Origin of the sequence: Pseudomonas palleroniana, assembly GCF_003031675.1 — a bacterium.
Classification (GTDB): Bacteria; Pseudomonadota; Gammaproteobacteria; order Pseudomonadales; family Pseudomonadaceae; genus Aquipseudomonas; species Aquipseudomonas palleroniana.
The window spans coordinates 1-96,002 of record NZ_PYWX01000066.1; the positions used below are offsets into that span (position 1 = coordinate 1).

Here is a 96,002-nt window from a genome sequence, read left to right on the forward strand (position 1 = left end):
CAGGCACCTCGGTCCTCCTGAAATACCGCGGCGTCTTTGTTGGGGCGGCTTTGCCACCCAGCGCGGGGCAAGCCCGCTCACTACAGGTTTGGTCGCGGTAGGCTCTCTTAACTGACTAGCATTAGGGCAAGCCCCCTCCCGCAGGGCTTGCTGCATTTCAAATTCAAGCCGTCATCGCTGAACGATTTGCCGTCTCCACCCGTCATACCCATCCTTGAACGAGTGTAGGAATTACCTACCACTCAGCCCTGCGATTAGTCCCGGACCGCCGATTCATGTTTAACTTGAACGTTCGTTCAAGTTAAAACCGGTGGTTCGCTGCCCGCTCACAACAGGAGGCTTACCTTTGCTGAGTCCGTTATTTCCAGCCACAACCCGTGTCGCCGGGGTGCATCGTTCATGAGTGCATCGTCCACCCCATCCAGTGGCCTGGTGCGCATGAATGCGCCCGTTTTCTACTTTGCCGCAACCGCCATTCTGCTGTTTGGCGTCACTGTCATCGCTATCCCGCAACAGGCCGGTGCCTGGCTGCTGGCGGCGCAAAACTGGGCGGCCAACACGGTCGGCTGGTACTACATGCTGGCGATGACGCTGTATCTGGTCTTCGTGGTGGTCACCGCGCTATCGGGCTACGGCAAGATAAAACTCGGTGCCGACCACGACGAGCCCGAGTTCAGCTACCTGTCCTGGGCCGGTATGCTGTTCGCCGCCGGGATCAGCATCACGTTGTTCTTCTTCTGCGTGTCGGAACCCTTGACGCACCTGGTGCAACCGCCGCAAGGCGCGCCGATGAACGCCGATGCCGCGCGCCAGGCCATGCAGATCCTGTTTCTGCACTGGGGCCTGCATGGCTGGGGCGTATTCGCCTTTGTCGGCATGGCCCTGGCGTATTTCGCCTACCGGCATAACCTGCCGCTGGCGTTGCGTTCGGCGCTGTATCCGCTGATCGGCAAGCGCATCAACGGCCCCATCGGCTACGCGGTGGATGGCTTCGGCATCATCGCAACGGTGTTCGGCCTGGGGGCCGACATGGGCTTCGGGGTGCTGCACCTCAACTCCGGCCTGGACTACCTGTTCGGCATCGCTCACACCCAGTGGATTCAGGTCGGCCTGATCACGCTGATGATGGGCGCGGCGATCATCGTGGCCGTGGCCGGTGTGGACAAGGGCGTGCGCGTGATGTCCGACATCAACATGCTGCTGGCCTGTGCGCTGCTGCTGTTCGTGTTGTTCGCCGGGCCTACCCAGCACCTGCTCAATACGCTGATCCAGAACGTCGGTGACTACCTCGGCGCGTTGCCGACCAAGAGTTTCGACGTGTATGCCTACGACAAGCCCAGCGACTGGCTGGGCGGTTGGACGGTGTTCTACTGGGCCTGGTGGATTGCATGGTCGCCCTTCGTGGGCCTGTTTATCGCACGGATTTCCCGTGGCCGGACCATTCGTGAGTTTGTGTTCGGTGTGCTGCTGATCCCGTTGGGTTTCACCCTGGCCTGGATGTCGATTTTCGGCAACAGCGCCATCGATCAAGTGCTCAATCACGGTATGGCGGCGCTCGGTCAGTCGGCCATTGATGAGCCCTCGATGAGCCTCTACCTGCTGCTGGAAACCTACCCGTGGAGCAAAACCGTCATCGCCGTCACGGTGTTTATCAGCTTCGTGTTCTTCGTGACCTCGGCCGACTCCGGCACCGTGGTGTTGTCGACCTTGTCGTCCAAGGGCGGCAGCGCCGATGAAGACGGGCCGAAATGGCTGCGGGTGTTCTGGGGCGCGATGACCGCGCTGGTCACCAGTGCCTTGCTGTTTGCCGGCAGTATCGACTCGCTCAAATCGGCGGTGGTGCTGACCTCGTTGCCGTTCTCGTTGATCCTGCTGCTGATGATGTGGGGGCTGCACAAGGCCTTTTACCTGGAGTCGCAGAAGCAGATCGCCCAGTTGCATTCGCTGGCGCCGGTGTCGGCGGCGCGTAAAGGCCGGGGGGGGTGGCGCCAGCGCTTGAGCCAGGCGGTGCACTTCCCATCACGAGATGAGGTATACCGCTTCCTCGACACCACCGTGCGCCCGGCCATTGAAGAAGTGACGGCGGTATTTGTCGAGAAGGGCTTGAACGTGGTCACGCAGCCGGACCCGGCCAATGACAGTGTCAGCCTGGAGATCGGTCATGGCGAGGAGCGCCCGTTTGTTTACCAGGTGCAGATGCGCGGCTACTTCACGCCGTCGTTTGCCCGCGGTGGCATGGGCAAGAAAGAGATCAACAACCGCCGCTATTACCGCGCCGAAGTGCACTTGAGCGAAGGCAGCCAGGACTACGACCTGGTGGGCTATACCAAGGAGCAGATCATCAACGACATCCTCGACCAGTACGAGCGACACCTGCAGTTCCTGCATCTGGTGCGTTAGCCTGAAAGTCCAGAGGAACCCCCGCAAAGCCCCGTTCTACGGGGCTTTCTTAAACTTAATTTCATCCGTCAAAGCTGCATTTTGACTCCGAACTGTCATCTCGCCACTGCGTAATTGTGTGAAGCGTTTGACGCTTTCATTTCAGAACAGTGACGGAGACAGGTACCGATGAAGACGTTATTAAGCCCCATGGTGGGTGTCGCCGTGGCGAGCTTTATGCTGTCCGCCCATGCCGATTTTGTCGATGACAGCCACGCCGATGTGACCCTGCTCAACCGCTATCTCAACCAGCAGGGGCGTGATGTGGTGAACAGCAATGCCAAGGCTCACAGCATTCGCGATTGGGGCCAGGGGTTCGAGTTCAACTTCAAGTCCGGCTACACCGAAGGCCCGGTGGGTTTTGGCCTGGACCTGCAGGCGTTCTACGGTTTGAAGCTGGACTCCGGTGGTGACCTCAACGACAAGGATCACCAGGGCCGATACCCCGGCAGTATGTTCCCGCTGGACAACGGCAAGTCCGCCGACCAGTTCGGCGTGTTGAGCCCGACGTTCAAGATGCGTTTCGCCAAGGATGAACTGCGCGTCGGCACGCTCTACGGCAACAACCCGATACTGGCCAACACCGACGGGCGCCTGTACCAGCAGACCAATACCGGCGTGCAACTGGTGTCCAAGGACCTCAGCGACTTTACCTTCACCGGCGGCGATATCTTCAAGACCAAGATCCGCAATGAAACCGGCGACCAGGGCATGATCACCGCCGGCGGTACCAAAGAGAGCGATCGCTTCCTGTTTGGCGGTGCGGACTACACCGGTATCCAGAACACCACGGTCAGCCTGTGGTACTCCAACCTTGAGGACTACTATCAGCAGTTCTTCCTCGGTGCCAAGCGCCATGACGCGTTGTCGGTGGGCGCCATCGATACCGATGTGCGCGTGTTCCGCAGCTTGGGTGTGGGCGGCAATGCCGATGGCGACAAGGACTACGCCGCGAGCGGTCTCTATGGCGATGGCGTGAACAAGGGGCGCATCAACCAAACCACCGCCAGCTTGCTTGAGAGCTACAGCCTTGACGGGCATACCGTCGGCTTGGGTATTCAGAAGAACAGTGGTGACAGCGACTTTCCCTACCTGGATTCAGGCCTGAACAGCGGCGACAACCGCCAGGGTCCAGGCTCAGGCGCCGACACCCCGGCACTCACCAACATGCAGTTGAACAAATTCCAGCACGCCGGCGAGCGCACTTGGCTTGCGCAGTACAAATATGACTTCGGCAAACTCGGTCTCACCGGCCTGACGTTCTCCGCCGCCTACGCCCACGGTGATGACATCCGCACGGCGCAAGGCACGACCAGCGAATGGGAACGTAACGTCGCCGTGGCGTATCAAGTCCCCACCGGTACCCTGAAGGGCCTCGGCGTGACCTGGAAAAACGCCCACGCCAGCCCGGACATCAGCGGTGCGACTGTGCAAGATGAAAACCGTTTCTATGTCAGCTATGTCGTTCCCCTCTGGTAGGAAATTGCTGTAAAACGGACAGGCAGACTTAAGCGATTCAGCTGGTTAAAAGGCCTGGGAATAAGCTTATTTCCGGGCCTTATTTGCCGACGTCCAAGAGAGGATTCGATGACTTACATTGCTGCCGAAAACCGCTATGAATCTATCCCGTACCGCCGCGTAGGCCGCAGTGGACTGGTGCTACCGGCACTGTCCCTGGGCCTGTGGCACAACTTTGGCGACAGCACCCCGATCGACACCCAGCGCGCCCTGCTGCGCACCGCGTTCGACCTGGGCATCAACCACTTCGACCTGGCCAACAACTATGGCCCGCCCTATGGCAGCGCCGAGATCAATTTCGGCCGTCTGCTGCGTGAAGATTTCAAGCACTACCGCGACGAGCTGATCATCTCCAGCAAGGCCGGCTGGGACATGTGGCCCGGCCCTTACGGCCAGGGTGGCGGTTCGCGCAAATACGTCCTGGCGAGCCTGGACCAGAGCCTGCAACGCCTGGGCGTCGACTACGTGGATATCTTCTATTCCCACCGTTTTGATGCCGACACCCCACTTGAAGAAACCGCCGGCGCCCTCGCTACTGCCGTGCAACAGGGCAAGGCGTTGTACATCGGCATCTCGTCGTATTCCGGCGTGAAAACCCGCGAAATGGCTGCCCTGCTCAAAGAGTGGAAAGTGCCGTTGCTGATTCACCAGCCGGCGTACAACCTGCTCAACCGCTGGGTGGAAAAAGACCTGTTGGAGACCACCGAAGAGCTTGGCGCCGGTGTGATTGCCTTCACGCCGCTGGCCCAAGGGCTGCTCACCGACAAGTACCTCAACGGCGTGCCGGCGGACGCGCGGGTCAACCGTCCGGGTGGTGGTTCGTTGCAAGCCAAACACTTGTCGGAAACCAACATCGCCCATGTGCGTGCACTGAACGAAATCGCTCAGCGCCGCGGCCAGAGCCTGGCGCAATTGGCGCTGGCCTGGACCTTGCGCGACCCTCGAGTGACCAGTGCGCTGATCGGCGCCAGCCGGCCGGAGCAGATCATCGAAAACGTCGGGGCGTTGAAGAACTTGAGCTTCAGCGCGCAGGAGCTGGCGGAGATCGATCGGTTTGCGCAGGAAGGCGGGATCAACCTGTGGGAAAAACCATCCACTGCTGAATAACCTGGCAGCACAGGGTCAATGTGGGAGGGGGCTTGCTCCCGATGGCGGTGAGTCAGCCAATGCATAAGTTGACTGATTCACCGCTATCGGGAGCAAGCCCCCTCCCGCATATGTTCTTTGTCGGGCTTTAGAAAGGAACGTCGCCCAGGATTGTCGCCCGGTGCATCACCCGCCGCTGCGGCCGGTAATCGTCCACCGCGTAATGCTGCGTCACACGGTTGTCCCAGAACGCCACGTCATTCTCCTGCCAGCGCCAGCGGATGGTGAATTCCGGGCGTGTGGCGTGGGCAAACAGCAGCTTGAGAATCGCCTCGCTTTCCGCCGGTTCCAGTTCATTGATTCGGGTGGTGAACCCTTCGCTGACAAACAGTGATTTGCGCCCGCTCACCGGGTGCGTACGCACGACCGGGTGCGACAGTGGCGGGTTTTTCTTGCGGGTTTCTTCCCAGCGCAGCAGGTCTTCGGCGCTGTTGCCAAAGCGCTCCAGCGGGAAAGACTTGGTGAAGTCGTGGGTGGCGGTCAGGCCGTTGAGTAATCGCTTCAGCGGTTCGGAGAGCGCCTCATAGGCGGCAATGCCACTGGCCCACAACGTATCGCCGCCAAACGCCGGCAGCTGCTTGGCGCTGAGTACCGCACCGAGTGCCGGGGTGGGCAGGAATGTCACGTCGGTATGCCAGACGGCGTTGTCGCGCACATCGGTGACGGCGGTATCGAGGATCAGCACTTCGGGCTGTTCCGGCACATTGGGGTAGATCGGGTGAATGTGCAGGTCGCCAAAGTTCGCCGCGAAGCGTGCTTGTTGCTGTGGGGTGATCGGCTGGCCACGGAAGAACAGCACCGAGTGGCTGAGTAACGCCTGCTCGATGGCATCGCGGTGTTCGGTGCTCAGCGGCTGGGTAATATCCACGCCGCTGATCTGTGCGCCCAGGGCAGTGCTTAGTGGGGTAACGGTCAGGCTGCTCAATTCAGTTCTCATCACTCAGTGTGCCTGGCCATGCCAAGGCACTAATTTACGCTGCAGGGCACGCAGGCCCATTTCCATGGCGAAGGCGATCAGGGCAATCACCAGAATCCCCAGCACCACCACATCGGTGACCAGGAACTGCGCCGCCGACTGCACCATGAAACCCAGGCCGCTGGTGGCGGCGATCAGTTCGGCGGCGACCAGGGTCGACCAGCCCACGCCCAGGCCGATGCGCACACCGGTGAGGATGTCGGGCAGTGCGCTCGGCAGGATCACGTGGCGAATCAACTGGGCACGGGTAGCGCCCAGCGATTGCGCGGCGCGTAGTTTGGCGGGGTCGACGGTGCGTACGCCGGTCGCCGTGGCGATGGCGATCGGCGCAAAGATCGCCAGGTAAATCAGCAGTACCTTGGACAACTCGCCGATGCCGCACCAGATCACGATCAACGGCAGGTAGGCCAATGGCGGGATAGGCCGGTAGAACTCGATCAGCGGGTCGAGAATGCCGCGAGCGATACGGTTGGCACCGATGGCGATGCCCACCGGCACGGCGGTCAGCACCGCACAGCCCAGGCCCAGGCCGATACGGCTCAAGCTCGAGGCCAAGTGCTGCCACAAGGTGGAGTCCATGTAGCCCGTGGTCGCCAGCAGCCAGCCTTTTTGCAGCACCGCAGACGGTGGCGGCAGGAACAGCGGTTCAATCAGGCCAGTGGCGGTGATGGCCCACCAGAGCGTCAGCAGCGCTACTACGGTCAGCACACTGATCCAGCGCGTGCTCAGGCTGCGACGCACCGCGATAACCGCATGCGCCGGACGCTTGGCGGTGGTGGTGGAGGAAAGTTCGTAACTGCTCATGCGCGCACCTGCCGTTGCGAGAACACTTTGCCCAGCACGTGCTCACGGGTTTCGATAAAGCGTGGGTCGGACTTGATGGCTCGCGCCGATTCGCCGGCGGCGTAACGCTGGCCAAAGTCCAGGTGCAGGCGTTCGACGATCTGGCCAGGGTTGGGGGCCAGCAGGATCAAATCAGTGGCGAGGAACACCGCCTCTTCGATGTCGTGGGTAATCAGGAACACCGGCTTGGCCGTGCGCCGCCAGACCTGCAGCAGCAGTTCCTGCATCTGTTCGCGGGTGAAGGCATCGAGGGCGCCGAAGGGTTCGTCCATCAGCAACACACGAGGGTCGGCCGCCAGGGCACGGGCCAGGCCCACGCGTTGTTTCTGGCCGCCGGAGAGTTGCCAGATACGACGCTTGTCGAAACCCGCCAGGTCCACCAGGGCCAGCATTTCCCGGGCGCGCACTTCACGTTGTGCCTTGGGCACACCGGCCAGTTCGAGACCGAAGCCGACATTGGCCAGCACGTCCTGCCAGGGCAGCAGCGCGTCATCCTGGAACACCACGCCACGTTCGGCGCTGGGGCCTTTGACCGGCACGCCGTCCAGGGTGATGCGCCCGGCGCTGGGTTCGACGAAACCGGCTATCAGGTTCAACAGCGAGGTCTTGCCACTGCCGGACGGGCCGAGAGCGACCAGCAACTGCTGGGGCCCCAGGTCCAGTGAAATGTCAGCCAGTACCGGTGATGTGGCGCCTGGGTACTGTGCGCTGATGCGCTCCAGTTGTAGCAAGGCCATCGCGATGGACTCCCGATCAGTGGGTGATGAATTTGGCGCTGACGTAAGGTGCGTAGTCCGGCAGTACGGCGTCGACCTTGCCTTGTTCCTTGAGGAACGCTGCCGTGTCGGTCACGGCCTGGGTGGTCGGTGCGCCCAGCAGGGTCACCTGGTCAGCGGCCAGCGGGTAGACATTGCCTTGCAGCAGCAGCGGGATATCACTGGCCTTGGCGCCGGAGAGCTTCACCAGCTTGTCGACGTTGCCTTTATCGGCTAGCCAGGCTTGTGGGTCTTTGCGGTAGGCGGCGTAGGCATCCAGGGTGACTTTGGCGAACGCACTGACGATTTCCGGGTGCTTTTCGGCGAAGTCTTTGCGCACGATCCACGCATCGAAGGTCGGTGCGCCGAGCTTGGCCAGTTCACCGGAGGTGATCAGCACCTTGCCGTTTTCCTTGGCTACGCCCAGGGCCGGGTCCCAGACATAGGTCGCGTCAATGTCGCCGCGCTTCCAGGCGGCGATGATTGCCGGTGGCGCGAGGTTGAGGATGGTCACTTTGGACGGGTCGATATTCCAGTGTTTCAGCGCCGCCAGCAGGCTGTAGTGCCCGGTGGAGACAAACGGCACGGCGACCTTTTTACCGATCAGGTCCTGCGGGCTGTTGATCCCTGAACCATCGCGCGCCACCAGGGCTTCGGCGCCGCCGATCTGGGTGGCGACGAGGAAGGTTTGCACCGGCACTTTGCGGGTAATGGCTGCGGTCAGCGGGCTCGAACCGAGGTAGCCGATCTGCACGTCACCGGAGGCAATGGCGGCGATGATGTCGGCGCCGTTGTCGAATTTGCGCCAGTTGATCTTGGCCTGGGTGGCTTTCTCATAAGCACCGTCGGCCTGGGCGACTTTGGCCGGGTCTACGGTGGTCTGGTAAGCGATCGTCACATCCGCCGCCTGGGCAAACAGGCTGGCACCGGCCAGGGACAACGCCGCCAGAAGGCGCAGTGGGATTAAACGTTTCAAAGGGGATGCTCCTCAATCAGGCGGCCGAGGGTCGGCGTGTGAGGAGACTAAATGATCTAAGAACTCTAAAATAAATAACTTATTAGAATTAGCTTATGAGAAGAACGCTGACCTGTAGTGAGCGGGCTTGCCCCGCGCTGGGGGGGCGCAGCCGCCCCAACAAAGACGCCGCGGTATTTCATTAGGACCGAGGTGCCTGGGTTTGGGGCGGCTTCGCCCCCCGGCGCGGGGCAAGCCCGCTCACTACAGCAAGTTATTTAGTTGCTGATGGCCAGGATGCTGGCCTGGTACGAGCCAACAAACACATCGAAGTCGCCCACTTCGTTCTGTTCCAGCTCCGCCTGCTGTGCCAGCGATGTGCGTGCCAGCTCCTCAAAGCGCGCCTGTTCTTGCGCCGGCAGCGGTTCTTTGCGGAAGTGCTCAGCGTGCAGTTGGCTCTGGTGCAGGGAGAACTGCGCAAAACTCTCTTTACGTTCGGCCATTGCCGCCAACACTTGGGCCGACGGCGTCAGGGACGAATCCTTGACCTTCGCCAACTGGGCGTCCAGCGCCTGGCTGTGCTCGGTGATGCCGTGGCTCTCATCCAGCAGCGCGGCCAAGGGTGCGATCTTCTCCAGCAATTCGGTGGCCCATTGCTTCATGTCCACCGCCGCCCCGTCGCGTTGCAATTGCAGGCCTGGACGGCGACCTTCCTTGACCACACTGAGGAAGTTGGACGTGGCGTTGCCGCACGCGTTGTTGGCGAACAGCGGGCTGTCGTTCAAGGCGCAGTACAGCAGGAAAGCGTCGAGGAAACGCGACTCCGGCAGGTCGATACCCATCGGCAGGAACGGGTTGATGTCCAGGCAGCGCACTTCGATGTACTGGATACCACGGGCCATCAGCGCCTGGATCGGCCGCTCACCGGTGTAGGTCACCCGCTTGGGGCGAATGTTGGAGTAGTACTCGTTTTCGATCTGCAGGATGTTGGTGTTGAGCTGAACCCACTCACCGTCCTTATGGGTGCCGACTTCGACATACGGCGGGTAGGGCGTCGCCACCGCCGTGCGCAGGCTATCGGTGTAGCTGGCCAGGTCGTTGTAGCACGGCGTGAGGCCGGCCTGGGCGTTGCTCTGGTAACCCAGGTCGCTCATGCGCAGGCTGGTGGCGTAAGGCAGGTACAGGGTGTCGGCGTCCAGCACTTCCAACTGGTGCGAGCGACCGCGCAGGAAACCGGCGTCCAGGGCCGGCGAGGCACCGAACAGGTACATCAGCAGCCAGCTGTAGCGGCGGAAGTTGCGGATCAGTGCGATGTAGGCATCGGACTGGTAGTCACGGTCGGTGCCGACGAAACCTTCGGTCTCCTTGAGCAACGGCCACAACGCTTCCGGCAGGGAAAAATTGTAGTGGATGCCGGCAATGCACTGCATGGTCTTGCCGTAACGCAGGGCCAGGCCCTTGCGGTACACGTACTTGAGCTGTCCGATATTGGAGGTGCCGTAGTAGGCAATCGGAATGTCTTCCTCGGCCGGCAACGGGCACGGCATCGAGGGGCTCCACAGGTATTCGCTGCCGAGCTTGGTGTAGGCAAACCTGTGGATCTTGTCCAGGCTGCTCAGGGTGTCGGCCGGGTCGGGCAGGGCGGGAGTAATGAACTCCAGCAGCGACTCCGAGTAGTCGGTGGTGATCTGTTCGTGGGTCAACGCGGCGCCCAGGGCTTCAGGATGCGGTGTTTGCGCCAGGCGACCTTCAGCTGTGACACGTAGGCATTCGCGCTCGATGCCGTGCAAGCACTGCTCTAGCAGGGAGAGGTGTTCGCGCTTGCCGAGCAAGGCCAGGCGGCGGTTGAGAAGTTCGCTCAAGTTGGATTCCTTCACGCGTCAGTCGCCCCAATATGGGGGTGGGCAGGACGGTCTACAAGGGTGAAGTTAAAACTGGCGTGATCGCCTGGTTTAGAGTCGATATGACCCGATCAGTAAAAGCCGACTTCACTCCATGAATTGGGCTATAGCGCAGCAAGAAAATTCCGACGCTGTTATCGCAGCGCCGAAATTAACTCAAATCGAGGGTGGGGAGCTATAGGGCAGCGAACGTGCCTTGTGCTTTTGCGACTAATCGTTCGTCCTGATACACATCGGCTTCGACCACCAATGTGCGTCGACCCGCGTGGAGCACCCGGGCGGTACACAGCACGTCACCGTCAGACACGGCACGGATGTAGTTGATCTTGCACTCGATGGTCGCGCTCTGCTGGTCAAACCCATGGGAGCTGGAGCAGGCCAGCCCCATCGTAATGTCCACCAGGCTGAAAATCGCCCCGCCATGGAGCTTGCCCGCGCGGTTGCGCAGTTGCGGCTCCAGGGTCAGGGCCACCTCCGCAACGCCCTCGTCCAGGCGTTGCAGGCGGCAGCCGATCAGCTCGCTGAACGCGCTTTGGGTCAAGCCGGCCGGGATTTCCATCAGCGTTTCTTCAACTGTTTGGCATTGGCGAACAGTGAGGCCATGGCGTTGTTGCTCGGTGCGGCAGTCGCGGTTTCCTTGCGTGGCGCGTTGTTTTGCGACTGGCGCGGTGCCGAGCCCGGGCGGGCACCACGGGCGCCGTCGATTTTCTCGCCTGGGGTGTCGCTCATGCGCATCGACAGGCCGACGCGCTTGCGTGGGATGTCGACCTCCATGACCTTGACCTTGACCACGTCACCGGCTTTAACCGCTTCGCGTGGGTCTTTGATGAACTTCTCCGAAAGCGCGGAAATATGCACCAAACCGTCCTGATGCACGCCGATATCCACAAAGGCACCGAAATTGGTCACGTTGGTGACCACGCCTTCGAGGATCATGCCCGGCTGCAGGTCCTTGAGGTCTTCGACGCCCTCCTGGAACTCGGCAGTCTTGAACTCGGGGCGCGGGTCGCGGCCAGGTTTTTCCAGTTCTTGCAGGATATCGGTGATGGTGGGCACGCCGAAGGTTTCATCGGTGTACTTCTTCGGGTCCAGGCGCTTGAGGAAGGCGGCGTCGCCGATCAGCGAACGGATGTCGCGGTCGGTCTCGGCGGCGATGCGCTGTACCAGCGGGTAGGCTTCCGGGTGGACTGCGGAGGCGTCCAACGGGTTATCACCGTTCATCACGCGCAGGAAGCCGGCGGCCTGTTCGAAGGTTTTTTCACCCAGGCGTGCGACTTTTTTCAACGCGGCGCGGGTTTTGAAGGCACCGTTTTCATCGCGGTGGGTGACGATGTTCTGGGCCAGGGTGGCGTTGAGGCCGGAGATACGCGCGAGCAACGCTACGGATGCGGTGTTTACGTCCACGCCCACGGCGTTCACGCAGTCTTCTACCACCGCGTCCAGGCCGCGCGCCAGTTTCAGCTGCGACACGTCGTGCTGGTACTGGCCGACGCCGATGGATTTAGGGTCGATTTTCACCAGTTCGGCCAGCGGGTCCTGCAAGCGACGGGCGATGGACACCGCGCCACGGATCGACACGTCGAGGTCCGGGAATTCCTTGGAGGCCAATTCCGACGCCGAGTACACCGAAGCACCAGCCTCGGAGACCATGACTTTGGTCATCTTCATGGCTGGGTATTTTTTGATCAGTTCGGCGGCCAGCTTGTCGGTTTCGCGGCTGGCGGTGCCGTTGCCGATGGCGATCAGGTCCACGGAGTGCTTGGCGCACAGGGCGGCCAGGATCGCCAGGGTCTGGTCCCACTTGTTGTGCGGTACGTGGGGGTACACGGTGGCGTGGTCGAGCAGCTTGCCGGTGGCGTCGACCACGGCGACCTTGCAACCGGTGCGCAGGCCCGGGTCCAGGCCCAGGGTCGCGCGCGGGCCTGCCGGGGCGGCCAGCAACAGGTCGTGCAGGTTGTGGGCGAACACGTTGATCGCCTCGGTTTCAGCGCCGTCGCGCAGCTCGCCCAGCAGATCGGTTTCCAGGTGGGTGTAGAGCTTGACCTTCCAGGTCCAGCGCACGACTTCACCGAGCCATTTGTCCGCAGGACGATTCTGATTCTGGATGCCGAATTGTTGGCCGATCATGCCTTCGCAGGGGTGCATGGTGCCCGGCAGTTCGTCACCGACTTTCAGTGAGGAGCTGAGAATACCTTCGTTGCGGCCACGGAAAATGGCGAGCGCACGGTGGGACGGCATGCTTTTGAGCGGTTCGTCGTGTTCGAAGTAGTCGCGGAACTTGGCGCCTTCTTCCTCTTTGCCGGCGATGACGCGGGCGCTGAGCGTGGCTTCCTGCTTGAGGAAGGTGCGCAGTTTTTCCAGCAGGCTGGCGTCTTCGGCGAAGCGCTCCATCAGGATGTATTTGGCGCCTTCGAGGGCGGCCTTGACGTCAGCGACGCCTTTGTCGGCATTGACGAAGCGGGCCGCTTCGGTGTCCGGGGTCAGCGATGGGTCGTTGAACAGGCTGTCGGCCAACTCACCCAGGCCGGCTTCCAGGGCGATCTGGCCCTTGGTACGGCGCTTTTGCTTGTATGGCAGGTAGAGGTCTTCGAGGCGGGTCTTGGTGTCGGCGAGCTTGATGTCGCGTTCCAGCTGTGGGGTCAGCTTGCCCTGTTCCTCGATGCTGGCGAGGATGCTGATGCGCCGTTCGTCGAGTTCTCGCAGGTAGCGCAAGCGCTCTTCCAGGTGGCGTAGTTGGGTGTCGTCGAGGCTGCCGGTCACTTCTTTTCGGTAACGGGCGATGAAGGGCACCGTGGAGCCTTCATCCAGTAGAGCGACGGCCGCTTCGACCTGTTGTGGGCGTACACCGAGTTCCTCGGCGATGCGGCTGTTGATGCTGTCCATAAAACCACCTGAAATTCTTGAAAGCAGCTCGCAGGCCCGGAAAACAAGGCTTGCAAGGCTGGTTGAGCGGCCCGTCTGGCGCCGCTGCCTGGGTCAAGAGGCAGCCTATTGACCCTCGAAATTGAAAAAATCACGACAAACGGGTGAAAAAAAGCCCGGCAGTAAACGGTAACGATCTGACGTTGCCCTGCACGAAGGCGCCGCATTATAACCAGCGTTCCGACCTTGGGTGGTACTGCGCCGCTGGTCGCCGCACGCGGGTTCGCTGGCGGCAGAGGAAAAATCTGCTAACAATGCACACGGTGCGTATAACGGCACCTAAGCCATAATGCGCGCCGAGATAAGAGGAGCATCCAATGAGCAGCACTGTACAAACTGCTGAAGGCGAAAAAATTCTCATCGTTGACGACGATCCAGGGCTGAGCAGCCTGCTGGAGCGCTTCTTCAACTCCAAGGGCTACCGTGCCCGCGCGGTGCCGAACACCGAGCAGATGGATCGCCTGTTGGGGCGCGAAGTGTTCAACCTGGTCGTACTCGACCTGATGCTGCCCGGCGAAGACGGCCTGACCGCGTGCAAGCGCCTGCGCGGTGCGAACAACCAGATTCCAATCATCATGCTGACCGCCAAGGGCGATGAGCTGAGCCGCATCAAGGGCCTTGAGCTTGGCGCTGATGATTACCTGGCCAAGCCGTTCAACCCGGACGAATTGATGGCCCGGGTCAAGGCGGTATTGCGTCGCCAGGCTCCGCCGGTACCTGGCGCGCCAGGCAGCGAAGACGAAAGCGTCACTTTTGGCGACTACGAATTGTCGCTGGCCACCCGTGAGCTCAAGCGTGGCGATGAAGTGCACATGCTGACCACCGGTGAATTCGCGGTCCTCAAGGCGTTGGTAATGAACGCGCGCCAGCCCTTGACCCGCGACAAGCTGATGAACCTGGCCCGTGGCCGGGAGTGGGATGCCCTGGAGCGTTCCATCGACGTGCAGATTTCCCGTCTGCGCCGGATGATCGAGCCTGATCCTTCCAAGCCGCGGTATATCCAGACGGTGTGGGGCGTGGGTTATGTATTCGTGCCGGATGGCAATAAAACCAGTTGATCCATGATTTGCAGGGGCGGGTATTTCGGTGTTTGGCTCCATGAGAGTCAACGGGATGCCCGGCGTCTGCAATTCTGCGAGCGCCCCTCGTTCCTGCAAGGTATCTAGCTGTCCTCTATGAAAACCCCGCTGTGGTTCCCGCAAAGTTTCTTTTCCCGCACGCTCTGGCTGGTGCTGATCGTCGTTCTGTTTTCCAAGGCCCTCACGCTGGTTTATCTGCTGATGAACGAAGACGTGCTGGTTGATCGGCAATACAGTCACGGCGTCGCCCTGACCCTGCGCGCCTATTGGGCTGCCGACCCGGAGAACCGCGAGAAGATCGCCAAGGCCGCGACGCTGGTTCGCGTGGCGGGTGCGGGTGTGCCGGAGGGCGAACAGCATTGGCCCTACAGCGAGATCTACCAGCGACAGATGCAGGCCGAGCTGGGGGACGACACCGAGGTGCGGCTGCGCATGCATGTGTCGCCTGCGCTATGGGTGAGGGCGCCCAGCCTGGGCCAGGATTGGCTGAAAGTACCGCTGTACCCGCACCCGCTGCGGGGGCAGAAGATCTGGAACGTGTTGGGATGGTTCCTGGCCATTGGTTTGCTTTCTACGGCATCCGCCTGGATTTTCGTGCGCCAGCTCAACCAGCCCCTGAAACGTCTAGTGTTCGCAGCCCGCCAACTCGGGCAGGGGCGTAGCGTGCGCCTGCCGGTCAGTGATACGCCCAGTGAGATGACTGAGGTGTACAGCGCGTTCAACCAGATGGCGGAGGATGTCGAGCAGGCGGGTCGCGAGCGCGAGCTGATGCTGGCGGGCGTATCCCATGACTTGCGCACGCCATTGACGCGCTTGCGGTTGTCCCTGGAATTGATGGGCAGTCACAACGATCTGACGGATGACATGGTCCGCGACATCGAGGACATGGACGCGATTCTCGATCAGTTCCTGGCGTTTATCCGTGATGGCCGCGATGAAGTGGTTGAAGAAGTCGACCTCACGGACCTGGTGCGTGAAGTCGTGGCCCCCTATAACCAGAACGGTGAGCAGGTGCGCATGCGTCTGGAGCCGATCCAACCGTTTGCGCTGCGTCGGGTGTCGATGAAGCGTCTGCTGAACAACCTCATCGGTAACGCCTTGCATCATGCCGGTTCAGATGTGGAAGTGGCGGCCTACGTGTCCGGCGACAGCTCCGCACCCTATGTCGTGCTGAGTGTGATGGACCGAGGTACGGGGATCGACCCGGCGGAACTGGAAGGTATCTTCAACCCCTTCACCCGTGGCGATCGTGCCCGTGGGGGCAAAGGCACGGGCCTGGGGTTGGCGATTGTGCGGCGGATTGCCTCGATGCACGGAGGCAATGTTGAGCTGCGTAATCGTGAGGAAGGTGGCCTGGAGGCTCGTGTGCGCCTGCCGCTTGGCTTGATGCTGCCTAGAGATGCGGTATAGGTATAGGAGCAGCTGCAAGCTATAAGCTACAAGCCACAAGAAAAAGCTGCCTGCCTTTCTCTTGCAGCTTGCAGCTGCTTCATTAGCCCTTGCCTTTGGTTCGGGTCATATTTGGGCCGCCATTCTTCTCTAGATGCTGAATGATGATCCCCGCCACATCCTTGCCCGTGGTGGTCTCGATGCCTTCCAGGCCCGGTGACGAGTTCACCTCCATCACCAGGGGGCCATGGTTGGAGCGCAGGATATCCACACCCGCCACGCTCAACCCCATCACTTTGGCGGCGCGCAGCGCGGTCATGCGTTCTTCCGGGGTGATCTTGATCAGGCTGGCGCTGCCGCCACGGTGCAGGTTGGAGCGGAACTCCCCAGGTTTGGCCTGGCGCTTCATCGCCGCAATCACTTTGTCGCCCACTACGAAGCAGCGGATATCCGCGCCACCGGCTTCCTTGATGTATTCCTGCACCATGATGTTCTGTTTGAGGCCCATGAATGCCTCGATCACCGATTCTGCGGCCGTTGCCGTTTCACACAGCACCACGCCAATGCCCTGGGTGCCTTCCAGCACCTTGATCACCAGCGGCGCGCCGTTGACCATGTCGATCAGGTCAGGGATGTCATCCGGTGAGTGGGCAAAGCCGGTAACCGGCAGGCCGATCCCCCGACGCGAGAGCAGTTGCAGCGAGCGCAGCTTGTCCCGCGAGCGTGCGATGGCTACCGATTCATTGAGGGGGAATACCCCCATCATTTCGAACTGACGCAACACCGCGCAGCCGTAGAAAGTGACCGAGGCACCGATGCGCGGGATCACCGCATCAAAACCCTCCAGCGGCTTGCCCCGGTAATGGATCTGGGGCTTGTGGCTGGCAATGTTCATGTAGGCCCGCAACGTGTCGATCACCACCATTTCGTGGCCACGTTCGGTACCGGCCTCAACCAGGCGGCGGGTGGAATACAGACGCGGGTTTCGCGACAGCACAGCGATCTTCATGCAGCACCTGGGGCAGAAATAGTTGAGACCGGGAACACCGGCTTGTCTTGAACGTACTTGACGCCGGGATTGACCACCAACTGGCCGTCAATCAACGCCTTGGAACCGAGCAACAGGCGATAACGCATGGCCTTGCGGCAGGCCAGGGTGAACTCCACCCGCCATACCCGGTCGCCCAGCGCCAACGTAGTGCTGATCACGTATCGCACCTGCGCATGCCCGTTGGAGCTCTTGATGGTTTTCATCGTCACCAGGGGCGCTTCACAACGGCGGTGACGCAGTTGCACAACGCTGCCCAGGTGCGCGGTAAAGCGAACCCACTTTTCACCGTCACGCTCAAAGGGCTCTATATCGGTGGCATGCAGGCTTGAGGTGCTGGCGCCGGTGTCGATCTTCGCGCGCAGGCCCGCTACCCCCAAATCAGGGAGGGCCACCCACTCGCGCAGACCCACAACGGTCAAATGGTCAAATGTCTTCAATATAGGTAACCGGTCAATTCGCCCAGGCGTGAGGGGAAACCTCGGCCAGGGCTTTGAATGCAGGCTTGGCGAACCAGAAGCCTTGCATCAGGAATATTCCGCAGTCGGACAGGAAGTCGCGCTCGCCGGCACTTTCAATGCCTTCGGCGATGACGGTAACGCCCAACTGCTCACAAATTGTGACAATCCCCTGGACGATCACCTGACGGACACGATCCTGATCGACATCGCGGATCAGCGCCATGTCGAGTTTGACCAAGTCAGGTTGGAAATCGGCCAGCAGATTCAGCCCCGAATAGCCCGCGCCGAAATCGTCGATGGCGGTCTTGAAACCGAATTCGCGATATTCACGCAGAATATTCGTCAAATGGCGATAGTTATCTACATGCTCGTTTTCAAGTGTCTCGAAAATCAGCTGGTCGAGCGGGAAGTTATGTGCCCGAGCCGCCTCTAGAGTGCTGCGGATACACAGCTCTGGCCGATAGACGGCATTGGGCATGAAGTTGATGGACAGGTGGGTTTGCATCCCCAATGCCGCTGCGCCGGCGATCGCCTGGGTGCGGCAACGCTGGTCGAAGCGGTAACGGTTGCTCTCGTTGACTTGCGCCAGTACCGATAGCGCCCCTTCGCCATTGACCCCCCGTACCAGGGCCTCGTTGGCGAAAATGGAATGATCGCGAAGGTCTACGATAGGCTGGTAGGCGAAAGCGAAGTCGAAACCCAGCGGCTCGCTTTGCTGGCAGCCCACGCAGCGTTGGCCAGGCGAGGTGAGTGAAACGGGGAAGTCGGTCACGGCGTATCCTCGCGAAAACAGGGTGCTACCTGGCGTATCTTAGGTGAGCCTTGGGGTTTATGCGTCGAAGGGGTTCAACGGTTAAGTTGCGACATTTTTCAGCGAGAGGAATTCAAGTGGCTCAGAAGCAGGAAGAGGACGAAAAAGTCCGTTTGGACAAGTGGCTATGGGCCGCACGTTTTTACAAGACCCGTGTCTTGGCCAAGGCCGCCATCGAGAGTGGCAAGGTGCATCACCGGGGCGAGCGCTGCAAACCGGGCAAGGAACCGCGCGTAGGGGATGAGTTCCAGATTCGTACCGGCTTTGATGAAAAGACCATTGTGGTTCAGGCTCTGTCGATTGTACGACGTGGCGCTCCCGAGGCTCAGACGCTGTATGCCGAGACTGATGCGAGTATCGCCAAGCGTGAGCATGCAGCAGCCATGCGCAAGGCGGGGGCTCTGGGGGTCAGTACCGATGGGAAACCGAGCAAGAAGCAACGCCGCGATCTGTTCAAGTTCCGTGGCAGTGGCGGTGACGAATAAAGTCGCCGGTAATCGCTTGGGGCTTCACTTGGCTTGGAACAAACCCGGATTGTTCATAAACTGCGTCATCTTCGCGTCAATATTATTCAACTCAGATACCCAGACCTATGACTGATCTACCGGATACCGACTTCACCCAACGCTTTATCTTCGACGAGACCGACGCCCGCGGCGAACTGGTCTCGTTGGAGCGCAGCTATGCCGAAGTCCTCGCCAAGCACCCCTATCCGGAGCCGGTCGCGCAACTGCTCGGCGAGCTGATGGCGGCGGCGGCGCTGCTGGTGGGTACCATGAAATTCGACGGTTTGCTGATCCTGCAAGCGCGTTCCGAAGGGCCGATTCCGCTGCTGATGATCGAGTGCTCCAGCGAGCGCGACATCCGTGGCCTGGCCCGCTACGACGCTGACCGGATTGCCGCGGACGCGTGCCTGGCCGACCTGATGCCCAATGGTGTACTGGCGCTCACCGTTGACCCGACCGAGGGCCAGCGCTATCAGGGGATTGTCGACCTCGATGGCGAGACCCTGTCGGACTGCTTCACCAACTACTTCGTGATGTCCCAGCAAGTCGGTACGCGTTTCTGGCTTAAAGCCGACGGCAAGCGTGCCCGTGGCCTGTTGCTGCAACAACTGCCGGCCGATCGCATCAAGGACGACGACGAGCGTGCCGAAAGCTGGCGCAACCTCACCGCACTGGCCGGCACCCTGACCACCGAGGAGTTGCTGGCGCTGGACAATGAAACCATCCTGCACCGCCTCTATCACGAAGAAGCTGTGCGGCTGTTCGATGCCCAAAGCCTGCGCTTCCATTGCAGCTGCTCGCGCGAGCGCTCGGCCAATGCCCTGGTCAGCCTGGGCCTTGAAGATGCACAGAATCTGGTGGTGGAACACGGTGGCAATATTGAAATCGACTGCCAGTTCTGCAACCAGCGCTACCTGTTCGATGCCGCTGATGTAGTCCAGTTATTCGCCGGCGCAGGCATCGACACCCCTTCCGACACCCGCCACTAAAACGTTTAAGCACAGGTAAATCACCTGACAAACGCCGGATTAGCGCAGTTCTGACGGGAGGGCCCTACTCTTTTTGGGCTTTTCTGGCATAATCCGGCCCACTTTTTTCGCGGTAGTAGTGCGCAACTTTCTACTACAAAACGTTTGGAGCACTCGGCTACAGGCCGACGGGGAACCTCATGACGCAAGCCAATAACGCTGTATACACCGATCTGAGTGTTGATGATCTGGTCAAAGAAGCCCTGCAGCGCGGTGAAGGCGTGCTTGCCGATACTGGCGCGCTGGTCGTAGAAACCGGTCACCGTACCGGCCGTTCGCCAGTCGATCGTTTCATCGTTGAAGAGCCTTCCACCCAGGACGCCATCGCCTGGGGCCCGATCAACCGCAAGTTCCCGGCCGACAAGTTCGACGCCCTGTGGGCGCGTGTCGAAGCCTTCAACAATGCGCAAGAGCATTTCGTTTCCCACGTTCACGTCGGTGCTGCGCACGATCACTACCTGCCCGTGAAAATGACCACCCAGACTGCCTGGCAGAACCTGTTCGGTCGTTGCCTGTTCATCAACCCGGCCCAGTACAACCCGGCCGGTCGTGAAGAGTGGCAGGTGCTCAACGTAGCCAACTTCGAGTGCGTGCCAGAGCGTGACGGCACCAACTCCGACGGTTGCGTGATCCTCAACTTCGCACAGAAAAAAGTGCTGATCGCCGGCATGCGTTACGCTGGTGAAATGAAGAAAGCCATGTTCTCGGTGCAGAACTTCCTGTTGCCGGCCGCCGACGTACTGCCGATGCACTGCGCCGCCAACATCGGCGAAGCCGGCGACGTGACCCTGTTCTTCGGTCTGTCGGGCACCGGTAAAACCACCCTGTCCGCCGACGAAAGCCGTTACCTGATCGGTGACGACGAACACGGTTGGGGCGAAGGCGTGGTGTTCAACATCGAAGGCGGTTGCTACGCCAAGTGCATCGACTTGTCCGAGAAGAACGAGCCGGTTATCTGGAAAGCCATCAAGCACGGTGCCGTGCTCGAAAACGTCGTGATCGACGACGCCAAGCACGCCGACTATGCCGATGTCAGCCTGACCCAGAACAGCCGCGCCGCCTACCCGCTGGAGCACGTGGCCAAGCGTTCCGAGAAGAACCTGGGCGGCGAGCCAAACGCTGTGATCTTCCTGACCTGCGACCTGACCGGCGTGCTGCCGCCAGTGTCCATCCTCAGCGAAGAGCAAGCGGCCTACCACTTCCTGTCCGGCTACACCGCTCTGGTGGGCTCGACCGAAATGGGTTCCGGCAGCGGCATCAAGTCGACCTTCTCCACCTGCTTCGGCGCGCCGTTCTTCCCACGCCCGGCCGGTGAATACGCAGAACTGCTGATCAAGCGCATCCGTGGCTTCGGCTCCAAGGTCTACCTGGTCAACACCGGCTGGACCGGTGGTGGTTATGGCGTCGGCAAGCGCTTCAACATCCCGACCACTCGCGGTGTGATTGCAGCGATCCAGAGCGGCGCGTTGATTGGTGCGCAAACCGAGCACCTCGACACCATCAACCTCGACGTGCCACTGGCCGTACCGGGCGTTGAAACCGGCCTGTTGAACCCACGTAACACCTGGGCCGACAAAGCTGCATACGACGAAGCGGCGAAGGCACTGGCCGGCCTGTTCATCGAGAACTTCAAGAAGTTTGAAGTGAGCGATGCGATCAAGGCTGCAGGGCCTAAGTTGTAAGATTCGTTGATGTGAGAAAGCCGCCTCTTGCAGGCGGCTTTTTTGTGCGCGAAAGGCGGGGGCGGTGAGGAGTAAGCCATAGCCTTTGCCGGCCGAGCCTGAAGTGATTCAACAGGCAACACTGGTCAATGTAGGAGCGAGCTTGCTCGCGAAAAACCAAAGGAGGCCGCGCGCCTTCTGGTTTACTGCGTCATTGTTGACGATTTTCGCGAGCAAGCTCGCTCCTACACGGGGTGTCGCTTAGATTTACGGTTGTGCGGGTTGCAGTTGAACGTGTTGCACAGCTTCCAGCAGATCGCAGCCGTCTTGTACGAGCAGGTACAGGGCATTGGTGATGTGGGAAATGTCTTTGAGGTCGGCGTGTTCGAAGGTCAGGCAGGAGAAGGTTTCAAGCAGATCCGTGGCTGCGCGAATGCGTTGATGGGCGGCGGACTGGATGTCTTCCGCCTTGGCTTGCGTATCGATGATAAGCGGATGGGTATCGGTGAAATTAGTGCGTAGCTGACGATAGCGGTCCATCGTTTCAGGTATTTGCATTTGACGGTACTCGGTTTGCTGTTAGGTAACCGACATCCCCGTGGCCAAACGGTGGGTGGCGGACTGTGCGCGGGTTGGCCAGCCGGAAACAGCACTCCGACACGTCCGAAGACGTCCCCCACACAGCCGCCATAGCACTGCGATACGAGACGATAGACGTTCGAAGAGTAAGTGATGGCACTTATGTGTGCTGTTTTTCGGGTGACCAAACCCGGTCGCTGATTTGGCAGCGACGGAGTGAACCTTAGAAGTGAGTGGGTTCTCGGGCAATAAACAGAGGGTTTAATGGTTCATGCTCCGGTCAGGCAGGAGTATTTCGTCGAGCATCAGCACGGGGTGTTGCGGTACTTGGCGAGGACGGCTTCACGGGTCGGCAGAGGATTGTCGATGTTTGCCGGCCAGGTAATTGCGACGGCGGGCCTTGTGGCAATGATCGTGTTTTTGCTCAAACGTCAGTTCGCTCACGCGTTGTGCTTCTGGGCGGTAAGGCATGACTGTCGCGCAATGTTTCAGTGTGCAGGCGGGATAAAAACCACGTCACATTCTGTATAAAAAAAACGCAAGCAGTCTGAATTCAGCGTATGTTTCACCGCAAAATCTCGTAGGGCGATTCCGCCCACCACTTAAAGGGAGTTAAGCATGGGTTTGCTTCGTGTCGCCTCGGCGATGTCATTGTGTGCAGTGGCGTTTTCAATTCAAGCCGAGCAATTGCCGATTGAGGTGCTCAGTGCGGTGGTCAAGGACCAGAAGATTGCCGATGCCGAAGTGCTGTTGCAGCGTAATGGTGCGCAAAACGTCGTGGGCCGTACCAACGCCCAGGGCCAGGTGACACTGACCAGCGAAGCGGCCGACGATGCGTCCAACCTGCTGATCATCAAAAAAGCCGGCTACTCGAATCTGGTGGTGAAGTGTCCTTGCGCAGGGATGACCTACGCCATCAGCCCGGTCATGGAAAATCTCGACGGCCTGCGGGTCGTGCTGACCTGGGGCAAAACCCCGGAAGACCTCGACTCTCACATGATCTTCCCTGGTAACAATATCTTCTTCGGCAACCAGAAAGGCACCGACGCCGAACTGGATGTGGATGACACCGACAGCTACGGCCCGGAAACCATCACCTTGCAGAAAAAGCACTACGGCGAAAGTTATGTCTACGCCGTGCATGACTTCACCAATAGCGGCAATCCAGGCTCTCGCCAGCTGTCCAACAGTGAGGCCAAGGTGTTCGTATACATGGGCCAATCCCTGGTACGCACCTACTACGTGCCGAAGAACCGTAGCGGTAACTTGTGGACGGTGTTCCGCATGACCGGTAGCGGTGATTTCCAGGACATCAACAATTTCAGTGGTGTGCAAGTCGATGCTCCGAACGTCCTCAACGAAGTCAAAGCGTTGCTGGATGACAGCGTTGCAGTGACCGCGGTGGCCGTCAGTTCTTCCGCACAAACCGATGCGAAGCGTCTGAACGTGCAGGGTGAAGCAGCCTACCAGGCAGGTAATCTGGACCAGGCCATCGAGCTGTTCCGTCAAGCCATCGAGTTGGATAACGGCTTCGGTAAAGCCTATGGCAACCTGGGCCTGGCGTATCAGAAGGCCGGTAACACCGCCGAGTCGATCTGGGCCAACCGCAAGGCTATCGCCCTGGCTACCGGTGCGAATGCTGCAACCGTGCGTGCAGGGGCCTACTACAACATTGCGCGCATCTACGAAGCTGCAGGGCAGTTCCCGGACGCCTTGCGTCACTACCAGTTAGCCAAGGAGCAGAAGGCCAACCCGGTGTATGACTCGGCGATCGAGCGGGTACAGAACCGCTGATTCAGCCCCTGCTGTAGAACTAAGAATGTGGGGTGGGGTTTGCTCCCTCCCACATTTGGATCTGTATCTTTCCTGCCGGCACCTCGGATTATTCCCCCTTCGGCCCTGGGCCATCCCTGACCCCATGTATCATCCTGTCTCTTTTTACTTGCGACCTTTCTCGATTCGCTGAGATTCACAGGCTATGTTTTTCAGCCAACTCAGCAGTCAATGGAGTGACAGCCTATGCACGACACCCTCCAACAGGTCTTCGGTTATCCACAGTTCCGCCCGGGCCAGGAACAAACGGTCAGGGCCGTGCTGGCCGGCCGTTCGGCAGCCGCGATCTTCCCTACAGGGTCGGGCAAGTCCTTGTGTTACCAGCTATCGGCCGTGCTGCTTCCGCATCTGACATTGGTGGTGTCGCCGTTGTTGGCGTTGATGCAGGACCAATTGGGCTTCCTGCAGCGTCACGGGATTTCAGCCGGCAGTATCGACTCGGCCCAGAGCCGCGATGAGGCCAATGAGGTAATGGCCCGTGCCCGCTCGGGCGAGCTGAAAATCCTGATGATTTCCGTGGAGCGTTTGAAGAACGAGCGTTTTCGTAATTTCCTGCAAAGCGTGCAGATCTCTCTGCTGGTGGTGGACGAGGCGCACTGTATTTCGGAGTGGGGCCATAACTTCCGCCCGGACTATTTGAAGCTTCCAGACTACCAACGGCAGTTCAATATCCCACAGGCGCTGCTGCTGACGGCCACGGCCACGCCCAAGGTGATTGCCGACATGCAGGCCAAGTTCAGCATTGCACCGCAGGATGTGGTGACCACTGGTTTCTACCGGCCCAACCTCAATTTGCTGGTGGAGCCGGTAAGCGGCCCCGACAAGCGTCGGCGTTTGGTCGAGTGGATGGGCGAGCGCGCCAACCAACCGAGTATCGTCTATGTCACCCTGCAGAAGACCGCCGAGCAGATTGCCGAGCACCTGAATCGCAATGGCATCCAGGCTGAGGCCTACCATGCCGGTTTGCCCCACGATAGACGTGAGGGCATCCAGCAACGCTTCATGGGCGGACGCTCCAATTGCATCGTCGCCACCATCGCGTTTGGCATGGGCATCGACAAAAGTGATATCCGCAATGTGGTGCACTTCGACTTGCCCAAGTCCATTGAGAACTACAGTCAGGAAATCGGCCGTGCCGGGCGCGACGCTCAAGCCTCCGACTGCCTGGTACTGGCTAACCGCGACAGCCTCAATGTGCTGGAGAATTTCGTCTACGGTGATACACCCGAGCAAGAGGGCATTCTGCGTGTGCTGGAGGCATTGCACGCGGCGCGGCCAGAGGGGCAATGGGAGTTTTTGCTGAGGTCATTGTCGGAGCACAGCAATATCCGCGAGTTGCCGCTCAAGACGTTGCTGGTGCAGTTGGAACTCAAGGGTGTGATTGCGCCGCGCTACGCGTTCTATGCTGAATACCGTTTCAAATACCTGGTCGAACCTGAGGCGTTGCTGGCACGGTTTTCGGGGGAGCGACAACAGTTCGTCGCGGCGATCATCGAGGTGTGCAAGCGTGCGCGAACCTGGGCAACGGTGGATTTTGACAGGCTGTATCAGCAGCACAACGCCGAGCGCAATCGAGTGGTGAAAGCCCTGGATTACTTTCAGGAGCAAGGCTTGATCGAACTCGAAAGCAAGCAGATGACCGAGGTCTACAGCCTGCTCGATACCGACTTTGATCCACAGGCGTTGAGCGCCGAGTTATACACAGGCTTCAAGCAGCACGAGGTTACCGAGGTGGCGCGGATTCACGCCATGCTGGATCTGTTCGCCACCGGACACTGCCTGGGGCAGCGCCTGGCCGAATATTTTGGCGACGAAAACGCCCCTCAACGTTGCGGGCACTGTTCGGTATGCCACGGCCGTGTGGCGCACCTTCCGCCACCGCCAAGCTTACCTCCCCTTGTGGATAAAAATTTCATGGAGCTGTGCGGGGATTTTATCCACAGGCATCATGCATTGACGGGCCAATTGCCCGGCTCCGAGCGGTTGACGCGGTTTCTCGGTGGTATCAGCGTGCCCTTGTTCAATTCATTGAAGGCGCGGGGTATCCCGGGCTTTGCTGCGCTGGAGGATTACCCTTACGCCGAAGTGCGCGAATGGGCCGAAGCCCATCTGAAGCACCTGTAAATTCACTTCACGAGACCCGCCCATGCCTGATTCAGTGCCAACACGTGCCGACTACCCACACTTGCAACCGATTATCACGCGTTGGCACGACAACGATGTGTACGGCCATGTGAACAACGTCACCTATTACAGCTTCTTCGACACCACGGTGAATACCTACCTGATCGAACAGGGAGGGTTGGATATTCATGACGGTGAAGTGGTGGGATTTGTGGTGAGTTCTGCGTGCGACTATTTCGCGTCGGTTGCCTTTCCCGAACGCATTGACGTCGGCTTGCGGGTGGGCAAGTTGGGCAATAGCTCAGTGCAGTATGAATTGGCGGTGTTCAAGGCGGGCGAGGAGGACGCCTGCGCGGCGGGGCGTTTTGTACATGTGTTCGTGGATCGAGATTCGAACCAGCCGGTCACTATTCCGGGGATGTTGCGAGAGGCGTTGCAGCGCTTGGTGGTGTAGGCGCGCACGCCTACACCCGGGACGAAGGCTTCAGGCCTTATCAATCATCATAACGGTGGTGATGCTTGTTCTTGCGATGCCCATAAGCGTGACCGCGCCCGCGATGGTCATCACGGTCGTAGCGACGGTTGTCACGCCCACGGTAATGGCGGTCTTCGTCATCGCTCTTGTTGCCCATGTAGTTGCCCAGTGCGCCACCTGCGCCGCCACCGGCTGCTGCGCCGATCAGGCTACCGGTGCTGCCGCCGACACTGCGGCCAACCACGTTGCCGCCTGCTGCGCCCAGTGCGCCACCAATGGCGGCTTCGCCGCGGCTGCGTTTGTCGGCGCCGACCGCACTGCCACCTGCGCCGCCCAATGCCGCACCGATGGTCGAACCGGTGTTGCCGCCTAGCTGCTGGCCAACAACCGAACCTAGAACCCCGCCCAATGCGCCGCCCACGCCTGCTTCGGCGGTGCCACCGGCCATGGCTGCGCCACTGACCAGGCCAAGGGACAACAAGAGAATCGAGGAGAACTTCATTAGGGAGACCTCAAGAGGATGACGGGGCGATCTTGGGGCTGTATCGATACTGTGACAATAGAAATCCGACCAGTAGCACGAGTTGTACACAATTCTATAACTTACTGTTTTTACTGGGGAACTTAAGTCTTTTTTGTGAGTCTTTAGCTACTTGGGAAAGGCCGCTTTTATGCAAAAGCGGCCTTTTTTGTGCCTGGAATTTATGCCGAGTGCGCCATGATCAGGCCGTCGTCACTCGCCGCCTCCAGGGAAATAGCCACGAACTTCGATGTCGGTGTATGGCTGCCATCCCCGGTGCTTTCCAATGGCACCAGCGGGTTCACTTCCGGGTAGTAAGCGGCTGCCTGCCCTGCCGGAATATCAAATGCGAGCAAGGTGAAGCCCTTCACACGGCGCTCACGCCCGTCTTCCCACAGCGACACGATGTCGGCCTTCTGCCCTGGCTTGAAGCCCAGGCGGATGATGTCGGCTTCGTTGACAAAGAGCACGTCACGCTGGCCTTTCACCCCACGGTAGCGGTCATCCAGGCCGTAAATAGTAGTGTTGTACTGATCATGGGAACGCATTGACTGCATGATCAGGTCCGGCACGCGGCCGGTCGCATGGGTGCGCTCGTGAATCAGGTCTTCAGGCAGGATATTCGGACGGAAGTTGGCGCGCCCCGAAGAGGTGTTCCAGCGACGCGCGCCGGCAGCGTTGCCCAGGTAGAAACCGCCCGGATGCTTGATGTTTTCGTTGAAGTCCTTGAAGCCCGGGATGGTGTCGGCGATCAGGTCGCGAATGCGTCCGTAGTCTGCCACCAGCCAGTTCCAATCCACCGGCTTGCTGCCCAGGGTAGCGGCGGCGATACCGGCCAGGATCGCAGGTTCGGATTTCATCAACTTCGACAACGGTTGCAGCTGGCCATTGGAGCCGTGAACCATGCTGAACGAGTCTTCCACGGTGACCGCTTGCGGGCCGTTGGCCTGGATGTCGATATCGGTACGGCCCAGGCATGGCAGGATCAGCGCATCCTTACCGTGCATCAGGTGGCTGCGGTTGAGCTTGGTGCTGATCTGCACCGTCAGGTCGCAGTTGCGCAGGGCCTGGAAGGTACGCAGGCTGTCTGGCGTGGCTTGTGCGAAGTTGCCGCCCAGGCCGATAAACACTTTGGAACGGCCTTCGAGCATGGCGTGGATCGCTTCGACCACGTTGTGACCGTTGGTGCGTGGCACCTGGAACTGGAAGCGGCGCTCCAGAGCATCAAGGAAGGCCACCGGTGGGCGTTCGTTGATGCCCATGGTGCGGTCGCCCTGCACGTTACTGTGGCCACGCACCGGGCACAGGCCGGCGCCTGGACGACCGATGTTGCCGCGCAGCAGCATCAGGTTGGCAATTTCCTGGATGGTGGGCACCGAGTGGCGGTGTTGGGTGATGCCCATCGCCCAGCACATGATCACGTTCTTGCCTGTGGCGTACATTCGCGCCGCTTGCTCGATTTCCACCAGGGTCAGGCCGGACTGCTTGACGATTTCATCCCAGGAGGTGTCGTCGATCTGGCCCAGGTAATCGAGCACGTTGGCGGTGTGGGCGTTGAGGAAATCGTGATCGAACACGGCTTCCTTACCTTCAGCCTGGGCCTGGCGCTCCCACAGCAGCAGGAACTTGGCCATGCCGCGAAGGATGGCCATGTCGCCGCCCAGTGCGGGGCGGAAATAGGCGGTGTTGGTCGGCTTATCGCCGTTGGTCAGCATTTCCAGCGGATGTTGCGGATGCTGGAAGCGCTCCAGGCCGCGCTCCTTGAGCGGGTTGATGCACACCACCTGAGCGCCACGCTTGACGGCTTCGCGCAGCGGTTCGAGCATGCGCGGGTGGTTGGTGCCGGGGTTCTGGCCCCAGACGAAAATCGCGTCGGCATGTTCGAAGTCATCGAAGGTCACGGTGCCTTTGCCCACGCCGACGCTCTGGGCCAAAGCCACTCCGCTGGCCTCGTGACACATGTTCGAACAATCCGGGAAGTTGTTGGTGCCGTAGGCGCGCACGAACAGCTGATACAGGTAGGCCGCCTCGTTGCTGGCCCGGCCCGAGGTGTAGAACTCGGCCATGTCCGGGCTGGGCAGTGCGTTGAGGTGTTTACCGATCAGCTCGAAGGCGGCTTCCCAACTGATGGGCTTGTAGCGGTCCGTCTCGGCGTCATAGCGCATCGGCTCGGTGAGGCGGCCTTGATATTCCAGCCAATAGTCACTCTGTTCCAGCAACGCGCTGACACTGTGCTTGGCAAAGAAAGCCGCGTCGACACGGCGTTTGGTGGCTTCCCAGTTAACCGCCTTGGCGCCGTTCTCGCAGAACTTGACCATGCCGCTTTCCGGCGAATCGCCCCAGGCGCAGCCTGGGCAGTCAAAGCCGCCGTTCTGGTTGGTCTTGAGCATCATGCGCAGGTTTTTCAGCGCGTTGTCGCTGGTCAGCCAGGCTTGCGCCACGCTGATCAGTGCGCCCCAGCCACCGGCCGGGCCTTTATAGGGCTTGTAGCGCGGGGTAGGGGTTTGGTCGGCTTGGTGATGATTGCTCATGGCGGGTCTCCATCGCAGGGCTGTAAACCCGCGCGTACTACTCTGCGGCAGTGCTACCAGCGGATTGATCTAGGCTTAGACTAGGCGCGACAAAGGGTCGCGTCTAATTGCCAGTATTGATCTATTGATAGATGGCGTCGATCACGGGTCTTTGGTCGGCGTGGAACCCAAGTCTGTAGGACTGGTCTAGTCTTGGGCATCTGGAAACCAAATCCCAAGGAGAGCGCACTATGAGTATTCTCAGTTTTGTTAAGGAAGCAGGCGAAAAGCTGATCAATCTGCTGACGCCCGGTAATGCCAGCGCCAGTGACGAGCTGAAAAAGCATATCCAGGATGTCGGGCTGGGTAATCCGAACGTGCATGCCACCGTTGACGGTGACAAGGTCACGATTACCGGTGAAGTGGCCAGCCAGGAAGAGAAAGAAAAAATCATCCTGGCGGCAGGCAATATTGCCGGCGTAGCCAGTGTGGATGATCAAATCACTGTATCCGGGCCAGCTGTTGCGGCTGCCCGTTTCGTCGTAGTGAAAAAAGGTGACACCCTCAGCGCGATCTCGCTGGCGGTGTACGGTAATGCCAACCTGTACAACAAGATCTTTGAGGCCAACAAGCCATTGTTGTCACATCCTGACAAGATCTACCCAGGGCAGACGCTGCGTATTCCTGAGTAACAGGCTGGGCCTGATGAGGGAGGGGGGCAACCCCCTCCCTCATTGCGTTAAAGGCCGGCAATCAGATCACGGTAGTCTCCGACGGCGGCAAACTCTGCGGTGTCCTTGGGGCCTTTTCGGCTGTCCGGTTCCCTCACTGCCAGCAAATGGCTCACCCCGAAATCCCGGGCGCTGCGCAGGATCGGCAAGGTATCGTCGATAAACAGGCTGCGTGCCGGGTCGAAGCCGATGTCGGCGTGCAGGGCGTGCCAGAACTGCGGGTTTTCCTTGGCGAAGCCATAGTCGTGGGAACTGATCAAACGCTCGAAATACGGCGCCAGTTCAATGCGTTCCAACTTCAATGACAACGAATCACGATGAGCATTGGTGATCAGGATCACGCGCTTGCCGGCCTGTTTGATCGCCGCCAGAAAAGTGTCCGCATCCGGGCGCAAGGCGATCAGGTGGGCGGTTTCAAGCTTGAGCTCACGCACCGGAATGTTCAGCTCCGTGCTCCAGAAATCCAGGCAATACCATTGCAACTGTCCGGCGTTACGCTCGAACAGAGGCTGCAGCTCCATCTCGGCCATGGCGCGGCTCACCCCATGCAGCTCGGCATAGCGCTGGGGCAGGTGCTCCATCCAGAAGTGGTTGTCGTAATGCAGGTCGAGCAAGGTGCCGTCCATGTCCAGCAAGACGGTGTCGATGGCGTGCCAGGGCAAAGAGGGCATGGGGTGGTCTCATGTAAGTAAAGATATCCGACACAGACAATCGGAAAAGCCACGGTATAGTAACCCGATCACGCCAAGGAGCCGCTTATGCGCCAGAAACCCACCGTTCTCGCCCGAGAAATAGTCGCCAGTAGCCGTTTGTTCCGCGTGGAGGAAGTGCAATTGCGCTTTTCCAATGGCGTTGAGCGCACCTACGAACGCCTGGTGGGGCGCGGTACCGGTTATGGGGCGGTGATGATTGTGGCGATGATTGATTCCGATCATGCGTTGCTGGTGGAAGAGTACTGCGGCGGTACCGATGAATATGAGTTGTCCCTTCCCAAGGGATTGATCGAGCCCGGTGAAGACGTGCTGGCGGCGGCAAACCGCGAACTCAAGGAGGAAGCCGGCTATGGCGCGCGTCAACTGGAACACCTTACCGAACTCTCGCTGTCGCCTGGTTACATGAGCCAGAAAATCCAGGTGGTATTGGCCACCGATCTCTACGAAGAGCGCCTGGAAGGCGATGAGCCAGAGCCGATGCGGGTGGACCGGGTCAACCTGCGCGAGCTGTCGCAGTTGGCACAGAACGAGCAGTTCAGCGAAGGCCGCGCCCTGGCCGCGTTGTATCTGGTGCGAGACCTGTTGACCCAGCGTGGAGCGTTTATCGTATGAGCGAACTGTTTCTGGGCCATCCGTTTATCGCTCCTGTGATCGAGCTGGCCCGCCAGGCCGGTGAGGTCATCCTGCCTTACTGGCGGGCCGATGTTGCCGTCACCTCCAAGGCTGACGACTCCCCCGTGACGGCGGCGGACCTGGCCGCTCACCATCTGATTCTGGCCGGCTTGACCGCGCTGGACCCGAGTATTCCCGTGCTGTCCGAAGAGGACGCGAATATAGACCAGAGCGTACGTGCCGGCTGGCAGCGGTGGTGGCTGGTGGACCCGTTGGATGGCACCAAGGAATTTATCGGCGGCAGTGAAGAGTTCACCGTCAACATCGCGCTGGTTGAGCAGGGCCGCGTGGTATTCGGCGTGGTCTCCATGCCGACCAGTGGTCGCTGTTATTTCGGTGGCGCGGGCCTGGGCGCCTGGCGTTCCGATGTAAACGAAGCGCCCAGGCAGATTCAGGTGCGCGAGGCACCGGCAGTCGGCGAACCCTTTACGGTGGTTGCAAGTCGTCGCCATACCAGCCCTGAGCAGGAGCGCCTGCTGGACGGTTTGAGCGCCGGGTTGGGCGAGCTGAAGCTGGCCAATATCGGCAGTTCGTTGAAGTTTTGCCTGTTGGCCGAGGGCAGTGCCGATTGCTACCCGCGGCTGGCGCCGACGTCGCAATGGGACACCGCCGCTGCTCAAGGTGTGCTCGAAGGCGCAGGCGGTGAAGTGTTGGAGTTGAGTGGCGAGCCGTTCAGTTACCCGGCCCGGGAATCATTATTGAATCCGTTCTTCCTGGCTCTGCCGGCCAAGGCAGCCTGGCGTGAGCGATTGCTGGCCCTGGCCCGCCGTTAAGATCTCACACGTCAAAATGTGGGAGGGGGCTTGCTCTCGATAGCGTTGGGTCAGTCGACATATTCGTTTACTGAGACAGCACTATCGGGAGCAAGCCCCCTCCCACATTCAGTTTTGCGTCGTAGCATCTAGCGGTGCAGGACGTACTGCCCAGTGAAGGCCACAGCGTGGTCTGCACTGCCCTCGTTCACAATCCACGTTTCAAGCATCAGGCGTGCACGGCCATAGCGCTTGTACGTCGCCACGAAGCGCTTCCACACCTTTTCTTCGGGGGCAGGGCACACTACGGTGGCGTCCCCTGTGACCGGCAGCGGATAACTGATCTGTCCTTCCTGGATGACGATGTGCCCATCCTCAACCCTTTCTTCACGCAGCTTCAAGTGCAGCCAACCCCAGCCGGCCAATACCGCGCCGCAGTAGAGACTGCCGCCAAACATGGTGCTCTTGTGGTTGATGTTGGCCTGCAACGGCAGATGCAGCGCCAATTGGCCCTGTTGCCAGTCGAGTACCTTGAGACCCATTTCCCGGGTGAGGGGGATGTCATGGTGCAGCACGGATTCCAGGTAACGGCTGTCGCGGTTCATGTGGGCCTCTTGGTGTGTGTGGATCATTCTTCGTCGGTACTCTGGTTGGCGAAGATCAAGCCATGCTTGCGCAATTTGTCGTGCAGGGTTTTGCGCGGAATGCCGAGTGCCTCGGCGAGGCTGCGCACGGAGCTGTGGGGGCGCGTCAGTTCGGCGGCGATCAGGCTTTTTTCGAACTGTTCGACTTGTTCGCTCAAGCCGCCCGGTGTGGAGGTGAGCACGGCCGTGGAAGGGCTGTCCTGAGTGTTGTCCAAAGCCAGTTCCAGGCCCAAGGCGAAGCGCTCGGCTGCATTCTGCAGTTCGCGCACATTGCCCGGCCAGCTGTGGCGCAACAGCAGCGCACGCTGGCCCGGTTGCAACTCCTGCAATGGCAGGCCGTGGCGGCTGCCGGCTTCGTCCGCGAAGTGTTGGAACAGCATCAACGCATCTTCCCCTCGCTCACGCAGCGGCGGGATGCGCAACGGAGCGACGTTTAGCCGGTAATACAGGTCGGCACGGAAGCGCCCTTGGTCGGCGGCCTGGCGCAGATCTTCCTTGGTGGCGGCAATGATGCGGATATCGAGCGGGATCAGTTGGTTACCACCCAGACGCTCGACCACGCGCTCCTGCAGCAGGCGAAGCAGCTTGACCTGGACATCCAGGCTCATGCTTTCGATTTCATCGAGGAACAGTGTGCCGCCGTTGGCAAATTCGAACTTGCCGATACGGCGCTTCTGCGCGCCGGTAAAAGCACCGGGCTCGTGGCCGAACAGTTCGCTTTCCACCACCGATTCGGCCAGGGCGCCGGCGTTGATCGCGACGAACGGCCCGCTGCGCCGGCTCGACAAGTCATGCAGCGCACGCGCCACGACTTCCTTGCCGGCGCCGGTTTCACCGAGGATCAGTACGTCGGCCTTGGTCGCCGCCAGGGCACCGATCTGCTCGCGCAGGCGCAGCATTTGTGGCGAGTGCCCCACCAGACGCGTGCTTAGTTGCTGGCGGTCGCTGAGGGCCAGGCGCAGGCTGCGGTTGTCCAGCACCAGGCGGCGCAGCGCCAGGGCGCGGCGCACGCTATCGAGCAGGGCGTCGCTGGCGAAGGGTTTTTCCAGAAAGTCGTAGGCCCCGGCACGCATGGCTTGCACCGCCAACGGCACGTCGCCGTGGCCGGTGATCAACAGCACCGGCAGGTCCGGGTCCTGGCCGTGCAGTTCGGCGAGCAGCTCCAGGCCGTCCATGCCGGGCATGCGGATGTCGCTGACCACTACCCCTGGCCAGTCCCGCGTCAAGCGCGCAGTGAGGCCGGTCGCTTCACCCAGCGTCAGGACAGCCAGCCCGGCCAGGTCCAGGGTCTGGCACAGGGCCTGACGCAGGTGTGGATCGTCGTCGATCAACACCACCTGAATCTGGTTATCGATACTCATACACTGCGGTCCTCGGACGGTTGCAGACTGACGCCCGGCGAACCGGCACGCAATTTCAAGGTTAACAACGCGCCGCCTTCCTTGTGGTTGGCAAATAGCAGTTCGCCGCCAAAGGCACGCATCAGGGTTTCGCAGATCGCCAGGCCCAACCCCAAGCCCTGGGTGCGGGTCTTGGTGGTGTAGAACGGTTCGCTGGCGCGGCCCAGGGCTTCCATGCAGAACCCGGGGCCGTTGTCGCGAATGTACAGGTTGACGCCCTGTTCAGTGGTTTGGGCACTCAACCAGAGTTTTCGCGGCGGGCCTTTTTCGGTGAGGGCGTCCAGGGCGTTGGCCAGCAGGTTGCCAAGCACTTGGCGCAAGCGGGTTTCCCCGGCTTGCACCCATAAGGTCGCCTCCGGCAGATCGCGGATCAGTTCGACTTCCATCGACCGCCGCCGCTTGGCCAGCAACGCCAGTGCATCATCCAGCGCCGGCTGCAGGGCCACGCTTTCCGGTGCATGGCGGTCGCGCCGGGCGAACGCACGCAGGTGCGCGATGATCGAGGCCATGCGCCCGGTCAGTTCGCTGATCAGCTTGAGGTTGCCCCGGGCGTCGTTGGTACGTTCATGGTCGAGCAGGATCTCGGCGTTTTCTGCATAACTGCGGATCGCTGCCAGGGGCTGATTCAGTTCGTGGCTGATGCTCGCCGACATGGTGCCCAGGGCTGACAGCTTGCCGGCTTGCACCAAGTCATCCTGGGCGCGCACCAGTTCCTGCTGGGCGTGCTCGCGTTCCAGTACTTCCTGTTTCAGACGCCGGTTAAGGCCCTCCAGATCGCTGGTACGCTCGGCCACGCGTGCTTCCAGCTCGCGGCGCGCCTTGGCTTCGAAGGCAATGCGCTCCAGGTAATGCCGCCGACGTTGCATCATCAGACCCAGCAACAGCATCAACACCAACAGCGTCGCGCCACCGACGGCGACCACCGTGCGCACCGGGCGATTGATCAGTGAGCGTGGCGCGAGAATCTCCACATTCCAGCCGGTTTCGGCGATGGCCGTGGATTGACGCAGCCATGCCGTGGCACTCAGCGCCAGTGGCTGTGGGTCGCGGGTGGGGTAAGGTTGGATCGCGATAATCGCCTCACGCTCTGCGGCGGTCAGTGGCCGGGTGGCACGAAACCGCCATTGCGGGCGCGAGGTCAGGATTACCACGCCATTGTGGTCGGTCACCAACAGCTGTTCCGGTGTATTGCCCCACAGGCTTTCGGTATGGTCCAGGTCGACCTTGACCACCAGTACGCCGATGATCTTTTCGCCATCGCGCACGGCGGCGGCAAAGAAGTAGCCGCGCTTGGCCGAAGTGGTACCCAGGCCGAAAAAACGCCCCAGACGCCCAGCCATGGCCTCGCTGAAATACGGTCGGAACGAGAAGTTACGGCCGACGAAACTGTCTTGCTTGTCCCAGTTGGAAGCCGCCAGGGTTTTGCCGGAGGTGTCCATCAGGTACATCACTTCCGCCCCAGCCTGGGCGGCGACGTCCTGGAGCAACTGGTTGGCGTTGGCCAGGTTGGTGCTCACCTGAGGTGCATCCAGGGCTGTGCGCAGGGCGGGCAGGTCCCCCAGGATCTGCGGCAAGACTTCGTAGCGGTGCAGGGTGCCCAACAGGTTGGCCACGTACAGGTCGAGGGTTTGCCGGTTCTGACCCGCCAACTCGCTGCCGTAATAGCGCTCGGCCAAGTGTTCCAGCGGCCACAGCAGCGGGGCCAGGCATAACGCCAACAGGGCGAGGCTGCGCCAGCGAGGTCTTCGTGGAAGGGGTGGAGTCATGGAAGTCATGCGCCTGTGGGTACAGGCGCATTATGCCTAGTGCTGCCCTGCAAGACACTCGCGCAATGCGTCTTGCCAACGCGGCTGGCTGACCTGCCATTGTTGCAGCAGGCGGCTGCAATCCAGACGCGAGTTCAGCGGGCGCTGGGCGGGCGTCGGGTAAGCGCTGGACGGGATCGCTTCCAGCTCGGCACAAGGCTTGCCTTGCGCACGCAGGTGTTCGCCAATCGCCTGGGCAAAGCCGAACCATGAGGTCTCGCCCTGGGCGGTCAGGTGATACACCCCCCATTCACCCGCTGCGCCAGCCAACCAGCGCTCGATCAGGGCGCGGGTACTCTGGGCGATGCTGCCGGCCCAGGTCGGCGCGCCGATCTGGTCAGCGACGATGCGCATGTGCGGTTTTTCTTGCAGCAGACGCTGCATGGTCAGCAGGAAATTCTTGCCGTGGCTCGAATACACCCAGCTGGTTCGTAAAATCAGGTACTCCCCGCCCACCGCTGCAATCGCCTGCTCGCCCGAAAGCTTGCTCTGGCCATAGACGCCCAGCGGGTTTGGCGCGTCGTTTTCGGTATACGGCGCCGGCTTGGTGCCATCGAACACGTAGTCGGTCGAGTAGTGAATCAGTGGGATGCCCAGGGCCTTGGCTTCTTCGGCAAGGATGCCGGGCGCGGTTGCGTTGATGGCAAACGCTGCATCCGGTTCGCTTTCGGCCTTATCGACAGCGGTGTGAGCCGCAGCATTGATGATCAGGCCGGGGCGATGGGTGCGAACCTGTTGGCGGATCTGCTCGACGTTGGCCAGGTCGAGTTGGTCGCGGCCCAGTACGATGAGTTCGCCCAGGCCCAGGAGCCGCTGTTGCAGCTCCTGGGAGACTTGGCCGTGTTGGCCGGTGATCAAGATTTTCAGACGGGAGGTCACGAGAACACGTCCGCGTCTTTGAAACTCTTGCCGTTCTGGTCTTTGGCGGACAGGATCGGCGGGCCATCGAGTTGCCAGTCAATGTTGAGCGTGGGGTCGTTCCAACTGATGCAACGTTCGGCTGCCGGCGTGTAATAGTCGGTGGTTTTGTAGAGGAACTCGGCGTAATCACTGAGTACCACAAAACCATGGGCGAACCCCGGTGGAATCCACAGTTGGCGACTATTGCCGGCAGACAGGCGCACGCTGGCCCATTTGCCGAAGTTGGGCGAACTGCGGCGGATATCCACCGCCACGTCCAGAACCTCACCGGCTGTCACACGCACCAGTTTGCCCTGGGCGTGCTCGACCTGATAGTGCAGGCCCCGCAACACGCCCTTTTGCGAGCGTGAGTGGTTGTCCTGCACAAACTGCTGTTGCAACCCGGTGGCTTGTTCAAAGTGCCGGGCGTTGAAACTTTCATAGAAAAAACCGCGATCATCGCCAAAAACCTTCGGTTCGATGATCAATACACCGGGCAATTCAGTCGCGGTTACATTCATTTAGTGTCCTCGTCGGCCAGTGAGTACAGGTATTGACCATAGCCGGTTTTTCCAAAGTATTTGGCGCGCTCCAGCAGATAGTCGCGGTCGATCCAGCCGTTCTGATAGGCGATCTCTTCCAGGCAAGCAACTTTCAGGCCCTGGCGATGCTCGATGGTCTGCACGTAGGTTGAAGCTTCCAGCAGGCTGTCATGGGTGCCAGTGTCGAGCCAGGCGAAGCCGCGACCGAAACGTTCAACGTGGAGGTCACCTCGCTTGAGGTAGGCGTTGTTGACATCGGTGATTTCCAATTCGCCACGCGGCGAAGGCTTGACTGCCTTGGCAATCCTGATCACGTCGTTGTCGTAGAAATACAGCCCGGTCACGGCATAGCTCGACTTGGGCTTCACCGGTTTTTCTTCGATGGACAGGGCACGGCCGTCTTTGTCGAAGTCGATCACGCCGAAACGCTCAGGATCCTTGACCCAATAGCCAAATACGGTTGCGCCGGACGGGCGTTGGGCTGCGGTGCGCAACTGGTCGCCGAAGTGCTGGCCGTGGAAGATGTTGTCGCCCAGGATCAGGCACACCGGGTCTTTACCGATGAACTCTTCACCAATGATGAAGGCTTGAGCCAGCCCGTCCGGAGACGGCTGTTCGGCATAGCTGAAGCGCACGCCGAACTGGCTGCCGTCGCCCAGCAGGTTACGGTACTGCGGCAAGTCGGTTGGTGTAGAAATCACCAGGATGTCCTTGATCCCCGCCAGCATCAGCACCGAGATCGGGTAGTAGATCATCGGCTTGTCGTAAACCGGCAACAGTTGCTTGGACACGCCCAGGGTGATGGGGTGCAAACGGGTGCCGGAACCGCCGGCCAATACAATACCCTTCATCATGCGATCAGATCCTTTGCGTCAGTGTTGCCGAGTCGTTCACCTTGATAACTGCCATCCTGGACCCTGCGGCACCATTCCAGGTTGTCGAGGTACCACTGCACGGTCTTGCGCAGACCGGTTTCGAAGGTTTCTTGCGGAACCCAGCCCAGCTCGCGTTCGATCTTGCTGGCATCGATCGCGTAGCGCTGATCGTGGCCTGGGCGATCCTTGACGAAGGTGATCAGGTCGGTGAATTTTTCCACGCCGGCCGGGCGTTGCGGCGCCAGTTCTTCGAGCAGGGCGCAGATGCCGCGCACCACATCGATGTTCTTCTGCTCATTGTGACCACCAATGTTGTAGGTCTCGCCGACTACGCCGGTGGTCACCACTTTGAGCAGGGCACGGGCGTGGTCTTCGACGAACAGCCAGTCGCGCACTTGCAGACCATCGCCATAGACCGGCAGTGGCTTGCCCGCGAGGGCGTTGAGGATGACCAGCGGGATCAGCTTCTCGGGGAAGTGGAACGGCCCGTAGTTGTTCGAGCAGTTGGTCAGCAATACCGGCAGGCCATAAGTGCGCTGCCAGGCGCGTACCAGGTGGTCGGAGGCTGCCTTGCTCGCGGAATAAGGTGAGCTGGGTGCGTAAGGCGTGGTTTCAGTGAAGAGATCGTCTACACCGTGCAGGTCGCCGTATACCTCATCCGTGGAGATGTGGTGAAAGCGGAACGCGCTTTTGGCCGGTTCGGCCAGCTTCTGCCAATAAGCCCGTGTGGCTTCCAGCAGGCTGTAGGTACCGACGATGTTGGTCTGGATAAAATCCGACGGACCGTCAATGGAGCGGTCGACATGGGACTCGGCCGCCAAGTGCATGATCGCCTGCGGCTCGAAGCGCGCCAGTACGGCACTGACGGTGGCCTGGTCGACGATGTCGGCCTGGACGAACTCATAGCGGCTGTTGGACGCGATGCTGGTCAGCGACTCAAGGTTGCCGGCGTAGGTGAGTTTGTCCAGGTTAAGCACTTCGTGCTCAGTGTGTTCTATCAGGTGGCGAATCAGGGCGGAGCCAATAAACCCGGCACCGCCGGTGATGAGAATGCGCATGTCGAGGGCCTTTTCCTTAGACGGACACTGGGCGAAAGAAGCATAGCTTGAGTTGTGAGGCGGGCTGGTGCAAGCACGGCGAGCATGAGGGGTTGATTAACTGCCCATAACAATGGCGATATAGACGCCTGAAAAAACAGAGGGCGTCACAATGTTGCTTGCCACATTGATCCATCGTGCCAGTTTGCCTTGCCCACAAGTGAGCCCTGACCAAGCGGCGCAATTACTCAAGCAGCATTATGGCCTTGATGGTTCCTTGCAGTCATTGGGTAGCCAACAAGACGTCAACTACAAGATCGACAGCGAGCGTGGCCGGTTTGTTCTGAAAATCAGCCGGGGCGATTACGCCGCCATTGAATTACAGGCCCAGCATGCCGCCCTCAAGGACCTGCAGGGACGCGAGCACCTACGTGTACCGAAGGTCATCCAGAGCCTCAAGGGTGACGAACTGCTGACGGTAAGCCTCGATGACCAAACCCTGCATCTGCGGCTGTTGGAGTATATCGACGGCCGGCCCCTGACCGATTTGCCGCACCTGAGCAGCGAAGTGATCCAAGGCTTCGGAGCGCTGTGCGGGCGGATGAGCCAGGCCCTGGCGGGCTTCGAACACCCGGGCCTGGAGCGTACCCTGCAGTGGGACCCGCGCCATGCACAGGAACTGATCACCCATTTGTTGACGACTCTGCAGGATCTGCCTCAGCGCGCCGCCCTGGCACAGGTGGCCCGGCAGGTCGAAGCGTACGTGAAGCCTCTGGCGCAACGGTTGCCATGGCAGGCGGTGCACATGGACATCACTGACGACAATGTCGTGTGGCAGCGCGACGCCCAGCGGCATTGGCAATGCCAGGGCGTGATTGATTTCGGTGATCTGGTGCACACATGGCGCATTGCCGACCTGTCAGTCACCTGCGCGGCGCTGCTGCACCATGCCGAAGGGGACCCTTTTGCCATTTTGCCGGCGATCCAGGCGTGCCACGCAATCACGCCGTTGCAACGCGAAGAGCTGCAAGTGCTATGGCCGTTGATCGTCGCCCGTGCGGCGGTGCTGGTACTGAGCAGCGAACAGCAGCAACGCCTGGACCCGGACAATGCCTACCTGTTGAAAAACGCCGAGCACGAGTGGGAAATATTCCATGTGGCGACATCGGTACCGTTCGAGTTGATGGAGGCCGCGATCTTCCGTTGCGTCGGTGACACGCTGCCGACGATTGCCGAGCAGGACTTCGCCCCTTTGCTGCCGGGCCTGGTAGGCCGTGAGTTTGCGTTGATCGACCTGGGCGTACTCAGCCCGCATTTCGAGGCCGGCAACTGGGAAGTGCCGGGTATCGACCAGCGGCTGCTGGATGAGGCGGCGGCGGTGCATGGGCTGGCGGCCAGCCGATATGGGCAGTACCGGTTGTCGCGCACGCGCCCCGACAGCGCCGCCGAGCCGGAAACCTTTGCCCTGCATGTGGAGCTGCATCTTCCCCATGGCAGTGTCGTACAAGCGCCTTTTGCCGGGACATTGCACGCGGGCGCTGACGGTCTAGTGTGTTTGCAGGGGGCGCCATTGAGCCTGCGTTTATGGGGCGTGAAGTCGCAGTTGACGCCTGGCTCGGCACTGGTCAAAGGGCAGGTCCTGGGGCAAGTGCAGGCGCCGCTCACGGTTCAGTTGTGCCGGGCGGAGCTTGAGCCGCCGTTGTTTTGCACGCCCTCCAGGGCGCCGGCCTGGCAGGCGCTTTGCCCCTCACCCGCAACGCTGTTGGGCCTGGCCTGTGATGCCGAGCCGGAACTGGACCCCGAAGCCCTGCTGGCGCGACGTGACGCCAGTTTCGCGCGTTCTCAGAAGCACTATTACGTAGACCCGCCGCGCATCGAGCGGGGTTGGCGCAACCACCTGATCGACATGCAGGGCCGTTCCTACCTGGACATGCTCAACAACGTGGCGGTGCTGGGCCATGGTCACCCGCGCATGGCCGCAGTGGCGGCGCGGCAATGGTCGTTGCTCAATACCAACTCGCGCTTTCACTACGCGGCGATTGCCGAGTTTTCTGAACGTTTGCTGGCGCTGGCGCCGGATGGCATGGACCGGGTATTCCTGGTCAATAGCGGCACCGAGGCCAACGACCTGGCGATCCGCCTGGCATGGGCCTACAGCGGCGGGCGCGACATGCTCAGCGTGCTGGAGGCGTACCACGGTTGGTCGGTGGCGGCGGATGCGGTGTCCACCTCGATTGCCGACAACCCCCAGGCATTGAGCAGCCGCCCGGATTGGGTGCACCCGGTGACCGCACCGAATACCTATCGAGGTGAGTTCCGCGGGCCGGACAGCGCGCCAGATTACGTGCGAAGCGTGGAGCATAGCTTGGCGAAAATCGCCGCGAGCAAACGCCAGTTGGCGGGTTTCATTTGCGAGCCGGTGTACGGCAATGCCGGTGGCATTTCCCTGCCGCCGGGCTATTTGCAGCAGGTGTATGGCCTGGTACGTGCCCAGGGTGGTGTGTGTATCGCCGATGAGGTGCAAGTGGGCTACGGCCGCATGGGGCATTTTTTCTGGGGCTTTGAGGAGCAGGGCGTGGTGCCGGACATCATCACCATGGCCAAAGGCATGGGCAACGGCCAACCGCTGGGTGCGGTAATCACCCGACGGGAGATCGCCGAAGCGCTGGAGGCCGAGGGCTATTTCTTCTCGTCGGCAGGGGGGAGCCCGGTCAGTTGCCGTATCGGCATGGCGGTACTGGATGTGATGGAGGAAGAAAAGCTGTGGGAAAACGCCCAGGTAGTGGGAGGGCATTTCAAGGCTCGCCTGGAGGCATTGATCGACCGTCACCCATTGGTAGGGGCTGTTCACGGCTCTGGGTTCTATCTGGGATTGGAGCTGGTTCGTGATCGGCATACCTTGGAGCCCGCCACTTTCGAGACCGCGCTGTTGTGCGATCGTCTGCGCGAGCTGGGCATCTTCATGCAGCCGACCGGCGACTATCTCAACATCTTGAAGATCAAGCCGCCGATGGTCACGTCCAGGCGCAGCGTGGATTTCTTCGTCGACATGCTGTCGAAGGTGCTGGATGAGCAATTGTAGATAGCCGATTTTTATCGACCAATTTATGTAATGTTTTCCTTGTATGATCTTTTGTTGCTTTTAAAGCCGATTTTTATCCGCTATAAAGTCGGCCATTCCCCCATTCGGAGTCCTGAACGCCATGACCACCCTGCACAGCACACCTCGCGCCGATGGCTTCTATATGCCCGCCGAATGGGCGCCACAGACCCAAACCTGGATGATCTGGCCCGAGCGTCCGGACAACTGGCGCCTGGGCGGCAAACCGGCGCAGGCGGCTCATGTGGCGGTGGCCAAGGCGATTGCGCGTTTTGAGCCGGTGACCGTTGCTGTTTCCGCCGGCCAGTACGAAAACGCCCGCGCACGTTTGGATGTGCCCAATATCCGTGTCGTGGAAATGTCCAGCGACGACGCCTGGGTGCGAGACACCGGCCCGACTTTTGTCATCAACAACAGCGGTGAGGTGCGTGGGGTTAACTGGGACTTCAACGCCTGGGGCGGTTTTGACGGAGGGTTGTATGCGCCGTGGAACCGTGACTCGCAGGTGGGCGGCAAGATCCTGGAGATTGAGCGCGCATCGCGTTACCGCACCGAAGGGTTCGTGCTGGAAGGCGGTTCTATCCATGTCGACGGCGAAGGCACGCTGATCACCACCGAAGAATGCCTGCTGAACCGTAATCGCAACCCGCATCTGGATCGCGCGGCCATCGAGTCCGTGCTGAGCGCCAATCTGGCTGTGGATAAGATCATCTGGCTGCCGGACGGTCTGTTCAACGACGAAACCGACGGCCATGTGGATAACTTCTGCTGCTACGTACGCCCAGGCGAAGTGCTGCTGGCCTGGACCGACGACCCGCAAGACCCGAACTATGCGCGCTGCCACGCGGCCATGGATGTGCTGCAAAGTAGCACTGACGCACAGGGACGCTCGTTCATCGTGCACAAAATGCCGATCCCGGGGCCGCTGTTCGCCACCGAGGAAGAGTGCGCAGGCGTGGACCCGGTGGATGGCAGCCAGGAGCGTAACCCGAGCGTTCGGTTGGCCGGTTCCTATGTCAACTTCCTGATCGTCAACGGCGGCATCATCGCGCCGAGCTTTGACGATCCGATGGACGGCCAGGCCAGGACTATCCTGCAGCACCTGTTCCCGCAGCACGAAGTGGTGATGGTGCCGGGCCGTGAACTGTTACTGGGTGGCGGTAATATCCATTGCCTGACCCAACAACAGCCCGCCCCGCACAAAAACTGAGTGCAGTTGTAACAGCGCTTGCAGCAGCGCTGCGCGCTACCTCTTTAGAGCGCCCATAGCAAGCCCGCGGCCCAGCAAGGTCGCGGGCTTTTTTATGCTCTAAAGCCTGCTAACACGGGACTTTGGCATAGCTCTTGTATCGGTGTTGTCACCGTGATCAAGGTTTGATGACTGCGCAGTTCTGTCATAAACCTTGAGTAAGTTAGCCGCTCACGCAGTAGGAGAGAGCGCTGAAATGAATGCCGATATCAACCTGATCTACACGCGCCCGTTCCACCCGACGCGGGTCAACGGTGATGCGATCCACGCATTGGCGCTGTGGTTGAAGGCAAATGGTCCGCGACCAGCCAGGCGGGCAGACCTGCGCAGCGTGGTGATGCAGCGCTATCCGGTGGGGTTGTTCAGTGACGATGAAGTGCAAGCATTGTGTGAGTTATTGAAGAACTGAAGAGCGCCACGCGCAACTGCCGGTTTGCGCATACCCATCCACGGTGGGCGCAGTAGGACGCTGCTTAGAATTATTTCGCCTAAATACAGACGATTCACGAAATTGACACATAGTTCAACGGGCGCATAGGATTGCGCCCAACGCCTGTGGCTAACCGCCATGACTTACTCCAATAAAAAAAGGCCCGCGGCAGTTCAGTCGTCCGCGGGCCTTCTTTTTTCCGGAAAAAGCCGACACCAGAAAAGCAACACGGAGCCTGGTGTCACAGCGCGTACTCAACCAGTAATAAGGAATATAAGAATATGTTGAAGCAACGGATGAGTCTGATTGCTCTGGGGATTTTGAGCGCATCGACAGCCATGGCAAACGACCAGGAGCAATCCAAGGGTTTTGTTGACGACAGCCACCTGAACATTGCTGCCCGTAACGCCTACATCAGCCGCGACTACAAAAACGGCAAGCAAGACAAAGCCGAATGGGGCCAAGGCTTCATCGGCAAGTTCGAGTCCGGTTTCACCCAAGGCACCGTCGGTGTGGGTGTGGACGTGATCGGCCAGTACGCCATTCGCCTGGACGGTGGCAAAGGCCGTAGCGGCGCTGGCGGTATCGACTTCTTCAAACAAGGCGACAGCGGCGAAGCCGCCAACGACCTGGCCAAGGGTGGCGCAGCCGTCAAGGCGCGCATCTCCAATACCGTGATCAAATACGGTCAGCAGATGCCAGCCGTACCGGTCCTGGAGTACGACAACTCCCGTCTGTTGTCGGAAACCTTTGAAGGCACCTCGATCGTTTCCAAAGAGATCGCCGGCCTGCAACTGGACGCCGGTCACTTCACCAAGGAAGCGCGCAAGAGCGCCGAAGGCAGCGACAGTGGCCGCCTGAAAAGCATCGATTACATCGGTGGTAGCTACAAATTCACCGAAAGCCTGTCGGCTGCACTGTATGCCTCCAACATGCAGGACGTGCTGAAGAAGCAATACGTCAACGTCAACTACGTGCTGGCCCTGCCAGAGAAACAGTCCCTGACGTTTGACTTCAACGGCTACAAAACCAAGCTGGACCGCAGCTTCGCCCTGGAAAACCAAGGTGATGCGGACGCTCGCGACAACAAGATCTGGAGCCTGGGCGCTACCTGGGCTGTCGGCCCGCACAGCTTCACCGTCGCTCACCAGCGTAGCACCGGCGACACCGGCTACCTGTACGGCGGCTACCGCAACGCCGGCGGCATCGGCGACGGTGGCAACACCATCCTGCTGGCCAACTCCTACTGGTCTGACTTCAACGGCAAGGACGAGCGTTCCTGGCAGGTTGGCTACGGCATCGACTTCGCCACCTTCGGCGTACCGGGCCTGACCTACAACGTTGCCTACGTACGCGGTACCAACATCGACGACGGTAGCAACCGTGGCGACGGCACCGAGCGTGAAATCTGGAACCAGTTCAAGTACGTCGTACAGAGCGGCCCAGCCAAAGACCTGAGCCTGCGTGCGCGTGCGTCCTGGTTGCGCGTCTCCAACAACGCCAGCAACTACAACGTAGGCGGTAACGAAATCCGTCTGTTCGCCGACTACCCGATCAACGTTTTCTGATTGATCGCAAGTCGCGCCTGATCCCAGGCGATAAAAACCCCGACTGGTTCGGGGTTTTTTTATGTGCAGGCGATCACTTATCGGGTGCGTGTCGGGCGTGGTCATCCCGAGGCGAACGCCCGAAAAAAGCCTTATAGGCCCGGCTGAACGCTGCCTCGGACTCATAGCCCACCGCAAACCCAACCTCGCCGATGCGACCTCCCTGCCGAGAAAGCATGGTTTTTGCCAAGGTCAGCCGCCACTCATTCTGATAGCGCAACGGTGAGCGCCCGACCAACGTACTGAACCGCTCGCAGAAATTGGAACGCGACATGCCGGCAACTTCCGCCAGCGCATCAATGCGCCACTGCTGGCCGGGCGTTGCGTGGATAGCCCGCAGCGCCCGGGCGATGCGCGCATCCGATAACCCGCCGAGCCATCCCGACGCACCACCCTGTTGAACCCAGGTGCGCAGGATGCGAATTACCACCAGATCGATCAGGCGCGAAATCATCAACGCACCGCCGGGCTGCGTGTCATGGGCTTCGAGCAACATGAAATGCAGAATACCTTCGGCCCAGGCCGCCGCTTCGGTTTGTCGGATGTGGATCAACTGCGGCAGGGCAAACAGCATCGCCTGGAAACTGCTTGCATCGAACCAGAATCGGCAGACCACCACCGTGGCCGGCCCACTGCATGCCGTAATCCTGATACCTGTGGGGTCGTGAGGGAGTAGCAGGACATCGCCCTGTTCCAGCATCACCGGTGCTTGACCACCGCTCTCCAGTTGCAACCCGCCTTGCTGGACTACGCAGATATGCGCGCTCTTTTCATCAAGCTTGAGCGGCTGCCCGATGGTCAGCTCAGAGGCATAAACGCGGTCGCCCGTCAGACGAATCTGCGCCAGTACCTGAGACAGAAGGTCGCCCTTGGCCAGGCCCTCCAACTGCATTTCCGGATGAATGATCAAATGTTCGAGGGGATTGGTCATGTCTGCACGGCCACGCCTTCAATAAGCTGATTCCCGGATCATAACGCGCCGAGGCGATCTGGATGAGCGTTTCCAGCGCAGGTCGTTTATGCACATCTTCCAATCACACGGGAAACGCAAAATGTTCGGAATCTCCACCCTCGGCTGGATCCACACCCTCGGCAGCCTGCCCGCCATTCCACTGGCGGCCTACATGTTCATCCGCTGCGGGCGCATCGTTCCCCGCTCAACACCGGGCAGGTTCTATCTGGCATCGATGCTGATCGTTGCCTTCAGCGTGTTCCTGGTCGCCAAACAACCGGTCAGCAACCTCATTGGCGTCATCACGATTGCCTTGCTCGTGGCCGGTTATGGCGTTGCGCACCTGGCCTGGCTGGGCCGTGCGCGGATTTATCTGGAAACCATCTTCCTGAGCCTGACGGCGTTTTTCCTGATGGTGCCGACGGTGTCCGAGACATTGCGTCGGGTGCCTGATGGTCATCCTTTTGTTACCGATTTGAAATCGCCGGTGCTGATTGGTGCGCAAGCGGGGATAGCGCTGGTGCTTGTTATCGGCGTTACTGTGCAGATGATCTACTTGCGCAGGAGAGGGGGGCGGGTTGCTTGATTGTCTGTCGAGTATGAGTCGTGTGTGGGGGGGGGGGGTGGGCCTTGCGCAGAAAATAGGCAGGAATCCACCGGAAGCAGCCGTTTTCAACCAGTCGCCGGAACAATACGGCTGCTTCACCCAACCTCTTCTCGTATCATCAGCGCCTTCGCATCTGGAACGAACTGTGTGAAATCGCTAACTGGAAAAACTCCGGCTGCCCCTGATGGGACGAAGTGGGACGTAGGCGAGGCTGTCAATCAGCTCTCGTGGGACGACTTGCGCATCATCAAGACGCTCAGTGATTGCGGCAATCGTTCGGCTACAGCCAAGAAGCTTGGCATCAACGTATCCACCGTTTCGCGCCGAGTTGCTCAAGTCGAGCGAACACTCGGCATCGCGCTGTTCGATCACCGCAAATCCGGGTATCTGCTCACCGCCGAGGGCGCTGAATTGCGAGCACTTGCCGAGCGAGTGGAGTTGGATATCGTCAGCGTCACGCGGCGTGTTTCACGTTCAGGCCAGGGCCCTCTGGGCAAACTTCGAATTACCACCAGCGACTCGCTGCTGCTGTACTTCTTCACCCCCATCATCGCGGATTTCAAAGCCCTGAACGAGGGCATCACCATCGAGGTGCTGGTGGGCAATGAAACCCTCAGCCTCGCCCGGGATGAATCGGATATCGCGATTCGAGCGACCAGAAAACCTGCGGAAAGCCTGGTGGGACGCAAGCTGGCGAATATTGCCTGGGCACCTTACTGCTGCGCCAAACAGGTGACTGCCGCGCCCCTTTTCGAAGAGGGCCAGGCATGGGTGTCATACTCAGCAGCGCTCTTCGGTTTGAAGGCGACAAGCTATGTCGAAAACCGAGTCGCTGCTGAGCGCATCGCGTACCGCACCGATTCAGTTGCAGCAGCAAGCGCTGCAATTGCGGCGGGTCTGGGGTTTGGATTCCTTCCCTGCATGTTGGGCGACATAACTCCAGGGTTGGTACGCGCCGGCCCGGTGGTGCCAGAGCTTCAGGATGAGTTGTGGTTGCTGACTCACCAGGACATTCGAAAATCGTGGCGAGTCAAAGCATTCATGACCTTCTGCGCCGCTGCCGTGGCCAGTCAAAAGCCCTTGGTCGAGGGGCAGTTGATACTCCCGGTCGTCTAGATCGAAACCGGGAGTGCAACTCAGATGTCTCGGGCGCCAATCACGGCTTTGCACACGATCTCAATCAACTGCTGGCGCTGGGCAAGTCTCGACACCCCAATGATATTGCTCGCGCACTGCGGCCGCTCAGTGCCATAGGCCGCCTTGCGCACTTTGCCGACCACGGCAAACGCAGCGTCCATATCCAGCACATAAAGGGTTTCCTCGACAACATCTTGCAGAGTGGCGCCATACAAGGCGAGCAGCTTCGAAATGTTGTCATAAGAGACCCGCATCTGCTCTCCCATCGAAGAGAAATCACTGGGCTTACCGTCGGCGTTCAGCGGCGCCGGGGCTACCTGGTTACCTTCCTCGTCATGGTTGAATTGACCTGATACGTAGATCTCGTTTCCCACCCGCCGTGCCTGCGGATAGCCATATGCCTCCTCCCAGGAAACGCCCCAGTAGGCGGTCTGCTTGTTGAACGGTTGTGACGCTGCCATTGCATTCTCCTGCACATGACGGATCGGCTTGATCCGAATGGGTGGGCGAATGCTAACAGCGCGATCGCGTGGGTGATGGCGCATAAATGAGCCAATACAGGCGCAAAAGTGCGCCACCAGGAAGCGTCTTGATTGGTTATCTTTTGCTCGCCCTCAAGCCATGACGCTGAGGAGTGCGCTCATGGCTACGGTGATGCCTGCAAGGTGCGGGACCCGAGACGTGTGCGATAGAACTTCATCCAAGCCGAAAGGAAAACAAAAAATGAGCAATCCTAAAACTGAAGTCCTGACTCCGCTGAACAGCCAACTGATCTTCATCGATCAGCAGCCCCAGATGGCTTTCGGCGTTCAGAGCATTGACCGGCAAACGCTGAAAAACAATAGCGTTGCCTTGGCCAAGGCCGCGAAGATTTTTAATGTCCCCACCACCTTCACCACGGTTGAGACAGAAAGCTTCTCAGGTCACACCTACCCTGAGCTACTCGCTGTATTCCCGGACGCTCCGCTGCTGGAGCGCACCTCCATGAATTCCTGGGATGATCAGAAAGTACGCGACGCCCTCAAGAGAAATGGTCGCAACAAGATCATCGTCTCCGGCTTGTGGACCGAGGTATGCAACACCACCTTCGCCCTGTCGGCAATGAACGATGCCGGCTATGAAATCTATATGGTTGCAGACGCCTCCGGCGGCACCACCAAAGAAGCCCACGATTACGCCATGCAGCGCATGATCCAGGCCGGCGTGGTACCGGTAACCTGGCAGCAGGTGCTGCTGGAATGGCAGCGGGACTGGAAGAACCGCGACACCTACGACGCCGTAATGGAACTGGTCAAGGAACATTCTGGCGCCTATGGCATGGGCGTCGACTACGCCTACACCATGGTGCACAAGGCGCCTGAGCGCGTTCAGCATGGCCCTACTTTGGCGCCTGTCGCTGCATCTGTCTGAGCCATCGCCAGCCCCTGCCCTGGGGGCTGTTCACAGACTTGCGAAGGGTGCGCAGTCGACTGAACCGAGTCAAACGAGCCTGGCCTGGAACCTCTGGGGGTTTCCAGTGCCCAGTGCTGTTCGAGTCAGGCGCTTGCACCCGGTTACCCGGATTAATAGATGTGTATGAACATGGACAAATCTACCGTGCTTGCGACTCTCACACTGGCTTCGACAGAACCGCTCAAATCCTGGCAGATCAGCACTGCCAAACAACTGATGCTGGGCAGACTGGATACCGGCATTTCAGTGACTGAACTCGCTGAAGCCTGCGCATTGTCGCGCAGTCACTTCACCCGCCTGTTCAAGGAAAGCACCCGGATGCCCCCGCAGCGATGGCTGCGTGAACAGCGGGTCATGAAGAGCAGAGAGTTATTGAAGACTTCCACGATGTTGCTCACAGAGATCGCGCTGGAATGCGGCTTCAGCGATCAATCTCACTTCTGCCGTACCTTCGTGAAAACTGTAGGCATGACACCGACGGCTTGGCAGCGACAGGCAGTCTGCCCGACTCCGGTCGTGGCTTGAGACGGTAAGGCACCCGAAGACATTCAAAAGTGAGGAAAACCATGAAAATTCTCTACACCGCAGTCGCCACCGCAACCGGTGGTCGTGATGGCCGGGCCATCTCCAGCGACAACAACCTTGACGTGAAACTGGCCACTCCGAAGGAGTTGGGTGGCGCCGGTGGTGAGGCCACCAACCCTGAGCAACTGTTCGCCGCCGGTTACTCGGCCTGCTTCATCAGTGCACTGAAATTCGTCGCCGGCCAGAGCAAACGCAGCATTCCGGTCGACGCCACGATCACGGCGCAGGTCGGCATTGGCCAGATCCCAGGCGGCTTTGGCCTGGATATCGACCTGAACATCAACCTGCCGGGCCTGGAGCAAGCCGATGCACACGCGTTGGTGGAGGCGGCCCATCAAGTGTGCCCGTATTCCAACGCCACCCGTGGCAACGTCGATGTGCGTTTGCACGTCACCGTCTAACTTTCCGAGATCTACGCCTCGCCGCTGCGCGCTACCACTGAGCAGTTGAAAGGCCTGCCAGCTGGCTTTCAAATAGCGTTACCTACCTTGCAGGTACGGCGCCATCAAGCTGGCAAACCACTCGATGAACGCACTGAGGCGGCGAGAGCGTTGGCGACGATCCGGATACAGTACAGACACGGTCATCGACGGTGGCCGGTAAGCTGCCAGCACTTCCACCAACTCGCCGCTATCGAGCAAATGCTGCACATCGAACAACGGCACCTGAATCAAGCCGAGCCCTGTGCGGCATGCGGTGATATAGCTTTCCGCACTATTGACCACCAAGCGACAGGGCAGTGGCAACGAATGCCGGGCGCCGTCGAGACAGTATTCCCACTGAGTCTCCTGCCCGCTCGATCCCGCCTCATAGCCGATGCATACATGCCGCTCCTGTAACTCGGCAAGATCGGTGGGTACGCCAAACTCGCTCAGGTAAGCGGGACTGGCGCAGTTGATCATCAACACCTGCCCTAACGGTTTCACTACCAGGCTGCTGCTCTGCGGCGTGCCGAAACGAATCACACAATCGACGCCCTCCTGCACCAGGTCTATCGCCCGGTCAGTGGAACCCAGGCCCAGTTGCAGGTGCGGGTAACGCTGGAGAAAATCGGGCAGCGCAGGAATGAGCAGGCGCCGGGCGATACGACTGGGCACATCGACCTCCAGGCGCCCCATCACCTGCTCTTGATGGGTGTGGAACAGTTGGTCGATCTCATCGATCTCGACTAATACCTGACGTGCGCGCTGCAGTAACTGGCTGCCATCGGTGGTGAACGACACCTTACGCGTGGTGCGGTGCAGCAAGCGCGTTCCGGTATTGGCTTCCAATTGTTGAATCGCCGCCGATACCGTGGCACGCGGCAGTTTCAGCAGGCGTGCGGCCTGGATGAAGCTGCCGAGCTCAGCCACCTGAACGAAAATTTGGTACTGTTCGATGCGGTCCATGGGTTATCAGTGCTCGACGACGGCGTTAGCCTGTTTCGCTCGAAACCGGCGGGTGATGTGCAGACTGATCGACGCTCATAGCAACCCCACGGCCTGGTTTGTCGGGAAAAGTGTCAACGCCGCATTACGGGGTTGCAATCGCTTTTCGCCCGTTACTTGGTGGTATACCCGCCGTTGATCAAAATCGTCTGGCCCGTCACCCACCAGCCATCACTCACCAGGTTGCGAATGAACGGGACCACATCCTCGATATCAGTCAGGCCCGTGCGTGAGAACGGCGAAAGCGCCGCGGCGGTCTTATGATAGTTCACCGCATCCTGACCTTCGGCCGGATAAAAAAACGGTGTATCCATCGGGCCCGGGCCCACTGCCGTCACCGAAATACCACGCGCGCCGAGTTCTTTTGCAGCCGCTCGGGTGAACTGCTCCACCGGCGCTTTACTGCCGGCATACGCCGCGTAGAACGGCGTGAACGCGCCGAGCAGCGAGGTGACGATGGTGCAGATCTTGCCGTTGTCGTTGAGGTGCTTGCCGGCTTCCTTGAGAAAGAAAAACGCGGTTTTAGAGTTAACCGCCATCATCTCGTCGTACTCAGCTTCGGTGATCTCAGCCATGGGTTTCTTCAACACCTTGCCCACGGTGTTGATCGCAATATCCGGACGCCCGACTGCAGCCACGGCATCGCTGAACAGCTTTTCCACGGCCCCGGCTGTGGTCAGGTCTGCCTGCAACACCACCGCCTGGGTTCCCAGCGCCTCGAGAGCCGCCGCAGTGGCGTTGGCATCGCCCTGGCTGGAGGCGCTGTTGTAATGCACCACTACCGCCTTGGCACCCTGCTGGGCGAGATCGCGGGCGAGCAAACCGCCGAGATTTTTCACACCGCCGGCGATCAGTACGACCTTGCCATTGATTGAATGTTTGGACATGACAATGCTCCTTGGGCTGGGAAAGGTACGACCCAGTCTAGAGAGGCAGCGGGCAAAGATAAGCACGCTGATGTTGGATGCACTGTTCAGCGTTTTCGGCCAATAGGCGTGAAGTTACTTACGTTGTGTTGGTGTATTGGCTGGAAGATTGTCAGTGGGTTGACGGAAAAATGGACGTTCCAGAAACGACAAAGCCCTCGCATTTCTGCGAGGGCTTCGTTTTGTATGGTGCCGGCACCAGGAGTCGAACCCGGGACCTACTGATTACAAGCCGTTTGCTCTGAGGCTTCGCCTCGCTTCATCGAGTATCACCTGTTTTGCTTGGCCCAGGTTTACTTGGTCTGTAGCCAATTCGGTGTCTTTCTATGTTTCACCTGTTAGCGTACCTTTGCATGAGAAACGGGGAACGGATGGGGAAAACGGGAAAGAATGGCTAAGCGTACGCGAATGACCGAGATGGAGGCCTATGCGGTAAAGACTCGTCAGTCGGAGCCGGTCGGCTCTCGCGGAAAGGGGACTTTGCTGCTCGAACGTAAAGCTTCCGGAGCTATTCAGGCTTACTACCGGGAACGCACATCGGACAGCGACAAGCGGCTGCCTCTCGGGACGCTCGCGAAGAAGCCGCGTGTGGGTACAGACGAGCAGAGCTTGGATGGTATCCGTGGTGAGGCTTTGCGAATTTCAGTTGAGGCCGCTGCCGCTGGCGGTATTGCCAAGTACTTGGAGCACATCTCGGTGCAACAAGTAGCGGCCGCGGCTAGTCGTGCAGCCACAGCCGCATTGGAAGAAGCGGAACGGCTAGAACGTTTCCGCCTCGACGAAATTGAAGCGGCCCGCGGAAGCTTTCACGATTTGTTCCTGGATTACATTGAGTCGCGCCGCGTGAAGGCGACACCAGGCGTCGTGAAGGAGTTGGAACGGCTGCTCAAGACGAACATGCAAGAGCCCCATCCAGAGGTAATGCGGATGAAGGCCCGAGATATTAGGGCTGACCACATCCTCACCATTCTCAATCCGATCTGGGAGCGCGGCTCCAAAGTGCAGGCGGATCGTATGCGTTCGTTTCTGGTGGCGGCATTCAACCATGGGCTCACGGCTGAGAGTGTGGTCGGTCGCTCCAATGCGAAGACCTATAGCCTTGAGATCAACCCTGCAGCAATGGTGAAGGTCGATAAAGTCTCGGCCCCTGTCGAACGAGCCTTGTCTGATGCAGAGCTGAAGCAATTCTGGGAGACGGTTGAGGATACTGACGGTATCGGTCCGGTTATGGCACTGTTATTCAAGTTCGTCATATCAACGGGCGGCCAGCGGATCAAGAACCTAATCGAAACCACTTGGGCGGACTACGATCTGGACGCGGGTACGGTGCTATTGATTCACCGTAAAGGTAGAGGTGGCCAAACCCTGAGCCGACCGCACCTGGTACCGCTCTCTGATCGAGCCATTGCCATAGTGCGGCAAGTTCGGGAAATCAATGGGGATCATCCATGGCCCTGGACTACACACGGTAAACAACCTTTTGTGATCAGTAGCCCGACCCATGCCGTTGCAGACTGGCTGGATTCCAAGCATGCGCTAATCGCTGGCGGGAAGATCCCGACGTTCTCCCCCAGAGATTTGCGCCGCACCTGTACACAGTTAATGCAGAAACATGGGATTGATGATCGACTGTCGGATCTTCTTCAAGCTCATGGCCAAACAGGTGTCGTTTCTCGACACTACCGAAATAATCCCGAAGCGGCGCTGCCAGAGAAACGTAAAGCTATCGAGCTCTTTGACCGAGCTTTGGCTAAGGCTTTGGGGGAGGCCACTGATGCGGGCAACGTGCTTTCCATCTCGCGCCGGAAAAAAGAAAAACCCCGGGCCATGCCCGAATCTTGTCGCACATAGGGCACCACCATCAGTCCGCTGCTGAATCCCCGTAGTACGCGCCCTACAGCACATTTCAGTTCCGCAAACTCTGCTCAAAACACGCTGAAACTGATAGTAAGTGGGAATAACAGCGAATAAGCGGGAATAAACAACTTTTAGTAATACGGTACGTTGTTAGTTTGGTAGTTTGAGCTGGCGAGATATGTCGCGACACGGTTTCTTAATTCACATTTTGTGTCGCGACACTGCGATTACTTAGCGCAGCTGCGATTTCCGCGCCACGTTTTACTTAGCTTGTGTTTCGTGGCGCGCACGACAAAACACTGGGGCAATCATCGTCAAAATATCATCGTCAAATCGATGCATGATCATTGCTTGAACCTACTGAGGCCCTCATAAGTCCCTCTAAAACCCCCGTCCGTAGGGCTTCATGAGCGATCCGACGAACGGTCATTGCGATGATTTTGGGTGCTCAGGGGTGGTCAGGGGTAAGCAAGAGACAGTAAGTTTAGCGTTAGAGATGTACGGGGATAGTTATTGCACACAGGTGATTCAAAAAATCTGGTTGATGTTTTTCTAGCGGCAGTTAACATGCGACCACGGCTAGAGCTTTCTAACAACAAATGAAACGCCATAGAACATCAATGGCTGGAGTTAGAATCGCTGACGGTTGGATTATCAGACAAAGAAAAGCCCCGGACGCTACCAACGCCGGGGCCTGTTCGGGAAAGACGCTACCAACGTCCTCTGCATACCAGCTAGGCCAGTACACAACCCCGAGGGGAGAAGCATTTTGACGGGCTTCTAAGTGATTCAGTTAGGCTAAAAGCGCCTAATTGGTTCACGGGCGGACTGTAGTACCTGCGGGAATATTGCGCAACACTGGTGTCCTATACAGTTGCTGTGTTTCCGATGACTTGCCACCTTTCGACCTTTTTTCAGGCGCTGGTGGCCTACAGATCGCTCCTCTCGGTTTTTCCAGTCTTTGGAGATTCCGTGAATGGCACAAATAGCAACCCGCAGTACCGATGTACCCAATCTGCCCATACCTGGTGCACGCGCTACCGCTGCCCAGCTCTGCGCCAAATACCAAGTCAGCCGCGCTACCTGGTGGCGCTGGTCCAAGACTCCCGGTTTTCCCGCTCCTATTCGCTTCGGTCGTTCCGTCCGCTGGGAGCCCGACTCTGTGGAATCCTTCCTGCTCAGTCAGGAGACTTAACCCATGATGACCAATCAACTCTGCGCTGACGCGGGGACAGGATCGCTTTGTCTAGAAAAAGCGGCTCTATCCCTTCCTCTACCCTTAAACGCTTTGGTGCTTAATCGTCGTCTAGTTCGCCGCCATCAATGCGACGGTCCCGAAGCTGACTCTGATAGTGGGGTGGCCTGACATGGAAAAGATCCTGCATTCCGAGAAGAGTTGTTCGGCGCAAAGCGTTAGCGACACCAGTGGTAGCGCCCAGCGCATGCGCCTTTTGGCTTACCTGCACCAGCATGGCTCAATCAACACCTTCCAAGCCATCATGTTTCTGAACATCCTGCGCCCTGGTGCGCGAATATCTGAGCTGCGTGCGCAGGGGCACGGCATCATTACCCATCTGGGTACGCTGAAGGATGACCAAGGCCGCGAGCACCAGAAGGTTGCGACCTACTACCTGAGTACTGGCTCAGTGCAGAAGGTGGCGTCATGACTACCAAGATCATTAAGCCGATGGGTGAGGGCGATCCGGGAAATCCGCGCATTGCCGTTACCGATTACCAGGGCGAACCTCGTGTGGACAGCCGCTTGCTGGCTGAGCAACTGGGTAACAAACACAAGAACTCGATGACGCTTATCGAGCGCTACCTGGCGAAGTTTGAAGAGTTCGGGGTTGTTCCGTTTCAAACGGAGAAACCCTCGGCCGGAACTGCCGGTGGTAGGCCGGAGCGATTCGGCTTGCTGAACGAAGATCAAGCATTCTTCCTGCTGTCGTTGTCGCGCAATACCGCCCGCGTTGTGGAACTGAAAGCGAGCCTCATCATGGCGTTCCGCGAAGCTCGGTATGGACACGCCTGCCAGACGCTGGAGGCCCGCAAAAAGGAAGCTAGCAGCAATGGTCGCCGGCTGGCGCACTGGCGCTACGACAAGTCGGGCGTGTACGCGCACGTCGCCCATCTGAGGGAGCAACTGAGGCTGCCACTCGATTCGGAGGACTTCCGCCGATGACAGCTATGCTCATGATCAGCGATAAACGGTCGATAACTTTTGTTGCAAGCAGTCGTGCTCGTCGGTATGGTTTGCCCGTCGCTGCAAATTCAGCGATCGGGCTTGGCCGCTCGAGGAACGTTAGGCGCAATAGCGCCCCCATTACGATTGCTGGCGCTTTTTTTGTGCCCGCAGTTACGTGTTATGGCGGGTTGCGTGGGGACACCTTCGGGTGTGCCGGGTTCCTAACGTCCCGGTCGGCCAACCCCGCGCAACCTGCCACCCTAATTCGCTTGGCCGCGAACGGTGGCAGTTCCTCAACGTTAGGAGCTACACCGATGCCTACCCTAAGTCCGTCCGCGATTCGCGCCTTTGCTCACCGCCGCATGGCCCTGAGCGCCCTCCGCGCAAACTCCAGCCTCGCAACCCGCCTCAAGCGTTACTCGCACCACATGGGCATTGCCCGCTCCCTAGAGTCTGCCGGGGGTGTGCAATGAATGCTCACGCCCGCACCATCCAAGAGATTGCCCACGACACGCTTGAGGATCTCGAAAGCGCCCAGATCGCCCTACGCAAGGTTGAGGCCGTTCTCTATGCCGCATTGGCAGACAAGGGCACGAGTCAGCACGTCCGCAATCTGGTAGACGTCGCGTGGAACCTAGCCGCTGACGGCGCCAACACCGCCGGCTGCAACCGCGAGGCAATTTCCGCCGCTTTGTCCGGGTGCGCTGGCCTAGGCGCCGGGGGTGACGAATGAAAACGGCAATCCAAACGCGGGATGACCTCAGTTTCACCAAGCGCGACGACATGGGCAGGCTCATCAACTGGCCCCGGAACAACCCTGGCGTAGCTGCCGATTGGGAAAAGGGCCTTGCTTGCTTCGATTACGAGATCACCGAGCTGGCCGCGCATGATGAAACCGAAGCATTCGGCGCCATTCAGTTCGCCTTGTGCGGCATGGGTGGGCGATATACGAACCTTGAAATCGGCTTTATAGATCGCGTAGCCAGGGCTGCGGTGATTGGCTTGCGCGCAATGCGAAATGGCTCCGAACGGTTCAAGCCGAAAGACCCAGTAGAGGCTTAAAAAATCATGAACAACCAAACCTGCAAAAACGCGGGTACGCCGAAGGCTTGCCTGAAGAAAACTATCGAACTGTTTTACGTCACGCACCCGAAGGTGCCCAAGGCGTTGCTGGGACCATTCTTGACCGAGGCCGACGCTGAGTGCGGGCGCCTTGTTATGCGCAGTGCAGGCGCCCAGGTGACGGCCTGCCTGGTTGATTCAATCGACGACATTGCCCGCTGGCACGGTGTGAACAACGGTCAAGTTTGCCGGGCCTTTGCTGACGTTGATCGCCGGGAGGTCAGCCATGGGTAACGTCACCCCCATCAAGCGCAAGGGCAGTGGCGGGCCACCCGCTGCTGGCGCTCATATCGACAGCGCCAGCTATGTGCTGCTGGTGGAAACCCTGGTCGGCTTCCAGGAACTGCGAATCTCGGAAGGCGACCAAGACCGCCAATGCAATGAGTTGGAGCGCCTGACTCAGAAACTGGAGAACTTGGCCAAGCGGTTTACCCCGCCGAAGGGGGCCGCATGACTGACGCAACGATCCTATTCCGCGAAGCGCTCCAGGCCGTCTATGGCCCTCTCGACTGGCTACCAGAGCCCGACGGTGCAATCCACCGGTTCCGTGTGCCGGCGGATAGGCCCGGCTCTCTCAACGGCTGGTATGTGCTGTACCTGGACGGCATCGCATCCGGCGCGTTCGGCAGTTGGAAAGCCGGCGGCGCCAGCACCTGGTGTAGTCGCGAACCGGTGGACGCCCGCGAAGCGGCCCAGATCCGCGAGCGAGTTGACCAAGCCCGGCGCCAGCGCGAAGCCGAGCAACACCGGCGCCAGCAGCAGGCCGCCGAGAAGGCTAATCACTGGTGGCGCAATGCGCGCCGCGCCTCACCCGACCACCCGTATCTGATCACCAAGGCGGTTCGCTCCTACGGCCTGCGCCAGCGTGGCACTGACCTGCTGATCCCGCTGTACCTGGATGGGCGCTTGGTCAACCTGCAAAGGATCGGGCCGCACGGCGAGAAGCGCTTCCTGTTCGGCGGCCGGATCAAGGGCACCTATTCGCCGCTGGGCATCATCGAGCCAGGTTCTGTGCTTTGCATCTGCGAAGGGTGGGCGACGGCCGCCAGCCTCCACCAGCACGGCGGCTATGTCGTTGCCGCTGCCATGAACGCGGGCAACTTGATCCCGGCGGCGATGGCACTTCGCGCTCGCTACCCAAGCCAGCCAATCGTCATCGCCGGCGACGACGACCGGCTCACCGATGGCAACCCGGGACGCGCAGCGGCAAACGCGGCGGCAGCGGCAGTGGGTGGCCAAGTGGCTTTCCCTGAGTGGCCGGAAGGCGCACCCGACGACCTCACCGACTTCAACGACCTCGCCAACTGGAAACTCGCCCATGTCCAAGCCTGACAGCAACGTGATCAACCTTCGGCCGGACGCCGCGACCATTGCGCCAGATCGCCCTTGCTGGGCGGTGTATGAGCATTGGGTGATCAATGAGAAGGGCCGCAAGCTGCGCCCGGGCGTTTACTGGCATAGCTTCAAGCGCGCCGCCGCTGACCAGGACGACGCCGAGGGCGATACCGGCGACCGGCCTATCACAGATGAGTGGATCTCCAGCCCTGTCACAGTCGTGGCCCGAACCACCAACAGCGACGACGGCAGCGAGGGGCGGTTGCTGCGCCTGGTAACTGAGGGCGGCATCAAGGAATGGATCATCGCCATGGAAGTGTTCGGCGGCAGCGGCGAGGACGCCCGGCGCGCATTGTTCGGGATGGGCGTCATTATCGCCCTCAAGAAACGCGGCACGTTCATGGAGTACCTGCTCGACCAGCATCCTGCAGAAGTGTTTGCCACCACCAGCCGGCCGGGCTGGCATGAATCGGGAGCGTTCGTGCTGCCTGGGCGAACCATCGGTAGCGCCAATGTGCGGTACCAGGCCAGCAACAAGGCTCAGGTACTTTTCAGCCGGCGCGGCGAGCTGGCGCAGTGGCAATCGGAGGTAGCCGCCAGGTGCGCGGGCAACCCGGTGCTGACACTCGCGATCGGCTGCTCGCTGGCTGGCCCACTGCTGAGTTTGGTCGGCGTGCTAGGTGGCGGTGTTCACCTGGTGGGCGATAGCTCGAGCGGTAAGTCGCTGGCGCAACTGATCGGATCGTCGGTATGGGGCGACCCGGGCGTGTTCGCCGCCAGTTGGGACATGACCAAGGGCGGCCTGGAGATCGAGGCGTCGAGCCGCAATGACACCATCCTGCCCTTGGATGAGATCAAGCGCGCCGACCCCAAGCGCGTACAGGAAATGGCCTACTCCCTCGCCAACGGCCAGGGCAAAGGCACCATGACCCGAGAGCGCGAAGGCCGCGCCAAATTGAGCTGGCGCCTGCTGACACTCTCCAGCGGCGAGCGCTCCCTCTCTGAGCACGCGGCCATATCCGGCAATGCCGCCCACGCTGGCGCTGAGTTACGCATGGTCGACGTGAACGCCGGTACCCGCACACACCGGGCCTTCGACGAATTGCACGGGCTTGAGGGGGCAGACTTTCACCGGCAGCTCACCGTAGCGGTCGGCGCCCACCACGGCCACCTTGGACCAGCGTTTGTGGAGCACCTGGTCGCCGCCGACGATAAGCCCGGGCTGCTCAGTGACTTTGACGGCATCCGCGCCCAATTCGTCGAGGACAACGCCCAGGCCGGCCGCGTGGCTGACCGGTTCGCCGTGATCGCGCTGGCGGGCGAGATGGCCATCGCCTACGGCCTGTTGCCATGGGAGCCCGGTACCGCCCTCTCCGACTGCCGTTTGCTCTACGGGGAATGGCTCTCCCGTGTAGGCGGGGGCAACGCAGAAGACCGCCAGATCCTGGCCGGCATCATCGACTTTATCGACAAGCACGGCAGCAGCCGATTCTCCGATGTCGACGCAGCAGAGGTGGACGCCAAGGTATTCAACCGCGCCGGGTACTGGGAGCTGGTGGCCGGCAAACGGCTCTATCTGTTCAACAAGTCAGCGCTGATCGAGGCAGCGCATGGGTTCGGCCTCACCCGCGTGATCAAGGCACTGGAGGTTGGCGGGGCCTTGGCCAAACGCGACACCGACCGCGATAGCCGCAAAACCAAAAAGTACCGCATCCCCGCCGGCGGATCGGCGCGGCTGTACGTGATCGACCCAGAAGCCATGGACAGCGAAGGGGCCGGCGCATGACCACCAAATCCACCAAGTATGAATGCCCGAGTTCACAGGAACCTATAAACGTGGGGAACAGGGGGAACGGGGGAACAGCCAGTAAAACCGTGGGCTGCGGTCGTTCCCCCTTATTGAATGTATGGGGAACAGGGGGAACACAAACATGCTTTTGAATATAAGCGTGTCTGCGTTTTCCAGAATTTGGTTATCACCGTTCCCCACAAAAAAACGTGGGGAACAGAAACCCCCTCTAAAAGCCCCGGAAACATTGGCTGTTCCCACTGTTCCCCCGTTCCCCCGATTTTTTTCTAGAGACACATATGGGCAATGGAGCAATCAGGCCGAGGTGACGCCATGAGTCTCCTTTCCGGCTTGCTCGATCACATGCCGCCAGCCATCGCCAGTACCGACACGCCAAAAATGGATAGTCGGCCTCGCCCACGCCTGGTGCTGGCCAACCCTGTCGAGCGCACTCCCCGACTCATCACAAGACCACACGCAAGCGCCGCCACTGCCACGCCCCAATGGCGACACGCCCGTGACCATTATCTCAACCACATCATGGTTTGTCGGAGCTGCTACGCGCCCACCGGCCGCCATTGCGCGGCTGGCGTCCACCTGCGCGCCAGCTACGACAACACACCTATGGAGGCGCACCAATGACGCCCAGCCTTATCACCCGCTTGTGCAACATCGGTATGAAACCCGGCATCAGCGCCGCCACGCAGCTCATCACCACCCGGCGAATATGTCGCGCCATTGCTGACCAGCTCGACGTTATCCGCAGTGAGCGGCGAGCCCTTCGTCGGCAGGCGGGCAAGTTGAAAGCATTCCTCCCCTTCACCCGGCAGGCCATTGCTGAATTGGAGGAGCTAGCCCAGGAACACCAGGAGGCTACACGCAGCGGAGCGTGGAGCGCACTTGCTGGGTTTGGCCAATCACTGATGCTCGACCGCGAGGGGCTGGCGCAGACGTTGGGCTTCGACCAGATGTGCGACCTGCTGGGCGTCAACCCAGTACATCGCCAGCAGGCCAGCGCAGACGGTGACACCAGCCTTCGCGGAGTGGCCTACCTATCCCAACTGGAGGACAGCGCCGACCGCAAGAGCGACGAATGGGGCGCCGGTGGCCCGCTGTATCAAGCCTGCCACGCCGCCATGATCCGGTTCATCAGGGAATGCCCAGAAGACCAGTTGCCCGCCCCATTCGCCCCTGGTGCGCCTTTCGGCACAAAGCTCCCGCCCGCCCTAAGCATCGTCGGCAAATGACCATTTTCCGCGCCACGTTTTGCGAATCACGAAAACGTGGCGCGACACCGAGTAACACCACCGGGCACCCGCCCATGACCAGCGCCAGCGGCGCACAGAGGAAACCATGACAGACCAAGACAACAACACAGCGGGCCAGGCGCCCACACACCGGGAGCGTTTCGCCGAAGCGTGCAAGGTGACTGACTTCGTGATCAATCCGAAAGCGGTGGCAGGGTATTACGTCTGGGGCGTTGATCACATCGTCAAGGGTGGGCGTAAGGAGATCGATGGCCCGTATTACACCGAGGACGAGGCTTGTATAGCAGCAGATCTGATGAAGCCAACAGAACCGTTCGCTCGAGCGTCTGTGTCAACCCATTGCTGGGCGTGGAATCCAGACCCGCGCCGCGAAAAGGCCATCCGTGACGACGCCATGGCATCCCGAATGATGCTCGCCATGCAGATCGGCGCCGAAGTACCAACCCACACCACCAGCGACAAGTAGGAGAAACAAATCATGGCCGTACTTTCGATTGAATACACCCCGATGAGAAACATCAGGCTCTGCGCGCAGTTGCGACAATTCGGAAAGTCTTACCCGCTCGCCGTCCGCACGCCGGCGGAAGCCATAAAAGCCTTATGCGTGCAGATCCCCGGGCTCGAGAGATTTATCTCCAACGCCAAGTCGAGAGGTCTGGAGTTTGCAGTGTTCGTGGGCAAGAAGAATGTCGGAGAGACGGAGCTGGGTTTCCAGGGCGCAGGCGACATCATCATTGCGCCCGTGATCAGCGGCAGTAAGCGCGCAGGCTCTCTTCAAACCATTGTTGGCGGGATATTGATTGCAGCAGCATACGTGCTGTCTTTCACCCCATTCGCTGCCGCGTCACCTTTTCTGTATTCGGCAGGCGCTGCAATGTCCATCGGCGGGATAATTCAGATGCTCAGCCCCCAGGCCGGCGGCCTAAAGACCAGCGCCGCACCAGAGAATACCCCCGGGTACGCCTTCGGCAGCGCTAAGAACACCACCGCCAGTGGCAACCCGGTGCCCCTCTGTTACGGCAAACGGCGGGTAGGAGGAGCGATCATCAGCGCCGCTATCTACGCCGAAGACCAGATGTAGGAGCCACGGGGCGGTGCTAAAGTGGCCGCCTCATGGAAAGGAGCTCTCATGCTGAAAATTACCGCTGTTGCCGCCCTGGTTGCCCTGATGGCCGGCTGTGCTACTTCTCCGGTACCCACGAAAACCGCTGTTGCGGTACCTCATGAAAGGGTTCTCGCATATCAGACGAGCTCCCCAGGTACCGGCACACTGTCGGTAACCCGAGACTCTGGCCATACGGGAAGTCTTTGCTCGGTGGGCATTTTCGTAGATGGAAAAGTGGCCGCATTACTCAAGCCTGGAGAAAGGGTTGACCTCCACGTCCCTGCTGGCTCGGTTGTTGTCGGCGCGGCATACCAAGGAAGAGGCATCTGCGGGATGGGTGCTGACAGGCAAGAGCGAGAGGCAATCGTCACGGACGGAAAGGTGAAAAACTACCGCATATCAACGAGCGGTGACGGTGTTTTAGACATTCTCCCCACCACGCTGTAACGGAAAGATAGGGCCGCCTCCGAGCGGCTTTGTCACGCTTTGAGACAGACGATATGGTCTCACTCAGACCAAATCGTCTGTTTCACCGAAAGCCTCCATCCAAGACGTTGTTTCAAATTGCTATTGAAGCCGCATCGTCAAATCATCTGTTCAAGGAGAGCACCATGTCGATGATGAAAAACGCGGTCGATTCCATCTGGATCGGCATGGAAGACTTCCACGACGACGATCCACGACGAGCCGTCTCGGCCATCCGTAACTTTTATGCCGGCATCCTCTTGCTCTTCAAATGCAAGCTGCAAGAGCTAAGCCCAGAGGGTTCAGAAGAGGTGCTGCTAAAGAAGAATATCCTTCCCGTAATCGACCCAGCGACAGGAAAAACGACATGGATAGGATCAGGAATCAACACTGTCGAGGTTAGGGACATCAAAGATCGATTGAAGTCTCTAGGGGTGGAGGGTATCGAATGGAACCGCTTGGAGAACCTTCAGAAGATTCGAAATAATATCGAGCACTATTACAGCAAAGATCCCGTTGAACGAATGAAGGAGGCTATTGCAAGCGCGCTTCATTTGATTATTCAGTTCTGCAAGCCTCATCTTGGAAAAGATCCAGTACAAATTCTAGGCCAAGAGTGCTGGGATTTGCTTCTCGGCGTGGCGTCTCTCTATGAGGCTGAGTTGAAAGCTGCAAAAGCGAACCTTGAGTCTGTTAATTGGCCATACCCAGAAGTAAAGGACGCCATTGATTATATGAGGTGTCCAGACTGCGATTCACAGCTCATCAAGGTACTAGACCCCACAGATATTGGTGCTGACATCGAATTCGTTTGTAGCAGTTGTGGGTCAAGCGCTTCATATGAAACCGTCATTACCGCAGCCTTACCCGAGAGCATGGAAGGTGCCAACTATATGAGCGTCAAGGACGGAGGCGACTCACTAATAGAAGACTGCCCTATGTGCGGAGAGGAAGCCTTTCTAGTGGCGCAAGGGAAGTGTGCCGTGTGCTTTTCAGAGCTGGAATACAACTCATGCAAAGCGTGTGAAACGGGTTTGAGCGTGGATGAACAACATTTTGAAGGGCTGTGCTCATACTGTAATTACAAGCTCGGCAAGATTATGGCGGAATAGATGACGTGCCTGGTAACCACCTCGCCTGGTTACCATCTGTCACGGGAATTGCCACTGTGGGCCGAGCGCGCGCCCATATCGCTCAAGGAGAGCTTGTACTATGAACGGCGTTCACAGAGCAGCAACGGGGCTTTTGCTACTTTTTTCTGCACTGACCTCCACCCAGGTTCTTGCCGAGAAGCAAGATTGCGCCGAGGTTTTCGAGTTGCTGAAGTCACAAAAAAGAGACGACTTCATAGCGCTCCCGCACACGGGATCGGAAATGAACTCCATGTTCGACACTCATCAGGTTTGCTACAGGGGAAAAGACCTTAGCCGATGGGCAGCTGGTGCTCACATGGACCTTACATCCGGAATAAATGGCATCTTTAAAGATGGAACAGCCGCTATCGTTACAGCTCATCAACGCTCAAATGGAGAACTGGATTATTCAGAAGGCAACTACAACAGCTCGCTAATCTTGCTGCGTGTGGACCAAGAATCCAAGCGCCTAACAAGGACTGAGCTGATGACCCAGCAATCTAATGATGATCCAGCTAAGTCCATTGCTGATTTCCGCATCACCGGCTATGACGACTTCAATAAAACGGTCTACTTTCAAGCTCCGGCATGGACGACCAGTGACGCAGTTTATTCTTTCCAGGTCGGCCAAGCTCTTGAGGGTAAAAGGCCCAACCTTAAGTACTTTGGCCCCGGCAGGGTCGATATGGTGATAAATGATCTTGGGTTTGAAGGATTATCAAATAACGTAGGAAACGTACTGATCTGGCGTGACGAGTACCTACCCAACCAAGGAAGGATCGATGTGCTGTATCTGTTCGACAACGATGGAAAACGCATATGCAAAGTCAAATCTTCCGACCCGTCATATCGGTTCAATCTCATCTGCGATGAGCGGTAGTGCGATACGCTCGATGGCAAGTGCTCGACCTTAAAAAGGTTAAGTTTTGTTAAGTCGCTGGCGCTGTCCAGATCGGGCGGTAGCCACTCTGGTATCCACGGTTTGGCGTTGATCTAAGCCGGATACCAGGGCGGTGACCAAGTGCGGTGACCACCATCAGTGACCAATTTGCAGAACAGCCCCACGGAATGCTGGCGCACAGTTCCGGCGGCGTGTTTCGCGCAGTTCGTCGCGCACGTCCGTCGCGCACCTGGTAAAAAAGCGCGGCCACGCTAAGTTGTCGCTTCACCTGAAAAAGTTGATTACGAACAAAATCAGTATGGCCACGAGAAGCACTTTGATATGGCGAAGGGAACGAGCGATATCCGGTAGGGTGTTTTGCGGTCCACTCAGCAAGTAACTGCAGAGATCCTCATAGCGTCGCTTTTGGCCTGCTTCCAACTCATCCACTTGGTCGACGAGACGCTCAGTCGCGAGCGCCATGCCTTTCACCCCCTCTTCTATCGAAAAGAGGGCATCGGCATGCATCAGAGGGTCGCGGAGATTGCTCTCACGCAACCTTGTCAGGGTGTCCTGATTGCTTTCCATAGGTTTGACGTCCGCATTCTGGCTTGAGCTCAAGATCCTAGCTTATTGTCCGTCGTTGTAGTGCAGACGCCTTCATGGTGACCTGTAAGAACCAGGTTAAAAATTCAGCGCCAGCAGGTCCGCCGGTTTACTGCGCAGCAATTGCGCAAATTGCGCACTGCTAGTACGCATTTGGGTGCGTACCGGCAGTAGGTTCGCACTGAGGTTCGCACCCTCTAACGCGAACCTAGTGCGAACCAGGCCGCCAGCCTGTTATCAAAAGTTATGGTTACCAGGCGCTGGTTTCCACTGTGGTTTCCAGGGTTTTTCAGTGGTTTCCACTGGCAACCTGATCAGTTGCCGAACAATCCCAAGGAGGTGGTGCGACAAGCTTGCAGGCCCTTCACAAAAGCCGACGGGCGCGTAGGATCAATATGCGCAAATAGGAGGGCGCCCCTATGAAATTGATCATGGACTTCAAGGCCGACTGGCACGAAACACTCAGGGAGATCATGAAATCAGAATGGGATCTCGACACGAAAGCCATCACTGAGGACGTTCCTGTTCACTACTTCAACGCGGCCCAACGCCGCATAACCACGACGCCGAGAAAGGTTCTTGTATCTGATACTTTTCAATGCCCAGCCGAACATTTGCGGGGTTGGGAACAGATCAAGCTAAGCGTGATAGAGGGTAAGGATCTCAATCCCCATCTGAGCAAACTTATAGGCAAGGTAAAAAAAACTGATCTTCTGCTCAGCGACTGGGGAGTACATCACCTACATCTGGGTACCGTGTTAGAAGGACAGTACATGGCCCGAACAGGGCCGCTTTTGTTTGCACGAGTGACCGCAGACATTTTTTATGCGATCGATGTGTATACACACGACGACTTTGCGGACGCGGAGATTGTGGAGGTCGTGCATAGGAACTGGCCTGAATCGATAGAGCATTGGGCGCTTCGAGGAATGCAACCCAAGGAGACGCTGACATCCGATCAGCGCGAAACGCTACGAAAGAAAAGGTACAACTCTTTTGTTCAAGTGAAGGACGGCACTACATATGCTCCCATCGGTGGAGGGTATATGTTTTCTGGCCACAGCATATTTGCGATCACGGAAATGGACAAAGAGCATGAGCTTCTCGAATGCTTGGAGCAGCTCATTCCCGACCTGATGCCCAAATTGCTTCCCGAACTCGAAAAGCGTGGTTACTCAGAAAATGGTGATCTCAGGGTAAGCCTAGTTCTGACCAATCTCGCTTACTTTGCTCATTTCCCCCAATACAGCATTGCCACCGAGCTACAGAAACGGCGCCCAGGGCCTTGGAGCGCTGCTGTCTCCAAAAATGCCAAAACCTTGAAGTGGGCCTAAGCGTAGAGCACGCACTTTGACCACACTTTGACGGAATGCGAGACAGGAATCAGACCAAAGCCACGTGGGAGGGCGTCTGAGGCTTATCGCGTGGCCAGCCCGTCAAACAAGCGCATCGTGGGCGCTGATACCCCTGACAGACCCCAGACGGATAGGGCGCTTTCGGCACGCCTACTTTTACCCGGCCTTTACCGAATCGCTGGTGAATGTGAGACAGGCATGAGACGGATTCAGCGAATGTGGCCGCCTGAGAGCCAGTAGCGGCCCCTGCGCGCGTGGCTCACGGATTAGATGCGGGGAAATCCCGTATCACATCGCCAGGCCAATTTGCCGCAGGCAGACGCACACCACGTAAAGGTGATTCCAGGCATTCACGGCGCCGGTGCTACGCTCTCTCGAAACACGGAGAGCCACCATGACGGACACCAAATTGATCGCCAGCCTGTTCGACTGCCTCAATCAAAACCAACTCGCCCTGGGCGCAGCGGTGGAGGAGCTTTCCAACTGGGTCGAACAGCGCGGATCGGCAGACATAGCCAACAACGTGCGCGGCGCGCTGGAAACGCTAGACGAGAACCTGGTGTTCATTCGCCAGGGCATTGCTGAGCTAACCGTCGCCGGCAGCCTGGGGCAGTCGTGAGGAGGCAAATAATTCTGGACAGTTCTGGACGGCTGGCGAGGCCACAGCTCATCCGACTCGGCCCGTGGGCCAAAGCCAGCAAAGGCTGGCGGCAGATCGGGCATGCGGCCGGATTGCTACCTCGTCCAGAAACAGGGGCAAACCGCGGCAGTCACTTGCGGGACAAGTAGCACACGACCGAACCCGGCAAACGCGGCCATAATCCTTGATCAGCCTTGACGGAGCCTTGACGAAATTCTTGACAGGTCTTGACGGATTTATCCGGAGCCATCAGCGGTTGGAGCGCTGAAAGCCACGCAGGTCAAAGCTTTGCGAGCATTCGGGCTGCCTGACCAGCATTCGCCCCGTCTAAATTCGTGAGGCGGCCGTCAAGGTGGGTGCTCGATCAATATCCTGGCGCGATGGGGTGGTGAAATACCGGGCCAGAAAGATGCTTAGCGCGCCAGGCAATATTAGACAGGCCCTAGACGGATTCCCAACGACAGAACAAGGCTCAGTTGCCCGCAGCCCAAGCAATACGCCGCTTCCAGCATCAAAGGTGGCGTGCTGGTGCTTGATACTCGTCAAGTTTTTTCCGGGGCTTCCAGCGACCTGACAGCAGGTCGGAGCAGGTGGTGAACGAGTCGTTCACCCTGGAGCGGAAACCGGTCGGCCTGCTAGCTTGTCCAGCCCCCGGATTCCAGGTAGTTGCTCACGTTCCGCTGGTAACATCTGCAGGTCATCTGCTGGCCCCGCTTCATTCCGGCGCCAGCATCAACCGAGCACCGAGGATAGAGCCGTGTCCGTTATTGACTGTGATTATCTACCCGCCGACAAGGTGGTGTTTCCGCCGGAGCTGGCGCTACTGATCGTCAGGAAGGCCAGCGCAATGGCGGCAGCATTCGAGGAGCAAGCGCTCGACCAGCTCACCATGGACGCCCGGCGCGCCCTTTCGCGGGGAGCTGAGCCAAGGCGAGTCATCAGGGAAATGCGCTTGTAGCCGCGAGAGTGAAATGCCCGGATCTCGGTAGTATTTCCAGCACCTGCCATACCGGAATGGGAGCCCAGGTTAATTATGGATAGTCCCGCACACCACCCGTTCGCGAGCCCCCCATGAATGAGCACTACCCTGATTCGGGGTAGCGTTGCGTTGCGCAGCGGCAAAATGGCATGAGTTCGAATTGCCAGCTAAGGTGGCTTTAGTAAAAGTCGCTTGGCCTTGTCGAGTTGAGAGAACTCAGGGATCAAATATGCCTAGTCTTGATAATCACATTCTCATTGCGTTGACTCATTATCGGGGATTGATTGCGAAGCACTTCGGATGTTCATTGCTAGCATATTCCGGCCCCATACACCCGGCAGTTCAAAGCGCGTACGTGAATGCGATCGAAGAGTTGGTGCAGCATCGCGCCGATACAGAAAATCCGAACCGAATTTGCATCGTCATAGCAACGCCAGGCGGGGTAGTTGAAGCTGTTGAGAAAATGGTTGAGGTAACTCGACATCATTTTGACGAAGTCTTTTTCGTGGTTCCTACGGCTGCAATGTCCGCTGGCACAATTTTTTGTATGTCCGGCGATAAGATTTTCATGGACTACACATCCTCGCTCGGCCCCATTGACCCGCAGGTTCCCTTGGCAGATGGGCAGCTTGTCCCTGCTCTCGGTTACATCGACAAGGTAAATCAACTTATCGAAAAGTCTGCGGCTGGTAGCCTCACAGATGCAGAGTTCATGATGCTACAGCGCCTGGATCTCGCGACTCTTCGTCGCTATGAACAGGCCAGGGATCTCTCCGTTAGCCTGCTTAAGCTCTGGCTTGTGAAATACAAATTCAAAGACTGGACAGTCCATGGCTGTACCAATCCGGGCACGGCTGTGTCCGAAGCAGAAAAAGAGGCACGCGCTGAGCAAATTGCAAAAGATCTCAGTGATAACAACCGTTGGCATTCGCACGGCAGAATGATCGGAATCAACACGTTAACCGGTGGTCTGAAGCTGAAGATCGAAGACTATACTGATGATCAAGAACTCAGGCAGAATCTGCGCGTTTATTCAGAGCTGATCACTGAGCATGCAGAACGCCAGCGATCTGCTTTCATGCTTCACTACACATAATCAGCGAGGGAGGGATGCCATGACGACGCTTGCAAACCGTACAGCTGAAGCGCTTGAACGCGAGTCGGTAATCCGTTCGGGGGAGAGATCCCAACGCCTTTCAGCAATCAATGATCGCTATGATCGCCTCGTGAAATCTGGGGCAGTTCAGCCTGAACGCTACAATATTGCGCCAATCAACCCGTCCTCGATGACTCTCCCGCCAAACTCCTTGTGAGCTGACGTTGACCTCAAAGCCCTGCTACTGACAGGGCTTTTGTCTTTAGCTAATCAACTTTGAAGCAGACCATTTTTGTCGTATCGACTCAGGCCTTCATTTCTGGATGGCCAATACCGCTAGCCGGGTTCACCGCGGATGAATTTACCCTAGCCGTCAAAAGCGACCTCTAAGGAAAGGTGCCACTGGCTTGACCGCGGACAACCATTTGCCGGATAGTGTCAACACGCTCGTCCCGTGACGACAAACTGGCAACTCCTATACCTTCCCAAACTATGGAAGGTGACGGTCGAGGACCTACCCTTTGGGGCAACCCAAAGGGTGGATAGGTCTCAAGGCCTCAAATTTTCTTTACGTTTTGCCTTGTGAGCTCTCGAGTCTGCCTCGCGAAGAGTGCGGATTTTTTCTACAGCCTCGCAAGCGTACGGATAGTTAGTCGCTCTGAAACTACCATTCTTCCCTTCTAGATTTTTGCGAATCTGTGCAGTTATAACTGTATTCAAGATTAACAACAGTTCTCGATCAGCAGATTCAAGCGCCAGCCGACTGTAATAGTCCAGGAGGCGCATACATTGATCTGCTCCTGATGACTTCATTTCCCATTGGGTAACTAGATTAATCCCATCAAGGAAAAACTGGCGATCTGAGTTTTGTGCTGCTTCAGCTTTCTGAGCCAAGAAGAACTCTCGCTGCTGCTTTGCTTGATGGAAGGTGAAAAACAATACTACGATAAGCGACAGTGCTCCTGAGAATGCAGAAGTATGCCCACCAAAAAAATCGCCCATCTGACCTAACTCTGAAAGGCTTAGTCCAGTTTGCACTCCTAAGGTAAGGTTGTTGTATCCAACTATTAATAAATTAGCTATAGGAATAAGCGCGAACACTCCTACAGTCGACACCAGAACAATCATCCATAGCGGGGTCTTGTTAAAATATTTATATTCCATAGTTTCACTCTAATTAAAAATTTTAGCCTGTAACCAATTCATCATCGAGCTTACGGTGGGGTAGGGCTCTTATGCCTCTGAGCACCTAGACGCATTCAACATGCCTCCAAGAAGGGGTGTAGGACATACGTGTTCACTTGTGACATTACCTTTTAGCCTTCTTTCTGGCGCAAGTGCTTGATGAGAGGAGCTCATCGCTTCCCTACTCAGGGTAGTTTCACATGCCGAGCGACGTTCGTGATGCACAAAATCCAGATGCCTCTCCTGCACCTACCGCCCTTCGCTTTTCCCATCGAGCGAAAACTGGGAACCCTCGTGAAGGAAATCACCTCCAAATATTCGTAATTTGCCCTCACTGATGACTACGGGGGCGACGTCGCGTACATTGAACATATCAAGCATGCTGGAGGCCACTTCGGTGGAGCCCAACGCTGCTGAGGACCAGATTTCCATCTGGCAAAGGAGTGCCCATGCTGCATAGAGCTATAGAAGCCCCATACATGACCACCAATGTCGCCCACACAAAAATTTTCAACTCGAGGCCTATCTCGCCTCTTGAGGAAATGTGTGCCTACGAATCGCTTTGGCAAAACCAAGGCGCTTGGTTTGCGAACCTCGCAGATCTTTTCCGGAACAATCCTGGCGCTATCCCCTCGGATTTAGTCGATGCGGATCGTATTGCCGAGACCCTCGAAAACCTCAAAAGGGTAATTGGCGAGGAAGCTCTTTCATCCACCGGCATCCGAGTTCATGGCGCCGGCGAGTACCCACAGAAGCTACGCGATGCAGACCATCCTGTAGAAGTCCTGTACTACCAAGGTAACTGGGAACTGGTAGAAACAGACTCTGTAGCAATTGTTGGAACGCGAAGCCCTACAGACGAGGGTGCTTTCAACGCTGGACTAATTGCTCACAAATTGGTGAAAAGTGGGTTTACAGTAGTATCAGGTCTAGCGAAGGGTATAGACACAGCTGCCCATAAAGCCGCCCTCGCAGCGGGAGGTAACACAGTAGCAGTCATCGGCACACCGCTAAACGACTACTATCCAAAAGAAAATATGGACTTACAGAAGCATATTGCTCAGCAGCACCTTGTTATATCTCAAGTCCCATTCTTAAGATACAAAGATCAAAACTATAAGACCAATCGTCTTTTCTTTCCTGCAAGAAATGTAACGATGTCCGCGCTTACTCAAGCGACAATCATAGTAGAAGCCGGGAATACATCTGGAACGCTTGTGCAAGCAAGAGCGGCTCTAGCGCAGAAAAGGAAACTTTTCATCCTAGAAAGTTGCTTCAGAAATCCAGAACTAAACTGGCCGGCTAGATTTGAAAAGCTCGGAGCTATTCGCGTACAAAACGTCTCTGACATAATCGGATTACTCACGGATGACCAGGCCAATACAGCTAGACAATGACAGCTATCGATATTTGGATGACGGGGATTATTGCTACCATTTTTTGGAATACACATCTGGCGGCGGATTCAAAATAAGTCAGGGAAATCAACAAATTCTGAACTTGAAAAAGCGGCCCACCTCATCCGAGAATGAGCTTTACTACAAGCGTAAAGCTATTGAATTTTGGGGCGACCTACTATCTGCGGAGCTGAATCTCACTGCTTCAGCATTAAATTCTACCTTCATGCCCATGCCATGCTCCAAGCCAATCGGCCATCAGGACTACGATGATCGTATGCTGAAGGTGTTAAGGCGCATGGCCCGTAATACTCCTCAATTGGACATCCGCGAATTGCTCTTACAAGATCGAGCAAGGACTAGCCAGCATGAAGGGGAGCGCCTCAGTCCAGAACAAATTGCGTCTTACATGTCGGTCAACCAAGCCGCCTTGGTATTACCCATCAAGGAAAACCTTGTGGTAGTGGATGACGTGATCACAATGGGGGCATCCTTCAAGGCGGCCAAGATTTTAGTTGAAAGAGCTGGAATTCGGACACAGGTAGTCGGTTTATTTCTTGCCAAAACGATCTGGCCGCCCAGTGAGTTGGATGACTGGCTAGCTGCTTTGTAACCGAAAGGTTATTCATTAAATCAAGTGCGTGCCGCCCTACTCCAGTGGGGCGTCAGCTCAACTGCTTCAACTGACTGGGATTGCCGGAACGATGTTGAACATCGACAACATTTTGCCAGCCTGAAGATACGCGAGAAGTATCAGTACATAGGACGCCATGACTAAAGATGCGGCAGACCACTGCATACATCCCCGGCTTTCTCATGCCACTTCAATCGATCAGCAAAAAAATACTGCGCTAGGTAGGTAATGGCGGTCGCTATCCCTGTGGCGAAAAGCGTCCAACCAAGCAATGCCCTGGTCAATGCAAGAGCTTCAAGCCCCCTCAGTCTTTAATGCTGACCGAGCAGACCCGGCGAATGCGAGTAGCGCTGCCGCGCAGCCACCTGATACCAAGAAACATGTTTTCAGGGCGTTAGTGCCAGCTTCCCAGCCAGACCTCACCATTTCAATATCCCATTGATGCGAATGCTCCGCATCTCGAAGAAGTGTCTCTGGAGAACCGGCGTTTTGCATCGCATGTCCTTTGAGTTGTTCGAGATACTGATTTAGAGCATCTACGTTGACAGTCGTAAGCCCTTTTTCCTAATTGTTCTTTAGATCTTTCTGAAGAACCTCGATCGCTTGTTTCGCATCCGTTCCAGCTAATTCCTAAAATTTTTGATGGGCGCGACATATCAGTCGCCAAATTTGGAGGCGTCTGCCCACTCCGGGATAGTGATGGCGTCAGGGGGGGGCGTTTGTGTGAGGTCGATCGTTGTGCGCATAGTTGACGAGTGAGGAATCACTAGCTTTTTAGAAAAACGGGGAATGAACGGGGAAAATTCCCAATCATGCAAGCCTAAAACGAAAAAGGCCCACCAGAAGGTGAGCCTAAGTCGTTGTTCTATATGGTGCCGGCACCAGGAGTCGAACCCGGGACCTACTGATTACAAGTCAGTTGCTCTACCAACTGAGCTATACCGGCGTGTTAGGGCGACGATTATAGCGATTGGCAGGCATCTGTAAACCCCTGAATTCTGACTATTTTTGCAAATACAGAGGTTTTTTTGAGCAGGCCGTATTTTAATTGCGGCGAGTCGTGCTCCGGGGCCGTCAAATCAGCTCAGTTGCCATCGCCACAGTTGTCCGTGAATTTCATGTACTCCAACACCCGGGTCTGGTTCTTTGAGTCGAGATAGGTCATTCGCGCGTTCACTATGCCGCATCCCGAGCGGGAGTCTTCGCTGGTGGAGAGTACGCGCTGGATGTCTGGCTTGGGGGTTGCGCCGGCGTGTGCGGTGGCGGTCAGTGCAAGCAGGGCGGCGGCGATCAGGGGTTTCCAGTTGTTGGGGTTCATCGTGGTGTCCTCAGGGTCAGTGATGGGGTGAGGTCATTGAGCGCCTGGGAGGTATCTGGTCTGTGTCGTCGATCTCGGGTTTTGTCTCGTTGTGTATTGGCTGAATATTTATGTACTTGCCGATACGAAGGAGGGCTGAAGGGGGAAGGGGCAGTATGTGGCTGGAAAGCCATTTAATTGACTTAAAGCCGTTCGTCCGAAAAATAATCTGCTAAAACATCAAAATAATGACACTTTTCTGTGCCTGACCCAGAATGCATTCACCGGGACGCCTATAAAAAAGACCTGCGGCTAGTGCCTGCTTGCCGAACTTCACGTCTTTAAGCTGCGTCGTGAGGAGAAGGCTATGAGCCTCAGCGAAGAACTTTTGGCGTTATTTGGCAAAGATGTCAGCCACGATGCCCAAGGCATTAATGCGCGGATGCACTTTTTTGGCAGTGTGCCTGGCGACGAAAACACCCACTCACATTCCCCGCCCGCCGATATCGCGGTTGTGCGCGCCAAGGTCGTGGCGCTGGTGTCTATCAATGGCGGCGTTGGGCGCAGCACGTTGGCCACGGCCTTGAGCAGTGGCTTGCAGCGTCATGGTGAGTCAGTGGTGGCGCTGGATCTGGACCCGCAAAATGCCTTGCATCATCACTTCGGCGTCAGTGCGGCGTTACCCGGTATTGGCCGCACCAGTCTGGAGCATGGGCAGTGGGGGGCTTTGCAACAGCCCAGCTTCGCCGGTTGCCAGGTGATTACCTTTGGCGATATCGATTTCCAGCAGCAGGAAAACCTGGAGCGTTGGCTCAAGCATGAACCCGGTTGGTTGGCGCAGCGTCTCGCGTCCCTGGGCCTGAGCGAGCGGCAAACGCTGATCATCGATACGCCTGCCGGTAATAATGTCTACTTCCATCAAGCGCTGAGCGTTGCCGACGTGGTGCTGCTGGTGGTTCATCCCGATGCTGCGTGTCTTGCCACTCTGGAGCATTTTGACCAACTGCTGGCGCCCCATCTTGAGGGCTCTCGCCCACCCTCTGTGCATGTAGTGGTCAATCAGGTGGACGAGAGTGATGCCTTCGGCCTGGACATGGTCGAGGCCTTCAAGCAGCGCCTGGAGTCCCCACCATTTGAAGTACATCGTGACGTGGCAATCAACGAGGCGCTGGCCTTTGCGGCAGACCCGTTGGACAGCGCAGCCAAGCGGCTGGCCGGAGACGATATCAATGAGATTTGCCTGGCATTGAAGGCACCGAAAAAGAAACCATAAAGCGCGCTTTATAGGCTTAATGCCAGATGCTTATGCACAATCGGTTGGTTGCGGCTGTCAGGCGACGGCCATTTTGTGGAGCGGTTCTCAACACGCTGCAACTGCCTGTTTTGTGTGCATTTTATTTTGTGAACAAAAAATGACCAGCGTGCCTTTTGGCCTGCAGCGCTGATGGGAACAGCCTCTGTAAAGAATTCATCAACAGAGTTATCCACAGGGGCATGTAGGAAATTTTGCCCCTTAATCGCGCTCGGCCAGCACCATCAAGTTGCGTGGGGTCAGGGCGGGCTCACAGAAGCTGCCTATCTCGACCTTGTAGCCCTGTTCCGACAGATAGAGCGCCCGGTCCAACACTAGCCACATTTCCAGCGGGCGTCGAAACAAGCCTCGGACCAATTCCAGGTTGCGTACCTGTGCCAGGCGGCGCCAACCCTCGGCCTCCAGTGCAGCCCAATCCTGTTCACCTGTGGATAAGCCCTTGAGATTCGCCAGTTCCCGGCAGTAGTCGGCGAAGGATTTGCCCAGCCAACTGGCGGGCAGCGAGGGGGTGGGTAAGTAGTCGTCGTGGCCGCGTAACTGGCGTTGCAAGTGATCAAAGCCCAGGCGTCGAGCCATGGAGGTGTCACGTTGTTGGCGCACGCGATTGCCGGCGGTGACGGTTTCGCTCAATGGCAGGCCCAGGTCATCTTTTGACAGGCGCAGGCCTGACGTACGGCCGGCGCTCGATAGCGGTTGGTAGTGCTCGCCATTGATGCGGTTATAGCAGCAGGGCGCCAGCGCCAGTTGTTTGCAGCCGGCAGCACTGGCCAGTTGCAACAGGCGCACGTGCAAGTCGCCGCAGGCGTGCAAGGCGATGGGCGTGTGGGCGGGGCTGAGTGTCACATCCGCCATCACGTCTTGCAGGCGATGCGTGACCGGCAATCGGTGGTGCTCGCTCAGCGCCTGGCCTGAAGCAATCAATGCCGGGTCGTATTCCAGGCAAGTCAGTTGCTGGCCGGGTTGCAGCAGGCGACGGCCGAGATGACCTTTGCCGGCACACCAGTCCAGCCAGTGGCCAGGTGTTTCGGTGAATTGCAATGCGGCGCCGAAGGCTTCGATCTGCTGCCATTTGCGGCCGGGCACGTCGACGTTCAGGCGGTGGCGGGCCGGCTCCAGTACGCGTTTGGGTAACTCGTCCACTGCACTGAGGCGCAATGCCCGCTCCGCCAACTGTGGAAAAGGCGCAGGCGCCGCTAACGCGTGGGCGTGGTTGTGGCTGGCTTCGGCATCCGCCAACGAGCGTTGGCGAAGCCAGTGGGCCAACTCGGGATGCGCGGCTTCCCAGGGTAATTGCAGGTGTGTAAAGGGCCGTGGTCGCCACAGCCCTTGATGCTCGACCAGAAACGCATCCAGCGCTTTGAAACGGGCCTCAGCGTCCCTGGCAGGCATCGACGCGCAACCAGCGTTCGAGCAGTTTGAAGCCGCGCACCAGGATGTAAGCCATCAGCAGGTAGAACAACCCGGCGGCGAAGAAGATCTCCACCGGCAAGTAGGTGCGGGCGATGATCGTACGCGCCATGCCCGTCAGTTCCAGCAAGGTCACGGTACTGGCCAGGGCACTGGCCTTGAGCATCAGGATCACTTCGTTGCTGTACGCCGGCAGGCCGATGCGCGAGGCGCGGGGCAGGATGATGTAGAACAACGTCTTGGGCTTGGACATGCCCAGGGCGCGTGCCGCTTCGATCTCACCCGGCGGGATGGCCTGGATCGCGCCGCGCAGGATCTCGGCGATATAAGCGGCGGTGTGCAGGGTCATCGTCGCCGTGGCGCACCAGAACGGATCGCGCAGGTAGGGCCAGAGGACGCTCTCACGGACCGTATCGAACTGTGCCAAGCCGTAATAGACCAGGAACAACTGCACCAGCAGGGGCGTGCCCCGGAAGAAGAAAATGTAGGCGTAGGGCAGGGCGCTCACGTACCAGCGGCGCGAGGAACGGGCGATGCCCAGCGGGATCGCCAGCAGCAGGCCGGCAATCACCGCGATAGCAACCAGTTCCAGCGTGAGGGTGGCGCCCTGGGCGAGCTTGGGCAGCCACTTGATGATCACGGCCCAGTTCAGGCCCAGGTCGAAATACGCCAGCCAGCTGTAGTCGCCGCTCATTGGGTGCTCCTTGCAAAGCCGCGGGCGGCGCGTTTTTCCAGAAAGTGCATGCCGGTCATGGCCAGCACGGTGAGGCCCAGGTACATGAATGCCGCGACCATGAAGAAGGTGAACGGCTGCTTGGTCACGGTCACGCCGATCTGGGCGTGGCGCATGATTTCTTCCAGGCCGATCACCGAAACCAGTGCAGTGTCCTTCATCAGAATCATGAACAGGTTGCCCAGGCCGGGCAGGGCGATGCGCCACATCTGCGGCATGATCAGGCGGGTGAAAATCCTGAACTTCGACAGCCCCAACGCCACACCCGCTTCGCGGTGGCCCTTGGGAATGGCGAGGATCGCGCCACGGAATACTTCCGTGGCGTAGGCGCCAAAGCACAGGCCGAGGGCGATCACCCCGGCGGCAAAGGCACTGAGAGAAAGGTCGGGGTTACCGAAGAACTCACCGAGGGCACGCATCAGGTTGACCGTGCCGAAATAAATCAGCAGCACCCACAGCAATTCGGGAATACCGCGGACGATGGTCGAGTAAGCGCCGCCAAGCCATTGCAGCGGCTTGTACGGGGACGTCTTGGCCAAGGCGCCGGCAAGGCCCAGCACCAGCCCCAGGCACAGGGCCGTGAGCGCCAGTTTGACGGTCATCAGCGCGCCGGCGGCAAGTGCCGGGCCGAATCCGTAGAGATCGAAATTCATGGTGTTTTCATATCGCAAGGCAGAGCTTAAAGCCGGCGTGCTCCGCTGAGCACGCCGGGCAAGTCGTTCAGGTCATTCGATGCTGAACGGGAAGTACTTGTCGTTGATCTTCTTGTAGGTGCCGTCTGCCTTGATCTCCGCCAGGGCTTTGTTCAGGCGCTCGCGCAGTGGGTCGCCCTTGCGTACGGCGATACCGATCTTGTCGCTTTCTACAACCGGGTCGCCTTTGAACTCGTAGGCCGAACCGTCTTTGCTCTTGAGCCATTCGTATTGCACGTACTTGTCGGCGAGGATGCCGTCCAGGCGCCCGGACGTCAGGTCGAGGTAGGCGTTTTCCTGGGTGTCATACAGCTTGGCGGTGGTGTCCGGCAGCTTGTCTTCCAGGTAAGTACCGGCCAGGGTCGCTCGCTGTGCGCCGATGGTTTTGCCCTTCAGGTATGCCGCGTCGGTCTTGAAGTCCGCAGTGGCTTTCGGCGCGATGAATTGCAGCTTGTTGGAGTAGTACGGGTCGGTGAAGTCGACGGCCTGCTTGCGTTCATCGGTGATCGACAGCGAAGACACCAGGAAGTCGAATTTCTTGGCGTTCAGGGCCGGGATGATGCCGTCCCAGTCGGAGACATACACTTCACACTTCTCGACTTTCATCTTGGCGCACAGGGCGTCGCCGATGTCTTTGTCGAAGCCCACGACGTTGCCGCTGGCGTCTTTATTGTTGAAGGGCGGGTAGGCCGCTTCGATCCCCATCTTCAGGGTTTCCGCCATGGCTGTGGCGCTGAACGCCATCGAGACGGCCGCGGCCAGAAGGAATTTTTTATAGTTCTGCATGCATGTTGCTCCGTTAGCGGTTGCTGGACATGAATTGTTTGCAGCGTGCCGAAAGCGGGTTTTCAAACACCTGCTGTGGCGATCCTTGTTCTTCGACCAGGCCCTGGTGCAAGAACACCACTTCGCTGGACACCTGGCGGGCAAAGCCCATTTCATGGGTGACCAGCAGCATGGTGCGGCCTTCTTCGGCCAGTGCGCGGATCACATTAAGTACTTCCTGAACCATTTCCGGGTCAAGGGCCGAGTTCGGCTCGTCGAACAGGATGACCTTGGGCTGCATCGCCAGGGTGCGCGCAATGGCCGCCCGTTGCTGCTGGCCGCCGGACAGTTGCGCAGGGTAAGCGTGGCGTTTGTCGGCGATGCCGACCTTGGCCAGCAGGGCTTCGGCCACTTCAATGGCTTCAGCCTTGCTCTGGCCGAGCACGCGGCGGGGCGCCTCGATGATGTTGTCGAGGATGCTCATGTGCGGCCACAGATTAAAGTTTTGAAACACAAAACCAATTTCGCTGCGCAGGCGGTTGATCTGTTTGCCGTCGGCAGCCATCAGCTCGCCGTTTTTCGCGGCCTTGAGCTTGAGTTCCTCACCGGCGACCAGGATCTGGCCCTGATGGGGGTTTTCCAGCAGGTTGATGCAGCGCAAAAAGGTGGACTTGCCGGAACCGGAGGAACCCAGGATCGAGATCACGTCGCCGTCGCGGGCGGTCAGCGAGATACCTTTAAGTACCTCCAGCTCACCATAGCGTTTATGCAAGTTGCGGATTTCAAGCGCGGGCGTGGCCTCAGCCATGTGCGGTCCTCATTGTGTTCGTTGCGTTCGACGCTGTTGGGCCGCCTTCCTGGCGAGGCGCCAAGCTAGCATAGCGTTCGGATGGCAGCCAACAGCGCTGCGGGCGGTTAACGGGTGGTCTGCGGCAGGGTGTCGCATCGGCACAGCAGCGTGTCGCGCCATCTACAACCTGACAGACGTTTGAACCCGGTAAATCCACAGGCTTCGCGTAAAAAAGGGCGCGATGGTGCCAGCTTTGGGCGGGTGTTGGAAGGGTTAACCGGGCAAACGGTGCTTATCAGCCCTTTTATGAGGCGTCACGTACTTTTTGTGTGTGCTTTTGGTGCGTTTGTTCGTCTTGAAAGTGGGTCGCACGGTAACGCTATAGCGGAATGCCATTGTTCTCAATGACTTGCGTCGGTTGTTGAATCGTCCTACAGCCCGCGTCAATCGCGGCTTTGTAACATTTTGGCGCAAATCTTGCGTAAAAAATAAAGAACGCCCCGTTGGTTTCTTTTCACGAGAAAGACTGCAGGCGGGACCGACCGTTTTCGCAATTCCTCGCAAAGGTGTGTCAATGAGTAGTACGCAAAGCTCCAATGACCTCGAACAGGGGCTCAAACCGCGTCATGTCACCATGCTGTCGATTGCCGGCGTTATTGGTGCCGGTTTGTTTGTCGGCTCTGGCCATGCGATCGCTGCAGCCGGCCCGGCCGTGCTATTGGCCTACGCGGCGGCCGGTACGCTGGTGGTATTAGTGATGCGCATGTTGGCCGAAATGGCCGTTGCGTCGCCGGACACCGGTTCGTTTTCCACTTATGCCGACCGTGCGATCGGCCATTGGGCCGGTTTCACCATCGGCTGGTTGTACTGGTGGTTCTGGGTGCTGGTGATTCCGCTGGAGGCCAACGCCGCTGCGACCATCCTTCATGCCTGGTTCCCCGGCGTGGCAATCTGGGCGTTTACCCTGATCATCACCTTGCTGCTGACGGCGACCAACCTGTTCAGCGTGAAGAACTACGGTGAGTTCGAGTTCTGGTTTGCACTGATCAAAGTGGTGGCGATCGTCGGCTTCGTGATCCTCGGGTTGGCGGCGGTTTTCGGTTTCCTGCCAACCAGCCAGGTCAGTGGCGTCTCGCACCTGTTCGACACCCAGGGCTTCATGCCTAATGGCATCGGCGCAGTCTTGGCGGCCATCCTGACGACGATGTTCTCGTTCATGGGCACCGAGATCGTCACCATCGCGGCGGCTGAATCGAAGAACCCCGGCCAACAAATCACCAAGGCCACCAACTCGGTGATCTGGCGGATTGGTTTGTTCTATCTGTTGTCGATTTTTATCGTCGTATCCCTGGTGCCATGGAACGATCCGACTCTGGCGGCGGTAGGTTCCTACCAGACGGTGCTGGAGCGCATGGGCATCCCGAATGCCAAGTTGATCGTCGACCTGGTGGTCTTGGTTGCGGTGACCAGTTGCCTGAACTCGGCGCTGTACACCGCCTCGCGCATGCTGTTCTCCCTGGGGCGTCGCGGTGATGCGCCGGCTGTATCCAAGCGCACCAACAAAAGCGGCACGCCTTACTGGGCGGTGTTGCTGTCCACTGGCGCGGCGTTCCTGGCGGTGTTTGCCAACTACGTGGCGCCGGCGGCAGTGTTCGAGTTCCTGCTGGCCAGTTCCGGTGCCATCGCGTTGCTGGTGTACCTGGTTATTGCGGTGTCACAACTGCGCATGCGCCAGAAGCGCACGGCGGCGGGCGAGAAGATCGCCTTCAAAATGTGGCTGTTCCCGGGCCTGACCTACGCGGTGATGGTGTTCATCGTCGGTACGTTGACCGTCATGCTGTTCCAGGAAGCGCATCGGGTCGAGATTATCGCGACCGGCATCTTGAGCTTGTTGGTGGTGTTGGCGGGGTTGGTTGTGGCAAGCCGTCGCAAGGCTCAAAGAGTGGGTGCTGCAGTACTGAACTGACACGCCGCAGAACAAAAATGTGGGAGGGGGCTTGCTCCCGATAGCGGTGTGTCAGTGCCAGATACTCTGACAGACCTGATGCTATCGGGAGCAAGCCCCCTCCCACATTTCGTTCTGCGTCAGCCTTCCGAGTTCGCGAGCGCTTGGGAGGCTGCCACGTAATCGGCCTGGAACTCTGACGATTCGATCCACGCCAGCGCCGCCGCTTCGTCATCGCTGTCCGTGGCCCACTGCCGATACTCGATCAGCGCCGCCAGGATAAAATCGGTGGCTTCCTCTTCGCCTTCCTGCTCCAGCACCAGTGCCAGCAAAGGGTGCGACAGGAATGCCGCACACAGCGCCTGCTGGCTGATTTCACCGGCTGTGCGCATTTCAACAAACAGCTCGGTCAAATCCACCGATTCAAGGTCGATACGGCTGTCATCGCCGGCGAACGCATCCGGCTTCGCCGCGACGGCGCGTTGGGTGCGGTTTTGCTTGGCCTTGGCCTTTGCCCGGTGGGCACGTTTTTGCTGTTTGTTTGGCGAAGCCATGGGCTTGCGTCCTTGGTTCAGGATCGGGGTCGGGTATTGAAGCGCAGGTTGGGTGAAATCCCAAGGGAATCTACGTACGTTCCGTCACTCGGTGCCCGGGCGTACCGTCTGCCATCTCGCCTTTTTGTAGCCACGCCAGTGCGATGGGCCATAGTCGGTTCTGGTACTCGCTACGGAAGAACGCGAAATGTCCGACGTTTTTCTCGCCGATATTTTCGGGGGCAATCCGCCAGTGAGTACATTCGCTGTTGTTGAAATAGCCCAGTAACCGTTCGATGGCCGCCACGGTGCCAAACGGGTCGTCGGTCATGCTGATGGCCAGTATCCGCGCCTTCACGCGGCTAAATGGCAGCTCACCCAGGATGCGACCGCTGGGGCGTCTTTCGTAACTCGAGGTCGGTGTGGCCCAATCCTTCACCACGCCCGTCGGCGTGTCCTCCAACCAGCCCAGACGCTTGCCGGGGAAGTAACCGCACAGTGCCGTCAGCAAGGGCATCGCCACATGCCATTTGGCAAGCATGCGCCAGCGTTCGCTTGCGTGATAATCGCGCCAGTAGGCGAACTGCGCGCCTACCGTGACAACCCGCCGAATCACCGCTCCCGATGCCCCCAGTCCGGCAGCGCAACCGCCGAAACTGTGGGCGACCACATCAATCGGTTGCCCGGGAAATTCTCGCTGAGCCCGTTGCAGCATTGCCTCGAAATCCAGCACGCCCCAATCTGACCAAGAGGCCTTGAAGCCGCGCAGGGAGCCGTCCCTGGATTCGCCGATGCCGCGATAGTCGTAAGTGATGACGTCCAAGCCATTGGCAAACAGATAGTCGGCAAAGCGTGAATAATGGCGGCAGCGCACGGACGTGGCAGCGTTGATGATGACCACCGGGCGTGTTGGGTCGGTACGGATGTGCCGCCAGGTGAAGCCGCCGATAAGGTAGCCGTCGGCGGCAGCTTGTCGAAAGGTTTCCGGGGCAGGTCGGGTCGGCAGGTTCATCGGTTGCCTCAATCCATGCGCTTGTAGGGTAAGCCTGAAGACTCATGCGCTTTTTTATAAGAAGCCGAAATTACCAAATTTAACCTGCCATGCGTGCAGAAAGTGCCGGTATGCTCGGTGTATCGCGTCGGCCGCCCAGGCTTGCGATCGTGTTGATTGAACAGAGTTGGCCCATGACCCGCGACACCCTCGAACATCACCAGATTCCTGTGTACTTTGCGGCGGTCCTGCTGGCTGCCTGCTTCGGCTTGCTCGCGCCCGTGGCCGCCCAAGGGCTTGGCATGCTGGTCATGCCCGCCATTGCGGTGCTGATGTATGCGATGTTCCTGCAAATTCCGTTTCTGGACCTGCGCCAGGGCTTGATCAACAAACGCTTCCTCTGGGCATTGTTGCTGGCCAATTTCGTCCTGGTGCCATTGCTCGTATGGGCGTTGACGCGTGGCCTGGTGGAGCACCCGGGGTTGCTGGTGGGGGCGCTGTTGGTGCTGCTCACGCCGTGCATCGACTACGTGGTGGTGTTTACCCATATCGGCAAGGGCGATTCGCGGTCAATGCTGGCGGCGACGCCGCTGCTGTTGTTGCTGCAGTTGGTGTTGCTGCCGGTTTACCTGAGTTTCCTGTTGGGCGCGCAGTTCGAGGGGGTAGTGGCGGTGGGGCCGTTTGTCGAGGCATTCCTGGGGTTGATCGTGGCGCCGATGATCCTTGCGGTGCTGACCACGGCTCTGGCGCGCCGCTCCAAGATTGTCGGCGCGTGGAGCAATGCCTGGGCCTGGCTGCCGGTGCCGGCGATGGCGCTGGTGCTGTTTGTGGTGATCGGCGGGCAGATCAGCGCAGTGGTGCGCGATATCGGCCTGTTGTTGCCGGTGGTTCCGGTCTACCTGGGCTTCCTGTTATTGGCGCCGCTGATGGGCGCGTTTGCATCGAAGTTGTTCGCTTTGCCCGCGATGACGGCGCGGGCGGTGACCTTCAGTGCATCGACCCGCAATTCGCTGGTGGTGCTGCCCCTGGCGTTGGCTCTGCCCGAAGAGGTGCGAGGTATTGCCGCAACGGCAGTCATCCTGCAAACACTGGTCGAGTTGGTGGGGGAGCTGATCTACATTCGCCTGGTGCCACGGTGGGTGTGGCCCGCCAATCGGTAAAGCGTGAATGTTGGGTTTTGTTCAGGCGTCATTCAGGACGGGCTGCGGCACCATAAGTCGGCGCACCCTACCTGAAAGGACAATCGATGGACCACCGCAGTCGTTTTCGCCTGGAGTCCCTGGGCATTTTTCTGATCGCCTTACTGCTATTCACCCTAGGGATCTGGGATCAGCAGCCCCAGGGTTTTGATGGGCGTTGGGCGCTGTTTATGCAGGAAATGTTTCGCCATGGTGCGAGCCTTTTCCCTACTACCTATGGTCAGCCGTATGCGGATTACCCCGGCACGGCGACTTTCTTCAGTTTTGTGTTTGCCCGGTTGTTTGGTGCGCCGAATCACTTGGCGAATGTGCTGCCTACGGCGCTCGCCTCGGCAGGTGTGGTCGCCCTGATCTACCGCTTGCTGGCGCCTGCTGGCCGTCCTTGGGCGTTGCTCACGGTGTTGCTGACGCTGCTCACGACCCAGTTATTGGAAAAATCCCGCTCGGTCTGCCTGGACCAGATGGTCGCGTTGTTGTGCGTCGGCAGTTTTTATCTGCTGCACAGCGGCGAGCGTCTGGGTTCGCGGGTGCGGCAGTTGGCGGTGTTCCCGCTGTTCGTCCTGGGCTTCGCGATTCGCGGGCCGCTGGGGTTGATCGAGGTGTGCGGGGTGGTGTGCGTGTATTGGGCGCTGGCTCGGCCAGGCGAGAGGGTCAAGCAGGTGCTGGTCCACGGCGTTGTCGGGTTGGTGCTGCTTGCGGCGTGCTGGTGGCTGCTGATGAAGCTGGCACGTATCAGTGGCGGCGATGCCTTTGCCGATGAAGTTTTCAAAATGCAGGTGGGTGGCCGTCTTGATGAGTCGGGCGAGCCGTTTTATTTCTACTTCAAGCTGAGTTTGTATCGCTACTTCCCTGTGGTGCCGATGGCGCTGGCGACCTTGATTGTGCTGCGTCAGCGTTGGTCTGAGCGCTGGGCGAATGAGGACATGCAGCTTTTTTGGCGCCTGGGCGCGTGTGGCTTGATGATTTTGCTCGGCCTGTCGGTGCCACACTTCAAGCGTGCTTACTACATCCTGCCAATGGTGCCGATGTTTGCCGCTGTCGCCGCCTATGGGCTGCTTCACGCGCAAAATTGGTTGGTGGGTGTACGTCGCGGTTATGAATGGCTTGTCGCAGCGCTACCGGCCTTGGGCGTGGTTGTGCTCTTCGTCTGTCGACAGGTATGGCAAAAGCACGGTTACTGGCCTGATGTTTCGCTGCCGCTGCTGATCGGTGTGCTGGTCATTCTTCAAGTGGCGGCCCTGGTGGCCTGGCGGCGGGAGCTGAGGTTGGTGTCGCTCAGTGTGATCGCGCTGGCGGCGCAATGGCTGCTGCTGGTGGCGGTGATCGAGCCGGCCAAGGACCTGCAATTCGATACGCAGCGGTTCGTCAGCCAGGTAGAAACACTTCGGGTATCGCAGCCCGGCCCGTTGGTGTTTGTCGATCTGGCGCGGGACACCTGGGCCATACGCTACATGATGAACCTGGACCACGATGAGCAGCCGCTGTTCGTGGGGCGTAACGAGCTTGAGAAGTTGAACGCGTTGCCGCGTCCATCCTGGGTGATTGTCTCGCGTAAAGAGACTGCGCTGTTGAAGGGCACGCCGGTGCAGCAACTGGCGCCCAGCTTCGAAGGGCGCTTGAATGACAATCCGTTGATGGTGTTTTTGCTCAATTAAACCGCGGAACCAGTGCAGGCTACTTGCACTGGTAGCCCTCCGGCATCTTCACGGTGTAGTTGCGTTGCACGCGATCCTGAAAATTCAGGTTCTGCAAACCCTGTTCAACCAGGAACGCCTCGACTTTGGCCGCCTGGCAATCCTCGTTGTAGGACGTTGCCCGAAGCACATACACCGCGCGCCGGCTCGCTTCGTCCCGAGCCGTGGCGGTGAACGTGGTGAGCGTGGTGTAGCCGGTTCGCTCCGAGGTGCCCACTGGGCCATAGGTGGTATTGGGTTTGCTGGTGCAGGTCAGTTGATCGTCTTTTTTCTTGCTCTTCTTGCACTCAGTGGTAGTGCTGGTCGGCACCTGGCCGTACTCGGTGGCGGTGTAGCGGTAAGTGACCTGGCGGCTGTCGACATCGAGCGTGACGGTCATTCTGATCGGTGCAGGTTTCTGAGGCAGGGTGGTGTCAGTGAACACGTTGCGAAAGCCCTGGTCCTTCATGGCCCTGACCATGTCTCGAAGGTAGTAGCGCGCATTGAGCGTGTTCTGCGCATTGCCGCCAACGGAGGTCGTCACCAGTACGGTTGCCTCTCGATCAAAGTGATAGTCCGGATCAGGCGTTGCGTTGATCGAAACATCCATTTGCGTGGCGCATCCGCTGAGCAGTGCAGTCAGCAGTAACAGCGCGCAGGACAAATACCGGGTCATGAAATCACTACCTTGCAGCCAGAAATGTAAAAACTAGACGATTGAGCCGCACGATAAACAAGCTTCAATTTGGGGCAGTCCGGCGTGGCCCTGAGTTCGTCCAGCCGGCGTTAAATCGTGGGCAATAAAAAACCCCAAGGAATCATCTTCGCTTGGGGTTTTTCGGTATTAGTGGTGCCCAGAGACGGAATCGAACCGCCGACACGGGGATTTTCAATCCCCTGCTCTACCGACTGAGCTATCTGGGCAACGGGGCGCATTAAACGGGTTTTTCAGGGGGTCGTCAAGCAAGTTTTCAAAAAATATTTAATTATTACCGTCGCTTACGTTCCGACCCCGGTTTTTGATCAGTTATTGAGCAGGTGGCACGTAGCCGTCGGCCTTGGCGTAATCTTCGCCGGAAAAGAACTTGTCCATTTCGCCCTGCAAGTATTTGCGGTCTTCGGCGTTCATCATGTTCAGGCGTTTTTCGTTGATCAGCAGGGTCTGGTGTTTCTGCCAGTCGGCCCATGCCTGGGCAGACACGTGATCGAACACATCCTGGCCCTTGGCGCCCGGATACGGTGGGCGTTCCAGGCCCGGCAGTTGTTCTTTGTACTTGCGGCACATTACGGTGCGGGTCATGACGACTCTCCTGCGTTCAATACATCGGCCGCGCGCTTCAGCAATTTTTTGACCGGGGCGGCGAGGCCCAGGCGCGGCGGGGTGGCGAGGTTATACCAGAGCCAGTCGGCCTCGGCCACGTGATGGACGGTTTCCTCAACCTGCACCAGCCACGGCTCGATGGCCAGCTGGAAGTGGCTGAAGGTGTGGATCAGCCCGGGCAGTGGCTGCTGCTTGCCCAACGCCAGCGCGTGCTGGTTGGCGAGGTGGTCCAGGTCTTCCAGGTCATCCAGCTCCGGCAGGCTCCACAAACCGCCCCACAGGCCCGTGGACGGGCGTCGGTAAAGCAGGATCGCGCCTTCGGTGTTGGCCAGCAGCGGCATCAGTGTGCGCTTTTGCGGGATGGTCTTGCGCGGCTTGGGGACCGGGTAGCGCGTCTCCAGGCCGAGCATGTGGGCTTCGCAGCCTTTTTCCAGTGGGCACAGCAGGCAGCTTGGCTTGCTGCGCGTGCAGAGCGTGGCGCCCATATCCATCATCGCCTGGGTATAGGCGTTGACCCGGTCATGCGGTGTAAAGCGCTCTGCGGTAGCCCACAGTTGCTTGGCGACCTTGGGTTCGCCGGGGTAGCCCTCTTGCGCGGTAAAGCGCGCGAGCACGCGTTTGACGTTGCCGTCGAGGATCGGGGCGCGCAGGCCCATGCTCAGGCTGGCGATCGCGCCGGCGGTGGACAGGCCGATACCGGGCAGCGCGGTGAGTTTTTCGACATCGCGGGGAAATTCGCCGCCGTATTCGGCGACGACGATCTTGGCGGTCTTCTGCAGGTTGCGGGCACGGGTGTAGTAACCCAGGCCCGTCCACAGGTGCAGCACCTCGTCTTCCGGCGCGGCGGCCAGGGCCTCGACCGTCGGCAGCGAGGCCATGAAACGATCGAAGTAGTTCAACACCGTGCTGACCTGGGTCTGCTGCAGCATGATCTCCGAGACCCACACCCGGTAAGGCGTGATGCCCTGTTGCCAGGGCAGGTCATGGCGCCCGTGGCGGTCGTACCAGTCGAGCACCGCCTGTGAAAATTGCTCGTTTCTCATCGTTTGAACAGGCCTTTCAGGGCGTCTTTCAACTGTGGGTTGACCTTGTCGAGCTTCTCTTCAAGCTTGTCGCTGAGCTTGTTGCCGGCCGCCTTGAGCGCCACCTGGGTCAAGCCATCCTTGTCCAGGCGGCAGGCCTTGGCGCCCAACTCCAGCGGGCCACGGCAGCGTAGCGGTACTTCGATACCCTGGAAGTTGCTGCCGACCTGGCAGGCCGGGTCCGGAACGTCGCGCTTGTCGCCTTCGACGATGATGCCGACGCGGTAGTCCATGCCCAGTACGCGCAGGTCGACGTCACCGTTGCCGTTGACCGTCAAGCCCGGGATGCGCACTTTCAGGTCCGGGTTGCTGGCCACGCCGTTACGGAAAGTCAGGTTGCCGCGCAGTTCCTGGAAGGGCGTGTCCTTGCCCTGTGGGGTGCTGCTCAAGGTCTTGCGGTTGAGCAGGGCGATGCCGGTGCACAGTTGCTGTTCAAGGTTGGCATTGAGCAGCATGCCGTTGTTGATCACAAAGCTGGCGGTGCCGTTGAGGCTGTCGACCAGGGCTTTCTGGCTGTTGCCACGGCCTGTGAGGTTGCTGTCCAGGGAGACCTGGCCTTTCACCGGCGGGTTTTGCCCCTGGGCTTGCAGGATGCGTTCGACCGGCACTTGCTTGATATGGGTTTGCAGCGCCACGACCGGGATGTCCTGGCGCACATCCAGCGTACCGTTGGCTTGGAACGTACCGTTGTAGAGACCGCCACTCAGGTTGTCGAGCTTGAGTTGGCCGTCGATGCCGGAGGCTTGGAGTGCAGCATTCTGGATCGGCAGCTTGCTCAGGGTCAGTTGGCCGAAGGCCAGGTCGGCGTTCACATCCAGGGTGCGCAGGCGGGTCAGCGGCAGCAGCCTGTCGGTGCTCCAGGCGCCTTTGGTCGGGGCGTCCGGCAGCGGTGTGGTGCCACCGGCGGCCATGGCGCCCATTTCGCTGTTCTGGACTTCGGCCTGGCGTGCGGCGGCGGCGCCTTTGGCGGACTCGGATTTAGGCGGCAAGTAGTTGTCGGCATTGAAGGTATCGCCCTTGAGCTGCACGCGCAGGGACTGCTTGGCGAAGTCATCCACGGCAACGCGACCGGTGAAGGTGCTGCCATCCAGCTTGAGGTTCAGGTCTTCCAGGGCCACGCTGGTAGGCGTGCCCTTGAGGCGGCTGACCAGTTCGACCTTGCTCAGGCTGCCCTCGGCCATCGCCGGCAGTGGGTGGCCGACGCTTTCGAGAAACTTGGCCAGGTCAAATTGGGCAATGGACAGGGCACCGTTGAGCTGCGGGGTTTTGTTCAGGTCGTTGACCTTGAGTTCACCCAGCGCGCGTAACTGGTTGGCGGACAGTTTAAGGTTGGTCCATTCGGCGATATTGGCCGCCAGGTCCACCAGCACCTGACCCTGGGTGGAATAGGTCATGGTCTTGCCCTGCAACGGCTCGCCGGTGGCCTCGCCGCTCAATCGCATGTCTTCGAGCTGATAGCGTTTGAGGGCGTTCTGGATGCGCAGGTTGCCGGTGAGCTCGGTCTTGACGCGCATCAGCGGTTGGCTGGTGCCCAGGAATGCGGTGAGTTTCAGCGGGATGCTGGCGCCTTCGTGGACGGCGCCGGCACTCAGTTGGATGCTTTCGGCGCTGAACTGCTTGCCGGTCTGCTCGTCGTTGTATTCAACGCGGGCGTTGTTGATGGTCAGGCTGTCGATGTCCAGGCGGATCGGCTTCGGCGGTTTTTCAGGCTCCGGCTCGGCAGGTGCTTGCACGGGAGCGGGAACCGGGGCGTCGGCGCTCGTCACAGGCACGTTCTTGCCGATGTCTTCCCAGTCACCGTGGCCTTGCTTGTCGCGGTTCAGGCGCAGGTTGAGGCCCTCGACGCGCACGTCGCTCATCTGCACTTCACGACGCAGCAGCGGCAACACACGCACCGACAGGCCGAGCATCTGCAGGTCGGCGAATGGATTGGTCGGGTTGGTCAGGGTGGCGACGCTGGCTTCGTGCAGTTCCAGGCCCAGCCAGGGGAACAGGCTCCAGCCGATGTCGCCATTGAGCGTCAGCTCGATGTGGGCCTTGTCGCGGGCAATCTGGCGAATCTCGTCTTTGTAGTCGTTGGGATCGAAGAGGTGGGTCAGGGCGAAGCCCAGGGCCACAATGATCAGCAACAGCCCGAGAAGTACCAGACCCAGGATTTTGCCGAACGCTTTCATGGGCGAGTCCTTGTATGTCGAATTCAAAATTTAGCCGAAGAGTATAACGCCCGCAGGCTCTCGTCAGTTCACGGATCGTTACATTGTATCTAGACCCTGTGAAACGGGATTTTGGCGCCAAAAAATACAGTTATTGCGAAAAAGGTGATATCAGTTTGGTTTTTCTGTCATCCGCAGGTGCTAATCTGCGCGGGTTCGTCTGCCTTCTGCGACACTGCGTCGCGCCCTTAAGGAGCTTCTCCTCAACAAAAACGGCCATCGCTTTGCGTGTAAGGCCGAGTGAGAGAGCGCCCGACGAACAACAATCAATAACTGGGGGAAACACCAATGAGCACTAGCACTGCGACGAGTAGTACTGTCGCGCAGCCTGCGTTCCTGTCCAAGGAACGCATCATCGCCAAGCCAGGGTTCAACCGCTGGCTGGTTCCGCCGGCCGCCCTGGCCATTCACCTGTGCATCGGCATGGCCTACGGTTTCTCGGTGTTCTGGCTGCCGCTGTCCAAGGCGCTTGGCATCACCGCGCCGGTCGCCTGCGCGCCGGACATGAGCTTTATTGCCCAAGTCTTCTCATCCCAATGTGACTGGCCCATCTCCATGCTGGGCTGGATCTACACGCTGTTCTTCATCTTCCTGGGTTGCTCGGCAGCGATCTGGGGTGGCTGGCTGGAGCACGCCGGGCCACGCAAGGCGGGCGTTGTATCGGCTCTGTGCTGGTGCGGCGGCCTGTTGATCTCGGCGTTGGGTATCTATACCCACCAGATCTGGCTGATGTGGATCGGCTCCGGGGTCATTGGCGGCATCGGCCTGGGCCTGGGCTACATCTCGCCGGTATCGACCCTGATCAAGTGGTTCCCGGACAAACGCGGCATGGCGACCGGCATGGCAATCATGGGCTTCGGCGGCGGCGCGATGGTCGGTGCACCGCTGGCTGCGGCGCTGATGGGCCACTTTGCGTCGCCAACCAGCGTAGGCGTCTGGCAGAGCTTTCTGGTGATGGCGGCGATTTACTTCGTGTTCATGATTGGTGGCGCCTTGTCGTACCGCGTCCCGCCGACCGGCTGGAAGCCTGAGGGCTGGACCGCTCCGGCGAAAAAAGCCAGCAATGCGATGATCACTCACCGTCATGTCCATGTGAACGTGGCCTGGAAAACCCCGCAGTTCCGCCTGGTATGGCTGGTGCTGTGCCTGAACGTTTCCGCCGGTATCGGCATCCTCGGCATGGCTTCGCCGCTGTTGCAGGAAGTGTTTGGCGGCAAGTTGCTGGGTGTCGATGTGCCGTTCGGTCAGTTGGATGCGGGGCAGTTGGCTTCCATTGCGGCGATCGCGGCCGGTTTCACGGGGCTGTTGAGCTTGTTCAACATTGGTGGCCGGTTCTTCTGGGCGTCGTTCTCCGACTACCTGGGCCGCAAGAACACCTACTTTGTGTTCTTCGCCCTGGGCTTTGCCCTGTATGCGCTGATTCCGAACCTGGGGCACCTGGGTAACGTGGCGCTGTTCGTGGCGGCGTTCTGCATCATCCTGTCGATGTACGGCGGTGGTTTCGCGACGGTTCCGGCTTACCTGGCCGACCTGTTCGGCACCCAGATGGTCGGCGCGATCCACGGTCGCCTGCTGACCGCCTGGGCCGCGGCGGGCGTGTTGGGTCCGGTGCTGGTGAACTACCTGCGTGAGTATCAGTTGAGCATCGGTGTTGAGCGCGCTGCGGCCTACGACATCACCCTGTACATCCTCGCCGGGCTGTTGGTGCTGGGCTTTATCTGCAACATGCTGGTACGTCCGGTGGCCGACAAGTACTTCATGACCGACGCCGAATTGGCCGCCGAACAGGCGCTGGGCCATGACAAGGGCGCGGATGCCACCACTTCCCTGGAGTGGAAGGCAGCGTCCGGTAGCGTGCCGTTGGCCATCGCCGCGTGGCTGGTAGTGGGCATTCCGTTGGCGTGGGGTGTGTGGGTGACCCTGCAGAAAACCGCAGTCCTGTTCCACTGATACAGCCTTGTAGTGAGCGGGCTCGCCCCGCGCTGGGTGGCGCAGCCGCCCCAACAAGGACGTCGCGGTGTTTCAGGAAAACCGCGGTGCCTGGGTTTGGGGCGGCTGCGCCACCCAGCGCGGGGCGAGCCCGCTCACTACAGGCTTTCACATGTATGCACATGTCTATCCTCGCTTCAACTCGTCAGTCTTGTCCCCTTCGATGTTTCTGTTTAGCGCCCGCACCCCTATAATGGCTGCCTTTTTCGCCCAATGATTTTGCGGAGTTGGTGATGGCCGAACGTAAGGCGTCCGTCGAGCGCGATACTCTGGAAACCCAGATCAAAGCCTCGATCAACCTGGATGGCACCGGAAAGGCCCGATTTGATATCGGCGTCCCTTTTCTTGAGCACATGCTGGACCAGATCGCCCGTCATGGGTTGATCGACCTGGATATCGTCAGCAAGGGCGACCTGCATATCGACGACCACCACACAGTGGAAGACGTGGGCATCACGCTGGGCCAGGCTTTTGCCAAAGCCATCGGCGACAAAAAAGGCATCCGTCGCTACGGTCACGCCTATGTGCCGCTGGATGAAGCGCTGTCGCGCGTGGTCATCGACTTCTCCGGTCGCCCAGGCCTGCAGATGCACGTGCCCTACACCCGCGCCACCGTGGGCGGCTTCGATGTCGACCTGTTCCAGGAATTCTTCCAGGGCTTCGTCAACCACGCATTGGTCAGCCTGCACATCGACAACCTGCGCGGCACCAACACCCACCATCAGATCGAAACCGTGTTCAAGGCTTTCGGCCGCGCCCTGCGCATGGCCGTGGAGCTGGATGAGCGCATGGCCGGGCAAATGCCCTCGACCAAGGGCGTCCTGTAATGCAGACGGTCGCGGTTATCGATTACGGCATGGGTAACCTGCACTCGGTGGCCAAGGCCCTCGAACATGTAGGCGCCGGCAAGGTACTGATCACCAGCGATGCCAAGGTGATTCGCGAAGCTGACCGGGTGGTGTTCCCTGGTGTGGGCGCGATCCGCGATTGCATGGCTGAGATCCGCCGCCTGGGCTTTGACAGCCTGGTGCGTGAAGTCAGCCAGGATCGCCCGTTCCTCGGCATCTGCGTGGGCATGCAAGCCTTGCTCGATCGCAGTGAAGAGAACGATGGCGTTGACTGCATCGGCTTGTTCCCCGGCCAGGTAAAGTTCTTCGGCAAGGACCTGCACGAAGACGGCGCCCACCTGAAAGTCCCGCACATGGGCTGGAATGAAGTCAGCCAGACAGTGGAACACCCGCTGTGGCACAACATTCCGGACTTGGCGCGCTTCTACTTTGTGCACAGCTACTACATTGCCGCCGGAGACCCGCGCCAGGTGGTGGGTGGCGGGCATTACGGCGTCGACTTCGCCGCAGCGCTGGCCGAAGGTTCGCGCTTTGCCGTGCAGTTCCACCCGGAGAAGAGCCACACCCATGGCCTGCAATTGCTGCAGAACTTCGCCGCGTGGGATGGTCGCTGGTAAATGGCCAAGAAGCCCAGGCCGCCGATCCTGAACCTCACGCCCGAACAGGAGCGTGAGGCTACCCACAAGATCAAGGTCTTCATGGAGGACCGCTTCGAGCTCACGCTGGGCTCGTTTGAGGTGGCCGAGATTCTTGAGCTGTTCACCACCGAAGTAGCGCCGCACTATTACAACCGGGCGATTTTCGACACGCAGACGCTCCTTAAAGAAAGGTTCGAAAGCATCGAAAGCGACCTGTGGTCGCTTGAGAAGCCCTGACTTCCCAAGCATTGCTGAATATCGAATAAGGTTTGCCAGATGCTGATTATCCCCGCTATCGATCTCAAGGACGGCGCCTGCGTACGTCTGCGCCAAGGCCGCATGGAAGACTCCACCGTGTTCTCCGATGACCCGGTGAGCATGGCCGCCAAATGGGTGGAAGGGGGTTGCCGTCGCCTGCATCTGGTGGACCTGAACGGGGCCTTCGAAGGCCAGCCGGTCAACGGCGAGGTGGTGACCGCCATTGCCAAGCGCTACCCGAACCTGCCGATCCAGATCGGCGG

General features: G+C 59.0%; 93 protein-coding genes, 2 tRNA genes and 1 pseudogene. 54 read left to right on the forward strand and 42 right to left on the reverse strand.

Annotated elements, in window-relative coordinates; all coding sequences use genetic code 11:
* Positions 1-438: 438 nt before the first annotated feature.
* The 3 genes from betT to mgrA all read left to right on the forward strand — a co-directional run bounded on the left by betT (position 439) and on the right by mgrA (position 5,064).
* Entirely contained in the window at positions 439-2,400 is a 1,962-nt protein-coding gene (gene betT, locus C9383_RS22515) for a choline transporter BetT (protein ID WP_162843546.1), read from the forward strand.
* A 189-nt stretch (positions 2,401-2,589) separates the two neighbouring features.
* Entirely contained in the window at positions 2,590-3,918 is a 1,329-nt protein-coding gene (locus C9383_RS22520; protein ID WP_090367511.1) for an OprD family outer membrane porin, read from the forward strand.
* 108 nt (positions 3,919-4,026) lie between these two features.
* Positions 4,027-5,064, forward strand: coding sequence for an L-glyceraldehyde 3-phosphate reductase (gene mgrA, locus C9383_RS22525; protein WP_090367510.1), 1,038 nt, complete (start codon positions 4,027-4,029; stop codon positions 5,062-5,064).
* Positions 5,065-5,191: 127 nt separating this feature from the next.
* Here mgrA and tauD read toward each other — a convergent pair whose 3' ends face one another.
* The 7 genes from tauD to C9383_RS22560 all read right to left on the reverse strand — a co-directional run bounded on the left by tauD (position 5,192) and on the right by C9383_RS22560 (position 13,416).
* On the reverse strand, positions 5,192-6,040 hold the full coding sequence (tauD, locus tag C9383_RS22530; RefSeq protein WP_090367509.1) for a taurine dioxygenase: 849 nt from the start codon (positions 6,038-6,040) through the stop codon (positions 5,192-5,194).
* Positions 6,041-6,043: 3 nt separating this feature from the next.
* Positions 6,044-6,883 carry a taurine ABC transporter permease TauC gene (gene tauC, locus C9383_RS22535; RefSeq protein ID WP_090367507.1) on the reverse strand — a complete coding sequence of 280 codons (840 nt, stop codon included), beginning with the start codon at positions 6,881-6,883 and terminating at the stop codon, positions 6,044-6,046.
* Entirely contained in the window at positions 6,880-7,659 is a 780-nt protein-coding gene (gene tauB / locus C9383_RS22540; RefSeq protein WP_060754671.1) for a taurine ABC transporter ATP-binding subunit, read from the reverse strand. Before tauB ends, tauC begins: the two co-directional genes overlap by 4 nt.
* A 16-nt stretch (positions 7,660-7,675) precedes the next feature.
* A complete protein-coding gene (gene tauA / locus C9383_RS22545) occupies positions 7,676-8,653 on the reverse strand; it encodes a taurine ABC transporter substrate-binding protein (RefSeq protein WP_090367505.1) in 978 nt (325 codons plus the stop codon).
* A 257-nt stretch (positions 8,654-8,910) separates the two neighbouring features.
* Positions 8,911-10,494, reverse strand: a complete 1,584-nt coding sequence (gene gshA / locus C9383_RS22550) for a glutamate--cysteine ligase (RefSeq protein ID WP_090367503.1) — start codon at positions 10,492-10,494, stop codon at positions 8,911-8,913.
* A 214-nt stretch (positions 10,495-10,708) separates the two neighbouring features.
* Positions 10,709-11,092 (reverse strand): PaaI family thioesterase, encoded by a 384-nt coding sequence (locus C9383_RS22555; RefSeq protein ID WP_060754668.1) that lies wholly within the window; start codon positions 11,090-11,092, stop codon positions 10,709-10,711.
* Positions 11,092-13,416 (reverse strand): Tex family protein, encoded by a 2,325-nt coding sequence (locus C9383_RS22560; RefSeq protein ID WP_060754667.1) that lies wholly within the window; start codon positions 13,414-13,416, stop codon positions 11,092-11,094. Before C9383_RS22560 ends, C9383_RS22555 begins: the two co-directional genes overlap by 1 nt.
* A gap of 356 nt (positions 13,417-13,772) precedes the next feature.
* Between C9383_RS22560 and ompR the strand changes: the two genes are divergently transcribed.
* Positions 13,773-14,513 carry an osmolarity response regulator transcription factor OmpR gene (gene ompR / locus C9383_RS22565; RefSeq protein WP_090367501.1) on the forward strand — a complete coding sequence of 247 codons (741 nt, stop codon included), beginning with the start codon at positions 13,773-13,775 and terminating at the stop codon, positions 14,511-14,513.
* Between the two features lie 117 nt (positions 14,514-14,630).
* Positions 14,631-15,944, forward strand: a complete 1,314-nt coding sequence (locus tag C9383_RS22570) for an ATP-binding protein (protein ID WP_090367499.1) — start codon at positions 14,631-14,633, stop codon at positions 15,942-15,944.
* 82 nt (positions 15,945-16,026) lie between these two features.
* On the opposite strand, the gene rimK is transcribed toward C9383_RS22570, so the two are convergent.
* From rimK to rimA, 3 genes are read right to left on the reverse strand one after another with little or no spacing between them, the layout of a single operon-like run.
* Positions 16,027-16,932 carry a 30S ribosomal protein S6--L-glutamate ligase gene (rimK, locus tag C9383_RS22575; protein WP_010214091.1) on the reverse strand — a complete coding sequence of 302 codons (906 nt, stop codon included), beginning with the start codon at positions 16,930-16,932 and terminating at the stop codon, positions 16,027-16,029.
* Positions 16,929-17,411 (reverse strand): retropepsin-like aspartic endopeptidase RimB, encoded by a 483-nt coding sequence (rimB, locus tag C9383_RS22580; protein WP_005783815.1) that lies wholly within the window; start codon positions 17,409-17,411, stop codon positions 16,929-16,931. The genes rimK and rimB overlap by 4 nt, the downstream gene beginning before the upstream one ends.
* A 13-nt stretch (positions 17,412-17,424) precedes the next feature.
* A complete protein-coding gene (rimA, locus tag C9383_RS22585; protein WP_090367497.1) occupies positions 17,425-18,204 on the reverse strand; it encodes a S6 modification regulatory phosphodiesterase RimA in 780 nt (259 codons plus the stop codon).
* 116 nt (positions 18,205-18,320) lie between these two features.
* On the opposite strand from rimA, the gene C9383_RS22590 reads away from it, so the two are divergent.
* From C9383_RS22590 to C9383_RS22600, 3 genes are all read left to right on the forward strand, one after another.
* A complete protein-coding gene (locus C9383_RS22590) occupies positions 18,321-18,728 on the forward strand; it encodes an RNA-binding S4 domain-containing protein (RefSeq protein ID WP_090367495.1) in 408 nt (135 codons plus the stop codon).
* Positions 18,729-18,835: 107 nt separating this feature from the next.
* The gene (gene hslO / locus C9383_RS22595) at positions 18,836-19,738 is read left to right on the forward strand and encodes an Hsp33 family molecular chaperone HslO (protein ID WP_090367493.1); all 903 of its coding nucleotides are present in this window, start codon (positions 18,836-18,838) and stop codon (positions 19,736-19,738) included.
* A 179-nt stretch (positions 19,739-19,917) separates the two neighbouring features.
* A complete protein-coding gene (locus C9383_RS22600) occupies positions 19,918-21,459 on the forward strand; it encodes a phosphoenolpyruvate carboxykinase (RefSeq protein ID WP_060754661.1) in 1,542 nt (513 codons plus the stop codon).
* Positions 21,460-21,705: 246 nt separating this feature from the next.
* Here the strand turns inward: C9383_RS22600 and C9383_RS22605 are convergent, their stop codons facing one another.
* Together C9383_RS22605 and C9383_RS28465 are read right to left on the reverse strand one after the other, a co-directional pair.
* Positions 21,706-21,996, reverse strand: coding sequence for a hypothetical protein (locus C9383_RS22605; RefSeq protein ID WP_060754660.1), 291 nt, complete (start codon positions 21,994-21,996; stop codon positions 21,706-21,708).
* 326 nt (positions 21,997-22,322) lie between these two features.
* A pseudogene (locus tag C9383_RS28465) lies at positions 22,323-22,461 on the reverse strand (YhfG family protein).
* A gap of 174 nt (positions 22,462-22,635) precedes the next feature.
* Here C9383_RS28465 and C9383_RS22615 point away from each other — a divergent pair.
* The 3 genes from C9383_RS22615 (at position 22,636) to C9383_RS22625 (ending at position 26,428) form a co-directional block, all read left to right on the forward strand.
* Positions 22,636-23,811, forward strand: coding sequence for a tetratricopeptide repeat protein (locus C9383_RS22615; protein WP_090367489.1), 1,176 nt, complete (start codon positions 22,636-22,638; stop codon positions 23,809-23,811).
* 225 nt (positions 23,812-24,036) lie between these two features.
* Positions 24,037-25,974, forward strand: coding sequence for a RecQ family ATP-dependent DNA helicase (locus C9383_RS22620; protein ID WP_090367485.1), 1,938 nt, complete (start codon positions 24,037-24,039; stop codon positions 25,972-25,974).
* A 22-nt stretch (positions 25,975-25,996) separates the two neighbouring features.
* Positions 25,997-26,428, forward strand: a complete 432-nt coding sequence (locus C9383_RS22625; protein ID WP_090367482.1) for an acyl-CoA thioesterase — start codon at positions 25,997-25,999, stop codon at positions 26,426-26,428.
* Positions 26,429-26,468: 40 nt separating this feature from the next.
* Here the strand turns inward: C9383_RS22625 and C9383_RS22630 are convergent, their stop codons facing one another.
* A complete protein-coding gene (locus C9383_RS22630; protein ID WP_060754655.1) occupies positions 26,469-26,951 on the reverse strand; it encodes a glycine zipper domain-containing protein in 483 nt (160 codons plus the stop codon).
* 200 nt (positions 26,952-27,151) lie between these two features.
* Positions 27,152-29,500: an FdhF/YdeP family oxidoreductase gene (locus tag C9383_RS22635; RefSeq protein ID WP_090367479.1), complete on the reverse strand. Its 2,349-nt coding sequence runs from the start codon at positions 29,498-29,500 to the stop codon at positions 27,152-27,154.
* Between the two features lie 230 nt (positions 29,501-29,730).
* On the opposite strand from C9383_RS22635, the gene lysM reads away from it, so the two are divergent.
* The gene (gene lysM, locus C9383_RS22640) at positions 29,731-30,171 is read left to right on the forward strand and encodes a peptidoglycan-binding protein LysM (protein WP_060754653.1); all 441 of its coding nucleotides are present in this window, start codon (positions 29,731-29,733) and stop codon (positions 30,169-30,171) included.
* A 47-nt stretch (positions 30,172-30,218) separates the two neighbouring features.
* On the opposite strand, the gene yrfG is transcribed toward lysM, so the two are convergent.
* Positions 30,219-30,881 carry a GMP/IMP nucleotidase gene (gene yrfG / locus C9383_RS22645; RefSeq protein WP_090367477.1) on the reverse strand — a complete coding sequence of 221 codons (663 nt, stop codon included), beginning with the start codon at positions 30,879-30,881 and terminating at the stop codon, positions 30,219-30,221.
* An 87-nt stretch (positions 30,882-30,968) separates the two neighbouring features.
* On the opposite strand from yrfG, the gene nudE reads away from it, so the two are divergent.
* Both nudE and cysQ read left to right on the forward strand, forming a co-directional pair.
* Positions 30,969-31,535 (forward strand): ADP compounds hydrolase NudE, encoded by a 567-nt coding sequence (nudE, locus tag C9383_RS22650; protein WP_090367475.1) that lies wholly within the window; start codon positions 30,969-30,971, stop codon positions 31,533-31,535.
* Positions 31,532-32,368, forward strand: a complete 837-nt coding sequence (gene cysQ / locus C9383_RS22655; protein WP_060754650.1) for a 3'(2'),5'-bisphosphate nucleotidase CysQ — start codon at positions 31,532-31,534, stop codon at positions 32,366-32,368. The genes nudE and cysQ overlap by 4 nt, the downstream gene beginning before the upstream one ends.
* A gap of 128 nt (positions 32,369-32,496) precedes the next feature.
* Here cysQ and C9383_RS22660 read toward each other — a convergent pair whose 3' ends face one another.
* Genes C9383_RS22660 through rfbB form a run of 7 tightly spaced genes read right to left on the reverse strand, consistent with a single transcriptional unit; the run spans position 32,497 to position 39,571 of the window.
* Entirely contained in the window at positions 32,497-32,952 is a 456-nt protein-coding gene (locus C9383_RS22660; protein WP_090367473.1) for a YiiD C-terminal domain-containing protein, read from the reverse strand.
* Between the two features lie 23 nt (positions 32,953-32,975).
* A complete protein-coding gene (locus tag C9383_RS22665) occupies positions 32,976-34,352 on the reverse strand; it encodes a sigma-54-dependent transcriptional regulator (RefSeq protein WP_090367471.1) in 1,377 nt (458 codons plus the stop codon).
* Positions 34,349-36,157 (reverse strand): sensor histidine kinase, encoded by a 1,809-nt coding sequence (locus tag C9383_RS22670; RefSeq protein WP_060754647.1) that lies wholly within the window; start codon positions 36,155-36,157, stop codon positions 34,349-34,351. The genes C9383_RS22665 and C9383_RS22670 overlap by 4 nt, the downstream gene beginning before the upstream one ends.
* Positions 36,158-36,193: 36 nt before the next feature.
* Positions 36,194-37,075, reverse strand: a complete 882-nt coding sequence (gene rfbD / locus C9383_RS22675) for a dTDP-4-dehydrorhamnose reductase (RefSeq protein WP_090367469.1) — start codon at positions 37,073-37,075, stop codon at positions 36,194-36,196.
* Positions 37,072-37,617 (reverse strand): dTDP-4-dehydrorhamnose 3,5-epimerase, encoded by a 546-nt coding sequence (gene rfbC, locus C9383_RS22680; RefSeq protein WP_090367467.1) that lies wholly within the window; start codon positions 37,615-37,617, stop codon positions 37,072-37,074. Before rfbC ends, rfbD begins: the two co-directional genes overlap by 4 nt.
* A complete protein-coding gene (gene rfbA / locus C9383_RS22685; RefSeq protein WP_090367465.1) occupies positions 37,614-38,492 on the reverse strand; it encodes a glucose-1-phosphate thymidylyltransferase RfbA in 879 nt (292 codons plus the stop codon). The genes rfbC and rfbA overlap by 4 nt, the downstream gene beginning before the upstream one ends.
* Positions 38,489-39,571, reverse strand: coding sequence for a dTDP-glucose 4,6-dehydratase (gene rfbB, locus C9383_RS22690; RefSeq protein WP_090367463.1), 1,083 nt, complete (start codon positions 39,569-39,571; stop codon positions 38,489-38,491). Before rfbB ends, rfbA begins: the two co-directional genes overlap by 4 nt.
* 151 nt (positions 39,572-39,722) lie before the next feature.
* Between rfbB and C9383_RS22695 the strand changes: the two genes are divergently transcribed.
* The 4 genes from C9383_RS22695 (at position 39,723) to C9383_RS22710 (ending at position 45,897) form a co-directional block, all read left to right on the forward strand.
* Positions 39,723-42,632 carry an aminotransferase gene (locus C9383_RS22695; protein ID WP_090367461.1) on the forward strand — a complete coding sequence of 970 codons (2,910 nt, stop codon included), beginning with the start codon at positions 39,723-39,725 and terminating at the stop codon, positions 42,630-42,632.
* Positions 42,633-42,753: 121 nt separating this feature from the next.
* Positions 42,754-43,860: an agmatine deiminase gene (gene aguA, locus C9383_RS22700; protein ID WP_090367459.1), complete on the forward strand. Its 1,107-nt coding sequence runs from the start codon at positions 42,754-42,756 to the stop codon at positions 43,858-43,860.
* Between the two features lie 235 nt (positions 43,861-44,095).
* The gene (locus C9383_RS22705) at positions 44,096-44,308 is read left to right on the forward strand and encodes a hypothetical protein (protein ID WP_090367457.1); all 213 of its coding nucleotides are present in this window, start codon (positions 44,096-44,098) and stop codon (positions 44,306-44,308) included.
* A gap of 302 nt (positions 44,309-44,610) precedes the next feature.
* Complete coding sequence (locus C9383_RS22710; RefSeq protein ID WP_090367454.1) at positions 44,611-45,897, forward strand: OprD family porin; 1,287 nt, start codon at positions 44,611-44,613, stop codon at positions 45,895-45,897.
* Between the two features lie 73 nt (positions 45,898-45,970).
* On the opposite strand, the gene C9383_RS22715 is transcribed toward C9383_RS22710, so the two are convergent.
* The gene (locus C9383_RS22715; protein ID WP_090367452.1) at positions 45,971-46,867 is read right to left on the reverse strand and encodes an AraC family transcriptional regulator; all 897 of its coding nucleotides are present in this window, start codon (positions 46,865-46,867) and stop codon (positions 45,971-45,973) included.
* Between the two features lie 121 nt (positions 46,868-46,988).
* Here C9383_RS22715 and C9383_RS22720 point away from each other — a divergent pair, with 121 nt between their 5' ends.
* Both C9383_RS22720 and C9383_RS22725 read left to right on the forward strand, forming a co-directional pair.
* The gene (locus C9383_RS22720) at positions 46,989-47,474 is read left to right on the forward strand and encodes a hypothetical protein (RefSeq protein ID WP_090367450.1); all 486 of its coding nucleotides are present in this window, start codon (positions 46,989-46,991) and stop codon (positions 47,472-47,474) included.
* Positions 47,475-47,642: 168 nt separating this feature from the next.
* A complete protein-coding gene (locus tag C9383_RS22725; RefSeq protein WP_174554026.1) occupies positions 47,643-48,611 on the forward strand; it encodes a LysR family transcriptional regulator in 969 nt (322 codons plus the stop codon).
* A gap of 20 nt (positions 48,612-48,631) precedes the next feature.
* On the opposite strand, the gene C9383_RS22730 is transcribed toward C9383_RS22725, so the two are convergent.
* On the reverse strand, positions 48,632-49,093 hold the full coding sequence (locus tag C9383_RS22730) for a RidA family protein (RefSeq protein ID WP_090367448.1): 462 nt from the start codon (positions 49,091-49,093) through the stop codon (positions 48,632-48,634).
* 262 nt (positions 49,094-49,355) lie between these two features.
* Between C9383_RS22730 and C9383_RS22735 the strand changes: the two genes are divergently transcribed.
* The 3 genes from C9383_RS22735 (at position 49,356) to C9383_RS22745 (ending at position 51,070) form a co-directional block, all read left to right on the forward strand.
* Positions 49,356-50,042, forward strand: coding sequence for a hydrolase (locus C9383_RS22735; RefSeq protein ID WP_090367446.1), 687 nt, complete (start codon positions 49,356-49,358; stop codon positions 50,040-50,042).
* Between the two features lie 165 nt (positions 50,043-50,207).
* Positions 50,208-50,609 carry a helix-turn-helix domain-containing protein gene (locus tag C9383_RS22740; protein ID WP_090372275.1) on the forward strand — a complete coding sequence of 134 codons (402 nt, stop codon included), beginning with the start codon at positions 50,208-50,210 and terminating at the stop codon, positions 50,607-50,609.
* Positions 50,610-50,650: 41 nt separating this feature from the next.
* Positions 50,651-51,070 (forward strand): organic hydroperoxide resistance protein, encoded by a 420-nt coding sequence (locus C9383_RS22745; RefSeq protein WP_090367444.1) that lies wholly within the window; start codon positions 50,651-50,653, stop codon positions 51,068-51,070.
* A 78-nt stretch (positions 51,071-51,148) separates the two neighbouring features.
* Here the strand turns inward: C9383_RS22745 and C9383_RS22750 are convergent, their stop codons facing one another.
* Both C9383_RS22750 and C9383_RS22755 read right to left on the reverse strand, forming a co-directional pair.
* Positions 51,149-52,057, reverse strand: coding sequence for a LysR family transcriptional regulator (locus tag C9383_RS22750; RefSeq protein ID WP_090367442.1), 909 nt, complete (start codon positions 52,055-52,057; stop codon positions 51,149-51,151).
* A gap of 152 nt (positions 52,058-52,209) precedes the next feature.
* Positions 52,210-52,983, reverse strand: a complete 774-nt coding sequence (locus C9383_RS22755; RefSeq protein ID WP_090367440.1) for an SDR family oxidoreductase — start codon at positions 52,981-52,983, stop codon at positions 52,210-52,212.
* Between the two features lie 447 nt (positions 52,984-53,430).
* On the opposite strand from C9383_RS22755, the gene C9383_RS22760 reads away from it, so the two are divergent.
* The 16 genes from C9383_RS22760 (at position 53,431) to C9383_RS22840 (ending at position 66,161) form a co-directional block, all read left to right on the forward strand.
* Complete coding sequence (locus C9383_RS22760; protein WP_159438928.1) at positions 53,431-54,873, forward strand: site-specific integrase; 1,443 nt, start codon at positions 53,431-53,433, stop codon at positions 54,871-54,873.
* A 1,373-nt stretch (positions 54,874-56,246) separates the two neighbouring features.
* On the forward strand, positions 56,247-56,546 hold the full coding sequence (locus C9383_RS22770; RefSeq protein WP_090367434.1) for a helix-turn-helix domain-containing protein: 300 nt from the start codon (positions 56,247-56,249) through the stop codon (positions 56,544-56,546).
* Entirely contained in the window at positions 56,543-57,061 is a 519-nt protein-coding gene (locus C9383_RS22775; RefSeq protein ID WP_235863196.1) for a Rha family transcriptional regulator, read from the forward strand. The genes C9383_RS22770 and C9383_RS22775 overlap by 4 nt, the downstream gene beginning before the upstream one ends.
* Positions 57,062-57,533: 472 nt before the next feature.
* Complete coding sequence (locus C9383_RS22780; protein ID WP_090367432.1) at positions 57,534-57,797, forward strand: hypothetical protein; 264 nt, start codon at positions 57,534-57,536, stop codon at positions 57,795-57,797.
* Positions 57,794-58,126 carry a hypothetical protein gene (locus C9383_RS22785; RefSeq protein WP_090367430.1) on the forward strand — a complete coding sequence of 111 codons (333 nt, stop codon included), beginning with the start codon at positions 57,794-57,796 and terminating at the stop codon, positions 58,124-58,126. The genes C9383_RS22780 and C9383_RS22785 overlap by 4 nt, the downstream gene beginning before the upstream one ends.
* A gap of 6 nt (positions 58,127-58,132) precedes the next feature.
* Positions 58,133-58,420, forward strand: a complete 288-nt coding sequence (locus C9383_RS22790; RefSeq protein WP_090367428.1) for a hypothetical protein — start codon at positions 58,133-58,135, stop codon at positions 58,418-58,420.
* A complete protein-coding gene (locus C9383_RS22795) occupies positions 58,413-58,640 on the forward strand; it encodes a hypothetical protein (protein WP_090367426.1) in 228 nt (75 codons plus the stop codon). Before C9383_RS22790 ends, C9383_RS22795 begins: the two co-directional genes overlap by 8 nt.
* Complete coding sequence (locus tag C9383_RS22800; protein WP_090367424.1) at positions 58,637-59,518, forward strand: toprim domain-containing protein; 882 nt, start codon at positions 58,637-58,639, stop codon at positions 59,516-59,518. The genes C9383_RS22795 and C9383_RS22800 overlap by 4 nt, the downstream gene beginning before the upstream one ends.
* Positions 59,505-61,307 (forward strand): DUF927 domain-containing protein, encoded by a 1,803-nt coding sequence (locus C9383_RS22805; RefSeq protein WP_090367422.1) that lies wholly within the window; start codon positions 59,505-59,507, stop codon positions 61,305-61,307. The genes C9383_RS22800 and C9383_RS22805 overlap by 14 nt, the downstream gene beginning before the upstream one ends.
* Before the next feature lie 336 nt (positions 61,308-61,643).
* Positions 61,644-61,952 carry a hypothetical protein gene (locus tag C9383_RS22810; RefSeq protein WP_090367420.1) on the forward strand — a complete coding sequence of 103 codons (309 nt, stop codon included), beginning with the start codon at positions 61,644-61,646 and terminating at the stop codon, positions 61,950-61,952.
* The gene (locus C9383_RS22815) at positions 61,949-62,557 is read left to right on the forward strand and encodes a hypothetical protein (protein ID WP_090367418.1); all 609 of its coding nucleotides are present in this window, start codon (positions 61,949-61,951) and stop codon (positions 62,555-62,557) included. The genes C9383_RS22810 and C9383_RS22815 overlap by 4 nt, the downstream gene beginning before the upstream one ends.
* Before the next feature lie 106 nt (positions 62,558-62,663).
* Positions 62,664-63,044, forward strand: a complete 381-nt coding sequence (locus C9383_RS22820; protein WP_090367416.1) for a hypothetical protein — start codon at positions 62,664-62,666, stop codon at positions 63,042-63,044.
* Between the two features lie 12 nt (positions 63,045-63,056).
* Positions 63,057-63,659: a tail assembly protein gene (locus C9383_RS22825; protein WP_090367414.1), complete on the forward strand. Its 603-nt coding sequence runs from the start codon at positions 63,057-63,059 to the stop codon at positions 63,657-63,659.
* Positions 63,660-63,707: 48 nt separating this feature from the next.
* Entirely contained in the window at positions 63,708-64,130 is a 423-nt protein-coding gene (locus tag C9383_RS22830) for a hypothetical protein (RefSeq protein ID WP_090367412.1), read from the forward strand.
* A 164-nt stretch (positions 64,131-64,294) separates the two neighbouring features.
* Complete coding sequence (locus C9383_RS22835) at positions 64,295-65,260, forward strand: hypothetical protein (RefSeq protein WP_090367410.1); 966 nt, start codon at positions 64,295-64,297, stop codon at positions 65,258-65,260.
* A 100-nt stretch (positions 65,261-65,360) separates the two neighbouring features.
* Positions 65,361-66,161: a hypothetical protein gene (locus C9383_RS22840; RefSeq protein WP_090367408.1), complete on the forward strand. Its 801-nt coding sequence runs from the start codon at positions 65,361-65,363 to the stop codon at positions 66,159-66,161.
* A gap of 285 nt (positions 66,162-66,446) precedes the next feature.
* On the opposite strand, the gene C9383_RS22845 is transcribed toward C9383_RS22840, so the two are convergent.
* Positions 66,447-66,749 carry a hypothetical protein gene (locus C9383_RS22845; RefSeq protein WP_090367406.1) on the reverse strand — a complete coding sequence of 101 codons (303 nt, stop codon included), beginning with the start codon at positions 66,747-66,749 and terminating at the stop codon, positions 66,447-66,449.
* 437 nt (positions 66,750-67,186) lie between these two features.
* Between C9383_RS22845 and C9383_RS22850 the strand changes: the two genes are divergently transcribed.
* The 4 genes from C9383_RS22850 to C9383_RS22865 all read left to right on the forward strand — a co-directional run bounded on the left by C9383_RS22850 (position 67,187) and on the right by C9383_RS22865 (position 70,837).
* Positions 67,187-68,101, forward strand: coding sequence for a hypothetical protein (locus C9383_RS22850; protein WP_090367404.1), 915 nt, complete (start codon positions 67,187-67,189; stop codon positions 68,099-68,101).
* 415 nt (positions 68,102-68,516) lie between these two features.
* The gene (locus tag C9383_RS22855) at positions 68,517-68,741 is read left to right on the forward strand and encodes a hypothetical protein (protein WP_090367402.1); all 225 of its coding nucleotides are present in this window, start codon (positions 68,517-68,519) and stop codon (positions 68,739-68,741) included.
* A 778-nt stretch (positions 68,742-69,519) separates the two neighbouring features.
* Positions 69,520-69,720 carry a hypothetical protein gene (locus C9383_RS22860; protein WP_090367400.1) on the forward strand — a complete coding sequence of 67 codons (201 nt, stop codon included), beginning with the start codon at positions 69,520-69,522 and terminating at the stop codon, positions 69,718-69,720.
* Between the two features lie 250 nt (positions 69,721-69,970).
* Positions 69,971-70,837: an SDH family Clp fold serine proteinase gene (locus C9383_RS22865; protein ID WP_090367398.1), complete on the forward strand. Its 867-nt coding sequence runs from the start codon at positions 69,971-69,973 to the stop codon at positions 70,835-70,837.
* Between the two features lie 549 nt (positions 70,838-71,386).
* Here the strand turns inward: C9383_RS22865 and C9383_RS22870 are convergent.
* Positions 71,387-72,001, reverse strand: a complete 615-nt coding sequence (locus C9383_RS22870) for a hypothetical protein (RefSeq protein WP_090367396.1) — start codon at positions 71,999-72,001, stop codon at positions 71,387-71,389.
* 500 nt (positions 72,002-72,501) lie between these two features.
* Between C9383_RS22870 and C9383_RS22875 the strand changes: the two genes are divergently transcribed.
* Both C9383_RS22875 and C9383_RS22880 read left to right on the forward strand, forming a co-directional pair.
* The gene (locus C9383_RS22875) at positions 72,502-73,419 is read left to right on the forward strand and encodes a DNA-processing protein DprA (protein WP_090372270.1); all 918 of its coding nucleotides are present in this window, start codon (positions 72,502-72,504) and stop codon (positions 73,417-73,419) included.
* Positions 73,391-74,032, forward strand: a complete 642-nt coding sequence (locus tag C9383_RS22880; RefSeq protein ID WP_090367394.1) for a phosphoribosyltransferase — start codon at positions 73,391-73,393, stop codon at positions 74,030-74,032. The genes C9383_RS22875 and C9383_RS22880 overlap by 29 nt, the downstream gene beginning before the upstream one ends.
* 891 nt (positions 74,033-74,923) lie before the next feature.
* On the opposite strand, the gene C9383_RS22885 is transcribed toward C9383_RS22880, so the two are convergent.
* Together C9383_RS22885 and C9383_RS22890 are read right to left on the reverse strand one after the other, a co-directional pair.
* Positions 74,924-74,999 (reverse strand) — tRNA-Thr (locus C9383_RS22885).
* A 138-nt stretch (positions 75,000-75,137) separates the two neighbouring features.
* Entirely contained in the window at positions 75,138-75,371 is a 234-nt protein-coding gene (locus C9383_RS22890) for a DUF2790 domain-containing protein (RefSeq protein WP_090367392.1), read from the reverse strand.
* Positions 75,372-75,717: 346 nt separating this feature from the next.
* Between C9383_RS22890 and bcsQ the strand changes: the two genes are divergently transcribed.
* Positions 75,718-76,623, forward strand: a complete 906-nt coding sequence (bcsQ, locus tag C9383_RS22895; RefSeq protein WP_090367390.1) for a cellulose biosynthesis protein BcsQ — start codon at positions 75,718-75,720, stop codon at positions 76,621-76,623.
* A gap of 240 nt (positions 76,624-76,863) precedes the next feature.
* Here the strand turns inward: bcsQ and C9383_RS22900 are convergent, their stop codons facing one another.
* From C9383_RS22900 to C9383_RS22920, 5 genes are all read right to left on the reverse strand, one after another.
* Positions 76,864-78,051 carry a methyltransferase gene (locus C9383_RS22900; RefSeq protein WP_090367388.1) on the reverse strand — a complete coding sequence of 396 codons (1,188 nt, stop codon included), beginning with the start codon at positions 78,049-78,051 and terminating at the stop codon, positions 76,864-76,866.
* Positions 78,032-78,721 carry an ABC transporter permease gene (locus C9383_RS22905; protein ID WP_060754698.1) on the reverse strand — a complete coding sequence of 230 codons (690 nt, stop codon included), beginning with the start codon at positions 78,719-78,721 and terminating at the stop codon, positions 78,032-78,034. The genes C9383_RS22900 and C9383_RS22905 overlap by 20 nt, the downstream gene beginning before the upstream one ends.
* Positions 78,722-78,759: 38 nt before the next feature.
* Complete coding sequence (locus C9383_RS22910; RefSeq protein WP_053253867.1) at positions 78,760-79,455, reverse strand: ABC transporter permease; 696 nt, start codon at positions 79,453-79,455, stop codon at positions 78,760-78,762.
* A 72-nt stretch (positions 79,456-79,527) separates the two neighbouring features.
* The gene (locus tag C9383_RS22915) at positions 79,528-80,280 is read right to left on the reverse strand and encodes an ABC transporter substrate-binding protein (RefSeq protein WP_060754625.1); all 753 of its coding nucleotides are present in this window, start codon (positions 80,278-80,280) and stop codon (positions 79,528-79,530) included.
* 13 nt (positions 80,281-80,293) lie between these two features.
* Positions 80,294-81,067 (reverse strand): ABC transporter ATP-binding protein, encoded by a 774-nt coding sequence (locus tag C9383_RS22920; RefSeq protein WP_090367386.1) that lies wholly within the window; start codon positions 81,065-81,067, stop codon positions 80,294-80,296.
* A 556-nt stretch (positions 81,068-81,623) separates the two neighbouring features.
* Between C9383_RS22920 and gabP the strand changes: the two genes are divergently transcribed.
* The gene (gabP, locus tag C9383_RS22925) at positions 81,624-83,015 is read left to right on the forward strand and encodes a GABA permease (RefSeq protein WP_060754624.1); all 1,392 of its coding nucleotides are present in this window, start codon (positions 81,624-81,626) and stop codon (positions 83,013-83,015) included.
* A 119-nt stretch (positions 83,016-83,134) separates the two neighbouring features.
* Here the strand turns inward: gabP and C9383_RS22930 are convergent, their stop codons facing one another.
* A complete protein-coding gene (locus tag C9383_RS22930; RefSeq protein WP_090367384.1) occupies positions 83,135-83,548 on the reverse strand; it encodes a hypothetical protein in 414 nt (137 codons plus the stop codon).
* 70 nt (positions 83,549-83,618) lie between these two features.
* Positions 83,619-84,539, reverse strand: coding sequence for an alpha/beta hydrolase family protein (locus C9383_RS22935; RefSeq protein ID WP_090367382.1), 921 nt, complete (start codon positions 84,537-84,539; stop codon positions 83,619-83,621).
* 173 nt (positions 84,540-84,712) lie between these two features.
* On the opposite strand from C9383_RS22935, the gene C9383_RS22940 reads away from it, so the two are divergent.
* Both C9383_RS22940 and C9383_RS22945 read left to right on the forward strand, forming a co-directional pair.
* Positions 84,713-85,678: an arsenic resistance protein gene (locus C9383_RS22940; protein WP_090367380.1), complete on the forward strand. Its 966-nt coding sequence runs from the start codon at positions 84,713-84,715 to the stop codon at positions 85,676-85,678.
* Between the two features lie 86 nt (positions 85,679-85,764).
* Positions 85,765-87,372, forward strand: coding sequence for an ArnT family glycosyltransferase (locus C9383_RS22945; protein WP_090367378.1), 1,608 nt, complete (start codon positions 85,765-85,767; stop codon positions 87,370-87,372).
* A gap of 19 nt (positions 87,373-87,391) precedes the next feature.
* Here C9383_RS22945 and C9383_RS22950 read toward each other — a convergent pair whose 3' ends face one another.
* From C9383_RS22950 to C9383_RS22970, 5 genes are all read right to left on the reverse strand, one after another.
* Positions 87,392-88,066, reverse strand: coding sequence for a hypothetical protein (locus C9383_RS22950; protein ID WP_090367376.1), 675 nt, complete (start codon positions 88,064-88,066; stop codon positions 87,392-87,394).
* 172 nt (positions 88,067-88,238) lie between these two features.
* Positions 88,239-88,314: transfer RNA gene (locus tag C9383_RS22955), tRNA-Phe, on the reverse strand.
* Between the two features lie 103 nt (positions 88,315-88,417).
* A complete protein-coding gene (locus tag C9383_RS22960) occupies positions 88,418-88,690 on the reverse strand; it encodes an oxidative damage protection protein (RefSeq protein ID WP_060754618.1) in 273 nt (90 codons plus the stop codon).
* Complete coding sequence (mutY, locus tag C9383_RS22965; RefSeq protein WP_090367374.1) at positions 88,687-89,754, reverse strand: A/G-specific adenine glycosylase; 1,068 nt, start codon at positions 89,752-89,754, stop codon at positions 88,687-88,689. The genes C9383_RS22960 and mutY overlap by 4 nt, the downstream gene beginning before the upstream one ends.
* Complete coding sequence (locus C9383_RS22970; protein WP_090367372.1) at positions 89,751-91,967, reverse strand: AsmA family protein; 2,217 nt, start codon at positions 91,965-91,967, stop codon at positions 89,751-89,753. Before C9383_RS22970 ends, mutY begins: the two co-directional genes overlap by 4 nt.
* Before the next feature lie 327 nt (positions 91,968-92,294).
* On the opposite strand from C9383_RS22970, the gene C9383_RS22975 reads away from it, so the two are divergent.
* The 5 genes from C9383_RS22975 to C9383_RS22995 form a co-directional block, all read left to right on the forward strand.
* The gene (locus C9383_RS22975; RefSeq protein ID WP_060754615.1) at positions 92,295-93,956 is read left to right on the forward strand and encodes an OFA family MFS transporter; all 1,662 of its coding nucleotides are present in this window, start codon (positions 92,295-92,297) and stop codon (positions 93,954-93,956) included.
* 272 nt (positions 93,957-94,228) lie between these two features.
* Positions 94,229-94,822 carry an imidazoleglycerol-phosphate dehydratase HisB gene (hisB, locus tag C9383_RS22980; RefSeq protein ID WP_017849940.1) on the forward strand — a complete coding sequence of 198 codons (594 nt, stop codon included), beginning with the start codon at positions 94,229-94,231 and terminating at the stop codon, positions 94,820-94,822.
* On the forward strand, positions 94,822-95,460 hold the full coding sequence (gene hisH, locus C9383_RS22985) for an imidazole glycerol phosphate synthase subunit HisH (RefSeq protein WP_060754614.1): 639 nt from the start codon (positions 94,822-94,824) through the stop codon (positions 95,458-95,460). Before hisB ends, hisH begins: the two co-directional genes overlap by 1 nt.
* Positions 95,461-95,718 (forward strand): DUF2164 domain-containing protein, encoded by a 258-nt coding sequence (locus C9383_RS22990; protein WP_060754613.1) that lies wholly within the window; start codon positions 95,461-95,463, stop codon positions 95,716-95,718.
* A 39-nt stretch (positions 95,719-95,757) separates the two neighbouring features.
* On the forward strand, positions 95,758-96,002 hold a 245-nt coding region (locus C9383_RS22995; RefSeq protein ID WP_249031092.1), incomplete at its 3' end, for a HisA/HisF-related TIM barrel protein.

What these genes read in the sequence shown, in the direction of transcription:
- betT (WP_162843546.1), top strand. Translation starts at nt 439, where the DNA reads ATGAATGCGCCCGTTTTCTACTTTGCCGCAACCGCCATTCTGCTGTTT.
- C9383_RS22520 (WP_090367511.1), top strand. Translation starts at nt 2,590, where the DNA reads ATGGTGGGTGTCGCCGTGGCGAGCTTTATGCTGTCCGCCCATGCCGAT.
- mgrA (WP_090367510.1), top strand. Translation starts at nt 4,027, where the DNA reads ATGACTTACATTGCTGCCGAAAACCGCTATGAATCTATCCCGTACCGC.
- tauD (WP_090367509.1), bottom strand. Translation starts at nt 6,040, where the DNA reads ATGAGAACTGAATTGAGCAGCCTGACCGTTACCCCACTAAGCACTGCC.
- tauC (WP_090367507.1), bottom strand. Translation starts at nt 6,883, where the DNA reads ATGAGCAGTTACGAACTTTCCTCCACCACCACCGCCAAGCGTCCGGCG.
- tauB (WP_060754671.1), bottom strand. Translation starts at nt 7,659, where the DNA reads ATGGCCTTGCTACAACTGGAGCGCATCAGCGCACAGTACCCAGGCGCC.
- C9383_RS22555 (WP_060754668.1), bottom strand. Translation starts at nt 11,092, where the DNA reads ATGGAAATCCCGGCCGGCTTGACCCAAAGCGCGTTCAGCGAGCTGATC.
- C9383_RS22560 (WP_060754667.1), bottom strand. Translation starts at nt 13,416, where the DNA reads ATGGACAGCATCAACAGCCGCATCGCCGAGGAACTCGGTGTACGCCCA.
- ompR (WP_090367501.1), top strand. Translation starts at nt 13,773, where the DNA reads ATGAGCAGCACTGTACAAACTGCTGAAGGCGAAAAAATTCTCATCGTT.
- C9383_RS22570 (WP_090367499.1), top strand. Translation starts at nt 14,631, where the DNA reads ATGAAAACCCCGCTGTGGTTCCCGCAAAGTTTCTTTTCCCGCACGCTC.
- rimK (WP_010214091.1), bottom strand. Translation starts at nt 16,932, where the DNA reads ATGAAGATCGCTGTGCTGTCGCGAAACCCGCGTCTGTATTCCACCCGC.
- hslO (WP_090367493.1), top strand. Translation starts at nt 18,836, where the DNA reads ATGACTGATCTACCGGATACCGACTTCACCCAACGCTTTATCTTCGAC.
- C9383_RS22600 (WP_060754661.1), top strand. Translation starts at nt 19,918, where the DNA reads ATGACGCAAGCCAATAACGCTGTATACACCGATCTGAGTGTTGATGAT.
- C9383_RS22605 (WP_060754660.1), bottom strand. Translation starts at nt 21,996, where the DNA reads ATGCAAATACCTGAAACGATGGACCGCTATCGTCAGCTACGCACTAAT.
- C9383_RS22615 (WP_090367489.1), top strand. Translation starts at nt 22,636, where the DNA reads ATGGGTTTGCTTCGTGTCGCCTCGGCGATGTCATTGTGTGCAGTGGCG.
- C9383_RS22620 (WP_090367485.1), top strand. Translation starts at nt 24,037, where the DNA reads ATGCACGACACCCTCCAACAGGTCTTCGGTTATCCACAGTTCCGCCCG.
- C9383_RS22625 (WP_090367482.1), top strand. Translation starts at nt 25,997, where the DNA reads ATGCCTGATTCAGTGCCAACACGTGCCGACTACCCACACTTGCAACCG.
- C9383_RS22630 (WP_060754655.1), bottom strand. Translation starts at nt 26,951, where the DNA reads ATGAAGTTCTCCTCGATTCTCTTGTTGTCCCTTGGCCTGGTCAGTGGC.
- C9383_RS22635 (WP_090367479.1), bottom strand. Translation starts at nt 29,500, where the DNA reads ATGAGCAATCATCACCAAGCCGACCAAACCCCTACCCCGCGCTACAAG.
- lysM (WP_060754653.1), top strand. Translation starts at nt 29,731, where the DNA reads ATGAGTATTCTCAGTTTTGTTAAGGAAGCAGGCGAAAAGCTGATCAAT.
- yrfG (WP_090367477.1), bottom strand. Translation starts at nt 30,881, where the DNA reads ATGCCCTCTTTGCCCTGGCACGCCATCGACACCGTCTTGCTGGACATG.
- nudE (WP_090367475.1), top strand. Translation starts at nt 30,969, where the DNA reads ATGCGCCAGAAACCCACCGTTCTCGCCCGAGAAATAGTCGCCAGTAGC.
- cysQ (WP_060754650.1), top strand. Translation starts at nt 31,532, where the DNA reads ATGAGCGAACTGTTTCTGGGCCATCCGTTTATCGCTCCTGTGATCGAG.
- C9383_RS22660 (WP_090367473.1), bottom strand. Translation starts at nt 32,952, where the DNA reads ATGAACCGCGACAGCCGTTACCTGGAATCCGTGCTGCACCATGACATC.
- C9383_RS22665 (WP_090367471.1), bottom strand. Translation starts at nt 34,352, where the DNA reads ATGAGTATCGATAACCAGATTCAGGTGGTGTTGATCGACGACGATCCA.
- C9383_RS22670 (WP_060754647.1), bottom strand. Translation starts at nt 36,157, where the DNA reads ATGACTCCACCCCTTCCACGAAGACCTCGCTGGCGCAGCCTCGCCCTG.
- rfbC (WP_090367467.1), bottom strand. Translation starts at nt 37,617, where the DNA reads ATGAATGTAACCGCGACTGAATTGCCCGGTGTATTGATCATCGAACCG.
- rfbA (WP_090367465.1), bottom strand. Translation starts at nt 38,492, where the DNA reads ATGATGAAGGGTATTGTATTGGCCGGCGGTTCCGGCACCCGTTTGCAC.
- rfbB (WP_090367463.1), bottom strand. Translation starts at nt 39,571, where the DNA reads ATGCGCATTCTCATCACCGGCGGTGCCGGGTTTATTGGCTCCGCCCTG.
- C9383_RS22695 (WP_090367461.1), top strand. Translation starts at nt 39,723, where the DNA reads ATGTTGCTTGCCACATTGATCCATCGTGCCAGTTTGCCTTGCCCACAA.
- aguA (WP_090367459.1), top strand. Translation starts at nt 42,754, where the DNA reads ATGACCACCCTGCACAGCACACCTCGCGCCGATGGCTTCTATATGCCC.
- C9383_RS22705 (WP_090367457.1), top strand. Translation starts at nt 44,096, where the DNA reads ATGAATGCCGATATCAACCTGATCTACACGCGCCCGTTCCACCCGACG.
- C9383_RS22710 (WP_090367454.1), top strand. Translation starts at nt 44,611, where the DNA reads ATGTTGAAGCAACGGATGAGTCTGATTGCTCTGGGGATTTTGAGCGCA.
- C9383_RS22715 (WP_090367452.1), bottom strand. Translation starts at nt 46,867, where the DNA reads ATGACCAATCCCCTCGAACATTTGATCATTCATCCGGAAATGCAGTTG.
- C9383_RS22720 (WP_090367450.1), top strand. Translation starts at nt 46,989, where the DNA reads ATGTTCGGAATCTCCACCCTCGGCTGGATCCACACCCTCGGCAGCCTG.
- C9383_RS22730 (WP_090367448.1), bottom strand. Translation starts at nt 49,093, where the DNA reads ATGGCAGCGTCACAACCGTTCAACAAGCAGACCGCCTACTGGGGCGTT.
- C9383_RS22735 (WP_090367446.1), top strand. Translation starts at nt 49,356, where the DNA reads ATGAGCAATCCTAAAACTGAAGTCCTGACTCCGCTGAACAGCCAACTG.
- C9383_RS22740 (WP_090372275.1), top strand. Translation starts at nt 50,208, where the DNA reads ATGAACATGGACAAATCTACCGTGCTTGCGACTCTCACACTGGCTTCG.
- C9383_RS22745 (WP_090367444.1), top strand. Translation starts at nt 50,651, where the DNA reads ATGAAAATTCTCTACACCGCAGTCGCCACCGCAACCGGTGGTCGTGAT.
- C9383_RS22750 (WP_090367442.1), bottom strand. Translation starts at nt 52,057, where the DNA reads ATGGACCGCATCGAACAGTACCAAATTTTCGTTCAGGTGGCTGAGCTC.
- C9383_RS22755 (WP_090367440.1), bottom strand. Translation starts at nt 52,983, where the DNA reads ATGTCCAAACATTCAATCAATGGCAAGGTCGTACTGATCGCCGGCGGT.
- C9383_RS22760 (WP_159438928.1), top strand. Translation starts at nt 53,431, where the DNA reads ATGACCGAGATGGAGGCCTATGCGGTAAAGACTCGTCAGTCGGAGCCG.
- C9383_RS22770 (WP_090367434.1), top strand. Translation starts at nt 56,247, where the DNA reads ATGGAAAAGATCCTGCATTCCGAGAAGAGTTGTTCGGCGCAAAGCGTT.
- C9383_RS22775 (WP_235863196.1), top strand. Translation starts at nt 56,543, where the DNA reads ATGACTACCAAGATCATTAAGCCGATGGGTGAGGGCGATCCGGGAAAT.
- C9383_RS22780 (WP_090367432.1), top strand. Translation starts at nt 57,534, where the DNA reads ATGAATGCTCACGCCCGCACCATCCAAGAGATTGCCCACGACACGCTT.
- C9383_RS22785 (WP_090367430.1), top strand. Translation starts at nt 57,794, where the DNA reads ATGAAAACGGCAATCCAAACGCGGGATGACCTCAGTTTCACCAAGCGC.
- C9383_RS22790 (WP_090367428.1), top strand. Translation starts at nt 58,133, where the DNA reads ATGAACAACCAAACCTGCAAAAACGCGGGTACGCCGAAGGCTTGCCTG.
- C9383_RS22795 (WP_090367426.1), top strand. Translation starts at nt 58,413, where the DNA reads ATGGGTAACGTCACCCCCATCAAGCGCAAGGGCAGTGGCGGGCCACCC.
- C9383_RS22800 (WP_090367424.1), top strand. Translation starts at nt 58,637, where the DNA reads ATGACTGACGCAACGATCCTATTCCGCGAAGCGCTCCAGGCCGTCTAT.
- C9383_RS22805 (WP_090367422.1), top strand. Translation starts at nt 59,505, where the DNA reads ATGTCCAAGCCTGACAGCAACGTGATCAACCTTCGGCCGGACGCCGCG.
- C9383_RS22810 (WP_090367420.1), top strand. Translation starts at nt 61,644, where the DNA reads ATGAGTCTCCTTTCCGGCTTGCTCGATCACATGCCGCCAGCCATCGCC.
- C9383_RS22815 (WP_090367418.1), top strand. Translation starts at nt 61,949, where the DNA reads ATGACGCCCAGCCTTATCACCCGCTTGTGCAACATCGGTATGAAACCC.
- C9383_RS22820 (WP_090367416.1), top strand. Translation starts at nt 62,664, where the DNA reads ATGACAGACCAAGACAACAACACAGCGGGCCAGGCGCCCACACACCGG.
- C9383_RS22825 (WP_090367414.1), top strand. Translation starts at nt 63,057, where the DNA reads ATGGCCGTACTTTCGATTGAATACACCCCGATGAGAAACATCAGGCTC.
- C9383_RS22830 (WP_090367412.1), top strand. Translation starts at nt 63,708, where the DNA reads ATGCTGAAAATTACCGCTGTTGCCGCCCTGGTTGCCCTGATGGCCGGC.
- C9383_RS22835 (WP_090367410.1), top strand. Translation starts at nt 64,295, where the DNA reads ATGTCGATGATGAAAAACGCGGTCGATTCCATCTGGATCGGCATGGAA.
- C9383_RS22840 (WP_090367408.1), top strand. Translation starts at nt 65,361, where the DNA reads ATGAACGGCGTTCACAGAGCAGCAACGGGGCTTTTGCTACTTTTTTCT.
- C9383_RS22845 (WP_090367406.1), bottom strand. Translation starts at nt 66,749, where the DNA reads ATGGAAAGCAATCAGGACACCCTGACAAGGTTGCGTGAGAGCAATCTC.
- C9383_RS22850 (WP_090367404.1), top strand. Translation starts at nt 67,187, where the DNA reads ATGAAATTGATCATGGACTTCAAGGCCGACTGGCACGAAACACTCAGG.
- C9383_RS22855 (WP_090367402.1), top strand. Translation starts at nt 68,517, where the DNA reads ATGACGGACACCAAATTGATCGCCAGCCTGTTCGACTGCCTCAATCAA.
- C9383_RS22865 (WP_090367398.1), top strand. Translation starts at nt 69,971, where the DNA reads ATGCCTAGTCTTGATAATCACATTCTCATTGCGTTGACTCATTATCGG.
- C9383_RS22870 (WP_090367396.1), bottom strand. Translation starts at nt 72,001, where the DNA reads ATGGAATATAAATATTTTAACAAGACCCCGCTATGGATGATTGTTCTG.
- C9383_RS22875 (WP_090372270.1), top strand. Translation starts at nt 72,502, where the DNA reads ATGACCACCAATGTCGCCCACACAAAAATTTTCAACTCGAGGCCTATC.
- C9383_RS22880 (WP_090367394.1), top strand. Translation starts at nt 73,391, where the DNA reads ATGACCAGGCCAATACAGCTAGACAATGACAGCTATCGATATTTGGAT.
- C9383_RS22890 (WP_090367392.1), bottom strand. Translation starts at nt 75,371, where the DNA reads ATGAACCCCAACAACTGGAAACCCCTGATCGCCGCCGCCCTGCTTGCA.
- bcsQ (WP_090367390.1), top strand. Translation starts at nt 75,718, where the DNA reads ATGAGCCTCAGCGAAGAACTTTTGGCGTTATTTGGCAAAGATGTCAGC.
- C9383_RS22900 (WP_090367388.1), bottom strand. Translation starts at nt 78,051, where the DNA reads ATGCCTGCCAGGGACGCTGAGGCCCGTTTCAAAGCGCTGGATGCGTTT.
- C9383_RS22910 (WP_053253867.1), bottom strand. Translation starts at nt 79,455, where the DNA reads ATGAATTTCGATCTCTACGGATTCGGCCCGGCACTTGCCGCCGGCGCG.
- C9383_RS22915 (WP_060754625.1), bottom strand. Translation starts at nt 80,280, where the DNA reads ATGCAGAACTATAAAAAATTCCTTCTGGCCGCGGCCGTCTCGATGGCG.
- C9383_RS22920 (WP_090367386.1), bottom strand. Translation starts at nt 81,067, where the DNA reads ATGGCTGAGGCCACGCCCGCGCTTGAAATCCGCAACTTGCATAAACGC.
- gabP (WP_060754624.1), top strand. Translation starts at nt 81,624, where the DNA reads ATGAGTAGTACGCAAAGCTCCAATGACCTCGAACAGGGGCTCAAACCG.
- C9383_RS22930 (WP_090367384.1), bottom strand. Translation starts at nt 83,548, where the DNA reads ATGGCTTCGCCAAACAAACAGCAAAAACGTGCCCACCGGGCAAAGGCC.
- C9383_RS22935 (WP_090367382.1), bottom strand. Translation starts at nt 84,539, where the DNA reads ATGAACCTGCCGACCCGACCTGCCCCGGAAACCTTTCGACAAGCTGCC.
- C9383_RS22940 (WP_090367380.1), top strand. Translation starts at nt 84,713, where the DNA reads ATGACCCGCGACACCCTCGAACATCACCAGATTCCTGTGTACTTTGCG.
- C9383_RS22945 (WP_090367378.1), top strand. Translation starts at nt 85,765, where the DNA reads ATGGACCACCGCAGTCGTTTTCGCCTGGAGTCCCTGGGCATTTTTCTG.
- C9383_RS22950 (WP_090367376.1), bottom strand. Translation starts at nt 88,066, where the DNA reads ATGACCCGGTATTTGTCCTGCGCGCTGTTACTGCTGACTGCACTGCTC.
- C9383_RS22960 (WP_060754618.1), bottom strand. Translation starts at nt 88,690, where the DNA reads ATGACCCGCACCGTAATGTGCCGCAAGTACAAAGAACAACTGCCGGGC.
- mutY (WP_090367374.1), bottom strand. Translation starts at nt 89,754, where the DNA reads ATGAGAAACGAGCAATTTTCACAGGCGGTGCTCGACTGGTACGACCGC.
- C9383_RS22970 (WP_090367372.1), bottom strand. Translation starts at nt 91,967, where the DNA reads ATGAAAGCGTTCGGCAAAATCCTGGGTCTGGTACTTCTCGGGCTGTTG.
- C9383_RS22975 (WP_060754615.1), top strand. Translation starts at nt 92,295, where the DNA reads ATGAGCACTAGCACTGCGACGAGTAGTACTGTCGCGCAGCCTGCGTTC.
- hisB (WP_017849940.1), top strand. Translation starts at nt 94,229, where the DNA reads ATGGCCGAACGTAAGGCGTCCGTCGAGCGCGATACTCTGGAAACCCAG.
- hisH (WP_060754614.1), top strand. Translation starts at nt 94,822, where the DNA reads ATGCAGACGGTCGCGGTTATCGATTACGGCATGGGTAACCTGCACTCG.
- C9383_RS22990 (WP_060754613.1), top strand. Translation starts at nt 95,461, where the DNA reads ATGGCCAAGAAGCCCAGGCCGCCGATCCTGAACCTCACGCCCGAACAG.